Raw genomic sequence first — 115,343 nt, forward strand, 5'->3', positions numbered from 1 at the left:
TGACCTGTTCGAAAAGCGCCTGCCGGGCGATGAGCCGGAACCGCTGGTCGTCGAGCGCCACCGCCTCGATGAACTGCCGGCGCTGCTGGCACGCGAGGACTTCCACGAGGCACGCGCGATCGCGGCGCTGTTCATGGCACGCGAACGCCTGCTGGCCGGGGAAGACACCTACAGCCCGCGCTGGTGGTAAGGGCTTGATGGCAGGCACCGATGACAGGTACTGGCCTCAAGTATCCAAGAGCCCAGCCCACCTCATTCCCGCCCTGAACTCCCTGCCTTTTCATGCTTCACTACCACGACAAGCCCCCGCCATTGGCGGGGGCTTGTCGTTTCACTCGCGATGCACTCAAGCAAGTCGTGCTGGCAACTCGTTCAGGCACCGCGAGATCCATTGCGGGTCTGGCCCGAGACCAGACCGTCAAGACATGCTTACTCAGTCTTCATGCTGCCATCGGCGGTATTGGCCGATCCGGATTCCGGGCTGACGCCCATGTGGTCTTCGCCCTTGTCCATCACCTTGCCGTGCTTGGCGGACTCGGACTGTGCAGTACCGCCTTCCACCATCATGGAATCCTTCTTGGTGTTGGCAGAGCCACTTTCGGTGTTGCGTTCGGCGTCGTCATGCACCTTGCCATCTTCATGACCCGCAGCAGTGCCGCCTTCTACCATGGTGGAATGAGCGCCGGTATTGGCGGAACCGGTGTTGCTGGATTCGTGGTGCTCGGCAAAGGCAGCAGTGGTCGGCAGTGCCAGGGCAGTCGCGAAAAGTGCAGCAGTCAGCTTGTTCATGATCCATCCTCCAGTAGCGGTCTGTTGCAAGAGACGAGCAGATGATTCGCTCGGCCGTTGCCGGTAAGCCTTCAAGAATCCCGAGACTGGATGTCTCGAGCTCCAGGCTCCACAAGACGCGTTCTTCCTATCTCGGCGACGTCTTGTGGTACTGCGTCAAATCCTTGCGGCGCATGGTTCAAACACCCTTGAGCGTCGGCTACTTTGTAGAGCAATCTTCAAAACCGTCACCAGAGTTGTACCCGAACCTGCTGGTGTCATTCTTGACGAAAGCGCCAATCTGCCGAGGCGTGTTGCGTCACATGCGCCCTGATGCCTAAAGATATGGAACTAGAGGGCCAGACTTTCAAGCAGAGAAGGGAAAGAAAAATATCTTTCTTCCAGATTTCCTATACAAGAGTGAGATATCGGCTCGCGTTTAATTAGCGCCCATATGGGCTGCTGGCCGCTCATCAGGCGGCTTGCCGCGCGTCGGTTGCCTGACGCCATGCGTCAAGTGGCGCAAGATGACTTGCAGTATTTTACTCAACGAAACATTTTGTAACCCTATGACTCCATGACATCGCCCATTTCTGCGGTCATCGGCAGTGGTCGCCACACCTCCCTCTGCAGGCACCGCCACCACCTGAATGACAGGAGACTCACATGCCAGACGTGCTGATCGGGGGACTCGCAGGACAGGGACCCAAGGGCCACATCACGCTAGCCGGGGCACTGGCCAATCGTCACGGTCTGGTCGCCGGCGCGACAGGTACCGGCAAGACCGTCACGTTGCAGGTGCTGGCAGAAGAGTTTTCGCGCATGGGAGTGCCGGTGTTCACCGCCGACGTCAAGGGCGACCTCTCGGGCATTGCCGCAGCGGGTGCCCCGCATCCACGCGTCGATGAACGCCTCGCCAGCCTCGGCATCAATGACTGGCAGCCTCAGGCCGCGCCCGTCAGGCTGTGGGATCTGTTCGGCAAGAGCGGGCATGCGGTGCGCGCCAGCGTGGCTTCCATGGGGCCTGAGCTGATGTCGACCCTGCTGGAATTGAACGACACCCAGAGTGGCCTGATGCACCTGGCCTTCGATCATGCCGAGCGTGAAGGACTGGAGCTGATCGACCTCAAGGACCTGATCAGCCTGCTAAAGCATATCGAGCGTGAACGCGAAGGCTTCGAGGAGCGCTATGGCAGTGTCAGCCCCCAGAGCCTCGGTGCCATGCTGCGCCGGGTGCATGTGCTGGCCACCCAGGGCGGCGAGCGCTTCTTCGCCGAACCAGCGCTCGATATCAATGACATGTTGGCGACCACGGGCGAGGGAGACCAGACACGCGGCTTCATCAATCTGCTCGATGGGCGTGAGTTGATGCAGAGTCCACGTCTCTACACCACCTTCCTGCTGTGGTTCCTGTCGACGCTCTTTCGCACCCTCCCCGAACGCGGCGATGCCGACCGCCCGGTGCTGGTGTTCTTCTTCGACGAGGCCCACCTGCTGTTCGATGCCGCTCCCAAGGCATTGCTTGAGCGCCTCGAGCAGACGGTGCGCCTGATTCGCTCCAAGGGGGTCGGCGTCTACTTCGTGACCCAATCCCCCGCCGACATCCCCGATGACGTGCTCGGTCAGCTGGGCAACCGGATCCAGCATGCCCTGCGCGCCTTCACTCCGCGCGACCAGAAGGCCGTCAAGACCGCTGCCGAGACCTTCCGCCCCAACCCGGCCCTCGATACGGCTCAGGTGATCACGGAGCTGGGCGTGGGCGAGGCACTGGTCTCGGTGCTCGACAGCAAGGGCACGCCCACCCAGGTGGAGCGCACCTTGATCGCGCCGCCGCGTGGGCGGATCGGCCCGTTGAGTGACAGCGAGCGCACAGCGCTGCTGGCAAGCTCATCACTGGCCGGTCGCTATGATGAGGTGATAGACCGTGAATCGGCTCACGAGCGTCTCGAGGCGCAACTGACGAGCTCGGCGACGGCCCAGGTGCGGCCACAGGAGACACCAGCGGCAACGCCTGACACCACGCCGCCTGCCACAGAACGGGATGGAAGCGCTCAAGCCGCTGCCAGCCGCGATTCCAAGCGCACAAGTCCGGTGGCCGAAAGCGCCCCACGCTCCGGTGGCAGGCAGCGTCAGGGTGTCATGGAGACCCTGCTCAAGTCCGTGATGCGCGCCTTGGGGTCGCAGCTGGGACGGACCCTGATTCGCAGCCTGCTGCGCTCCTTCACTCGCCGCTGAGGCTCGCGCCTTTCAGCCTGACGCCTCGCCAGCAGCCTGACACCACGCCATCAGCCTGAAGCGCTCCTTGGCAAATAGAAGCTCCCCCCGGCAAGCAAGCTCTCGAGACTGAGAGACTCATCCTTCACGAAAAGCAGGACATCACCCATGGTCAAATGACCATGGGTGATGTCCTGCTTTCGCTATCCAAGGCTGCTGACATCATATCGTCGCGCAAACTTCATTCGCTCTCGGCAAGGAGACGCCATACTGATGATTGCTGCTTACCGGCAGCACACCATGACACACACGCGCTTGCCACTACTCTCGGGGAGACTTGACGATGTGCATGAGCAATGAAGCATTGGAATTGTGGCTGAACGACAACTGGTTCTCGATCGAACTGGCGTTGGAAGCCATCGATATGGAAGCGACAGCGGAACCTCAGCTGGCCGAAGCCGCCTGAGCAGGAGCGATACGCATGACAACAGCGGGATCCTGCCTGCTACACCGGAGACGCCAGGTGTGAAACGGCATAGGACACGAATGACAGGACAAGCGGCATACAGACTCTGCCACGCATGACGACGCATCATGGTGGGCAGAGAAAGAACTTGCCGGGGAGGCCGTCGATCAGCCATCGACCGGCCTCCCCGTTTCTTTTGTGGCTCCACCAGATTCACGGCCTGGCGCGTCTCCAATCCAGCCGCACCTCGAAAAGCCCCACCAGTCTTACGTGTATGAACAGTTGATTTCCTGGCCCAGCAAAGCACCCGTTCATCGCTCTCAACCGCCATACTCATTGTTTGGTCATTCCCTCTCCCCGCAACATGCAAGATAAGGATGTCACATGCTGCCCACCCCGCCCGCACGGCCACCCTCCTCGGGGCACTCGAGTCCAGTTGATACCTCAGAGCTCTCGCCACAAGCCGCCGCCGCGACTGTCTTCCTAAATGAGAATCTCGGACCCGCCCAGCTGCAAGCGCTGTTTGCCCTGACACTCGCGCCTGCGGGAACCTTCAGCGAACAGCTCAGAGAGTACCTGGTGACCGCTTGCCGCCTGCTGGGGATGACCACCGGCATCCTCGGCCACGCTGAGGCCAATCGCTATGAAATCATGGCAGCGGTCAATCCGCCGCCAGGCAAGGTCGAGGGCGCGATCGCACCGCTGAACGAGACCTACTGCAATGAAGTCGTTGGGCAGGCAGGCTGCATCGCCTACGCCAATATCGCGACCACGCCAGCACTCGAGGCTCATCCGGCCCTCAAGTCGATGCCCTTCCAGAGCTACATCGCCGCCCCGGTATGGACCGAAGGCCGTCTGACCGGCACCGTCTGCTTCGGCGACAACTCACCGCGCGCGGCAGATTTCAGCGTCAGCGATCGTGCACTGGTCGAGACACTGGCCAGCCTGCTGGGAGGCTTGATCGATCGTGAGAATGCGCGCAAGCGGCTGACCAGTGAACTGAGCAACCTGCGCCTCGCCTACCGGGAGATGGAGCTGCTGTTCTCGCGCTGCCAGCTCCCGATGGCGATCATGGACTTCCATGGCCATTGGACACGTCTCAATCCGGCGCTGGCCCAACTGCTGGGGACGGAGAGGAGTGAACTGCAGCGCGGCGCGCTGGAGGATGTCTCCCACCCTGCTGACATGCAGGCCTGTCAGGAGGCGCTTCTGGCCATGCAGGCCGGCGAGATCACCCACTTCGAGCAGCCGCATCGCTATCTGGGCAGACAGGGGCAGATCATCGAAGTCATGCTGCATCTGGATGTGATCGACAGCCACTCCGGCGTCATTCTCAGCCAGCACCAGGACCTCAGCGAGCAGCGCTCCCACGAGGAAAGCCTGGCTCGCATGCGGCACAAGCTGGCCAGCATGACGCCCCCGGGCCCGGCCGTGCCGTCGGTGCTGGACAAGCTGTTGCCCACGGAGATCTTCGAGCAACAGCTGGATGGTGAGATCGCGCGCAGTGCACGCCACGGGCAGCCACTGTCGATCCTGCTGCTCAACGTGGATGCCTTTACCGACTTCAATCGCCAGTACGGCCGCGCCGCAGGAGACCGCGCACTGCAGCAGGTCTCCACCATCCTGCGCAACGCGACACGCAAGAGCGACCTGCTCAGCCAGCGTGACGATGGTTCGCTGATTGCGGTACTGGGCCAGACGGATTCCAGCGGCGCCATCATCCTCGCTGAGCGCGTCCGCCACGCCACGTCAGAACTGCATGGTCTCGACGGGCCGGTCACCTGCAGCATCGGGCTGACCTGCTATCACCCGGCGCCCGATACGCTCACGCTGGCCAACCGACTCGAGCTCTGTGAACGCGCCCAGCACGCACTCAAGAAGGCCAAACGTCAGGGGCGCAATCGCGTGCGCTTCCTGGAGCTTGAACCGGTCATCCCGACGGATACCTTCGCAAGCCTCCAGCCCCCGTCCGGCTTCCCCTCTCCCGATTTGTCCTGAGAGTGTCCTGCCGTGTGTGCGTCCTGCCCAGGAGACCCTTGAGGCACATCCCCATCAACGACAACGGCCACCCCGAAGGGTGGCCGTTGTCGTTTGACTTACTCAGCGCTCACTCAGCACTCACTCTGTACTCATAAAAAAGAGTCACACAGGCTTGCGGGGTGTTTCAGCGAAGAGGTCTGCTCAGAGACCGGGTCAGATGTCTGAAGCCGATTCTCAGTCCAGCTTGCTCAGGTCGCGCACGGCGCCCTTGTCAGCAGAGGTCGCCAGCAAGGCATAGGCCTTGAGCGCGGCGGAGACACGACGGTTGCGCTGGATGCTTGGCTTCCAGGCATCCTTGCCACGGGCATCCATCGCTTCACGGCGCTCATGCAGCTCGCTGTCGCTCAGCTTGACGTTGATGGTGCGGTTCGGGATGTCGATCAGGATGGTGTCGCCATGCTCGACCAGACCGATGGCGCCGCCCGCCGCCGCTTCCGGAGACGCGTGACCGATGGACAGGCCCGAGGTACCGCCGGAGAAACGGCCGTCGGTGAGCAGCGCACACGCCTTGCCCAGCCCCTTGGACTTGAGATAGGACGTCGGGTAGAGCATTTCCTGCATGCCCGGTCCGCCCTTAGGCCCTTCGTAGCGGATGATCACGACGTCGCCTTCCTTGACCTTGTCGGCCAGGATGTCTTCCACCGCCTGATCCTGTGACTCGCAGACGTAGGCACGGCCTTCGAAGACCAGGATGGAGTCATCGACGCCAGCGGTCTTCACCACGCAACCATCCAGGGCGATGTTGCCGTACAGCACGGCCAGGCCGCCCTGAGTGGAGAAGCAATGGTCGTAATCGCGGATACAGCCCTGGGCGCGATCACCATCCAGGCTCGGCCAGCGCGCACTCTGCGAGAAGGCGGTCTGGGTCGGAATACCGCCCGGGCCGGCGCGATAGAACTCGACGACTTCATCAGTGGGCGAACGCATGATGTCCCACTCTTCCAGCGCCGCAGACAGCGAGTCGCCATAGACGGTCGGCACTGAGGTATCCAGTACGCCGGCACGGTCCAGCTCGCCCAGAATCCCCATGATGCCGCCGGCACGATGGACATCCTCGATGTGATATTTCTGGGTGTTCGGCGCCACCTTGCACATCTGCGGCACGCTATGGGACAGCTTGTCGATGTCGGACATGGTGAAGTCGACACCGGCTTCCTGAGCCGCGGCCAGCAGGTGCAGGATGGTGTTGGTCGAGCCACCCATGGCGATATCCAGCGTCATCGCGTTGGCGAAGGCGGCGCGGGAGCCGATGGCACGCGGCAACAGATGCTCTTCGTTACCTTCATAGTAACGGCGCGCCAGCTCGACGATGCGATGCCCGGCGTTCTCGAACAGGCGACGACGATCGGAGTGAGTGGCCAACACGGTGCCGTTGCCCGGCAATGCCAGACCCAGCGCTTCCATCAGGCAGTTCATGGAGTTGGCCGTGAACATGCCCGAGCAGCTGCCGCAGGTCGGGCAGGCGCTGCGCTCGATCTCGGCGACCGTCTCGTCGTCGACGCTGTCATCGGCGGCGATGACCATGGCATCGACCAGATCGAGGCCGTGATCCAGCAGCTTCGTCTTGCCGGCTTCCATCGGGCCGCCGGAGACGAAGATGACCGGGATGTTGAGGCGCATGGCGGCCATCAGCATCCCCGGGGTGATCTTGTCACAGTTGGAGATGCACACCAGCGCATCCGCACAGTGGGCATTCACCATGTATTCGACGCTATCGGCAATCAGGTCACGCGACGGCAGCGAATACAGCATGCCGTCGTGGCCCATGGCGATGCCATCATCGACCGCGATGGTGTTGAATTCCTTGGCGACGCCGCCGGCCTTCTCGATCTCGCGCGCGACCAGCTGACCCATGTCCTTGAGGTGGACGTGGCCCGGCACGAACTGGGTGAAGGAGTTGGCAACGGCGATGATCGGCTTCTGGAAGTCGCCATCTTTCATGCCGGTGGCGCGCCACAGGGCGCGAGCGCCGGCCATGTTACGACCTGCGGTGGTCGTACGGGAGCGATACTCTGGCATGGTGTCCTCGTCAATAGTGCTTGGCCGCTCTCCTGTGCGAAGAGGGACTGATTCATGGAATCGCGCCTGGCAGGGTCACACTGACGCCGCCCTTTTGCGCAATCCGCTGCAGAATCACTCCGAACGGGAGCGGCTTCTGTTTTGGTCAGGCGGCGCCCCGCACGGGTTACGCACACCTGGTGTCCAGAGGAGACGCGTACCTCATGGGTCAACGCTGTCAGCCTGGGGTCAATTCTGTCATGTACCGCCCCCGCTTGCCTACCAGATAGCACCGCCCACGCCATCAGCGGCCCTGAAAGATGCCGACAGGCGCCGACAGCGTTGAATGAAGCGGCCTCTAGCGTGGGCCTGCGGCGGGAGGCACTGATTACACTGAAGGACGACACATCAGGCAATGCCAGACACCCCACAAGGAACAGGAGTCACCCATGGCCGGAAAATTCGTCATCACTCGGGGCAAGGACAGCAAGTTCTACTTTGCACTGAAGGCAGGCAACGGCGAGAAGATCCTGCAGAGCCAGGGCTATGCCGACAAGCGCGGCTGCCTGAACGGCGTGGAGTCCGTGCGCAAGAATGCCGTCGAGGAAAAACGCTTCACCCGGGAAGTCGCCAAGGACGGACGTTTCTATTTCACTTTGCTGGCCGCCAACAGCCAGCAGATCGGTCGCAGTCAGATGTACAAGTCGGAATCCGGCCGCGACAACGGCATCGCCAGCGTCGGGCGCAATGCCGCTGAGGCGGCCGTGCTGGAACAGCTCGATACCGCCTGAATGCCCGCGAGCATGCGCTTGCCTACGCACGACGCCCCACTGAAAAGCAGAAGCCCCGCCGATTGGCGGGGCTTCTGCTTTTCGTCGGATGTCGCCATCCATTCTGCGCCGTGCGCTGTCAGTGGCGCTGTGCGCTGGCATTGTCGAAGACCACACGCGAGACATCCGCGTAGCGCGCCGCGAAGTGCACGATCATGCCCTCCTTCAGATATTCCGGCAGCTCATCGTAATCGCGCTGGTTGGCCTGCGGCAGAATCAGCTCATAGATATCACTGCGCCGAGCGGCGATCACCTTCTCGCGGATACCGCCTACCGGCAGCACCTGGCCGGTCAATGTCAGCTCACCGGTCATCGCCAGCCCCTTGCGCGGCGCCTGATGCTTGGCCAACGACATCAACGCCGTGGTCATGGTCACGCCGGCACTGGGGCCGTCCTTGGGCGTCGCGCCCTCAGGGACGTGCAGGTGAATGAACGACTCGTTGAAGAAGTCCGCCTCGGCATCATAGGCCTCGAGATTGGCCAGGGTGTAGGAATAGGCGATGTTGGCCGATTCCTGCATCACATCGCCCAGCTTGCCGGTCAGCTTCAAGCCACGTGTCAGGCCATGTACCCGAGTGGCTTCGATGGGCAGGGTCGCACCGCCCATGCTGGTCCAGGCAAGCCCGGTCACCACGCCTTCGCCGGCCAGGACCTTCTCGCGACGGAAGATCGGCGCGCCGAGGAATTCCTCGAGGTTCTTGACCGAGACCTTCACGGTCGCAAGCTCTTCTTCCAGCAACTTCACCGCCGCCTTGCGCACGATACGGTGCAGCTGTTTCTCCAGCTGGCGCACGCCGGCCTCACGGGCATAGCCCTCGATCACCTGACGCAGCGCAGCATCACTCAGATTGATGCGCTTCTTGGGAATGTTGTCGCGGGTCAGCAGCTTCGGCCACAGGTGATGCTTGGCGATCGCCATCTTCTCCTCGGCGATGTAGCCGGAGAGGCGGATCTGCTCCATGCGGTCCAGCAGCGGACCGGGAATGCTGTCCAGCGTGTTGGCGGTACACACGAACAGCACCTTGGAGAGATCGAGGCGCACATCGAGGTAGTGATCGAGGAAGTCGACGTTCTGCTCCGGGTCCAGCACTTCGAGCAGTGCCGAGGCCGGATCGCCCTGGAAGGACTGCCCCAGCTTGTCGATCTCATCGAGCATGATCACCGGATTCTCGACCTTGACCTCCTTGAGCGCCTGCACCAGCTTGCCGGGCATGGCACCCACGTAGGTGCGGCGGTGGCCCTTGATCTCGGACTCATCGCGCATGCCACCGATCGAGAAGCGATAGAACTCACGTCCCAGCGCCTGGGCGATGGAGCGACCGATGGAGGTCTTGCCTACGCCGGGCGGACCGACCAGCAGCAGGATAGAGCCGCCGACATCGCCCTTGAAGGTACCCTCGGCCAGAAACTCGACAATGCGTGACTTCACATCATCCAGCCCGTCATGATCGCGATTGAGCACCTTGCGCGCATGGGCGAGATCCAGCTGGTCGGTGGAGGTGATGCCCCACGGCAGCGAGGTCAGCCAATCGAGATAGTTGCGCGTAGTGCCGTATTCCGGCGAGCCGGTCTCCAGCACCGACAGCTTGTCGAGCTCATCATCGATACGTGACTGGACGCGCTCCGGCACCTTGAGCTCATCGAGACGGCCACGGAAGGTATCGACATCGTTCTCGCGATCATCCTTGGAGATGCCCAGTTCACGCTGGATGACCTTGAGCTGTTCGCGCAGGAAGAATTCGCGCTGATGCTTCTCCATCTGCGCATTGACCTGCTGGGAGATCTCGGTCTGCAGCTGTGCGACCTCGATTTCCTTGCGCAGCAGGGGCAGCACCTTCTGCATGCGCTCCATCACCGGCAGCGACTCCAGTACCTCCTGCAGCTCAGCGCCCTTGGCCGAGGTGATGGCGGCGGCAAAGTCGGTCAGCGGGCCTGGCTCATGGGGGCTGAAGCGATTGAGGTACTGCTTGAGCTCCTCACCGTACAGCGGGTTGATCGGCAGCAGCTCCTTGATGCCGTTGATCATCGCCATCGCGTAGGCGCGCGCCTCATCGCTCTCGGCATCGACCGGCTCGCGCGGATAGGTGACCTCGACCAGATAGGGAGGCTTGCGCGACAGCCAGCGCGTGATGCGGAAGCGACGCAGCCCCTGGGCGATGAACTGTACCTGGTCATCGCCGTCTTCGGGCTTGTGGACGCGCACGGCGGAGCCGATCTCGGGGAAGTGCTCGACCCCCAGCTCATCCACTTCGACATCGCCGACGAAGGCCAGGCCGACAGCATGATGCGGCGTATTGCCGACCAGCTGCATGGTCTCGGCCCAACGCTGCTTGTTGATCACCAGCGGCTGGACCTGGGCCGGGAAGAACGGGCGATTGTGAATCGGCAGCAGGTAGATGCGCTCCGGCAGCTGGTCACCACTCGGCACCAGCCCACCCGAGGCGGAAGAAGAAGGCTCTTGTGACTGGCTGTCATCCTCGAAGCCGGCAAGAATGTCGTCGTTATCGGAAATCTCTTCGTGACGTGGCATGCAACCCTCATGAAACCAGGCCTCGGTTGAGGCGATCATCTCCCCCAATGCGGCCAGTGAGCCACTTTATCAAGGCACGCTTGCCGCGCCGGAGGCGCAACCCTGCGTGTTCAGGGTGGCACGAGATGCGCCCCCGGAAACGACAATGCCCGCCATGAGGCGGGCATTGTCGTTTCCGGCATACTGCGCGGCGCGGTATCTCTAAGCTTTCGTGACACCGGCGCCTCGCATCTCCCTCAGTAGATCGGGGTGCCGTTGATCCTCACGCTGTCACCATCGATCTCGACCACGAGGTTGCGGTCGGCTGCCTGCGGAGAGACACCCGCCATCATGGCCATCATCGGCGGTACATTGCGGAACTCGAAACGCCCGCTCAGACGATTCAGGAAGGCCTGCTGACCCGGTACGGTCTGCAGCTCCTGAATGGTCAGGTCAGTGATATCGGCACCATCGAGAATCATCTGGCCATCACCCTGCATGTCGACACCGAAGGCATCGCTCTTGGCATTCAGCGATTCCAGCGTAATGCGCGGAGAGGTGCTCAGCATGGTGAACAGCGGCGCTTCGACCTTCTCGAGCATGGCGACCTGCTGCGCTTCGCTCAGCTCCTCGAACGGCTTGCCCGCTTCTTCCAGCAAGCCCTGCAGCTGGGTGATGAAGTCATAGACGGCTGCGCCCTGCAGACGATCGATCGAGATGGACACATCACCGCTGGCCATCTGCTGATCACCTGCGCTGACATCCTGCACCGACAGCTTCATCAGATAGCGCAGCTCGGTCGGGTCCAGGCGCGTTTCGCCGCTGTAACGGATATCGCTGGCGACCACTGGCGGCTGACCGGTGCCGTTGTCGATGGTCAAGGTGTCCAGCACGATCTTGTCGTCCTGGCGGAAGTCATTGTCCGCCCCGCGATAGATGCCGTTGAGGCTCAGGGTACCGACGCTGACCTTCTCGGCGCCATTGGTGATATCGAACGGCGTGATCTCGCCATCCACGGTGATTTCCGGGGTATCACCGCCATCGTGGGAAGCCAGCAGTTCGCCGCCCTGGAAGTCGATGCGCGTGCCGCTCTCCGGGTCCTGCCAGTCGAAGGCCGGCAAGGTCAGGGTGGTGTCGCTGGCGCCGCTGAAGTTGTCGACGCTGCCATCGAAGGCGATCGCCTTGCCATCGCCGAGCACTTCGGCGAAGACGTCGCGTGACGGCGTACCGTACAACACCTTGACGTTGCCCTTCATGCTGGTCGACAGCAGGCCGTGGCCGGCCTCATAAGGCAATACGATGCGCATGGGACCTTCACCGTCCCCGGTGGCGAGCTCCATCTCTACCCGGCCCGTGGAGCCGAACCAGCCGCTGTCGACCTCTTCACGGGTCGCCTTGATGTCAGAGCTCCTGTCGAGCTCTGCCACCATGCGGGCCATCTCATCTTCAAAACGCTGGCTCGAGTAAGCCACGCCGCCGACATAGCCGGCTGCCCCGATGACGACCACTGCCGTCACGGTTACCAGTCCCTTGCCCATCGCATTAACCCTTGTCCGTTATTGGAGCATCACACCGTCTGCGCGGTGCCTCTTGTCGCATCTGCTTCCATCAGTGAAACACGTGCGTGAGCCTCGCCACCAAGGCAGCGAGACGTCAGTGCAACCACAGCCACAGATGCATCGTCGACCAGGCGTAGATACCGGCGAAGACATCATCCAGCATGATGCCGAAGCCACCGGCGACCCGGCGGTCGGCCCAGCGAATCGGCCATGGTTTGAGAATATCGAAGACCCGAAAGACCACGAAGCCCCATAGCGCTGCCTGCCAAGAGAATGGCACGGCAGCCATCGTGATCCAATAGCCGACGAATTCGTCCCAGACGATCCCGGAGTGATCATGCACGCCGAGATCGCGCGAGGTGCGATCACAGATCCAGATCCCGACCAGCGACGCGACCAGCACAATGGCCAGATACGGCCACAGCGTGAGGTTGGTCATCAGCCAGTAGAACGGGATTGCCGCGAGAGTACCGAAGGTGCCCGGTGCAAAGGGCGCGGTACCACTGCCCAGCCCGAAGGCCAAGAAGTGGACGGGGCGCCGCCAGACACTGGCGGGAGCGCGATTCATGGTGCCACCCCGTTTACGTTGCGTGGCGATGCATCGTCGCAGGAGCCGTCTGGCTCAGAGGCCTGCGAGGCAGAGAAATGCTGCCAGCTCTGGCCCGTCGCGGCCTGCTCAATGCCCTTGTCCATCAGCATCACGCGCGGCGCATCACTGCCCGCCGCCTGCATGCGACCGATGACATTCAAGGACAGGTTGAGCGAGCGCAGGGCGAGCCTGGCCGCCTCGAGGTTCTCTGCGGGCAGCGTCAGCAACAGCTCGTAATCGTCGCCACCATTGAGGACCGCCTCGCGGGCGCCCTGCTCGCCCAGCGCCGTGATCAGCTCCGGCGCCAACGGCAGTTCGCCGAGCTCCAGCGCCGCCGACAGCTGGCTGGCACGACAGATATGTGCCAGATCACCCATCACGCCATCGGAGACATCCAGGCCCGCACTGGCCAGCTCACGCAGCGCCAGTCCCGCATCGACGCGCGGTTCAGGTCGCAGGTAGGCCGCCAGGCACGGGTTCAGCACATCGCGGACCCCATCCTGCCAGGCCTTGAGGCCGGCATGCGCCAGCCCCGGCAGGCCGGTGACCGCGATGAGGTCCCCCTCGCGAGCGCCGTCACGCCGCAGGATCGGGCGGGTCACGCTGTCGACCTGCTGGGCAGGCTCGAGCACGCACGGCAGCTCGCCATGCACGGTGATCGTGATGGAGAGCGGGCCGCGCGTGACGTCGCCGCCCACCAGCGCGATGCCGTAGCGCTCTGCCAGCGCGTGGAAACCAGCCGCAAAACCATGCAGCCAGTCTTCATCCACGTCCGGCAATGTCAGAGCCAGCAACGCCCAGCGCGGAGTCGCCCCCATCGCCGCCAGATCAGACAGATTGACGGCCAGGGCGCGATGGCCGATGGACGCCGCAGGCGCATCCGGCGGGAAGTGCACCCCCGCCACCGAGGTATCGACACTGACCGCCATCTGCATGCCATCACTGGCGGCAAGAAGTGCACAGTCGTCACCCGGCCCCAGCAACACGCCCGGTGCCCCGGACAGATCGCGCTGGAAGTAGCGGGCAATCAGCTCGAATTCACCTGGCATGTCAGCGCAGGCGAGCCTGGGTCACCTCGGCACTGCGCAGCTTGACTGCCAGCTTGTCGAGGATCCCGTTAACGTACTTGTGCCCGTCGGTGGCACCGAAGGTCTTGGCCAGCTCGACCCCTTCGTTGATCGCCACGCGATACGGCACTTCCATACGCTTGGACAGCTCGTAGGCGCCCAGACGCAGGATGGCCAGCTCGATCTCGTCAAGATCCTGCAGGCGACGGTCGAGCAGCGGGCTGATGCTGGCATCCAGTTCTTTCTGGAAGCGCGGCACATTGTGCAGCAGCTCGTGGAACAGGGCCTGGTCGGCGATGCGCATCACCTCGACCCAATTCTCGTGCAGCTCGACGTCATCATCGACCTGCTGACCACGGAACTCGGCTTCGATGGTGGTCATGTTCTTGCCGGTCATCTGCCACTGGTAGATGCCCTGCACGGCCAGCTCGCGAGCGGCGCGGCGCGCCTGCTGCTGCTTGGACGGTTCGCGCTCGGTACGTTCCTTGCGTTCGCTCACGCGTCACCTCCCATGGCCTTGAGCAGGGAGACCATTTCCATCGCCGCCATGGCCGCTTCGGTACCCTTGTTGCCAGCCTTGGTGCCGGCACGCTCGATGGCCTGCTCGATGGAATTCACCGTCAGCACGCCATTGGCGACCGGGGTATCGAATTCGAGCTGCAGACGGGACAGCGCGGAGTTGCACTCACCGGCGACATATTCGAAGTGCGGCGTACCACCGCGGATCACCGCACCCAGCGTGATCACGGCGTGCGGCTTGACCTTGGCCAGCACGGCCTTGACGGCCAGCGGAATTTCCCAGGCACCCGGCACGTGGATCAGGTCGATGTTTTCCTCATCGACGCCGTGGCGTACGAGAGAATCGACCGCGCCTTCCACCAGGCTGTCGACGACATGGTGGTTGAAACGCCCGACGACGATGACGTAACGGCCATCGACATTGGTGAAAGTGCCTTCGAGTTGAGCAATCGGTTGCATGGTCAGTCCACAATGCTAGCGCCCCGGAGAACCGGGGCGGGGATATCAATCATACCGGGGAAGGCCGCCAGAATTGCGCGACCTCCCCCGCCATTTGGGGTGCCGAAGCGCTTACGCGCCTGCGGCGTCTGCGCCTGTCTTGCCGGCCGTGTCATCACTGCCGACCAGTTCGACCACTTCGAGGCCAAACCCGGACAGAGCAGAGAATTTCCACGGCGAGCTGAGCAGACGCATCCGGCCGACACCGAGATCCCGAAGGATCTGGGCACCGGTACCGGTAGTCAGATAGTTGCCCGCACCATCGGATTCGTTGGTGCGCGGCGTACGACGTCGTCCGAGGAAGACATCGAGACGATCCTTGTAATCCATCGCGTCGCTGCCGGTGTCCAGCAGTACCAGCACGCCGGCATCGGCGGCGGCGACTTCGGCGAGCGCATCATTGAGCGCCCAGCTGCTGCCCGGCTGACGCAGGGTCAACAGGTCGCGCATCGGGTCCTGCACGTGCACACGCACGGTGGTCAAAGATTCGGCGTTCGGCGTGCCCTTGACCAGCGCCAGGTGGTGACGGCCCTGGATACGATCGCTGAAGCAATGCAGCGTCAGCTCACCGAAGGCGGTCTCGACTTGCTCGCTGTCCAGCACCTCGACGGTCTGCTCATTGTGGATGCGATACTCGATCAGATCCGCAATGGTGCCGACCTTGAGGTCGTGCTCGGCGGCGAAGCGCTCGAGCTCTTCACGACGCGCCATGCTGCCGTCGTCGTTCATGATCTCGCAGATCACGCCGGTCGCGCCAAAGCCCGCCATGGAGGCCAGATCACAGGCCGCCTCGGTATGGCCGGCACGACGCAGCACGCCACCCGGTTCCGCCATCAGCGGGAAGATGTGCCCCGGCTGGACGATGTCCTGCGGGCGCGCATTGCGCGCGGCGGCAGCCTGCACGGTGCGGGCGCGGTCAGCCGCCGAGATACCGGTGGTGACACCTTCGGTGGCCTCGATGGAGAGCGTGAACTTGGTGCCGAAGCCGGAGCCGTTGGCCTGAACCATCAGTGGCAGCTGGAGCTGTTCGCAATGCTCACGCGACATCGGCATGCAGATCAAGCCACGCGCGTGGCGTGCCATGAAGTTGATGTGCTCGGCTGTCACGGCTTCCGCGGCGATGATGATGTCGCCTTCATTCTCACGATCCTCGTCATCCATGAGGATGACCATCTTGCCTTGCCGGATATCCTCGACGAGTGCTGCGATGCCTGATAGCGCCATGCTTGCTCCACTTTACGGGCTGCGCCGGCCCATGCCGGACCCACGCGTATTATCAAAAAGTCGGGCGTCAGGGTACCCCGCCACCCCGTTTTGCGCCAGCACCCAGCGACGCAGCTGTCGCCAGACGGCGGCAAGTGCTTGCGTGACAAGAAGAAATCAGTCGCCGCTCTCCTGCGGGTCTGGCGATGCCAATGGCACTGCGGTGATGCGCCAATCACGCCCCACCGCCCGGATGTCACGAATCTCGACCCGGCGCTGCTGCGCCATGCGATCCAGCCCCGGCAGCGCCAGCAGCGGGCGAGCCTCGCCGCCCAGCAGCGTCGGTGCCATGAAGATCTGCATCTCATCGACCAGCCCCGCCTGGATCATGGCGCCGGCCAGGACCGCGCCGGTCTCCAGCAGCACCTCGTTGGCCTGCTCGTGCTCGGCCAGATGGCGCAGCAGGGCCACAAGGTCCACGCGTCCCTCCGGGCCCGCCGGCAGCGCCAGCACCTCGGCGCCGGCCGCTTCCAACAGTCTGCGCCGTTCTGCCTGAGCCGCTGTCTCATCCGCGACACACACCAGCAGCGTACGACCGGATTGCGCCAGAATGCGCGCCGCCAGCGGCAGACGCAGATGGCTATCCACCACCACGCGCAGCGGCTGACGCGCCACCAGCGCCTCGAGCCCCAGCGGATGGTCTTCGAGCCCGAGCTGGTCGGCGCGCACGTTGAGGCGTGAATCATCGAAGATGACCGACTCGATGCCGCTCATCACCACACTGGAACGTGCACGCAGACGCTGCACGGCGCTGCGCGCTTCGGGGCCGGTGATCCACTGGGATTCGCCGGAGGCCATCGCGGTGCGCCCGTCCAGACTCATGGCCTGCTTGAGGCGCACGAAAGGCCGACCGCGCTCCATGCGTGACAGAAAGCCGGGATTGAGCGCTCGCGCCTCCTGCTCCATCACCCCGACCGTCACCGCGATGCCCGCGCCCTGCAGCAATGCGATGCCGCGCCCGGCAACCTGCGGATTCGGATCACGCATCGCGATCACCACCCGCGACACCCCCGCCGCAATCAAGGCCAGCGAACAAGGGCCGGTGCGCCCGGTGTGGGAGCAGGGCTCCAGCGTCACATAGGCCACGCAGCCCAGCGCGCGCTCGCCCGCCTCTGCCAGCGCATTGACCTCGGCATGCCCTTCCCCGGCACGCACATGAAAACCGCTCGCGATCACCTCGTCAGTCTCGACTTCTACCAGCACACAGCCGACACGCGGATTAGGCTGCGTCGTGTAGCTGCCCAGGCGCGCCAGGCGCAGGGCGTGGGCCATGTGGCGCGCATCACGCGCTGAGGGGGCACTGCGGTCGCGAGAGTGGCTGTCACGGTGAGCACGAGAAGCACGGGGAGAAAGAGACATGCGATACCTTGGCGTGAAACGAGAGAAGGTCAGGCGTAGCCCAGGCGGCGGCCAATACCCCGAGGCCTGAGCCACGCAGCGTGACGCGACAGGACCAGCAGGCGCAGGCCTCGAGGTCATCTGCAAGGATGACCGTGTCGAGACATCAGGGCCGCGCGTCTTCCTCGCCCGGCAGGAAACTGGGCTCCTGGGCGAGACGGTCGATCTCGGCGCGGAACTCATCAAGATCCTGGAAGCGACGATAGACCGAAGCGAAGCGGATATAGGCGACCTGATCCAGCCGCTTGAGCTGCTGCATGACCTCATCACCGATGCGCCGCGCCTCGATCTCACGCTCGCCCGTGGCGCGCAGACGCTGACGAATGCGCTCCACCGCGGCCTCGATCAGCTCGGAGGATACCGGGCGCTTTTCCAGCGCGCGCAGCATGCCGGCCCGCAGCTTGTGTTCATCGAAGCTCTCACGTGAGCCGTCACCCTTGACCACGCGCGGCATGACCAGCTCCGCCGTTTCGTAGGTCGTGAAACGCTCACCGCAGGCCGCGCACTGGCGCCGACGCCGCACCTGGTCACCCTCGACCACCAGTCGGGAATCCGTGACCTTGGTTTCATGAGTTCCACAGAAGGGACAGTGCATGTTGGAGAGCCTGCTTGGGTGCGAGGTGGCTGCGACCCCGCGCGAAGCACAGCGAGGAAGTGGCGCAGCGCAGCCGAATGACAGCGAATGGCGGGTATTGTAACCGTTAAGGCCCCGCCACGGGAGCCTATGTCAGCCTCGACCTATCTGAACTAGCCTTGGGGAGCGACCAAAGGGGCGACAGGAGTTTCCTGCATCGTCGCCCGAGGTGGCCAGCGCGCGGCGAAAGCATCAATCAACCTGCCCGGCAGGCTTGAAATCCCCGCGCGATAACCGAAAGATGATATCAGGGTGCAGCGCCTCACAAGGGCGCTTGCCCGAGCCGTGAAACCCTTTCACGACTGGCGGCGGATGATCTCTGCCGCGAGATTGATCACGATGACGCAAGGAGCTGCGACATGGGAATCATTGCATGGATCATATTCGGTCTTGTTGCCGGCATCATCGCCAAGGTGATCGTGCCCGGCAAGGACCCGGGCGGCATCATCGTCACCAGCATCATCGGCATCCTGGGTGCCGTGGTCGGTGGCTGGGTCGGCACCCTGATGGGCTTCGGTGAAGTGACGGGATTCAATCTGGCCAGCTTTGTCATCGCCGTGCTCGGCGCCGTCATTCTGCTGATTCTGTATCGCGTGCTACGCAAGTAAAGCATGTCATGAAGCGCAGTGGCGTCAGCTGGCTTCGGGCCACATGACGCCAGACAGGACGGCCAGCCGGCACATGCGGGCTGGCCGTCCTGCCTTGCAGGCTTGTCGAATCTGGCCCGAGGCGTGCATGACTCAGGGTCAAAGGCGTCAGACCGTCACCCACGAGCGTCGCTGAGCGATGCACGATTCAGGAATGTCACTCGGCTGCCGCCAGTCGACTTCATCTGATGCGCGCCCTCCTGCCTTGCCATCGGCCCCGCAGGATTGCACCGGCGGGCTTCACGAAGATCACCCGCGACATGCTCTGCCCATTGCGTCTCACGAGGCAGAGCCTGAACGCTTTTGCTGCCATGAGGATTGCCCATGTCCGATACGTCATCTCCCGATCACTCGACATCCACTGCCTCCGGCCCTGCGCCGAGCGAGGGCAACGCCAGGCCACGCACCAGAGTTTCTCTCTCCAGACGCCTCTCGCAGACTGATTTCCAGGCGCACGCCACACGTCTGCTCGCCGAGATCTATCCACAGCGTCATGAGGAAGTTCTCAGACGCCTTGAGACGGTGCTGGATTTCCATCGCACGCGCCTCAACCCTCGCGTGCCGGAAGGCGAGCCGCTCTGGAGCGAGCGCGACCAGTGGCTGATCACCTACGGCGACAGCCTGCAGCAGGAAGGCGAGGCGCCACTGGCGACCCTGCACGACTTCCTCGCCAGCCGACTGGACGACAGCCTGTCAGGTGTCCACGTGCTGCCCTTCTTTCCCTGGAGCAGCGATGACGGCTTCAGCGTCATCCACTATCGCGAGGTCAATCCTGTCCTCGGCGACTGGCAGGACATCCGGCGCCTGAGCGAGCAACGCGACCTGATGGCAGACCTGGTCATCAATCACTGCTCGCGCGAGTCACTGTGGTTCGCCGATTATCTGGCCGGTGTGCAGCCCGGCCGCGACTACTTCATCGAGATGGACCCCGACACCGATGTCTCCGAGGTCGTGCGCCCACGTCCGTCTGCCCTGCTCACGCCGGTGCATACCCGCCGCGGCCTGCGCCATCTTTGGGCAACCTTCTCCGATGACCAGATCGACCTGAACTTCGCCAATCCCGATGTGCTGCTCGAATTCATCGGCATCCTGCTCTACTACCTCGAGCAGGGCGCGGGCATCATTCGCCTCGATGCGGTGGCCTTCCTGTGGAAACGCCAGGGCACCTCCTGCATCCACCTGCCGGAGACACATGCCGTGGTCCGTCTGCTGCGCGCCATCGTCGACCACCTGGCGCCGGGCAGTCTGTTGATCACCGAGACCAACGTGCCCCACGCCGAGAACATGTCCTACTTCGGACTCGATCGTCTGTCACGACACGACCTCACCGCCATCGAAGGCAGCGCCCAGGCCGATGAAGCTCACCTGATCTATCAGTTCACGCTGCCGCCGCTGACCCTGCACACCCTGACCTCCGGCGATGCCAGTGCCCTGACCGAGTGGGCCACCAGCCTGCCGTCGTTGCCGTCCGGCTGCAGCTACTTCAACTTCACCGCCAGTCACGACGGCATCGGCGTGCGCGCGCTGGAAGGCCTGCTGCCCGATCACGAGCGCGACACCCTGGTGCGGCTGGTGCATGACTTCGGTGGCTACGTCAGCATGCGTGCCAACCCGGGCCGCGCCGACACTCCCTATGAGCTCAACATCAGCTACTTCGATGCACTCAAGGGCACGCGGCGCGGCCAGGACCCGTGGCAGATCGAGCGTTTCATCGCCAGTCAGACCCTGATGCTGAGCCTGCAGGGCATCCCGGGGCTGTATATCCATTCGCTGACCGCGACCCCCAATCACCAGGAAGGCGTCGAACGCGATGGCCATCTGCGCGCCATCAACCGCCGCAAGTGGCAGCGTGATGAACTGGAAGCGCTGCTGGCCAGCCCCAACACCGCGACCCATGAGGTCTTCCACGCCCTCAAACGCCGCATGGCACTGCGCCGCAACGAACCCTGCTTCCACCCCGATGCCGATCAGAATGTCTTCGATGTTGGCCCGGACTTCTTCGTCTTCGAGCGCGTCACCCATGAAGGGCGCCGTCTGCTGTTCGCCCTCAATGTCACCGATCAGCCGCGGGTACTGCCACTGCCGGAAAGCTGGCAAGGCGTCGCGCTGACCGACCACCTGTGCCACGACAAGGCCTATGACCCCACCATGGCACGCCGTCCCTATCAGGCGGCCTGGCTGATGGAGCAAGCAGTACGCCCGCCGGCCATCGAGGTCGTCTGACGCCCGCGCTTTCTCCTTCCGCCCACGACAACGGGGCTGCCAGTGGCAGCCCCGTTGTCGTGGGTCTTGCTGTTTCCCGCCGCGAGCGTTACTGGTTGTCCAGTTCCACCGCTTCGTGCATGCGCTCGAGCAGGTCCGGCACGGCTGACTGCACCCGGTTCCAGCTGGGAATGAAGGGCTTGTCGCGCGGGTTGTCGAGGAAGGCGCTGCCGGCATCCATGATGTTGGAGGCGAACAGCTCCACCGCCGCTTCCTCGCTGTGGCGGTCCACCGTCAGGCCATTCATGACGGCGTCGTTGTAGTAGGTCTCGATCAGATCCAGCGCGATACGATAGTAAGTGGCCTTGATGGTGCGGAAGGTCTCGCCGTGCATCTCGACGCCCAGCGTGGCCAGCTTGCGATACATGGCCTTGGCGATATCCAGACTCATGCGATTCAAGCCGCCCAGCGCATCTTCCTCTGACAGCGGCTGATGCTTGTGATCATAGGCATCGGCGATGTCCACCTGACACAGGCGCTTGGTGGAATAGTTGCGATGCACTTCGGACAGCACACCAATCTCCAGCCCCCAGTCGCTGGGGATGCGAATGTCCGCCAGCACGTCGGTGCGCATCGAGAACTCGCCGGACAGCGGATAACGATAGCTATCGAGATAATCCAGATACGGCAGCGGGCCATAGACCTTCTTGAGCGCACGGATCAACGGCGTGACCATCAGGCGTGCCACGCGGCCATTGAGCTTGCCCTGGGCGATGCGCGAGTAATACCCCTTGCAGAATTCGTAGTTGAACTGCGGATGGGCGACCGGGTAGATCAGACGCGCCAGCAAGCCGCGATCATAGGTGACGATATCGCAGTCATGCAGTGCCACTGCCTCGGCAATGCCTGATGACTGCACGTAGCCGGAGCAGTACCAGACGTTGCGCCCCTTGCCGGCCTCCATCGGCGCCAGACCATGCTCGGTCAGCTCTTCATCCAGTGCACGCAGACGTGGCCCATCGTTCCACAGGATGCGGTGATGCTGCGGCAGATGTGAGAAGAACTCCTTGGCATGCTCGAACTGGTCGCGGTCGGCGCGGTCCAGCCCGATCACGATCTCGCTGAGATACGGCACCTGCGCCAGCTCCTCGACGATATGCTTGAGTGCAGGGCCTTCCAGTTCGGAATACAGCGACGGCAGAATCAGGCTCATCGGTCGCTTGCGGGAGAAGCGCATCAGGTCCGCTTCGAGATCTTCCACCGGACGATCGGTCAGGTTATGGAAGTTGGTGATGATGCCATTCTGGTAAAAATCGCTCATGTCAGCTCCTTGTCATGCCGAAGACACGCATCAGGCAGGCGTCAGGCGCCCAGACCTCTGGATGTCCATTCTTCCGGCTGGCCATTGGCCAGCCAGTGACGCAATCCCTCGACCCATCCCTGCGGTCCGGGGAGATTGGCGCGAAAACAGCGGCGTTCATCCGCCAGTATCGGATAATCGGCAAGCTCCCGATCACGCTGCGAGGTATCCCCGATGCCGGGAATCAGCACAGCGTTGTCGACGGCGGCCAGCAGTGGCAGGTCATTGGCGCCATCACCGAAGCCCAGCGTCCAGGGGCGCACCCGCTCACAGAGCCGGTAGCGGGCGATCAGATAGCGCGCTGCCACGCCCTTGTCGCTGTCCCCGGTCACATGATGAAAGCGCCCACCACGTGTCAGCTTGAGGCCATGGCTGGCCAGACGCGTGCGGAATTCCTCGAGACGCTCCGGCGCGTCGCGCCACACCAGCGGTTCACTGGCATCACGCTCACCCGCCAGCGCCGCATCCGCCTCCCCCAACCCCGTCAGCTCGCTGATTCTTGCCACCGACATCGAGGCGAAGCCCTCGAAGGCAAATTCTCCGCTCAGCTTCTCAAGTACCGCGAGAATCCTGTCGCGGGGCATGGCCACCGCGATACGACACAGACCGTGCGCATCCGGGGCGCTGGCCTCCTCCAGTGGATAGGCACTCAGCCAGGAGGCCGGCAGCGCCACGACGCCGCCGTTCTCGGCGATCCACGGCTGACCCGCCAGCCCCAGAGAGTCCATCAGTGGCGTGAGTTCGGCCGCGGTCTTGGAAGTGTTGGGGACGATCCAGGCACCGCGCGCGCGCAGGCGGGTCAGCCAGCTGCGCGCCGGGCCCGGCGAGTAATCATGGTGATCCAGCAGCGAGCCATCCAGATCGGTCAGCAACAACAGCGGTGCTTGAGTCTCTGACATGTGAACTCTCCTCATGAAGTGCTGCAGCGTGTCGGGGGTCACCTCGACAGGATCTCGTGGCACCGGACAGGCATTGCAAGAGCATTGCAGGGAATGTGCCAAGATGGTGCAGAAGCCATGACAGCCTGACCCCTCTCACCGTGACCGTGTTTGTATGCCCGTTCACTTGCACCATAAAAGAGCACAAAGCCTGCCTTGCATGATGCCTCGCCACACGACGGCGCAAATCTTTCGTCACCAACGACGACGCCCTCGCAGATGCGAGGGCGTCGAGTCTTGGGCAAGCGGGCAACGTCTGTAGAGCCTAGACCAGCCACAGCGACAGTTGCGGCCACAGCAGCAACATCGCCAGCACACACAGCTGGATGGCGATGAACGGCAGCAGCGAGACGAAGATATCCTTGAGACTGATGCCTTCCGGTGCCACGCCTTTCAGATAGAAGGCGGCAGGCCCGAAGGGGGGCGACAGGAAGGACACCTGCATGTTGACCGCGAACAGCACGCCGAACCATACCGGGTCGTAGCCAAGCTGCACGATGATCGGCACGAAGATCGGCAGGGTCAGCATCGCGATGCCGATCCAGTCGAGGAACAGCCCCAGCAGCAGCAGGATCGCCATCATCACCATGATGATCGCCAGCGGCGGGATATCCAGGCCGAGAATCATGCTCGACACGAAGCGGTTGCCGCCCATCAGGTTGTAGACCCCGACCAGCGCCGCCGCGCCGATACCGATCCAGATGATCATGCCGCAGGTGTTCATGGTCTGGGACAGCGCACGCTGCATCAGGGTGATGGAGAACTCGCCGCGCAGCATCACCGCCACCAGCACGCCGAAGCTGCCCATCGCCGCGGCTTCGGTCACCGAGGCCACGCCACCGTAGATGGAGCCCAGCACCAGCCCCGCGATGACCGCCGGTACGCCGATGGCCTTGAGCAGCTCACGCTTGCTCTGGAAGCTGGCACGCCGCTCCTCCTCGGGCATCACCGGCCCTAGCGAAGGGTTGCGCAGACAGCGGATCAGCACGTAGATGATGTAGCTTGCCATCAGCACGATGGCCGGGGTGATCGCCGCGGTGAACAGGTCCGCGATCGACTGGTTGGCGATCAGGCCATAGATGATCAGCACGATGGAGGGCGGCATCATGGTGCCCAGCGAGCCCCCGGCACACACCACACCGATGGCGATGTGCTTGTCATAGCCGAGCCTGAGCATCTGCGGCAGGGCCAGAATCCCCAGCAGCACGATCTCACCGCCGATGATGCCGGACATCGCGGCGAGGAAGAACGCCACCACGATGGTCTGGATCGCCACGCCGCCTGGCAGGCGCCCTGCCATCACGCGCATGGCATTGAACAGGTCCTTGGCGATCCCCGAGCGATCCAGCAGCGAGGCCATCAACACGAACATCGGCACCGCCACCAGCGAATACTCGGTGACGAAGCCATAGACACGACTGGTGACCAGCGGCAGCGCCATCGGGCCGAACCAGCCGAAGGTGTAGGCCAATGCCACCAGCCCGGTGACGAAGGCCAGCGGCAATCCCGTGACCAGCAGCGCGAAGATGCCGCCGACCAGCAGCATCGTAGCCGTTGCGATATCCATCAGCGCGGCTCCTTGTGGTCAGCTGCGGCGTCGGAAGCGCCACGCGTCTCAGTGCCGCCCTCAGGCGGGCGGGACGAGAAGAAGGTCTGGTAGAGATGCCACAGCGCCTGCAAGGTCATCACCGCCAGCGCGAACAGGATCACGCCCTTGGTCAGCGCCGGAAACGGCGGATTCCATGAGGTGCCGGAGCGCTCCAGCTGCCACTCGCCCAGCGGACTGTGCGAGGCACGCCAGAACATGACCCAGCCTGCGTAACTCATCGCCAGACAGAAGACGAACGTCATCACGTCATTGAAGCAGTCCAGCACGTAGCGAAAGCGCGTGCCGACCAGGTCGTAGAGCACACGCACGCGAATGTGGCGATTGTTGGCCAGTGCCGCCGGACCACCCAGCGCGAAGCTGGTCGCGACCAGGAAGATCACCGTCTCATGCACCCAGGAGGTCGGCGAATCGAGGCCATAGCGCATCACTACCTCGAACACGCTGATCGCCATCGCCAACAACACCAGCCACGCCGCGGAGCGCGTGCCCTTGCCGACCAGGCGGTCCAGCGGCGTGCGCGTGCCCAGATTCGGGTCGTGGTCATCCGACGCCTCGGGTAGCCCCGGCGACGCCACATCATGTTCTGCCATATCGAATTCCTTGCTGACTCGCTGCCTCAAGGAGAATCGGCGCGCCCAGTGAGCACGCCGACCTTGATCTCCCGCGTCTTTATCGTTCTGCCACCCCGTGGCTGACAGAGTGGCTATCCGCGTGGCTAGCTGACTGGCGCCACGCGGCAACTGGCGCCCATCCCGCGCGCAAGCCGGCTCACATCAGGTTGCGGTCGGTCAGGAAGGTGACCACGGACTCGTAGACCTTGCCGGTCAGCTCGTTCTTCTCGGCCCATACCTTCCACTCCTGCTGGGCGATGCGACGGAACTTGGCGCGTTCTTCCGGCGCCATGTCGATCACCTCGATATCCGGATTGGCTCGCGCCGCGCTCACCGCCTTGAGGTCACGGGCCTTGAGAGTGAAGACCATGTCGTAGGCCATCGAGTCAGTCGCAGTCTCCATGATCGCCTTCAGATCCGCCGGCAGGCCGTCCCAGATGCCCTTGTTCATCGACACCGCCACCATCGGCAACGAGTGGAAGCCCGGGTAGGACGGATACTTGGCGAAGCTGTGCAGGCCCTGGTCATCATTGGTGGCGAAGACGGTGTAATCCGCCGCGTCGATCACGCCCTTCTCCAGGCCGGTGTAGACCTCGGAGCCCGGCAGGTTGACGGGCGCCGCGCCGGCCTTCTGGAAGATGTTGTAGACCATGCCTTCCGGGGCACGCACCTTGAGGCCCTTGAGGTCATCGACGGTACGCACCGGCTTCTTGGAGACGAAGGACTCAAGCCCGGTGGCGCCCGCGCCGATCAGATGCACGCCGTAGGGCTCGACCAGCTCGTTGTAGAGCGCTTCACCGCCGCCGTGCTGCATGTATTCGAGATATTCCAGCGGGTCACCCCAGGCACCTACCAGGTTGCCCAGCATGCCGAAGGCCGGATTCTGGCCCGAGAAGTAGGACGGGTCCGTCAGGTGGCCCTGCAGGATGCCGGCGCTGACGGCGTCCAGCGTCTGGTTGGCCTGCACCACGGCATTGACCGGCAGGATCTCGATGGCGATGCGGCCATCCGACATGGTCTTGATGTTCTCGGCCCAGGCCTTCTTGACCTCGAACTGCGGCTCACCGGCCGTCTCGGAGGTCTGGAAGGTCCATTCGTACTCGGCGGCCCAGCTCGGTGTGGCGACCAGCGCGGCGCCCACGGCGGTGGACAGGGCCAGCGCCTTGAGCGTGACACGGGCGGGTGCGGCAGTGGTGAGCGGCGAGGTAGTGGAACGCGGCATGGTGAAACTCCTGACTTGTTGTTATGACGTGTTATGACGTTCTGTGGACAATGGAAGACGTGCAGGCACTTCTCGGCGTGGCGAACGCCACGAGGTGCCGTTCACTCGCTTGATAGCGGTGCAGACAGACTGGGCAGCTGGCCGAAGCGGCGCAGCAGCTCCAGCGGTTCCTGGGCGCGCCCGGCGGGATGACTGCCTTCAGAGGCCACAGGCATGGCAAGCCCGAGGTCCTGGCCGGTGCGGTCCAGTACATGCAGGGTCGCGGCGTGGGCGGCATCGGGCTGGCGTAGACGGATCGCCTCCATCACTGCGCGATGGCGGCCGAGGCTGTCACCCAGCTCCGAGGCATTGTGATTGGAAGTCGCCACCAGCAGGCTGATCGACGGCTTGAGCACATGGCCAAGCTGCGCCCAGATGACATTGTGGGTCGCGGCGAAGATGGCGTCATGGAAGGCGATATCGGCACGGTCGAACTCCTCCATGGCGCTGCCGCCATGCACCGCTGCAGCCATGCCGTCGTAGGCCTGCTCGATGGCGGACAGGTCCTGGGCGGTGGCCTCGGTGGCCGCCAGGGCGGCGACGAAGGGTTCGATGGAGATGCGGAAGGCGTAGATGTCCCGCGCCAGCTGCGGATGTGGCATCGCGTAGCGCGTCATCCAGCCGGTGACACGCGGATCGAGCAGATGCCACTCGCTGAGAGGATTGACGCGGGTGCCCTGGCCGGTGGTGCGGGTGAGAATCCCGGCATTGACCAGGCTCTGGATCGCAGTGCGCACGGTGGCGCGGCTCTGGGCGTGCTGATCACACAGGTCCAGCTCACGAGGAATCAGGCTGCCCGGCGGGTAGCGATTCTCGAAGATGGCCTGCGCCAGCCATTCGGCGACATCGACACGCGCGGTCGAGGTGTCGCCGGCGTTAGCCTCTGCTGCGGACTCGGGCGTAGAAGAAGAGGCTTTGGCGCGCGGGCTGCCGCCAGGGGCACTCGTGGGAGGCGTGGTCATGATCGAACGTTCCTTGATGGCGTGGCGCGTCATTTGTAACTCGCGCACATCCTTCACGGGATGCATCGCGGCGCGCTCTTGTCCGTCAAGGAATAGCCCATGTCAGACATGCCAACAAGACACCCTAGACCAAGGGTGAGACCCGACTTTGGTCACACTTTTACGCAACCCCATGTTGCGAAAGGACTATTCAGGTGCTGGCAATTTCCCCGTGTGCTGGCGTCATGCCGTGAATCGCACACGCCCGATCGACACCGTACGCTCGGCACCGCTGTCCGCGACCACCGTTCTCAGCGCTTCCTCGCCTGCCGCGCCGAAGCTGGCCGACAGCTCGATCTGGCTGACGCCCTGGGCGACCAGTTCACTGACCAGCCGCTCGGCGGCCCTCAGCGTCCCCAGCGTGGCGACGGAAATGCGGACCTCGCCGCTGCCCTGACTGCTCAATGAGGTATTGCCGCTGTTCTCGACCAGGATCAGAAAGGCATGGTGCTGCATGACGGCCATGGAAGCCTCCTTGCACGAAGATGAGCAGAGTGTGTCCGGCATCGAGAATAGCGTAGCGCGTCCGCCCTCAGGCACAGGCTGATCTTTCTGAGCGCTGGTTGACCACTCTCCCACCCCGCTGTGCACCACGCCACTCGGCCTCGGCTGGCCGTGGTGCGGGCACAAAAAAACGCCTGCCGCTTGCGCGACAGGCGTTTCTTGTCTGGTGCATGACAGCGTTACGCCACTGTCAGCCCTGCTGCAGTGAGGGCCAGCCGGGCTGGCACCTCATCACGCCTCAGGCGTAGACCGGCAGACGTGCACAGACGGCGGAGACCTTGGCCTGCACCTCTGCTTCGGCAGCGGCGGAATCGCCGGCGACCATCGCGTCGAGGATGTCGCAGATCCAGCCGGCCAGTTCCAGACACTCCTGCTCCTGGAAACCACGCGTGGTGACGGCCGGAGTACCGATGCGCAGACCGGAGGTGACGAACGGCGACTGCGGGTCACCCGGTACGGCGTTCTTGTTGACGGTGATGTGGGCACGGCCCAGCGCAGCGTCAGCGTCCTTGCCGGTCAGGCCCTGCTTGACCAGAGACAGCAGGAACAGGTGGTCTTCGGTGCCGCCGGAGACGACTTCGAAGCCGCGCTCCAGGAACACGGACGCCATCGCCTTGGCGTTCTTGACCACTTGCTTCTGGTAAGTGGTGAAGGCCGGGTCCATCGCTTCCTTGAAGCACACTGCCTTGGCCGCGATGACGTGCATCAGCGGGCCGCCCTGGCCGCCCGGGAAGACAGCGGAGTTCAGCTTCTTCTCGATGTCGGCATTGCCTTCGGCGGACAGGATCAGGCCGCCACGCGGACCGCGCAGGGTCTTGTGCGTGGTGGTGGTGACGACGTGGGCGTGGGGCAGCGGGCTCGGGTAGACGCCAGCGGCGACCAGACCGGCCACGTGGGCCATGTCGACCAGCAGGTAGGCACCCACTTCGTCGGCGATCTTGCGGAACTCGGCCCAGTCGATGATCTGGGAGTAGGCGGAGAAGCCGGCGATGATCATCTTCGGCTTGTGCTCACGCGCCAGACGCGCGACTTCGGCGTAGTCGATCAGGCCGTTCTCGCCCAGACCGTACTGCACGGCATTGTAGTGCTTGCCGGAGAAGTTCGGACGTGCACCGTGAGTCAGGTGACCACCCGCGTCCAGGCTCATGCCCAGAATGGTGTCGCCCGGCGAGACCAGCGCCTGGAAGACGGCACTGTTGGCCTGGGAACCGGCGTGCGGCTGAACGTTGGCGTAGGTGGCACTGAACAGTTCGCAGGCACGATCGATGGCCAGCTGCTCGACCTTGTCGACGAACTCGCAACCGCCGTAGTAACGCTTGCCCGGGTAACCTTCCGCGTACTTGTTGGTCAGCTGGGAGCCTTGCGCCTGGATGACGCGGGGGCTGGCGTAGTTCTCGGAGGCGATCAGCTCGATGTGAGCTTCCTGGCGAACGACTTCGTCGTCCATGGCGCTCAGGAGCGCATCATCAAAACCGGCAATCTGCATGTCACGGGTGAACATCGGGTGTCCTCGCCTGAAGGGTGATGACGACAGCGAATTCCGGCGCGGCCGGCTCGCCATCTGGGGGTAAGATCAGGACCAGCATGATACCTCAGCCAGCGGTGCGATTCACATGAATCAGCATCATTGTTAACGCAAGGCGGCCCCATGACCGAGACGACGATCATGTGGCCGCAGGTTGACGTCGTCTGGCGTCATCATCCGGCGCTGCGATGACGAGGCCTGACACTGCTCACTGCAGGGCGCGCAGCCCCGCCATCGGCGGCTGGCGCCTCACGTCTCTCGACAGCCAGAAGCCCAGCCCGCCGATCAGCACGCCACCCGCCAGCGGCAGCAGCACCCACAGCCAGGGATGCAGCACCACCGGCAGCCCCAGCCAGCCGGAATAGAGTCCGACCGCCGCGCCTTCAGCGAGCATCGCCGCCAGCAGCCCACTGAGCAGGCCGAGCAGCACGAACTCAGCGGCCTGCAGGCGTGCCAGCAGCCCCTGACCTGCGCCGAACACCTTGTACAGCGCGCCTTCATGCTCACGTGCCGGACGACTGGCCACCAGCGCCGCGTAGAGCACGCTGGCCCCCGCCAGCAGCACCAGCCCCAGAATCAGCTCCACCGCACGCGACACCTGGGCGATCAGCTCCTGCACGCGGGTCAGGATGGCGTCGATATTGATCAACGACACGCTGGGGTAGTCGCGCACCAGCGGCGCCAGCTTGCGCTCATCCTCGAGATGAAACGCCGTCATGTAGCTGTGGGCGAAGCTCTCGAGCGCACCGGGCGGGAAGATGACGTAGAAGTTGGGCAGGAAGCTGTCCCAGTCGACATGACGCAGATTGACCACCTGCGCCTTGACGGTCTCGCTGCCGATGGTGAACGACAGGCTGTCACCGATGACCAGCCCCATGCGCTCGGCAAGCTCCTCCTCCATCGACACCGGCACGCCCTGCGTGGCGGCGAGGCGACTGCGCGTCTCGCTGTCTGCATCGGCAAAGTCACTGATCGGCGCCCACTCGCCCGCCGACAGGCGGTTGTGGTCCGGCAGATCACGATGCCAGGTCAGGTTCAGCTCACGCTGCGGGACGCCCTGCTGCGCACCATCCCCCTCGTCACTGCGCCCTTCCTGCATGCCGCCTGCCGCCGGCTGATCAGACTGGGCCGACGTATTGCTGCCAGCAGCCTGGAGTCGCTGCTGGGTGCGCCCCAGCAGCGACTCGCCCTTGAGCGCCGTGATGCGTCCACGCACCATCGGATAGAGCTCGCTCTGGCTGTCGCCGGCCTGCTCATCCACCATTGCGGTCAGCTGCTCGCCGAAGGCCTGCTGCTCTCCGGGCTGGATATTGATCGCGAAGTGATTGGGCGCATCGGTCGGAATCTGCGCCTGCCAGCGGGTGATCAGGTCACCGCGTACCAGCGCGATCAACGCCATCGCCGCGAAGGTCACGGCAAAGGCCACCAACTGACCGAGGCTGGCACCGCGCCGCCTGGCCAGCATGCCGCCGGCGAGGCGAATCGGCCGACTCCAGCCGCCCTGACCGCGCATGCGTGCCACTACCTTGAGCATCAGCGACAGCAGCAGCTGCCCCACCACCATCAGCAGCCCCAGCGCGATGATGCCACCGACCAGCAGGCCGGCCGCCAGCATGAGGTCACCCGAGTAGAGCCACATCAGGGCGCCGAACACCAGACTGGCGATCGCCACCACCACCCACGCCGAGGCAGGCAGCGGGGCCAGTTCACGCCGCAGCACCTTGAGTGCGCTGACCTGACGCAGGCGCAGCAGCATCGGGCCGGCAAAGCCGACCAGCACCGCCAGCGCCGTCAGAATCCCCAACGCCAGCGGCAGCGGCCCCGGTGCGGGCAGCTCCAGCGGTAGGAAGCGCTCCAGCAGCGCCACCAGCCCCATCTGCCCCAACAGGCCCAGCACCGCACCCCCGGTACTCGCCAACAGGGCCAACCAGCCAAGCTGGGCCGCGAACAGCCGCGACAGTTGACGCTGAGAGGCACCGAAGCAGCGCCACAGTGCGGCGCTATCCAGATGACGTTCCACATAGCGGCGCGTCGACATCGCCACCGCGACCCCGGCCAGCAGCACCGCCACCAGCCCGGCCAGACTCAGGTACTTGTCGGCACGCTCCAGTGAGCGCCCCAGACGCGGGCGGTCTTCGCGCACGTCCTTGAGGCGCACCTCGGCGTTGTCGGCACTCGCCAGCAGCGGCGCGATGGCATCTCGTGCCTGCTGCACCGCCGCCGGATCGCCCGCCGCCAGCAGGCGATATTCCATCCGCGAGCCGGGCTGGATCAGACCGGTGGCGTCGAGATCCTGCATGTTGAACATCAGGCGCGGACTGAACTCGGAAAAGCCGCCCTGCTGATCAGGCTCACGCGTGATCAGGCCACTGATGATCAGCTGCTTGCGCCCGACCGTCAGGGTGTCGCCGACCTCCGCCGACAGCGCCATGGCCAGGCGCGGTACGATCCACGCCTCGCCCGGCGGCGGAATCTCCGCACGCGAGCTGGTGCCTGGTGCCTGCGCCTCCTCGCCCGAGGCATCCGACTCCAGCTCCACCCGTCCGGCGAGCGGATAGCCCGGCGACACCGCCTTGAGGCTCGACAGCACGAAGCTGTCACCGTGCGAGGCCATCGAGACCATGCCCAGCTGCGGCGACATCTCAAGCCCCGCAGCGCGGAAGGCCTCGGCGAAGCGCGGGTCGAGCGGGTTGCTGGACTCCAGCACCAGGTCACCGCCGAGCAGCTGGCTCGCCTGGCGATTGAGGCCACGATCGAGACGATCCAGGAAGAAGCCGATCATGGTGGTCGCGGCGACCGCCAGCATCAGCGCCAGAAAGAGGGCGCGCACATCACTGGCGCGCAGGTCGCGCAGCAGGCCACGCAGCGCCAGCGGCAAGCGTGCCGCACGCGTGCGCTGGGCATCGGCGGAAGATGTCGCCGCACGATCAGACACCCGGGACTCAGACATCGTCGCCTCCTTGTGGCGTCGCCACGGCCGGCGCACTCGCGTCATCCTTCCACTCCACCAGCTTGCCGGCCTCGAGATTCAGGCAGCGATCACAGCGCCTGGCCAGCGTCAGGTCATGGGTGACCAGAATCAGCGTGGTGCCCCGCTCGCGGTTGAGGGTGAACAGCAGCTCCGCGATGCGCTCGCCCGTGGCAGTGTCCAGATTGCCGGTCGGCTCATCGGCGAACACCAGTCCCGGCCCCGCGACGAAGGCGCGCGCGATGGCCACGCGCTGTTGCTCGCCGCCAGACAGATGGCGCGGCAGGTGATCGAGTCGCTCTCCCAGCCCGACCCGCGTCAGCCAGTCACGTGCCTGCGCCTCGATATCGCCCTGCGGGGCCAGCTCCAGCGGCATCAGCACGTTTTCCAGCGCCGTCAGCGTCGGCAGCAGCTGGAAGTTCTGGAACACGAAGCCGACCTGTCCCGCGCGCAGCGCCGCGCGGCCATCCTCGTCAAGCCCCGCCAAGGAGCTTCCGAACAGGCGGATATCGCCCTCGCTCGGGCTGTCCAGCCCCGCCAGCAGGCCCAGGAGCGTCGACTTGCCGGAACCACTGGCCCCGATGATGGCGACGCTCTCCCCTGCCTGCACGGCAAGCTCAAGATCCTCGAGGATGGTCAGGCGCCCTTCGCCACTGGTCACCCGCTGCGCCAGCCCGCTCACTTCCAGCACCGGTGCAGGCGCTGCGCTGGTCTGCACGTCTGACGAGGTTTGATCCGAGGCATGCATCGCGTCGTTAATGGAGGTGTTATGTGACATCGTGTCTGCTCGCTTATGGTAGAGAACGGGGTGGGCACGAACTCCAGACCCCGAAACGGGTATGAATAGTGTGCAGATGATGGAGATGATGAATGCAGAAATGGCTAGTGAATCGCCGTGACACCCAATGCCTGGCGAGTGGTGGCAAAGTCCCCGGCACGCCGGGACTCAAGTGGCTGCGCAATGCCCTCGCCAGTACGGCATTGTCCCTCGTGGCCGTGCTGAGCCCTCAGGTGGCGCTGGCAGATGCGCCGGCCCCCTGGCTGGTGGTCGGTGACTCCATCTCGGCCGGCTACGGCATCGACAGTCGCCAGGGCTGGGTCGCGCTGCTCGACGAGCGCCTCGAGGACAACCTGGGCAGCGATGCGCCTGAGGTCATCAATGCCAGCATCAGCGGCGACACGACCGAAGGCGGCCTCAATCGTCTACCGGCACTGCTCGAACGGCACGACCCTTCACTGGTGATGATCGAACTGGGCGGCAACGACGGCCTGCGTGGCCTGCCTCCCGCCCGCATGCAGGCCAACCTGGCCAGCATGATCGAGGCCGTGGAGGACGCCGATGCCCAGCCCGTGCTGCTGGGCATCGAGATTCCGCCCAATTACGGCCCGGCCTACACCGATGCCTTCCGCCAGGTCTACCGGGATCTGGCCGACGAATATTCCGTGCCGCTGGTGCCCTTCATCCTCGAAGGCATCGCCACGGCGCCGGCCAGCGAGAAGCTGATGCAGCAGGACCACATTCATCCCACCGCCAAGGCGCAACCTCAGCTGCTCGACACCATCTGGCCGACACTCGCGCCACTGGCGCAACACGCGACATCAGCGGAGTGATCAATATCAGGCGCGGCGCATGTCACGACAGCTTGCATGCGCCTACCTTGCCGCGAGATGACAATCCGCGCCTGCCTGACCAGTGCCTGTCAGACAGGCCAGCGGGGCCATGAAGGCTTGCACCGCTGACGTCATCAGCCCTGAAACCACGTGACGCTCGTCAGGGCCAGACCCCATCCTCACAGGGAGTACTGCCATGAGTAAATCCAACAACAGGAAGGCGGATGCCGGCAAGGCGCCTTCGAAGGCCAAGGATGCCAAGGATGCCAAGGGCAAGGACGTCAAGAGCAAGAAGAGCAAGAATCACGCCACTGGCGATGCTCCGCGCATGACGCTGGGGCCGGTCTCCAGTGACGCCTATCCCTATGACGAGCGCCTCAAGCGCAAGGTCTATGAGGCCGAGAAGCGCGCGCTGCAGATCGAGCTGCTCAAGGTGCAGCATTGGCTGCGTGACAGTGGCGAACGTCTGGCCATCGTGTTCGAGGGGCGTGACGCCGCCGGCAAGGGCGGCACCATCAAGCGCTTCATGGAGTATCTCAATCCGCGTTTCGCGCGCATCGTCGCCCTCGACAAGCCCAACGAGACGGAAAAGGGCCAGTGGTATTTCCAGCGCTACGTCTCGCGCTTTCCCACCAGTGGGGAAATCGTGCTGTTCGATCGCAGCTGGTACAACCGCGCAGGAGTCGAGGCGGTGATGGGCTTCGCCACCCCGGAGGAAGTCGAACGCTTTCTGGTTCAGGTGCCTCAACAGGAGCGCTTGTGGGTCGAGGATGGCCTGCATCTGGTCAAGCTGTACTTCTCGGTGTCCCGCGAGGAGCAATCGATCCGCTTCGCCAAGCGCGCCGCCGACCCGTTGACCCACTGGAAGCTGTCACCGATGGACGCCGTGGCGCAGAAGAAATGGGATGAGTACACCAATGCCGCCGAGGCGATGTTCGCGCGCACGCACAGCGATCATGCCCCCTGGACGCTGATCCGCTCCGACGACAAGCGTCGGGCCCGTATCGGCGCGCTGCGCCATGTGCTCAGCCAGCTCGACTACCCCGGCAAGGACAAGAAGATGATCGGCACCCCGGACCCGCTGATCGTAGTGGATGCCGATCGCCTCATCCTGCCCGACGACTGACGATCAAGTGGCGGGCTGTGTGCCGACGGCGCGGCTCGCTCAGGTCGACCGTGACAGCTCTGCCGGCGCCTTCTGCAGCTGCTGTAGGCCCAGTCCGGCCAGAATGAGCACCAGCCCCGCCAGCGTCGAGGTCAGAATCGGCTCGCCGACGATGAAGTGCAGAAGCGTCAATGAAATGGGCGGCGACAGGAAGATCAGGTTGGAGACCTTGGCGGTGCGCGACACCTTGTGCACCGCCAGCTGCCAGAGCACGAAGGCGATGCCCATCTCGCACAGGCCGACATAGATGCCCGCCATCAGCGCCTGGGGGTTGGCGCCGGCGCCGATGAAGTTGCCAAAGCCCGGCCCGACGGCCACCAGCAGCGTCAGCACCGGCAAGGCGATGCTGAAGTTCTGCCACTGGGCGACCAGAGGCGCGCGCGGGTCACGCGCATTGAGCAACCAGTAGAGCGCCCACAGCAGGGTCGAGCCCAGCGCCAGCCCGACACCCAGCGGGTCGGCGAAGGCGACATCGAATATCTCGCCACGCGTGGCGATGGTCCACACGCCGGCGTAGGCGATCAGCCCCGCCGCGACGTCGATGCGCGTCAGGCGCTGTGCGAGGATCGGCACGGCAAGAAAGGCCATCGCCAATGCCCAGGTGTAGTTGAGCGCCATCGCCTCCTGGCCCGGCAGTCGCGCGTAAGCGCCGAACAACACCAGATAGTAGCCGACCGGATTCATCAGTCCGGCCCAGAGTGCCGTGCGCCAACCGCCCCGCCAGCCGGTGGTGAGCGCTTCGCGCAGCTTGCCCTGACGCCACATCAGCACGCCGATCAACAGCCACGACACCAGTGCCGCCAGCCATACCAGCTCCAGCGGCGACATCTGCGCAAGCGCCAGCTTGAAGGCGGTCGCCACCGTCGACCACAAGGCCACGGCACCCAGACCGTAGAGCATGGCTTCCCTATCCTGACTCATGGCATCCTTCCTCGCATTTCGGGTATCGCCTTCCTGGCGATCAAGGTCATGGCGATTAAGGTCATGGCGATGACACCGATACTGCCCACGGCCTGACATTCGAGCATCGCGTGCCCTGCCCGCTGCTGCAAGCCGCGCCACCAAAAAGGAATTTCGTGAATGACTGATGCCACCGATCCGCAAGCCTCGCCGTCAGCCGCGCCGCCCGCGGCAGATGCCCCGACCACGGCACTGGTCAGCGCCTATCGCCTGGATGGCAAGGGCGGCGCCAGACTGCTCGATGACGATAGCCTGCGCGAGCAGTGGCAGGATCCCGAAGCGCTGATCTGGATGCACCTCGATTACACCCGCGGCGACGTCAATGACTACCTGGACGACCTTGCCCAGCTGGATGAGCCGAGCATCGAGGCCCTGACCGAGCCGGACACCCGTCCGCGTGTGGCGCGCTTCGGCGGCGGCATGGTCACCACGCTGCGCGGCATCAACCTCAATCCCGGCGCCGCGCCGGAAGACCTGCTGTCACTGCGCCTGTGGATGAGCCCGACACGCCTGATCACCCTGCGCCGCCGCCCATTCCAGTCGATCACTCAGGTGCGTGAGCAGCTCGAAGCCGGTCAGGGCGCGGAAAGCATCTCCTGGCTGCTGGCGATGATCAGCGATGCGCTGGTCGATCGCGTGGCGGAGCTCAGCCATCGCCTCGATGAACAGCTCGCCATCATCGAGGAAGACCAGCTCAATGATGTCGAGATCGACCCCGATGACATTACCCGCCTGCGTCGCCCCCTGATCACCCTGCGACGCTTCATGGGGCCGCAGCGCGACTGTCTGGCGCAACTCTCCCAGGGGCCATTGTGGATCGATGAACAGGCGCGTCTGGACCTGCGCGAGATCGCCAACCAGCTGTCGCGCTACGTGGAGGATTTCCAGGCCATGCAGGAGCGTGCGCTGATCATCCATGAACAGCGCATGAGCGAGCACAACGAGCAGCTCAACCAGCGCATGTATCTGCTGTCGGTCATCACCGCCGTCTTCCTGCCGCTGGGCTTTCTCACCGGCCTGCTGGGTGTCAACGTCGGCGGTATACCGGGCAGCGACAGCCAGTGGGGCTTCGCTGCCTTCGTTGGCCTCACGCTGGGCGTGGTGGCGATGCAGATGTGGCTGCTCAAGCGCAAGAAATGGTGGTGAGCACACTCATGGCACAGGTGGGTTGATTACGAGCCCTGCTTACGAGCCCTGCTCACGACTGGCGCGGTCGATATGGCCCAGATCGCGCTCAGGGTCGAGCACATCACGCACGCGCTGCTTGAGATCACGACTGTCGGGGAAGCCGCCGTCGCGCTTGCGCTCCCACAGGACCAGCCACTCCGACTGCGGAGTGGCCTGGCACAGCACCTCGAAATGGCCGCCGTGACTTGGTGCCAAGGCCACTTCACCAAGGTCTTCCCCGAAGGTGGACAGCAGTTCCTGTGCATACCAGGCCGCTCGCAACAGCCAGTTGCAGCCGGTGCAGTAGTGAATCCGGACTTTCAGCGTGGACGCCTGATCCATGGTGGTGCCTACTCCAATCAATGATGTAATGATCACTTCACTGCACTGGCGCGCAATGGTCAACACCAGAAAACTACACACAAACTATACATAAACTATACTCGACGCAGTCATTCCTTCAGTTGACGTCGTATTGCGATCGATCCTTCTTCAACCGGCAGTCCGGACGTGATCTGCATCACGACTTGCCGTACACGACGCCGATAGCGGAGCCCTGGTCACATGTCACCCCTTTCTCCCTCCCCCGAGGCCTCCTCACCGTCAGGCGCTCAAGACCGCGAGTCTGAGCGGGAGTCTGCAGAAAAAGCCCACGAGAGGCCGTCGGGCAGCGGTCAGAGTCGCTTCTTCGAGCGCATGACCGGCGATGAAGATTCGCGCATGTGCAAGGACATCTCCGAGGACGCCTGTCACCAGCAACCCGGCAATTTCTGGCGTCACCTGCTGGCCTCGCTGGGCACCAAGCTGGCCGACGAGATGGCCAGTGCGCGGCTGGTACTGCCGTGGCTGCTGGGGTTGATCGGGGCGCCGGTGTGGATGGTGGGGCTGCTGGTACCGATTCGCGAGGCGGGCGCCCTGCTGCCTCAACTGCTGGTGGCAGGTTTCATTCGCCCACTGCCACAACGCAAGTGGGTGTGGGTCGCCGGAGCCTCCATCCAGGCACTCATGGCGCTGGGGCTGGTAATGATCACCCTGCTTGCCGAGGGCAACTTCGCCGCGCGTCACGGGCTCGATGGCACCCTCGCGGGCAGCCTGGTACTGATCCTGTTGATCCTGCTGTCCCTCGGACGCGGGGTAGCCTCCATCGCCACCAAGGACGTGCTGGGCAAGACCATCGCCAAGCAGCGCCGCGGGCGCCTGATGGGCTGGAGTGGCAGTGTGGCGGGGGCGATGACCCTGCTGGCCGGTGTCGCCCTGATGCTGCTGGGCGAGCAGCCCGGGCAGCAGGTACTGGCGATACTGATGGCCATCGCGGCGCTGGGCTGGACACTCAATGCCCTGTGCGCCGCCATGATCCGCGAGGACAGCGGCGCTACCAGCGGCGGCGCCAATGCCTGGGAGACCGTGCACGATGGGGTCATCCAGCTCAAGCATGACGCCGCCTTCCGCAACTTCAATCTGGCACGTGCCCTGCTGCTCTCGAGCGCGCTGGCACTGCCGTACATCGCCCTGCTCGGCCAGCAGCAGAGCGGTGAAAGCCTGGGTGGGCTGGGCGTACTGGTGGTGGTGTCAGGACTGGCCGGCATGCTGGCCAGCCCCATCTGGGGCAGGCTGGCTGACACCTCCAGCCGCCGCGTGATGCGCAATGCAGGGGCCGGGGCCGCCGTCTGCTGCGCCCTGGCCGGCAGCATGGCCTGGTGGCCGCAGGCGCTGGCCGACAACATCTGGAGCTACGCGCTGGTCTACGGACTGCTGGTGATCGCCCACGCCGGCATCCGCCTGGGGCGCAAGACCTACGTGGTCGATCTCGCCACCTCTGACAATCGTGCCCTCTACGTCGCACTTTCCAACACCCTGACCGGCGTGCTGATGCTGGTGCTGGGGTTGTTGATCGGCGGGCTTGCCCAGTGGCTGGGCAGCGAATGGTTGCTGATGATTCTGGCAGTCGTCGCGGCCTGTGCCGCACTTTGCGCGCAGCGCCTGCCGGAGGTGGAGGACGACTGAACATGACGGGGTGGCATGATGGCTCCCCCGTTACCCATCCCCCCTTCCTCCCTTTGTTCATCTGATCGACTCTTGCGCTGACAGGGCCTGACAACGATGTCAGGCCCTGTCACATTAGCGGCTGCGATTGCATAAGCCGCGTCTCCCCGCCATAGTGAAACCGATCATGGTGCTGGAATGTCCGGGCACACGGACAGGCACCCTATACCCGTACTCTCGGGCTCGGTCTTCAGGGCCGGGTTCTTAAGCCGCAAGGATCAGAGTCAGATGAAAAGACCCCACATGATCAGCCCCGAGCTGCTCGAGAGAGTCGTGAATGCCTCGGACGATGGCATCGTGGTGGCGGAACAGGAAGGCGATGAGAACATCCTGATCTACGTGAATCAGGGCTTCGAGCGCCTCACCGGTTACAGCGCCGACGAGATTCTCTACCGCGATTGCCGCTTCCTGCAGAATGATGATCGCGATCAGCCGCAGCTGGACAACATTCGTGCCGCGCTGCGCGACAAGCGCCCATGCCGCGAGATACTGCGCAACTATCGCAAGGATGGCAGCCTGTTCTGGAATGAACTGTCCATGACACCGGTCTTCGATGAGCATGACAACCTGCAGTATTTCGTTGGCGTCCAGAAGGATGTCACCGGCCTGATGACCGCCAAGGAAGAGCTGGAGCGCCTGCGCGCGGAGCACCCCAGCGAGTCCAACTGACCGCCGGCGCTGAAAGCCGGACGCTGAAGACTGCTCAGTGAAGCACGGCCACGCAAGAGCGGTCACCGAAGATCAGGTGGTGCATGCCACCGACAACGCCCATCCCACTGGTGGGTGTTGTCGTTGTGCGCCTCTCGCCATTGGCAGGTGGGTGTTGTCGTTGTGCGCCTCTCGCCATTGGCAGTTGGCGAAGGCTCTGACGAGCTGAGCGAAAGGCTTGTCATCCTCGCCGACGGGCGGTATATAGCCAGAGAGCCTTCGGCGCATCGCCGCTGGCGGTGCCCGGTATCACAGCCCAGTCCAGGCGCTGGATATCGGGTAGGTCGTTTCAAGATCGTGAGGTCCGCCCATGGCCCGTGAACAATTCCTCGATGATATCGATGCCACGGCACTCGCCGAAGACAGCCCCACCGATGTGGACTTCGAGCTGTCGTCCTCCAGCGCACCTGCCAAGCCACAACGCAATGACTCCCGCCAACGTCTTGAAGCCCTGCTCGAGGAGCGCGCTCTGGCACGCTCCATCCGTGAAGGCTGGGACGATGAAGCCGACGACGATGATCTGATCGAGGCCAGTGACTGGGGCGAAGAGGAGTAAGCTTGCCACCAGCGACGTGCAGGGGCAGGTAAGCCAGGGAGCAGACAGGTGATGGAAGGGGTCGACGCCAGGACAGGGAATGTCGTGCAGTGAGTCACTGCGCTCGCCTGGCACAGGCTGCCCGGCTGGCCAAGCGTGACGCCGGGCACTATCATCTGCGCGTCATTCCATTCTCCAACCAAATTGGGATTCCATGGCGCAATACGTCTATACCATGAACCGGGTGGGCAAGGTCGTTCCCCCGAAGCGCGAGATTCTCAAGGACATCTCGCTGTCCTTCTTCCCGGGTGCCAAGATCGGTGTGCTCGGTCTCAACGGCTCGGGCAAGTCCTCGCTGCTGCGCATCATGGCCGGCGTCGACCAGGACTACAACGGCGAAGCACGTCCCATGCCGGGTCTGAATGTCGGCTACCTTCCCCAGGAGCCGGAACTGGATGATTCCAAGAACGTGCGCGAGTGCGTGGAAGAATCCCTGGCCCACATCAAGAACGCCCAGACCGAGCTTGATGAAGTCTATGCCGCCTACGCCGAGCCGGACGCCGATTTCGACGCCCTCGCCGCGCGTCAGGCCAAGCTGGAAGACCTGATCCAGGCCTCCGACGCCCACAACCTCGAGCGCAAGCTGGAAGTGGCCGCCGAAGCCCTGCGTCTGCCGCCGTGGGATGCCAATGTCGGCGTGCTGTCCGGTGGTGAGCGCCGCCGTGTCGCACTGTGCCGTCTGCTGCTCTCGAGCCCGGACATGCTGTTGCTGGACGAGCCGACCAACCACCTGGACGCCGAATCCGTCGCCTGGCTGGAACGCTTCCTGCACGACTACGCAGGCACAGTGGTCGCCATCACCCACGACCGCTACTTCCTCGACAACGTCGCCGGCTGGATTCTCGAGCTGGACCGTGGCCAGGGCATCCCCTTCGAAGGCAACTATTCCTCGTGGCTCGAGCAGAAGGACGCTCGCCTGCAGCAGGAAGCCAAGCAGGAAGCCTCACGCAACAAGGCCATACAGCAGGAGCTCGAGTGGGTTCGTCAGAATCCCAAGGGCCGCCAGGCCAAGAGCAAGGCGCGTCTCAACCGCTTCGAGGAAATGCAGTCCGGCGATTTCCAGAAGCGCAACGAGACCAACGAGATCTACATTCCGCCGGGACCGCGCCTCGGCGACAAGGTCATCGAACTGCACAACGTCACCAAGCGTTTCGACGACAAGCTGCTGTTCGATGATCTGTCCTTCACCATCCCCCAGGGCGCCATCGTCGGTATCGTCGGCGGCAACGGTGCGGGTAAATCCACGCTGTTCAAGCTGGTGACCGGCAAGGACACCCCGGACAGCGGCGAAGTGGTGCTGGGCGAGACCGTCAAGGTCGCCTACGTCGAGCAGCTGCGTGATGGCCTGGAAGACAATCAGACCGTCTGGGAAGCCGTCTCCGGCGGTCAGGACATGCTCAACATCAACGGCCATGAAGTCTCGTCGCGCGCCTATGTCGGTCGCTTCAACTTCAAGGGCACTGACCAGCAGAAGCGTCTGTCTGATCTGTCCGGTGGTGAGCGCGGGCGTCTGCAGCTGGCCCAGACCCTGAAGCAGGCTGCCAACGTGCTGCTGCTGGATGAGCCATCCAACGACCTGGACATCGAGACCCTGCGTGCACTGGAAGAAGCCCTGCTGGCCTTCCCTGGCTGCGCGATGGTCATCTCGCACGACCGCTGGTTCCTGGATCGCATCGCGACCCACATCCTCGCCTACGAGGGTGATTCCAACGTGGTGTTCTTCGAAGGCAGCTATACCGAGTACGAAGCGGACTATCACGCGCGTGTCGGCAACGATGCTCCCAAGCGCATGAAGTACAAGCGTATCGACGCCTGATGACCCGGCGGGGTCAGCCACGCTGATCGACGCAAGCCTCTAGACGCCCTCACCGCTCACCCGGTGGGGGCGTCTTGCCGTCGGGCCCTGCTGTTCGTTCCAGTCTGTCCTCTCCAGTCTTTCCGCTCTGTCCGCTCTGTCCGCTCTGTCCGCTCTGTCGCCCTGTTCGGTTCTGCCCGCTCTGTCCGCTCTATCCGCCTTATCCGCCTTGTTCAGCTTCTTTCCTTCTCTCCTGACCACCACCCCCTCCTCCCAGCACGCCACCCTGACTTGCAGTGCTCGGCGCAAGCCGTCATAACAGGAGCTTGCCAATTCATCCATTCGGGAACCGTCTATGAATCGCTGGCTACAGCAACCCCTCATGTGGCTGCGAACCTGGACCACCAGCATCGCCTATCTCCCCAGCATGCTGGCCATGGTCTATACCCTGCTGGGACTGATCTCGGTGATGCCCTCCGGACTGCCGGATCCTTCCTCGCTGCCGTATAGCGACTTTTTCGAAGCACTGACCTTCAAGGAACATGACACACCGCGCACCCTGCTGGCGGCACTGGTCGGCGGCCTGATCTCGCTGATGGTCTTCAGTTTCACCATGGTGATGAGCGTGCTCACCCAGGCCGGCGCGCAGTTCTCCCACAAGCTTCTGCTGGGTCTGGTGACCGAGCGCCATCACCAGCTGGTGCTCGGCCACTATCTGGGCAGCCTACTGTTCCTGCTCGTCAACCTGATGGTGCCCAATACAGGCGACTCCCCGACTCTGTGGCGCTCGCTGGCGGTCTATCTGGGCGTGCTGATGATGGTCAACTGCCTGGGGATGTTCGTCTACTTCATCCATCAGGTCTCGCAGTCGGTGCAGATCAACGCCGTCGCGCGACGCCTGTCCGGACGCACCCGCCACTCGCTGGAGCGCTTGCGTGAGCGCAATCGTGACGATGGCTTCTGCGAGCGCGAGGTCAGCCGTGACGACGACCAGTGCCAGCTACTGCGGGCACGCAGGCGTGGCTACATCCAGCAGGTCGATTTCTCGGCGCTGCGCCAGCTGGCCATCAAGCATGACATGGTGGTGCATCTGGATTTCGCGCTGGGCGCCTTCATCGTCAGCGGCATGCCCTTGATGCGCATCGAGTGGCCCAACGGCCTGCCAGAGGGCGCGACGGCGGGGGAAGAGCTCGACGAAGAGCAGCAGGCCGAGTTGATCAAGAATCTGCGTGCTGCGCTTGGCTATCTGGATGGAGAGTCCGTCGAGGACCTGCACGAGCACGGCCTGACCCAGCTGATGGAGGTCGCCATCAAGGCGCTGTCGCCCGGCATCAATGACCCCGGCACGGCACGTCTGTGCATGCACCAGCTGACCGAACTGCTCAGCGAGCGCATGTCGATACCGCTGTGCAACTGTTGCGTGGATGATCACAAGGCCGTTCGTGTCAGCTGGCAGATGGAGTCCTTCGCAAGCCTCCTCTACCGCTCCATTACGCCGATTCTGCATTATGGCCGTGATGACCTCTCGATCTGCCTGGCCCTGCTGGAGTTGTTGAAGACCCTGTCCCTGATGGGCGCGCAACACGGCCACCTGGTGCTGCTGCAACAGCATGCCGACAAGGTGGTGGAGGCGATTCTCGCCCAGGCCGAATTCGAGGTGGATCGTCGCTTCATCGAACACGGTCTGCAGGCCGGTCACCATCGACTGAACCTGCCCAGCCCTCAGTGGTAGAAGGCCAGCGATATAACGCACAACGCCCGCAGCGGTCGATACCGTCTGCGGGCGTTTGCATCGTGATGAAAGCCGTCCGTATCAGGGCTTGCGACGCCCCTTGAAGAACGACACCAGGAACAGCACCAGGAAGACGACGAACAGTACCTTGGCGATGGTGGCCGCAGTACCCGCGATACCGCCAAAGCCGAGTACAGCGGCAATCACGGCAACGATCAGAAAGATGATGGCATAGTTGAGCATGGCAATTCCTTATGTCATGGAGAACCTGTAGTGGCCGACGACAGCAGCGGCACAATGCCTGCCTCTGCATATGGCGTCTCATTCGACGCGCTCGCCCTTCGCTCATCAGGTGTGGCAGCTGGCGTGATTGCCGAAGGGCAGAGTCACGACAGACCGCTTGATCACCTTGTCCATGTGAAGATGGTAATCAATACAAGTAAAGTCAAGGCCATGTCTCGAATCGGTAAAAGATTTTCCAGCGCGGGTTGAAAGCCTCACACATCAGCCGCAGGTCCATTACAGGCACACGGCAGGTGGCATCCGGTTGGCCGCACGCATGCAGCTCGGACAAGTGGCGCTACTTGTCGGGTGCCACCTTATCTCCATCGAAAACGCCCCACCAGGAGCTTCCTGGCGGGGCGTTTTCGATAAAGCCACATGTGTGTCGCCTGACGGCAGGGCTCGTCGGCTCACACATGGGCGCAAGTGACGATTACAGCGCAGCGATCATTGCCTCGGCATAGGCGATGAGCTCCGACTCGCTCATCACCTCGACGCGGTTCAATCCACTGTCGAGACTCGCCGGCTGACCGTGACGAACCAGCAAGGTACGTGGATAGCCCGCACCACCGATACGCTCACTCAGCTGTGCATGAGCATCGCTGAGATAGACCCCGCGGGTCTGCTGCACGCAAAGGGTCACCAGTGGCAGACCGCCACGGGCAAGCGCCGCCTCGAAGGCAGGCAACGCCGGACGCTGACGCTCGGTGCAATCCGGGCACCATTCAGCGACCTGATTGAGCACGAAGGTATCGCCAGCGGCCAGCCGCGCTTCCACCTCGGCCAAGGTGACGTGAGAAGAGATGTCGTTGCTCATGGTTCACCTCAGTACAGTGACGGATCGGTTTTCTCGGGACGTGTCTTGAAGCGACGGTGCAGCCACAGATACTGCTCGGGATGCTTGCGGATCGCCCCTTCGATGAAGGCGTTGATGCGCGTGGCATCGGCGACGTCATCGCCGCTCGGGAAGTTGTCCAGCGCCGGCAGATACTCCAGCGTATAGGTACGATTGTCCGGATTGCGGTGGAACATCAAGGGCATCACCGGCGCGCCCGTCATGCGGGCGATCTTGGCCGTCAGCTTGATGGAGGCGGCATCGATGCCGAAGAACGGCGCGAACACGCTGACCTCGCGGCCGAAGTCCTGATCCGGTGAATACCACACGCCATGGCCACTTTTGATGCGACGTACCACGCCCCGCAGGTCGTGACGATCGATGGCGGTCCCGAAGATGCGATTGCGCGCACGGGTCATGAAGCGCTCGAACAGCGGGTTGTCGTGCGGTCGATAGACAACATCGGCCGGGAAGAACAGCGAGTGCAGTGCGCCGCCCAGATCCAGAGTCGAGAAGTGGATGCCCACGATGAGCGCCCCCTTGCCCTGGGCCATGGCGCGCTCCATGTGTTCCTGCCCCTTGAAGGTCACGCGATCACGCATATGCTCGGGATCACGACACCAGCCGGTGGCCGTCTCGAAGATACCGATGCCGTTGGCGTGGAAGGTCTTGCGTACCTGACGCGCGCGCTCCGCCTCGCTCCACTCGGGAAAGCACAGCTTGAGATTGGTGTCGGTGATATGACGACGACGCTTGCCGAAGCGCCATGCCAGCTCACCAAGGCCACGCCCCAGCCACAACTTGGCGCACCAGGGCAGATAGGCCGAAGCCTTCATGGCACCGATGCCCAGCCAGGTCAGCCAGTAGCGGGGGTGTGCAAAACTCTCGGGATAGCTCTTCTTGGCCATGACTCTCTCGTTCGACGGGCAACGGCGGCCATTGTAGACCGCGCGAGCCTTGCCGTCAGGTCAGGCGTGCGTATCCAGCGGCTGAGCGCTGGCCAACTGCGCGACACCCTTGTCGTCCGCCGCACTGCCAACGCCGCCATGGTAGTGTCTGGGCACGCGCGGCAGCAGCCCCGTCAGCAGTGTATAGCTGATAGTGTCGCAGCTGGCGGCGACGCGATTGACCTCAAGCCCCTCGCCCCACAGCACCACACGTGAACCGACACCCGCCTCGGGCAGGTCCGTGATATCCACCGTCAGCATGTCCATCGACACCTTGCCGGCCAGCACCGTTTCCTGACCATCCACCAGCACTGGCGTGCCATCCACGGCGTGGCGGTCATAGCCATCCCCATAGCCGCAGGCGACGACACCGATACGCGTCGGACGCGTGGCCACGAAGCGCCCCGAGTACCCTACCGGCTCACCGATGGCGATCTCACGCACGGCGATGATGGCCGAAGACAGCGTCATCACCGGCTTCAGGCGCCGGCTGGCGTCATTGGCACCTTCCAGCGGGTCTGCCCCGTAGAGCATGATTCCCGGGCGGTTCCAGGCCGCATGCGTCTCTGGCCAGGCAAGCGTCGCCGGTGAGTTGGCCAGACACAGCGGCAGCTCTGCCTCGGCCGCCAGGGCCGTCACCGCCGCCATCTGCTGCTGGAAGTAGTCCGGGGTCAGGCTGTCAGCGCTGGCGAAGTGCGTCATCAGGTGCAGATCACGTGCCTTGCCACTCGCCTCGAGGCGCGCCTTGGCGCCCAGCACCTGCTCGGCCGTGAAGCCGAGACGATGCATCCCCGAGTCGAACTTGATCCAGCAGGACAAGGGCTGCGCCAGCTCACTCTGTTCGAGGGCCGCCAACTGCCATTCACTATGGATGGCGCACCAGAAGTCATGCTCGGCCGCCAAGGCGTACTCCGCGGCCTCGAACACCCCCTCAAGCAGCACGATCGGATGAGAGATGCCGCCCGCCCGCAGCGCCAGCGCCTCCTCTATCGTGGCCACCGCAAAGGCGGGGGCGAGATCCGCCAGTGCCTGCGCGCACGCCACAGCACCATGCCCGTAGGCATCCGCCTTGATCACGGCCAGGGCGCGCGAATGCGGTGCCAGCTCGCAGGCCAGCTGATAGTTGTGACGCAGTGCATCGAGATCAATATCAGCGCGCAGTGGGCGGGACATGAGGGGACTCCAGGGTGATAGGTGAAGATGACAGACTGCAGAGCAAACCCCTCAATTATTTTCCATCATCGCCGCCAGGTCACGTCGCAAACCACCAAACTTTACCCAAATTACCGATAGATATAACTGCCTTTCAAAATATATGCAGGATTTTCGACCAAAACTACCGCAAAACCACCAACCACCAGGCCGCACCGCTCTTGCGCGCTGCCTTTTCGGCGCCTTCCTGTCAGACAAACACTGCCTGATGGGCTGATGTCCTAAAACGCATTCACCCCCGCAGGCAGGGCCTGTGGGGGTGAATGCAACACGTGGCGACAGCCAGCGCAGGACGATCAGGGCGTCACGTTTTCCAGCTCGTCGGAGCTCTCATCATTCAGCACCAGTGATACCTGACGATCTGCCTTGAGGCTCTCGTTGAGGTCACGCACGCTGTTGATATCGATGATGCCCGCCGCCTGACGCAGATTGAGCAGGTCGAGCACATAGGTGTAACGCGATGAGGCGTAGTCCGCCAGCGCCTGATACAGGGCCTGCTCGGCGTCCAGCACATCGACGATGTTACGGGTCCCGACTTCATAACCGGAGCGAGTCGCTTCCAGTGCACTGCGACTGGAGACGATTGCCTGCTTGCGCGCCTTGACAGTCAGGACGTCGCTGCGCACCTGGCTGTAGAGCGAGCGCACGCTCTGAGTGGTAGAGCGCTGCTGATCGAGCAGGTCATACTGGCTCTGCTCGAGCAGATGGGTGCTTTGACGCACCTGGGCGGAGGTGCGGCCACCGGTATAGATCGGCAGGGAGGCCTGGATACCGATCTGGTTGTATTCCTGATACCCCCCGGCAGTATCGATGTCGGTTTCATCATAGGAGTAGGTCGCGAAGGCGCCGACTTCCGGCAGGTGGCCTGCGCGGGAGGTCTTCACATCGCCTCTGGCGACATCGACCCCCTTCTGGGCAGCACCGATCAGCGGGTTGTTGGACAATGCCATCTCGACCCACTTGCTGCGGCTGGCTGGCACCGGCGCCTCGATCGCCAGATCTTCCTCCAGACCATCGATGGAATCGTACTGCTGGCCGGTCAACTGCTGCAGGGCCTCGAAGCTGACCTGGAGATCGGCTTCGGCCGCGATGCGCTGGGCACGCGCATCATCGAAGGATGCCCTGGCTTCCTGCACATCCGTGATCGCGATCAGACCGACCTCGAACTGCTGATTGGCCTGGTCCAGCTGGCGGGAAAAGGCCTTTTCCTGGGCAATACGCGCGTCGAGCACATCACGATTGTTCAGGATGGTGAAGTAGGCAGACGCCACATCATAGAGCAGCTGCTGCTGATCGGAATCCAGCAGCAGTTTCTGCTGACGGGTGGTGTCCTTGCTGGTCGCGAGCTCATACCAGTCGGCGGCATCGAACAGCTGCTGGTTCACGTTGACCACGATATTGCTGTCGGTGTAATCGCCTTCGGTGCCGCTCTGGGAATTGCCGGTGACATCGGTACGCGACACGGTTCCCGTGGCAGTGATCTGGGGCAGCAGGTCAGCAAGCTCGATACGCTCATTGTCCTCGACGCTCTGATAGAGCGAGCGGGAGGAGGACAGGCTGGCGTTATGAGTCAATGCATCACGGGTGATGTCGAGCAGATTGGCAGCCTGAGCCTGGGTCGCAAAACCCATCGCCAGCACCAGTGGCAGTATGCGAATGTTGGCCATGTATGCGTTGTTCCTGATCAGTGACAGTCGTGACCTGCATGGCGCCTCGAAAGCACCAGGACAAGGTAAAAGGTAGCTCACACATCGGCTGGACTACTGCCTCAGCCCTGCTCAAGCGAATCGTGGAAAAAGTGGCCTTAGTCTAATCGCCGCTCATTTGGGCGTCCAGTTAGTTGGCTAACTTTGTTGCACGATACAGCGTTTCCAAATTGACAACAATCTCAGCAGATTGACAACAAACTCAGGGAGTGCCCAGCGCTTGAACGTCAGAGCACCCCACTCTGCCAGTATAATGATGACACAATATGAAAACGGCCCACTCGAATCACGAGCGGGCCGTTTTCACTGGCAACCTGCATCAGGGCATCGACAGCCATGACGACTGTGCCCGCGCATCATTCAAAGATGGATTCGAGGGTCAGCCCCTGCTTCTCGAGCATGCGCCGCAGCTTCTTGAGCGCCTCGACCTGAATCTGACGCACCCGCTCACGCGTCAGACCGATTTCCTCGCCCACTTCTTCCAGCGTCGCAGCTTCATGACCGCGCAGCCCGAAGCGGCGTACCACCACTTCCATCTGCTTCTCGGTCAACTCCGCCAACCACTCATCGACATGCGCCTTGACGTCGACATCCACCAGGCTGGACTCCGGGCTGGTGTCATTCTCGTCGGCGATCGTCTCGATCAGCGGCTTGTCGCTCTCGCCGCCCATCGGATAGTCGACGGATGACACGCGTTCATTGAGCCCCAGCATCTTCTTGACGGTATCGACCGGCTTGTCCAGGAAGTCGGCGATCTCCTCCGCGGTGGCCTCATGATCCAGTTTCTGGGTCAGCTGACGCGCGGCACGCAGGTAGATGTTGAGTTCCTTGACGACGTGGATCGGCAGACGAATGGTGCGCGTCTGATTCATCAGTGCCCGCTCGATGGTCTGGCGAATCCACCAGGTGGCGTAGGTCGAGAAGCGGAAACCGCGCTCGGGGTCGAACTTCTCCACCGCACGGATCAGCCCCAGATTGCCTTCCTCGATCAGATCGAGCAGCGACAGACCACGATTCAGATAACGCCGTGCGATCTTGACCACCAGACGCAGGTTGGACTCGATCATGCGCTGGCGACCGGCAGGGTCGCCCGCCTGTGCCAGACGCCCGAAGTAGACTTCCTCTTCGGGCTTGAGCAACGGGGAAAAACCGATCTCGTTCAGGTAGATCTGGGTCGCATCCAGGCTTTGGTAGTGCTTGCGCTCTTCACGGTTCAAGGCGCGTTCGAATGCCGCCTCTTCCGCTTCTGCCTCAAGCGTATCGTCGTCCTCGACATCCTCAAGGGACAACTCAACCTCAGCCTGATCGATATCCTTTTCCAGCATGCTCATGTCGATACCCCGTTGTCTCTGGTCTGGTGCCAGGAACTTGTTGTTGTGGCAGCGGTGGGAATCAGCGTTTAGGCAGGAATTTCAGTGGGTCCTTGGGCTGCCCATCCTCGCGAATCTCGAAGTGCAGCTGCGCACGTTCAGCGTCAGTGGCTCCCAGAGTGGCGATGACCTGTCCGGCGTCGATCACATCGTTCTCTGATACACGCAGAGTGTCGTTGTGGGCGTAGGCGCTCAGATAGCGGTCGTTGTGCTTGAGAATGATGAGGTTACCGTAACCACGTACTCCGCTTCCGGCGTAGACCACGATTCCCGGCCCTGCTGCCTTGACAGGTTGCCCCTTTTGACCAGCGATATCAATGCCGCCGGTGACACTCTCCGACTCGCCGAACTTGCCGATGATCTCGCCTTGCGTAGGCCACTGCCAGTCAACGTTTTTTACCGGGACATAGGTCTTCTTGGCCGGCGCAGCCTTGGCGGTTTCGCCAGCGACATTGGTGCCCTTTTCAACCTTGGCAGCCTCATTTTTCACGCTAGCGGCCGCTTTCTCGCGCTCTGCTGCGGCGGCAGCGGCGACTTGCTCGGCCTTTTCCTTGGCGGCCTTGCGCGCCTCGGCCTGGGCAGCCGCCGCACTGGCAGCTGCCTCGCTGGCCGTCTGACTGGCTGTCTGAGTGGCCGAGCTACTGACCTGCGCAGCACTGCTGCTGACCTGCTCCGTGCTGTCATTGGCGGCGTTGCGCGCCGTCTCGGCGAGTGCTTCTTCACTGCCTTCCTGGTAGACAGGCCCAAGTCCGGCAGCCGCTGCGGCCCCGGTGGCAGCCGATGACACACCACCTGAGCCGGTCGTCAGGGACTGGGCCTGGCTGGTGCGCTGTTGCTGCTGAGCCATGGCGGACTCATCCGGCGCCAGCCAGTCCGGCAGTTCACTGCCGCCGGCGATCGAACCATCGCTGCCCCCGCCCAACGGCGTGGCAACGACACCACCGCTCGAGGCGACGCTCGTGCCGGAAGCCCCCGCCGCACTTGCCGGCAGCTGGGTGTTGGGATCCAGACGCAGCGTCTGCCCCGGTTGCAGGGTATAGGGCGGATTCAAGCCATTCATCCGCGCCACATCCCGGAAATCCTGGCCACTCTGCCAGGAGATGCCATATAGGGTGTCACCGCGCTGAACGGTATAGGTGTCGGAGGTGATACGCGCATTGCCGGCGTTGAGGTCCTGAACCTGCGGGCGAGTGGTCGCCGTGCTGCAGGCTGTCAGCGCACCCAGCGCCAGACCTGCCAACGTCAGTTTGATTCCCTTGTCCATCCTGTCACGCATGTTCCTGCTCCTTGCGGGAATTGCTGGAGTCGTCATCCGGGCCGGAGCGTTCTCCGGCAAACCAGACAAGCAATACGCCGGCCAGCATCAGGGCGAGTGCCGCCCACAGCTGGGCAGGCTCACCGGTCACACTGGTGTAGGTATCCGGCATCATGAAGTGGTAATCCAGCGGAACCTGTTCACCCTTGGGTCCCAGACGATAATCGGTGATGGTGCGCCACGGCCACAATACCGGCAGCGAGCCGAGAATGAAGCCCGTCAGCAGCATCAGTGTCGCGGTGTGATGATGACGAAACAACCACGACAACAAACGCGAGAAGGTGAATAGCCCGATGGCACAGCCGCTGCCGAACAGCACGATCAGCTGCAGATCGAAACTCTTGATGCCAGTCATCACCGTGCCGTAGAGGCCCATGGTCAGCAACAGGAAGCTGCCGGAGACACCCGGCAGCAGCATGGCGCTGATGGCGATGGCACCGCCGACCACCAGCACCCAGGAGGCATCGGTGGCGGCAGGCAACAGGCTGGGCAACTTGCTGGCCAGCACCAGCCCCAGCGCCAACCACACCAGATAGCCCATCCGGAAGGTGGTGATACGCCGCGCGACCACCACCCCGGAGCACACTACCAGCCCGAAGAAGAAGGCATTGAGCAGCAGCGGCTGCGCCTCCATCAACCAGGTCACCAGATGTGCCACGCTGATCAGGCTGGCGAAGATGCCAGCGACCAGCGGCAGCAGAAAGGCCAGATTCAAATGCTGCCACAGCGCCTTGACGCCATGCTCACGCCATACGCCGATGGCAGAGGGACCGAAGCGCTTGATGGACTCGATCAATTCTTCATAGATGCCGGTCACGAAGGCAATCGTACCGCCTGATACCCCGGGCACGGCATCCGCCGCCCCCATGCCAGCGCCCTTGAAGAACACGCTCAAAGCTCGTTTCACCTGATCACTCCCTCGAGCAACGGCACGAAGCGCACGGCCTCGAACCGCTGAATATCCTGAGTGTCGCCGACGCGGCGCACTCGTGTCAGCCACTGACGATCACTGTCGTCCTCGGCCAATGGCACGATCATCACCCCCTGCGGGGCCAACTGCTTCAACAACGCCTGCGGCAGATGCGGCGCGCAGGCGGTCACCACGATCAGATCAAATGCCGAGCCATCATCCTGCCAGCCATGCCCACCATCGGCATGGCGCAACTCGACATTGTCGAGCCCGAACCAGCCAAGGCGTTGAGCGGCCCTGGCGTGCAGCACGGCGATGCGCTCGAGCGAAGACACCCGAGCGAACAGACGCGCCAGCAGCAATGTCTGATAGCCCGAACCGGTGCCGACCTCCAGCACCCGACACTCCTCGCGCGGGCGCGGCGCTTGCGCGAGGGCAAGCTCCGTCATGCGGGCGTGCATGTAAGGCTGGGACAGGGTCTGCCCCTGCCCCAGCGGCAGTGCGGTATCTTCATAGGCACGATGCGCCAGCGCCTCATCGAGAAACAGATGACGCGGCTCACTGGCCATCAGCTCCAGCACCCGCTCATCGCGAATGCCGGTATCCTCCAGGCGCGCCACCATGCGGTCTCGCGTGCGCTGGGAGGTCATGCCGATACCGCTCAGCTGCGCCGTGTCCGGTCGCCTGAGATGCAAGGGCCCGGCGATTCCCGCTGCGCTGTCTGACTGCGCAAGCGGGAAAGCGTTCTGATACACGTCCTTCATGGTCTTGATTCATATCCTGTCGAGCGAGGACTTCACAGCGAAATCTTGAGCCTTGCCTGGCGCTGCATCGCTCAGGTCAGCGCCTCGAGCCATTGCTCTACATCGTGGCGCGCCCCATGGGAGGTGAGGTCGGTCATCAACGGCGTGATGGAGACATAGCCCGCCGCGATGGCGGCGAAGTCGGTGTCATCCCCATCATCGATGCCATCGCCGGCCAGCGCGATCCAGTAGCGGGTACGGCCACGCGGGTCCTTGACCTCGATCGGAGCGCCCGCCGGGCCACGATGGCCCTGACGCGTGACGCGAAAGCCGCGAATCTCGCTCCACGGCACATCCGGCACATTGACGTTGAGCAATGAGCGCGGCGGCAAAGCCAGGGTCTCGGCCGCGCCGACGAGGCTCGCCGCCACGCGTCCAGCGGTCTCGAAATGGGTCTTGCCGCACAGTGACATCGCGATCGCCGACATGCCCAGCGAGCGGCCTTCCATCGCCGCGGCCACGGTACCGGAATACAGCACGTCATCACCCAGATTGGCCCCATGGTTGATGCCGGAAATCACGATGTCAGGCTTCTCGTTCCAGACGCCATTGACGCCCAGATAGACACAATCCGCGGGCGTGCCATCGACGCTGTAGAAGCCATTCTCCATCGCGGACAGCAACAACGGCCGACTCAGCGTCAGCGAGTTGCTGGCCCCTGAGCGGTCACGGTCCGGCGCGACCACACGAATGCGTGCCTGTCCGGCCAGCGCATCATGCAGCGCCTTGAGCCCCGGAGCGTGCACGCCATCATCATTGGAAAGCAGAATCCTGCGCATCATCTCACTCCTTTGCGAATCATCGGATAGCCGTCATGTCGCCTGACGGCATTACAGCAGCGGGTGGGCGATCAGCTCACGCAACAGGCCCGTCGCGAAGCTGCCGCGGGGCAGATCGAAGTGCAGCCAGACGCTGGCCTCAATGCCTTCGGTTCTTGCCTGCTCTGGCGTGACTTCCCACTCCAGACGCGGCTTGCCGGGCATCAGGCGCAGCGGTCTGCGCTCCGTCTTGACGCCAGCCTTCTCGAGCCCCTCACACAACTGCGGCCAACGCGTGGCCAGGACCTGCTCGAGCTGGGCGACCTGAGCATGAGCCTCGGCACGCCCCGTCCCCCACAGCGGGCCAGTGGGATGAATATCGCCACTCGCCAGGCGCTGCGCCAGCGTCTCGGCCGACTCGCTACCGTCGGTGACGAAGCGTGAGCCCGTCCCGTTGAGCGCGAATACCTCACCGCTCAACGCCGTCGCCCAGCAATTCGTCTTGAGGCGCGCAGCCAGCACCTCGTTGAACAGGAAGCTGCGTGCGGTCGACAGCAGCATGCCGCTGCGGTCATCACGCTTGCGCCAGCCACGCACAAGCACGGCACGTGCCCGGCCGAGATTATGTCCCTGATGACCGAAGCGCTGCGGCCCGAAATAGTTGGGCACACCATCACGCATCAGCGTCTGCCAGCGCGCCTCGAACTCGGGATGCGCGACGGCCTCACCGCTGACACGCAGCGCGAAGCGGTTGCCGCGATGCACGCCCCGCTTGAGCTTGCGCGGATGACGCACGCTGGCCAGCACGCGGACGCCCTTCTCGGCCAGCGCATCACTGAGATCTTCGGGCGCTTCGCGACCTGGCAACCATACGGAAATCCACTGCTGGGTGATCGCCTGCTTGTCCTTGAGACCGGCAACGCCGATGTCACGGGGTGCGACATCACACAGACTGGCCAGCTCGCGACACAGGTCATCGGTGGTCAGGCCGCGCTTCTCGACCCATAGCCACTGGTGCTCGCCATGACCTTCGGGGACGAAGTCCATCAACTCGGTGACCCGAAAGTCCTCCGGCGTGTGACGGAAATCGCCCTCCCCCAGCGGACCGCCATGCGCATGCGGCCAGCGCTGCATCAACTCGGCTTCCTTGACCCACGCCTCGCTGCCCGCAGCGTCCAGCGCCGCCAGCGCCTCGGCAAACAGCGCATCCGCCTCGGGCGACTCAGACATGTCATTCACTTCAGACATGCTCGGCTCCGCCAGCGGCCGGCAGCGCGCCCAGCAGCACCACCGCCTCGGCGGCGATGCCTTCCTTGCGACCGGTGAAGCCAAGCCGCTCGGTGGTGGTGGCCTTGACGTTGACGACCGCCAGCGGCACGCGCAGGTCCTCGGCGATCACTTCACGCATCGCCTGGATGTGCGGCGCCATCTTCGGCGCCTGCGCCATCACGGTGAGATCGACATTGCCGACCCCGAAACCGGCGGCATTGACCAGCCCGATCACGTGGCGCAGCAGGCCACGGCTATCGGCACCGGACCACTCGCTGTCGGTGTCCGGGAAATGCTTGCCGATATCGCCCATGGCACAGGCGCCGAGTAGCGCATCGCACAGCGCATGCAGCAGCACGTCACCGTCGGAATGCGCCACGAAGCCATGCTCGTAGGCGATCTTCACGCCACCGATCATCAGGTGATCGCCATCGCCGAAGCGATGCACATCGAAGCCGTGGCCGATGCGCAGGGCCATCGGTACATGGCCAGCCTGTTGGGGAGAAGTCGCGGATGGCGCGGTGGGGGTGGAAGCAGCGGGTGTTGCAGATTGCTCAGTCATGTCAGGCAGGCGTCCGGGGGCTATCGGGAAGCGCTTCGCGCGCGGCCAGCAGCAGGCGCGCCATGGCGAGGTCTTCCGGATGGGTGATCTTGAGATTGTCGCGGGCGGCGGCGACCAGCACGGGGGCACGGCCACAGGCCTCCAGTGCCGAGGCCTCATCCGTGATGAGCGCGGGGTTCTCCCCAAGCGCTTCACGCAGCGCCCGTCGCAACAGGCCCAACGGGAAGGCTTGCGGCGTGAAGGCATGCCACAGGCCGACGCGGGCTTCGGTATGCGCGATGCTCGGCGCACTTTCTGCATCGCCATCGCCATGCGGGCGGGAGTCGCCGGCCGGGGCGGCGCGCTTCATGGTGTCGCTGGCAGGGGCCGCCAGGATGGCGCCATCGGCACTGCGGCGAGCGGTCGCCACCAGCGCATGGATATCGGCTTCGCGAACGCAGGGGCGCGCGACATCGTGCACCAGCACGAGGTCATCGTCGTGGGCGTGGCGGCTCAGGCAATCCAGACCTGCCAGCACGCTGTCGGCACGCTCGCTGCCGCCATCGGCGCGCAGCCAGTCCTGCCACGGCACCATCGATGGCGAGAAATAGCCATCATCGGCGCCCAGTACCAGACAGAGCCCTGCCTCGGGCAGCGCGCGCTTGAGCGTCGCCAGCGTCGCCTCCAGCACGCAGCCGCCGGGCGACAGCTCCAGATACTGCTTGGGGCGGTCGGCCTGCATGCGGCTGCCTACGCCAGCGGCCGGCACCAGATACCACAGACGGGGCTCGCGCGAGGTGTCTGTCGGCATCATGGCGTGATCACCTTGGGCAGCCCGCCTTCCAGGCCCTTGCCCTCCAGCGCACCGTCCGCCACCTCATCGGGTGAAGGCGCCTTGCGTTCCGGCACCGCGACATTGGGCACCCACAGGAACTGCTCGTCCTTGCGCACCATGCCGAGGTCATTGCGTGCACGCTCCTCGATGGCCGCCAGACCATTCTTGAGGTCGACCACTTCCGCACCGAGTCGCTGGTTGCGGTTGTCCAGCACCGCATCTTCCTTGGAAAGCTGCTGCACGCGTGCACGAATATCGAATAATTCGGTGATGCCATTTTCGCCCCACCACAGCCGATACTGGAGCAGTGCCAGCAGCAGCAGCAGTGAGATATTGATCCATTTGAGCATGGCGATGTCCTTGGCCGTTGCAGCGCGCATTATGCCATCATCCGGGAGCGTGACGCAGGCACTGCCAGCATCCGTTGCCACGCTTGACGCCCCCTGTCGATCAGGGCCACCTGATGACAGCGTCCTCTCACCCCTCTGCCAGGAGTCATCCGATGTACAAGCTTGCGTTCTTCGTCCCGGAGAATGACGCCGAACACGTCAAGGAAGCCGTCTTTGCCACCGGTGCAGGGCGCATCGGCGACTATGAAGCTTGCTGCTTCGAGACACGCGGCACCGGCCAGTTTCGGCCACTGGCCAGCGCCAATCCGCATATCGGGACCTGCGGCACGCTGGAACGCGTTGCCGAACTGAAGATAGAGCTGGTATGTGACGATTCGCTCATCGCCGCTGCCGTGGCGGCGCTGCGCGACGCCCACCCCTATGAAGAAGTCGCCTTCGATTGCTGGCGACTGGAAACGTTCTGACCCCGCGTCCCCCGAAGAGCGAGGCACGCGAGGTCAGCACTGGCCGGACGATCTAGCTCGCGGGCAGGAAGGTGGTATTGAAGAAGTGCTCGCGGGTCTCCAGATCGATCTGCTCGAGATGCAGCGGGAAATGCTCGTCACCCTCGCCGTGGCGGCGGTCCTCGAAGTAGCGACGCAGCGTCACTTCCATGGTCGGGAAGGCCAGCGACTGCCAGGGGACCTCCTCCTCGGCGAACAGCGCCACCTCGAGGCTCTCGACGCCCGCCGAGTAGTCGCTGATCAGCTCGGCCCGAAACAGCATGTAGACCTGATTGATGTGCGGCAGGTCGATCAACGTATAAAGCCCCTTGAGCTTGACCTCGGCCCCGGCTTCTTCACGTGTCTCGCGGGCAGCGGCGTCGCTGGTGGTCTCGGCGTTCTCCATGAAGCCGGCCGGCAGGGTCCAATACCCCAGGCGCGGCTCGATGGCACGCCGACAGAGCAGCACCTTGCCGTCCCGCACCGGCAGGGTGCCCGCGATGATGCGCGGATTCTGATAATGGATGGTGCCGCAGCTATCACACAGGTAGCGCAGACGATCATCGCCCTGCGGCACTGCCAGACGCACCTTTTCACCACAGTGACTGCAATAATTCATTCGCTCTCCCATGAAATCTCAAGGCGCCCTTCAGTGACATCCCGTCCCCGCTTCCTCGCTGCGCGGTGGGCCCAGCGGCATGGCAGTCGCCTTGACCGCCAGGACCCTCGCGCCACATCATGAATGCCTACGAGGAAACGACATGCTAGAAGCCCTGCGCCAACGCCTGCAAGCACATCAACCCCTTGCGACTGACCACAAGCTGCCACGCGCCGCCGTGCTGATCGCGCTGATCGATCGTCCCGAACCGACGCTGCTGCTGACGCGTCGTGCCAGTCATCTCAGTCAGCACCCCGGCCAGGTAGCCTTCCCCGGCGGCAAGGCCGAGCCCGATGATAGCAATCTGTTGGCCACCGCGCTGCGCGAAGCCGAGGAAGAAGTGGCGTTGCCACCCAGCGCCGTGGAGGTCTTCGGTCAGTTGAGCGACGTGATTTCCTTGCACGGCATGCGCGTCACGCCCTTTGTCGGGCGCATTCCCGCTGACCTGCCGCTGCGCGCGGACCCCGGCGAGATCGAGCAGATCTTCGAGATGCCGCTGAGCATGTTGCTGAGAGACGAGCGCGAGCATACCGACGTGATCACCGTCGGCGACGAGACCTGGTACGTGCCCAGCTATCGCGTGGCTGACCAGGTGCTGTGGGGGCTGTCCTCGATGATGCTGGTCGAACTGATGGCCATCGGCTTCGGCCATGCCATGAGCCTCAAGGCAGCGCCACCGCCTGGTGCTCCGCTGCGCCATCTGCCGCCGCGCGCCGTGCCGCCTCGCCCCTGAACCCCAAGACCCTGAATTTCTGAATTTCTGAATTACCAAGTTCCTGAGGTCCTGAGCTCCTGAGCTCCTGAGCTCCTGAACCCGACAGGGTGCGTTCCCGCCGAGCGGCTCGTCATCGCCCTGATGGCATCGCAGCGCTGTCATTGCCTCGACGATATTGCACCGACAATGGCACTCGACTATAACTCCTCGCCCACGATGCCATGCCACTTCCCGTTCGGAGCGCCTGATGCCCGCTGCACCTGCACCCGCCCCACTGCTGGACCCTGTCGCACTGAACCTGCTGGTCGATGAACTGGTCGAGCATGGCTACAGCGTGCGCCCCGACTTCCTGCCGCGGCAGGTCATCGGTCAACTCAATGATGAACTGACGGAGTTGGAGACGCGTCAGCAATTGACGGCGGCAGGTATCGGACGCGGACGCGAGCATGATCTGCGCCCGGACATCCGCGGCGACGCGATTCGCTGGCTGGACCGCAACTCACGCGCCCAGCGCGCCTACCTGGAAGCGATGAACGTGCTCAAGGATGAACTCAACCGTGCCCTCTATCTGGGGCTGTTCGAATATGAGGCCCACTTCGCCCACTATCCGGTCGGCAGCTTCTACAAGAAGCATCTCGACAGTTTTCGCGGCCGCGGCAATCGCCTGATCTCCAGCGTGCTCTATCTCAATGAGGACTGGCCGCGCGATGGCGGCGGCGAGATCGTGCTCTACGACCCCGAGGATGACAGCCGCGAGATGGCGCGTGTCCCCCCCGAGGCCGGCACCTTCGTGTGCTTTCTCTCCGAGCAGATCCCCCATGAGGTACTGCCGACGCATCAGGCGCGCGCCAGCGTCACCGGCTGGTTCCGCCGCAACACCTCACAGGGCAATCTGGTCGACCCGGCACGCTGATCTGAAAGGTGACTATTTCGGGAGCGTCCGCTCTTCCTGCAAGGCATGCTCTTCCTTGACCTCGATCTCCTCGAGGCTATCCAGCGAGGCGTCGGTAATCAGCTCCGGCATGTCAGTGGCCAGCTCACGGGTAACCTCGACCAGCGGGTCATCGGCTTCGGCGTCACGCAGGTGCTCCTCGGCGGCCTCGACCAGTTCAGGCCCGACCGCAAGCTCGGTCCCCAGCGGTGTCTGCGGAGCATGGGTCTCGAAGGGTGCCAACGGTTGCGGTGCCGGGCGCATCACGCGGCGCCAGACGAAGAAGAGCAGCATGCCGCCGCCCATCACCGCCAGACTCAGTGCCATGCCGGGCATCGCGCCCATCTCGGCCATCGGCAGCGATACCGCAGGCGGTGACAGGGTCGACCCCACCGCATTGATCAACAGCAGGCCCTGGCTCATGCGCACCAGGGCACCGGCGGGCGCACGGTCGGCGGCGTGACTGACCGCCACCGGATAGAGCGTGAAGGCGGCACCGCCGAGCAGGAACAGCACCACCAGCTGGGCGATGCCTTCGCGCGCCGGCCCCATCAGCAAGGCAGCGAAGCCGACGATGGCGATCGACAGGATGATCAGCACCTGCTGGCGGTCGTGGCTGTCTGACCAGCGGCCGATGGGGTACTGCAGCAGCATCCCACCGAGAATCACCAGCGCCATGCGCTGACCGATCTCCGCGGTGCTCAGGGCGCCGCCATCGCCCAGCGCCAGAGGCAGCAGGCTGTAGATGACCGCCACCACCAGCCCCGAGGCGAGGCAGCCGAACACGCCTGTCGGCGTGATGCGAATCAGGCGCCACGGGCTCAAGGGCTCGGACTGTTCGATCAGCGGCGAGACACGCGGCAACAGCACCAGCGGCAATACCGAGGCCGCCGCCAGCATCGCCACCAGCATGAAGGCCGCCTCGAGGCTCAGCATGGCGGTCACGCCCAGTAGCAACTGACCGAGCACCCCCGCGCCGTAGAGCACGATCATGTAGAGCGCCAGCAGACGCCCGCGCACGGCAGGGTCGGCGGCGCTCAGCAGCCAGCTCTCGATGACCAGATACACCCCGACCAGCGACCAGCCGATCATCATGCGCAGCAGGAACCACACCACCGGGTGATCGCCCAGCCCCATGGCCAGTGCCGCGACCGCTACCAGCGAGGCGAAGCCGGCATAGGCGCGGATATGGCCGATGCGCAGCAGCAGGCGGTCGTTGACCAGCGCGCCGAGCCCGAGGCCCAGATAGTAGGCCGAGCTGATCAGGCCGATCGCCTCGCTCGAGACGCCGGCGGCAGACAGCCGCAACGGGACCAGCGAGGTCAACATGGCGTTACCGATCCCCAGCAAGGCAAGGCCGAGCAGGGGCGCAAGGGACATCAACAGCAGATGACGGGGCATGACCAGATCCTCGGCCGGCCGCCAGTCAGCGATCAGCCAATGCCGCAAGGTGCGGATATCGTCGGGAGGGGAAGTTTGCCCTGCGAGAATACGTCAAGGCGCGGGCAATATAGTGACAGTCAGCGCCAAATCCAAGCCTTTTTGCGTCATTTGGCGACAATGTCGTCTTGGGTGTCGCTGCGCGCTGTCCTGCGCTCTCTCCATGCCCTGTCCCCTGCCCTGTCCCACGCTCTTGTCAGACGGGTTGAGGCACGCGGAAGATGACGCTGTCGTTGGCGACCTGCTCAAGTTCGAGTCCATGCGTGCGTGCCAGCCAGGCAAAGGTGGCCGGGCTGAACAGGCACACATGCGTCGGATCACGCAGGTAGTGCCAGCGCCTGAGCGCCTCCGGATCATCCGAGGCGGGCTGTGTCATCACCCCCAGCAGGCCGCCAGGCTTGAGGCAGCGCAACCACTGGCGGAAGACCTCCCCCGGGGCGTAGAGATGCTCGATCACCTCGGTACTGACGATGAAGTCATGCTGGCGGGTGAGCGCTGCCGGGTTCGGGTGATAATAGAGGTCGTGCAGCGCCATCGGATGACCCGCCTCCTCGAACATCTGCGCCAGGGCAGGCCCAGGACCACAGCCGAAATCGAGTCCGCTGGCACCGGCCGCGAGCCGCTCGCACATCGGCGTGAAGAGCTTGGCCAGAAAGCTTCGATAACGCGGGTCTGCCGGGTCATTCTCGTGCTGGTCGTAGATATCCTGCTCTGCCCTGGCATCCAGGCGCTGGGATGGCGCCAGATACAGCAGATGACACTCCGGGCAGCGCAGGTAGTCGCGCTCGTCGGCGGGAGGTCGCTGACCGGTCTCGGGGCACGGCCTGCGCCGCTGTACCAGGTGCAGTACATGCTGGCTCTGGGACGCCTCACACAGCGGGCAGACAGTATCTGCAGGCGGATAGGGAACGAGGGAATCAGGGGCTGACATCAGGGCTCCGCGGCAAGGGACGCTGGCGATGGGGGCGACGTCACCATACGGCTGGCGGCGACATCTCGGCGCCACGCGCGATACCGTAGCGGCACTGGCAATTCCGCTGCAGGTGAACGTATCGAACGCGACGACTGTCTGAGCGCTGAATGATACCCCGCGCCAGTGTCCTGCGCCTGCCGCGATGGAGCCTGCAGGCACCGCCCCCCTCTGGCACAATGAGCATCATTCGAGTACGGCACCGCGACACCTGACGATGTCACGGCGCCTGCCTTCGCGTCAGACCAGGCGCGATCTTTCATGCCAGACCACCGGAACTTCACGTGTGACGATGGACAAGACTCTCAAGCGGTTCGAACAGGCCATGGAACAGCGCCTGACTCCTCTCAAGGCCAACTCCGTGGCCTGTCTGTGGCAACGACTGTCCGGGCTCAGCACCCGCCAGCTCTGGTGGCTGGCGCGCCCGTTGGCGCGTGTGGTGCAGCTGTGCAATCCCCGCGAGCGCCGGGTCACGCGCCAGAATCTTGGCCAGGCCTTCCCGCAGCTCGACAAGCAGGCGCGCGCGCGTCTGGCGAGCGACAGCCTCGCGCATTCCACCGCCACCATGCTGGAGCTGGGCATGGTATGGCTGGGCGATGAAGACGCCGTACGCGACTCGATTCTCGAGGTCCACGGTCGCAATCTGCTCGACGAGGCGCGTGCCGAGGGACGCGGCGTCATCGTGCTGGCACCGCACTTCGGCAACTGGGAAGTGCTCAATTTCTGGCTCTCCAGCCACTTTCCGTTCACTGCCATGTACGAGCCGCCCAAGTTCGAGCGCCTCGACCCGATCATCCGCAATGGTCGTGAGCGCATGGGTGCGAGCCTGGTGCCCACCAACTCGCGCGGCGTGGCTGCCTTGCTCAAGGCACTCAAGCGCGCCGAAGCGATCGGCATACTGCCGGATCAGGAGCCGGGCCGTGGCAGCGGCGTCTTCGCCGACTTCTATGGCCGCCCCGCCTATACCGCCACCCTGCTGCCCAAGCTGGTGGCGAGAACCGATGCGCGCGTCGTCACCGGTGTCGCCCAACGTCTGGAAGATGGCCATGGCTTCGCCATCCACTTCCTCGCCGCGGATGAGGGGGTCTATTGCGAAGAAGAAGTCGCCTCGGCACGCGGGGTGAATGCCTCGGTGGAAGCGGCGATCGCATTGGCGCCGGCCCAGTATCAGTGGGAATACAAGCGCTGGCGCAAGAGCCCGCAGGAAATGGAGCAACAACCTGGCTGGCAGGAGTCCCGCTTCTATGCGCGCACCTACTCCTTCTTCTCGCTCAAGGGCTGGCGCCGCTACTTCAAGCATCGCCGCAAGGCCAGCAAGCGCGGCTGAGGGCAGCACTGGCGCAACAGGCCATCAGCTCCCAGACTGAATGCGCATGGCTCAACGACAGGAGGCAAGGATGCCGATCGAGACTCACGCCGCTCACCTCACAAGCGCATCGCCCCGGCGCCCCGCACTGCCTCGAGCGGTACCGGCACGCCTGATGACACGCCTGGTCACAAGCGTCGCGGTGGCCTGTCTCGCATTGTCTCTGCCGGCCCAGGCGGAGACAGAGACAGGTACTTCTTCCTCACTGTCGCTGGTGAGCGCTCAGCAAGTGCCCAGCGATGCCCCAGCGCTCAAGCTGCCTGAGGGTGCCACGCTCGAGCGGCTGGCCTCGCTCGACAGTCCACGCATGCTGCATCTCACTGATGCTGGCGAGCTGCTGATCGGCTCGCGGGCCGAGCGTGTCTATCGCGCTCAGCTGACGCCGGACGGCAACCTCTCTGCCGTGAAGACGCTGGTCGAACTGTCGGGCTATCCCCACTCGCTGGTGGTGCGCGGTGACAGGCTCTACGTCGCGACCACCGCAGCGCTGCTGGTCGCCGACTATTCACACGGCGAGTCCCTCACCCGCGATGACTTTCGTGAGCTGATCGCTCTGCCCGGCAGCGGTGGCCATAACTCGCGCACCTTGAGTCTCGGGCCGGAGGGTGGCCTCTATCTGGCGTTGGGTATCCAGGGCAACTGCTCGAATCAATACCTTGCAGGCAGCGAGCAGGGCTACTCCTTCAGTGAACGCCGCGGTGGCGTGCTGCGTCTTGAGGAGTCCGGCGATGCGCCGCACTGGCGGCCCTGGGCCAGTGGACTGCGCAACCCGGTAGGCCTCGCCTGGCAGCCGGGCATGGCAGGTGAGCCGCGCCTGCTGGCCACCAACAACGGCCCCGACCACTGGGGCTATGAGCAACCCCGCGAGCTGGTGGTCGCAGCCCGCGAAGGCAGTTTCCATGGCATGCCCTGGTATCAGTGGGTCGATGGCAACTGGCAGGCGGATGATTGCATCGCGAGCGATTCACCGCGTGAGCGTGACGAGATCGCGCCGCCACTGGCCGAGATCCCCGCTCGTAGTGCGCCGATGGGAATCGCGGTGGTACCGCCAGGGCACCCATTGGCTGCTGACATGGATATCGTGGTGGCAGTCCACGGCAGCTGGGGTACGGCGCCCTCCGGCAACGCCGCGGGTGACCCGGCCAGCCGCCGTGAGCCTCGCCTGCTGGGCCTCAAGCTGGCGACGCCAGACACTGAAGCACGCCTGATTCCGGTACTGACCGGTCTGCAGGACAGCAGCAGCGGCCAACGTTGGATTCGCCCGCTCGATGTCCTGTTCGGCCCTGAGGGCAGTCTGTACTTCACCTCGGATAGCGGCGCGGCAGGTCTCTATCGCCTCACCTTCGATTGATGGTCTGACCTTGATCAGAACGGGCCTTTGAGAAGCGAAGCCCTGGCCCTTATCCAGGCGCTCTCTCAAAGCCATCACTCCACGCTCTCTCAAAGCGCCCTCTCCAAGCTCTCTGTCCAAGCTCCCTGTCCAGGCTCTCTTCCCGGGAGCTGCTTGGCAGAGGGCCTACTGCAGTAGCTGCATGCAGCAGACCCAGAAGACCTGCCTTGCATGCCCCGCCTGCGAATTACAGAAATGTAGTCCTGTGTCCCCACATGCGCCCAATGGCCATCTAGGCATCGTGTGTCCATGGAGCGACACTGAGGCCACGCCAAGCGTTTAATGAACGATGACGCGTTGAGAGAGCGTCGTTCGCTCGTGCATCCAGCCTACAGACTCATGCGTATGATCCAACGAATACGCCATCGTCGGAGCCTGCCGCCATGAACCAGCAGCCACCCCCAGCATCACGGACGCCCGCCAGCCGGGACTCCCTGTCGAGCACATGCACGCACCTGACGCGCGCTCCCTGGCTGAGCATCGTGATGCCGGTGCATGACGAGGCAGCCGGCATCGTGCAAACCCTCATTGCCCTGAGTCGCCTGCGCGCGGGCGGCGACTGTGAAGTGATCGTGGTGGATGGTGGCTCGACGGATGGCACCCCCTCACTGGCCCGACCGCTGTGTGATGTCGTGCTGAGCAGTGAGCCGGGCCGGGCACGCCAGATGAATGCCGGAGCCGCGCGTGCACGCGGAGAATGGCTGCTGTTTCTGCATGCCGATACCGACTTGCCCGACAATGCGCTGGCATTGCTCAAGGAGGCCGTCACGACGCATCGCCGCAGCGACTGGGGCCGCTTCGATGTCAGCATCAAGGGCGAATCGCCGTGGTTACCGATGATCGCCGCCATGATGAATCTGCGCTCGCGGCTGACCAGCATCAGCACGGGCGACCAGACCCAGTTCGTGCAACGCTCGACCTTCGAGGCCATCGGCGGCTTTGCCGACATGCCACTGATGGAAGATATCTGGCTGAGTGCCCAGCTCAAGCATCTGACCCCGCCAATGAACCTGACGGCGCGTGTCACGACAAGCGGTCGACGCTGGGAGACCCACGGCGTCTGGCGCACCATCGTCAAGATGTGGGGGCTGCGGCTGGCGGCCTGGTGTGGCGTCTCCCCTGCACGTCTGGCACGCCTCTACGGCTATCGCGCCGCAGCGCAGGCCTGTGAGCAGCGCGGCATGCCCCATGCGTGATACGGCGTTGCCTACCTTGCCCACCGCTGATAACGCGTCAAAGGTGCGCCCGACTCTCATCATCTTCGGTCGCCTGCCCATCGCCGGCCACTGCAAGACACGCCTGATTCCCGCACTCGGCCCCGAGGGTGCAGCTCGACTCTATGAGCGGATGCTGAGCCATATCGTTGACCAGACCTGCGCCGCGCGCCTCGGCAAGGTCGTGGTGATGCTGACGCCCTCTGCCGAGCCGTCGAGTCATACCCCTGAACAGGCGGCTCTGCGAGCAGCACTTGAATCCCGGCTGCGAAGCGTTGTCGATGCCTCTGCCGACCTCACCTTCGAGGCACAGCCGCAGGGAGATCTCGGTGAGCGAATGTCCCGGGCCATGGCCCGGCATCTGCCCGAGGGGCCGGTGTTATTAATGGGCTCCGATCTGCCGGCACTGGACAGCCAGCGTCTGCGTGAAGCAGCCCACAGACTACGCACCCACGACGCGGTCCTGCAGCCCACCGACGATGGCGGCTATGGCTTGATCGGTCTCAAGACGCCCTGCCCGCAGGCCTTTCTGCTGCCCCGATGGAGTCATGCCCATGTCTGCCGGGATACTCTAGAGCTGCTGGCACGGGCCGGGAAAACGGCCGCTTGCCTGCCGATCAGCTGGGATGTCGATGAGCCGCGTGACCTGGAGCGTCTTTCGTGCCACCTGCCGGCGCTCATGGCCGACCTTGCCGCTTGAGGCTCTTAGCAAGTCCGCTTAAGGCTCTTCACACGCCCGGCATGCCTCCCAAAGTCGTATGCATTTTTGCTCACACTGCCCTTCTTCTGCGCCGCAGGGCTGTTACACTCGCTGCACAGTGACTCACATGTCACAGCTTGACGGGGTGCCGGTAAGACCGGCTGAGATGTCATGCGCAGGCAATGTCCTTGCGTGAATGACGATCCCGCCGAACCTGATCCGGCTAGTACCGGCGTAGGGATCAAGCGCGAAGCGATGCCACTCGATATCGTCACCACTTTCTCACGGTGACTGTCGGCACCTCCCCCCGCTTTTCCCCTGCTCCTGTTCCGGTACTGGCCACGCTTGCGCCAGAGACCTGTCGCCCCATCACGGGTCGTCAGCACGCTCACCGAGGGATGCGTCATGCCTAGTTTCAACGACCTGACCAGTGCCTGCGCCGAGGAATGGCGTGACTATCTCGAGCACGACTTCGTTCGCCAGCTGGGCGAAGGTCGTCTGCCGGAGGAGTCCTTCCGCCATTACCTGCAGCAGGACTACCTGTTCCTGATCCACTTCGCGCGCGCCTGGGCGCTGGCCGCCTACAAGAGCCGCACCCTCGCGGAGCTGCGTCAGGCCACGGCCAGTCTCGACACCATCCTCAATACCGAGCTCGATCTGCATATCGGCTACTGCAGCGAGTGGGGCATCAGCGAGGATGACCTGAGCGAGCTGCCGGAATCGCGCGCCACCCTGGCCTATACCCGTTACGTGCTCGATTGCGGCCAGCGCGGTGACCTGCTCGATCTGCATGTGGCGCTCGCGCCCTGCCTGATCGGCTACGGCGAGATCGCCGAGTGGCTGCTCGATCAGGACATCACCGAGATCGAGAACAACCCGTACGCGGACTGGATCGCGATGTACTCAAGCGATGACTTCAAGGAAGCCGTCGAAGCTGAACGTGAATGGCTGGATGCGCGTCTCTCGGAGGTCTCGGAGCGCCGACTGGGTGAACTGGTCGATGTCTTCCGGGACGCCACGCGACTCGAGATCGACTTCTGGCAGATGGGCCTCGATCGCGACTGAATCATGACAGACTGACGTCCCGGCGCTCGCCATGAGCCGCCCGGGATGACGCCATCCCCCCTGGATGGCACGACTGACAGGCCAACAGAGCCTGGATGCGAGAACGCTTTCCGAGGCAAGCCTGACGCTTCGGGCAACACACTTTCGCATTGAAATCTGCACACGCTTGACGGGGTGCCGGTGGAACCGGCTGAGATCCTGCATGCATGCTTCGCCGCCCTGACGCGCGAGCTTGCCAGCAAGGGGTCCCGTGGAACCTGAACCGGTTAGGACCGGCGTAGGAATCAAGCTGATGGCCAGCCGCTGCGCGCGGCCGCCTCGCTCCCGGGCCACCTGTTGGCAAGGAGTCGGTGACGACCATCCTCTCCCTGCGCACGGTCTTCCCATGATGACGTCAGCCGTGACGTCGCCCTTTGAGGAGACCTGCATGAGCACTGCCCCGACGACACAAGACCCGCAAGCCATCAACGCCGCCGAGTCACCGCTCGCCTCGCAGCCTGATGCTGCCCCCAAGGCACGCGCGCGTGCCGGTCGCAAGGATGGCAGCCGCCACCTCGCCAGCGAAGCACAGGTCGACGCCGCCGCCATCGCGCCGCTGAGCGGCTCGCGCAAGATCTATATCGAAGGCTCCCGCCCGGACATCCGCGTGCCCATGCGCGAGATCGGCTGTTCGCCGACCCAGACCTCCAGCGGTCTGGAAGAGAACCCGCCGATCGTCGTCTACGATACCTCCGGCCCCTACACCGATCCGGCGGTCGAGATCGACATCCGCCGGGGTCTGGCGCCGCTGCGCGAGAAGTGGATCGAGGAACGCGGTGATACCGAACAGCTCAACCAGCTGAGCAGTGAATATGGCCGCGTGCGCCAGGCCGACCTGCGCCTGTCGTCACTGCGTTTCGAGCTGGACCACCGCCCGCGTCGTGCCCTGCCGGGCAAGAATGTCACCCAGCTGCACTATGCGCGCCAGGGCATCATCACGCCGGAGATGGAATACATCGCAATTCGCGAGAATCAGCGTCGTATCGCGCTGCGTGAGGAGTATCAGGGCAGCGAATCCGTCGAGAGCATTCTGGGCCACCAGCACCCGGGCCACAGCTTCGGCGCCAACCTGCCCGACGAGATCACCGCGGAATTCGTGCGTGAGGAAGTCGCACGCGGCCGCGCCATCATTCCCGCCAACATCAATCACCCGGAAAGCGAGCCGATGATCATCGGCCGCAACTTCCTGGTGAAGGTCAACGGCAACCTGGGCAACTCGGCGGTCACCTCCTCCATCGAGGAAGAGGTCGACAAGATGACCTGGGCGATCCGCTGGGGCTCCGACACCGTGATGGATCTCTCGACCGGCGCCAACATCCACGAGACCCGTGAATGGATTCTGCGCAACTCTCCCGTCCCCATCGGCACGGTGCCGATCTATCAGGCACTGGAGAAGGTCGATGGCGTGGCCGAGAACCTCGATTGGGAGATCTTCCGCGACACGCTGATCGAGCAGGCCGAACAGGGCGTCGATTACTTCACCATCCACGCCGGCGTCCTGCTGCGCTATGTGCCGCTGACTGCCAGTCGCGTGACCGGCATCGTCTCGCGCGGCGGCTCCATCATGGCCAAGTGGTGTCTGGCGCATCACGAGGAAAGCTTCCTCTATCGCCACTTCGAGGACATCTGCGAGATCTGCAAGGCCTACGACATAAGCCTGTCACTGGGCGATGGCCTGCGCCCGGGCTCGGTGGCCGATGCCAATGACGCCGCCCAGTTCGGTGAGCTCGAGACGCTCGGCGAGCTGACGAAGATTGCCTGGCAGCACGATGTCCAGGTCATGATCGAGGGCCCGGGTCACGTGCCGATGCACCTGATCAAGGAGAACATGGACAAGCAGCTCAGCGAGTGTGACGAGGCGCCCTTCTACACCCTCGGCCCGCTGACCACCGACATCGCCCCGGGCTACGATCACATCACCTCCGGCATCGGTGCCGCGATGATCGGCTGGTTCGGCTGCGCCATGCTCTGCTACGTGACCCCCAAGGAGCACCTGGGCCTGCCCAACAAGGACGACGTCAAGACCGGCATCATCACCTACAAGATCGCCGCGCATGCCGCCGATCTGGCCAAGGGCCACCCGGGCGCGCAACGCCGTGACAATGCGCTCTCCAAGGCGCGCTTCGAGTTCCGCTGGGAAGATCAGTTCAATCTGGGCCTGGACCCGGACACCGCGCGCAGCTTCCACGACGAGACGCTGCCCAAGGACTCGGCCAAGGTCGCCCACTTCTGCTCCATGTGCGGGCCGAAGTTCTGCTCGATGAAGATCACCCAGGAAGTGCGTGATTACGCCAATGAGCATGGCCTGACCGGCGATGCCGACAGCGTGATGGCCGGCATGCAGGAGCAGGCCGACAAGTTCAAGCGTGAAGGCAGCCAGCTCTATCAGGAGGTGTAGATAAGCGCCTGACGCACAGGAAAGCTGAATTTCCGAGCGATACAAAAAACGCCCCGACCAGTGATGGTCGGGGCGTTTTCGTCACATCCTGTCAAACGCTCATGACATCTCATGAGCGTGACAGAAGGCTCACGTGCGGCTGGTGACTTCCAGCAGGTGATAACCGAACTGGGTCTTCACCGGGCCCTGCACGGTGTTGATCGGGGCGCTGAACACGACTTCGTCGAATTCCTTGACCATCATGCCCGGGCCGAAGGCGCCCAGGTCGCCGCCACTGCGGCCGGACGGGCAGGAGGAGTGCTCGCGAGCGGCATCAGCGAAATCGCGGCCGTTCTCGATTTCGGTCTTGAGAGCTGCACACTGTTCTTCGCTGGAAACGAGAATATGACGCGCTGTGGCCTGTGCCATGTCTATCACCTGTCACTGATCGAATAAATGCTGCCGGCAATCACCGGCGGCGTGGCAGGTCATTGTGGCCCAAGGCAGCGCTCGCCGCTAGCGTCGCGCGCCTCCCCACCTCCCCAGCGATACTCCAGACACGCAAACGCCCACCCGGAAGACCGAGTGGGCATTGAGGACGCTCGCCTGAGAACGTCAACAGCAGTCGCTTACTTGGCGACTTTCTGCATGGCCTCGGAGGCGGACTTGGCGTTGCTTTCTGCCAGTTCCTGACCTTTCTTGGCGTATTCCTGGTTCAGCTCGACCACTTTCTGGGTGTCGTTCTGCAGCTTCTCGCCCAGAGTCTTCACGGTTTCCTGCTGCTCCTTGACGAAGTTCTTCAGACCTTCGCTGTCCTTGATCTCGAGCATGGAACGCGCCTGGGTCAGGGAAGCATCAGCATAGGATTTGGTCAGTTCCATCTGGGCGCCGATCAGCTTCTCGCTGTAATCGATGCTCAGGGCGCTGAAAGCACGCAGCGGAGACAGGAACATATCGTCGAACTGCTGAGCGGACTTCTCGAAGTTGGCATTGAACATGTAGGCACCCTCCAGGGTATTGGCATCACGCTGAAATGAACCGGAGCCTTGCTCCGTTCGGTTATCAGGACTGAACCGGGCTGGTGCACCGTAGTGACCGAGCCATCATTATCAAGCCGTCACTATCAAGCCGTCGCGGTCAGATAGTGCTATCGACCAGGTTCCATCCTCGCTGCAACGCAGCATAAGACAGTCTTTGTTGCACTGCAACATCAAAAACATCGCAACGAATGGCCTGTACGATCGAGATGATGCAGTCACTTGATTGCACTGGAGAAAAACAATCAGAAGTCGAAAAGAAAATTGACGCCCTGGGGCCCCTTCACGCCATGCACCATTCCCTGGAACGCTAGGCTGGGCCAAAGTGCTGGGTCATAGGACTGGGACACAGGCCCGAAGCTGAAAGGCTGAACTTGAGGAGAGCGCCGTGCTGCTGCCTCACTGGCATGAGGCGTCGCGGCAGCGTTTGCAGAGCAGGCGCCCGCCCAGCGCACGTGCCTGATCCGGCTGGCGACAGAAGTCGACACTCTGGGAGGAAAGCCATCGCCGACAGCCTTGGCAGCGCGGCAGGCTTTCCTCATCCTGCGACTGGGCGGAAGACGCACCCTGCTGATCGTTGGGCGCAGCCCCCGGCTGCTCGCCTGCCGCCTGCGGGCTAGCGGGATCTTCCTGGCTGCCCTGATCCAGAGTCTGGTGCCCGGGCTGCCAATGCGCGGCCTGCAGCCCTCGGTCCCCAAAACCGCACTGCCGTTTCAGGGCAGCCGTAGATGTCACGCCACGCTGGACCGCCAGCGTCGTGTCATCCGATGTCCCCTCCATGTCATCAGACTCTGCCGCCATGGCAGCGCTTTCGCCTGAGGTCTGCGGCAGTGCTTCAGGTGATAGCGGCGGTTGCCATAGATAGGCCAGCGGAGACACCGGAGTGGCAGCGTCGCCCTCCGACGCGCGCGTGTCAGCGGCCAGGCCCAGCTTTGCCACCCAATCCGTATTGGGAGCCACATGCTGGGTCGCGATGGCGCGCCCCAGCTGGCGCAGGCGGCGCTGATCGAGGCGGTGAGTAAAACTGCGCAGCCGTGTCACGTAAGCGGTCTTGCCGCTCACCTGCAGGCACTGACGCTTGAGGCGCGCGAAGGACAACAGCGCACGGCTGTCGACGATATCTTCCGGCGGGCGACTGACCTGAGCCGCATCGGCCACCACGATGCGATAGCGCAATTGCGGCTGCAGCGTCATCCCCAGGCGCACAGGCAACAACGCGGAGGCCTCCAGCCACTGCACGATGGCGCGGCTACGCTCAGGGATCGTCTGCAAGGGGCACGGCGTCACGGCATGCGCCATGACCCCATCTTCGTCTGAGGGGGGCTCGCTCCCCTGCGCGACTCGTCCACTATGGGCAAGTAGCTCACCGAAGGGGGTGATCGAGAGCGTCAGATCAAAACAGGAGGCATCCAGCACCCAGACCTGCATGAGGCTGTTGATCAGCAGGTGATCGATCTCGATCACGCCCTCTGCCTGCGCCAGGCGCACATCATGCAGCACGACCCAATCATCCCGTGTCCCCAACAAGGCATCCAGCTGGCTTGCCAGCGCACGGCGACGCGCCTGACGGGCACGTATCGCACGCAGGGCCTCCAGCACCTTGTGGCGCTCGGGCGCGGCAAGCGCAGCATCCTGCGCCAGCACCTCAAGCACCAGCAGGTCATATTCCCGTGAATCACAGTCCTTGATCAGCATGGGCGCCTCTGGATTAGAGCATTCATATATATCTCAGTGTAGTGCTCTATTCGCAATCTTTCTTGCCTATGACTCCGCGGAAAAATCCGCCAGCGGATAGCAGTGACGGAAGCTGAGGGCCATCACTCCTGCGTTGTCTGAGGCGCGGCCTCCCGGTAAGGCAGCATTGCCGTCACCTGCTGACGCGCCTTGCTCAGCCAGCGCGCCTCCTCCTCGACGGCCTCGGCCACCGCCTCCTGAAGCCCGGGATGCATCAGCCAATGCAGCGACCCGGTGGCATACGCCGCGAAACCGCGGCTGATCTTGTGCTCTCCCTGGGTGCCGGGATCGAAGCGCTTGAGCCCTCGCTGCAGGCAGAATTCGAGCCCCTGGTAATAGCAGACCTCGAAGTGCAGACAGTCGGCGTGGACTTCGCTGCCCCACCAACGACCATACAGACAATCACTGCCGATCAGACACAAGGCTGCCGCCACCGGTGCGCCCTGCTCATCACGCGCCTGCACCAGCAGCAGCCGCTCGGGCATGTTGAGCCTGAGCTGATGGAAGAAATCGAGCGGCAGATAAGGGCGCTGGCCGCGCTCGAGATAGGTCATGCAGTAGCAGCGGTAGAATGCCTCGATATCGTCAGGGCCAATCTGCGCCCCCTCGAGCCTGGCCAGCGTGAAGCCTTGCTCGGCGACCTTTCGCCGCTCGCGACGGATCTCCTTGCGCCGTTTGGAGCGCAGACTCTCAAGCCAGGTGGCAAAATCCGGCTCACCGCGTGACTGCCAGTGATATTGCATCCCGGGACGCGAAATCAGCTCCGGAATCGCCGCCAGCCAGTCCTGGCGCTCCTCTGCCGCGACAAACAGCAGATGAAATCCGCTGTGCTCATAACGACGCAGCGCGCTACCCGGCTCAGCCGCGGGCGCGATGCCAGCCTTGAGATGCGGCCACAACCACTCAAGCAAGGCACGTCGGGCGGCAGGTGACGACAACTGCGGCAAGGTGACAAGGCGTGGGCCATCGCTGGGAGTGAACGGCACGGCAGTCAACTGCTTGGGATAATAGCGCCCACCGGCCTGCTCCAGGGCCTCCGCCCATTGCTGATCGAATACATATTCGCCACGCGAGTGCAGCTTGAGATAGCGCAGCAGCCCTGCCAGCAAGCGGCCGTCGGCATCTCGTACCACCAGATGGGCAGGATGCCAGCCACTGGCGGCACTGGCCGCACCGCAGCTTTCCAGCGCGCTCAGATAGGCATGTCGCAGGAAGGGATAGTCATCGCCTGCCAGCGCATTCCATTCACTGGCGGTGAGGGCGTCGAGAGAATCCAGCACCTCCAGGCGCCAGCCCTGTGTCTCTGCGACATCTGCAGCGCTCACAGTCTGCTTCTGGTCTGTCACCGCCCCTGTCACCGCCTGAGCAGCCTCATCATCCGCCTGCCATTGCCCTGTCACCGTACTCTCCTCATAGTCTTGCCATGCCCACCGCGGGTGCAGACATGCCGCACATCCCAGGACATGCTAGTGTGTCGTCATGATGCAGGACAACGAGACCCACATGACAGAAACTCCCACGCCGCCCGATGACACATCCACGAGCGGCTCACAGACCCGGGGGCGCGCTCAAGAGTCCTCTCAAGGCCCCTCTCAAGGGCCTTATGCACCGACCCCGCCCGCGCAGGACACCCATGCCAGCACGAATCTCATGGCAGTGGCCGCCTTTGCCCTGAGCGTGCTCGGCTGCCTGCTCGCGCCTGCGGCACTCGGCGGCGTCGTGTGTGGCCACATTGCGCGCAGCCAGATCCGCCGCAGTGGCGAAGCCGGTGACAGCTGGGCCCTGGCCGGACTGATTCTCGGCTACCTGCTGATCGCCCTGTCGCTGGCCGGCCTGCTGATGTTCGGCGGCATGATGCTGACCATGTTCGGCATCATGGCCTTCAGCACCTGACCTACGCCTGGGCACTCCGGCTTGAACGTGCAGCGCGCCTGCACGGATAATGCGTCGACATTGCTTCCCCGTGCCAGCGGGGCATACCTGCTTCTCGCAGCGCCTGCCCTGCCAGCGATTCCGGTTCCCCCGAGCCGCCTTGATACTGAGCGAGCCTCGATGTTGTACTCGATTCTCGATAATGATTTCTACAAGTTCACCATGCAGAACGCCGTGGTGAAACTGTTTCCCTATGCACGCGCTCGCTACGCCTTCATCAACCGTGGCGAGCATTCATTCCCGCCGGGGTTCGGCGAGGCCTTGCGTATCGCGGTAGACAACATGGCCGAACTGGCATTGAGCGTGGAAGAGAAATCCTTCCTCGAGCTTCACTGCCCCTTCTTGGACCCGACCTACCGTGACTTCCTGGCGGGCTTCCGCTTCGATCCCTCCGAGATCACCATCACCCAGACCGGTGATGAGCTGGAGGTACATATCGAAGGCTACTGGTATCGCACCATCCTGTGGGAAGTCCCGCTGATGGCGATGATCAGCGAGCTCTGGTATCAGCTGGGCGGGGATCAGCGCGACAGCGATCAGGCACTGCGCGACAGCACCCTGGCCAAGATCGAGCACTACAAGCGACTCGGCATCCGCGTGGCGGAATTCGGCACTCGTCGTCGGCACTCCTACGATGTGCACGACAAGGTGGTCGCGGGCCTCAAGGACCACGGCCGCGGCTGCTTCATCGGCACCAGCAACGTGCACATGGCACAGCGCCACGGCATCAAGCCGATCGGCACGCACGCGCATGAGTGGTTCATGTTTCATGCCGCGCGCTTCGGCTTCAAGATGGCCAACATCCTGGCGCTGGAGAACTGGGTCAAGGTCTATCGCGGCGACCTGGGGATCGCCCTGTCTGACACCTTCACCAGTCAGGCCTTCTTCAAGAGCTTCGACAAGAAGTTCGCCAAGCTGTTTGACGGCGTACGCCACGACAGTGGTGACCCCATCGAATTCGCCGAGACCACCATCCGCCACTATGAGTCACTGGGGATCGACCCCAAGACCAAGACCATCGTGTTCTCCGATGGCCTGGACACCGACAAGGTCGATCGTATCGTGCGCTACTGCGCCGGGCGTATCGGCATGTCGTTCGGCATCGGCACCAACTTCACCAATGATGTCGGCCCGCAGCCGATGAACATGGTGATCAAGATGACCGAAGCCCGCCCCGAGGGTCAGGAATGGGTGCCGGTGATCAAGCTGTCCGATGTCACGAGCAAACATACTGGCGACCCCGACATGATTCGTCTGGCGCATCAGGTGCTGTCGCTCAAGGAGCTGGATTGAGGCGCGCTCAGCGATCGCTGAGCGCCTTGCCCTGGCCTCCTGCCAGAGACCATGAAACAGGTTCATGAAAAAGCTCCTGGAAAAGCCCCATGAAAAAGCCCGCCCGGAAACTTTCCGGGCGGGCTTTTTCATGTCGATCACCTTCAGCACAGGTGGCGACGGCTCAGGCCTTGACGACTCAGGTCTTGACGGATTTCTTCGGCGTCTTGAAGACCTCATTGAACAGGTTGAGCATGACCTGCCAGGAAGCCGAATCCGCGGCTGCATCATAGCCCAGCGGCAGATCGTACCTGGCCGCCTTGGCATCCGACTCCGGATTGGTGAAGGCGTGCTTGGCGCCCGGATACTGGATCAGCGTGGTACGCGTCTCGAGAGACTGGAAGGTCGCGACCAGCTTGTCGAGATCCTCCTGCGGCACCAGCGTATCTGCCGCGCCATTCTGGATCACGACCCGACCGGCGAACGGCTCAGGCTCCGTCACGGCAATCGACGGGCTGCCATGGAAGCTGACGACCGCCTTGAGCGGGGCTCCGGTCAGCGCCATGTTGAGCACCACGGCACCGCCGAAACAGTAGCCGATCGCCGCCATGCGCTCGCCATCGACTTCCGGACGTGAGCGCAGCACCGCCAGCGCCGAATTGAAGCTGGATTCGGCCTTCGGCCAGTCACTCATCACCTTGGAGGAGAAGGCCCCTGCCTCCCTGGGGTGCTCGGCCGTGCGCCCACCGCCATACATGTCGACGGCCATGACAACATAACCAAGTCCTGCCAGCTGTTCGGCGCGCTTGCGGGCATAGCTGTTCAAGCCCCACCACTCATGCACCAGCAGGATGCCGGGCCGGCGCCCCTGTGCCTTGGCATCGCGTGCGATCAGGCCCACGTGCTCCTCACCATTGGCCCGATAGGTCACCGTCTCCGTCACCACCTGCGGCCCCTCGAGACGATTGACCAGCGGTGCCTCCTCGGCGGCCATGGCCTGTCCGGCGGAAAATACCGACTGTGCAAACAACAGGGTGCCAGCGCACCAGCCACGTAACATTCGCATCGTCTACTCCTTGTATGACCTGATCCACTTGCATGACGCGATCCACAACCCGACACACCGGCTGCAGGTGTGCCCGGTTGATCACCGGTGTTGGCTCAATTGTCCTCGCTCAAGGACTGCGATGCCAGCACCACCCGATCGCGACCGCTGCGCTTGGCACTGTAGAGTGCCATGTCGGCACGGTGCAGGTAGCCATCCCGGGTCTCCCCCGGCTGGGGTGTCGCCACTCCCATGCTGATGGTGCAGCGCAGTGTCAGCGACTTGAAGCGCACCTCCAGCGCCGCGATCTGCTGTCGCAGCCGCTCGGCCATTCCGACACCGGTGGCCGTGCCGGCGTCGGTGAGCAGGACGGCAAATTCCTCGCCGCCCAGACGCGCAAAGCAGTCGTCGCGCCGCAGCTGGGCACGACACTCCTCGCCAAGACTGATCAGCACCTGATCACCCGCCGCATGGCCGTGAGTGTCATTGACGCGCTTGAAGTGGTCGATATCAAACAGGATCAACGCCATCTGCTCCCGCGATGATGAACTCAGCAGGGTATCGAGCGTGTCGAGGAAGCTGGCGCGGGTCATGGCGCCCGTCATCGCGTCCGTCATCGCTTCATGCTCACGGCGCTGTTCGACCAGCTTGCGCTCATGAATGTTGCGCGACACCGACAGCACGCGCTGATAACGCCCGGAGACGGGGTCCATCGAGGGCGTCGAGATCGACTCGAACCACAGGGTATGCCCGGCCTTGTGCTGAATCCTGAAGTCGATTCGAAACACCTCACCGAGACAGGCGGCACGATGGACTTCCTGCGCGATGCGCTGCATGTCATCAGGATGGATCAGCTGCTTGATCTCCTGGCCGATGATCTCCTGCGGGCGATAGCCGCAGAGCTTTTCCACCGAGGGACTGATGTACTGACAGATCCCGTGGGAGTCCTCGATGCTGACCAGATCGCTGACGGAGTTGAGGATGAAGCGATAGCGTTCCTCGCTCTGGCGCAGCTCATCCTCGATACGGTATCGGGCGGTGGCATCGTCACAATAGCCATTCCAGATCACGCCGCCTTCGGGGGAGTCGATCACCTGCGGCAGCCCGACACACGCCAACCTGCGTTCCTGACCATCCGGATGCTGATAGCGTACCTCCGCCTCCCAGGGTGATTGCTGCCGGGCGCTGCTCTGCAATGAGACGAGCAGCTGCTCACGCTCTCGATCCACGATGCGCGCCAGCAGCAGCATGGGATCGTCGATGACGGCCTGCGGGTCGAGCCCCAGCAGTTGCGAGGCGACAGGCGAGAGGTAGGTATAACGCAGCTCGCCCTCCTGGCTCAGGCGACACTGGAAGACGACGCCGCGCATCTGCTGGACAAGGTTGTCCAGTTGGCGCCGATGCGCTTCGCGTTGAGTGACGTCACTGAGCTTGCCGAGCACGGCGGTGACCTCTCCCTCAGGGGAGTAACTCAGCTGGATGTCATCCTGGAGATAGCGCTTGCGCCCATCCACATGCACGAAGGCGTAACACAGGCTCAGACGGCTATGGCGCTCCCGCACGGCCTCGCCGAAGCGCTGCTGACAGATGGCCAGCTCTTCCGGCACCAACCGGGCCTGCCAGAGGCCCGGGCTTGCCATCAGCAGATCATGCGAGAGCCCGGTGAGCGCCTCGCTACCTGCCGACAGATACTCCAATTCCTCTGGAGGCCACTCACCAGCGGTCGCGTAGTGAGCGCCGGGCGTCTCATCCACCCGCCGCGCCAGACGCTGCTGTTGATCGATCACATTCTCGAGACGTTGGTGTACCTGCGTGATGTCGCGTGCCATCACGGCCACCTGACGCCCCTCGTCGGCGAGCGAGCGCCCCAGACTGACCATCTGCACGGACAATCTGGATTCCCCTCGTGGCAACGACAGACTGATATCGCATTGCCAGGGTTCGGCTCTCTCCAGACTACGCAGGACATGAGGCAGGTAGAGATGCTCAAGCGAGAGGCGGGAATGCGCACAGGCCGCATCGTGATAGAGATGCCAGGCCGGGTTGGCATGACTGATCACCAGACTTTCATCCTTGAGCAGCAGGATCGCCATCGGGTCACGGCTGCGCACCATCATCAGACGATAGGCACGCGCCAGCTGCTGCTCCTGTTCATTGGCCTTGTCCCGCTGCGTGATATCCGTCACACGCCCACACAACGGATGCCCCACGCCGGAACTCCACAGGCATTCCTCGAGCAACAACAACTGTCCGCTGCGGTCCCGCATGCGGTACGTCGTGCGCTCGAACCGCCCCATCGAGGCGCGAAAGTCACTCAACCGCTGCCGGTCGGCGGTGATCACCAGCGAAAGCCAGAGCTCCGGCTGCTTGAGAAAATCCCGTACCGTATATCCCAGCAGACGTTCCGCCGCTGCATTCATGGCAATCAGGCGCTGACCATCTGCACTGAGCGTGAACAACACATCTGCCACGACAGCATAATGATGCTGCAGCAAACGACTATCCGCGAATGATTCAGACAACGTGAAACCCCTTCTCTGTCATGCGGTTCTCTCAAGAATGCCCTATCCATGGCGCTTGCAGCCAGCAGTACCCCCAACGCTTGGTTACGCGAAGATCCGGGCAGATGATGGCATGGGAACGATAGCAACCTTTGCCTTTGCGTCAGACTATTTCCCTTATCGGCAGCGCAGGCGCAATGTTGTGGGCGAATATCACGCAAGCGGCGCCGAAGCGAAAACCTCAGGATGCAAAAAGCCCGAAGCATAAGCTTCGGGCTTTTTGGGGACTCACCTTGATCAGACTTGGCCTTAAACAGAGCTGGCCTTGATCAGAGCTGACCTGGAAAAGCTCTAGCCTTGAGCGGAACGCGGCATGGCATCATCGATGAGCGCGGAGGACGGGGCATCAGGTGCGCCGCTGCGGCCGTCGTTGCCCTCGCCAGCCGGCTGGGCAGTAGCGCGCGGGGCCTTGCGCTTGTGACGCCGTGGCTGCCTGCTGTCCTTGTCCTGCTGGGCGGAAGGCGCCTTGACCGGCAGGCGCGCCCGCAGGTGCTCGAGCAACGCGCGAAAATCTTCCGGCTCCATGCCGATGCGCTCCGCTGCGGCACTTTCCTGCCATAGCACATAGATCGCCGGCTGCTCACGCCCCAGGTCCATACCCACGACCTTGCCCTGGCGCTGGGTGCGCGGGTCGCGCAAGGTGGCACCGATCAATTCATGAGCTTCGCGGATGGCATCGTGCATCTGAGACAGCCTGCTGTGGAAGTCGAGATAACTGCCGGAGAGTGTGCGGCAGTGTGGCAATACCTTCCCTGAATTGCGCACAACAATGGATCACTTGCAGGCCATATGACCGCCTGCATGATTTGACGTTGTCATGACCTGGCTAACCGATGGACGCAAGGCCAACAGGTCAGAAGTGTAACACACCGCCACAGTTTCGCTAATTTCACTCGGGCGTGAATTACGATGACGACATGTTGACCACCTTTCTCGACGTATCAGTGCACGTTTCACACCACCCGGGCCAACTCTGTCGCGATCGTGCCAAGAAAAGTTGCCATAAGGGCACGCCATTGACGCGATGCAACGACACTTTGCGCTCTGGAGCACCTCCCGCACTTTTATGGTGCGCAAAAAAAAACCTCTCCCATTGGGAGAGGTTCAAAAATGGATGACGCGATGTCATTCCGAGCAGCATCGAAGCCGGTCTTGGCGCCAACCCTGACCGACCACCGATTCAAAGGGGACGAATGGCATTGCCTTGTCCGTGGAGCCTGAGCGCGACGCGAGAATCCTCGGGCCACTCGTCCTCACCTGTTGGGAGCCTGTCCTGCTGTCTTCGACAGACTGACAGACCCCCGAATTCTTGCTGCCCCGCGCGGCCTTGTCGGTTGATCAACGAGGGATCAAAAGCCGCGCGGGACTCACCAAGCGCTTACTTGGCGGCTTGCATTGCCAGCGCAGTGTCGAGCATACGGTTGGAGAAGCCCCACTCGTTGTCGTACCACGCCATGACCTTGACCAGGCGATCTTCGCTGACGCGAGTGTGATTGCTGTCGAAGGTGGAAGAGTGTGCATCGTGATTGAAGTCGATGGACACCAGCGGCAGCTCGTTGACGGCCAGCACGCTGGAGCCTTCGGCGGCCTTGGCCACGATGGCATTGATCTCTTCGATGGAGGTATCACGCGACGCGGTGAAGGTCAGATCGACCAGCGACACATTGATGACCGGCACGCGGATCGCCAGGCCATCCAGCTTGCCATTCAGTTCCGGCAGCACCAGACCCACCGCCGCGGCGGCACCGGTCTTGGTCGGAATCATGGAATGGGTCGCGCTGCGGGCACGGTACGGGTCGGAGTGGTAGACATCCGACAGGTTCTGATCGTTGGTGTAGGCGTGAATGGTAGTCATCAGGCCATTCTCGATGCCGACTTCATCATTCAGCGCCTTGGCGACCGGCGCCAGGCAGTTGGTGGTGCAGGACGCGTTGGAGACGACCTGATGCTCGGCCTTCAGCACATCTTCGTTGACGCCGAACACGACGGTCGCATCGGCATCACCGCTCGGCGCGGAGATCAGCACACGCTTGGCGCCGGCTTCGATGTGCTTGGCAGCGGCTGCACGCTTGGTGAACAGACCGGTGCATTCCATCACCAGGTCGATGTCCAGGCTGGACCACGGCAGCTGGGCCGGGTCACGCTCGGCCAGGATGCGGATCTTGTCGTCACCGACGAACAGGTTCTCTTCGTCGTGCGAGACGGTTTCGGCGAAACGGCCGTGGACGGTATCGCGGCTCAGCAGGTGAGCGTTGAGCTTCGGATCACCCAGATCATTGATGGCGACGACCTGGATACGGTCGTTGTACTGACCTTCATACAGCGCACGCAGCACGTTGCGACCGATGCGACCAAAACCATTGATGGCGACGCGTAATGTCATGACTCAACTCCTGTGGCGTATGGCGGGTGCAGGACCAGACCTGATCGAAGAACGGAAGCTTGCAATACGTTCCATGAAATTATCCTACACGCTTTTCCCATAATTTGGCCGAAAGTCGTCCAGTCTTCAAGCAGTTTTTTTGTTAAATTTACCGAATATTCCGAACAAAACCGTTTCTCGAGCGCCATGACGCGCTACTGTAGGCTACCCCGGTAACCGAACGACGCGACGCGAGTGAGGCCAGAGGCTTTACACCGCCATCACCACTGGATAGCGTCGCCGGATAGCAGCACGCCCACACAGCGGGAAATGCTTTCTTTCGCCAGCCTCGGCGCCCTGCGCCGCCTGATACATGAGGTAAGAGCATGTCAGTCAACCAGACCGTAGAGCACGTGACCCAGCGCATCATCGACCGCTCCCGCGAACGCCGCGCCGCCTATGAGCAGTTGATGGAAAGCCAGCAGCGCCGCGGCGTACACCGCTCCGAGCTCTCCTGCGGCAACCTGGCGCACGGCTTTGCCGCCTGTGGCGAGACCGACAAGAATCGTCTCAAGCTGATGAACTCGGCCAACCTGGGCATTATTTCGTCATATAACGACATGTTGTCCGCCCACCAGCCGTTCGAGGACTATCCGCGCATCATCAAGGAAGCCGTCCAGGCGATGGGCTCCACCGCCCAGTTCGCCGGCGGCGTGCCCGCGATGTGCGATGGCGTGACCCAGGGACAGCCCGGCATGGAGCTATCGCTGTTCTCACGCGACCTGATCGCCATGGCAGCCGCTGTCGGCCTGTCGCACAACATGTTCGATGGCGCTCTTTTCCTCGGCGTGTGTGACAAGATCGTCCCGGGCCTGTTCATCGCCGCCGCACGCTTCGGTCACCTGCCGACGCTGTTCGTGCCGGCCGGCCCGATGCCCTCCGGCCTGCCCAACAACGAGAAGGCGCGTGTTCGCCAGCTGTTCGCCGAAGGCAAGGTCGGCCGCGATGCGCTGCTGGAAGCCGAGTCCGCGTCCTACCACAGCCCGGGCACCTGCACCTTCTATGGCACCGCCAACTCCAATCAGCTGATGGTCGAGCTGATGGGCCTGCACCTGCCGGGCGCGTCCTTCGTCAATCCGGGTACCCCGCTGCGCGAAGCCCTGACGCGTCACGCCGCCGAGCAGACCATCCGCAACAGTGAAGTCGGCGGCGACTACCGTCCCTTCTATCGCCAGATCGATGCCCGCGCCATCGTCAATGCCATGGTCGGCCTGCTGGCTTCCGGCGGCTCCACCAACCACACCCTGCACCTGGTCGCGATGGCCGGCGCAGCGGGCGTGACCATCACCTGGGATGACTTCACCGAGCTTTCCGCGGTGGTGCCGAGCCTGACGCGCATCTACCCGAACGGCCAGGCCGACATCAATCACTTCCAGGCGGCTGGCGGCATGAGCTTCCTGATCCGTGAACTGCTCAAGGCGGGTCTGCTCCACGACATCCCCACCCAGGACGGCGGCACCCTGGCCGGCTATGTCCGCGAGCCCTTCCTCGAGAACGGCAAGCTGGTCTGGAAGGACGGCCCCACCGACAGCCTCGACGAAGATGTGCTGCGTCCGGTGGCCAACCCGTTCGCCCCGACAGGCGGCCTGACCGTGCTGGACGGCAACCTCGGCCGTGGCGTGATCAAGGTCTCCGCCGTCAAGGAAGAGCATCGTCTCGTCGAAGCGCCGGTGAAGCTGTTCAGCGACCAGGATGAGATGAAGGCCGCCTTCGAAGCCGGTGAGCTGGAGCAGGACATGGTCGCCGTGGTGCGCTACCAGGGCCCGCGCGCCAACGGCATGCCGGAACTGCACAAGCTGACGCCCTACCTCGGCATCCTGCAGGACCGTGGATTCAAGGTCGCACTGGTGACGGATGGCCGCATGTCTGGCGCCTCGGGCAAGGTCCCGGCCGCCATTCACATGACGCCGGAAGCGCTCGACGGCGGTCCGCTGGCCCGCCTGCGCGAAGGTGACGTGGTCCGTCTGGATGCCAATGCCGGCACCCTCACGGCGCTGGTCGATGAAGCCGAATGGGCCGAGCGCGAGGCCGAAACCATCACTCGCGACAGCTATCATCACGGCCTGGGCCGCGAGCTGTTCTCCGGCATGCGTTCACTGGTCGGCGGTGCCGAGGAAGGCGCCTCCAGCTTTGCGGGCTACGGCGATCTGCCGGGCAGCGGCCACGACCTGATGTGATGGGCCAAACCTGTCACTCTCCCGAGGCACTGACGCAAAGGAAGGATGCCGGACGATGACCCGCGACACCTCCCATCGCCTTGCTCTGGTAGGCGATATCGGTGGCACCAATGCCCGGCTGGCACTCGTCCAGCCGGGTAGCCACACCCTGCAGAACATCCAGACGCTCGCCTGCGCCGAGCATGCCGGACTTGAGGAGGCCATCCAGGCCTACTATCGGATGCTGGGCCTGTCAGAGGCCGAGCGACCCGTCGAGGCCTGCCTGGCCTTTGCCTGTCCCGTGCATGATGAACGCGTCAGCATGACCAACAATCACTGGACGTTTTTCAAGCGCGAGGTGCGCGAATCATTGGGGCTTGAGCGCTTCAAGTGCCTTAATGATTTCACCGCCATGGCGCTGGGCGTGCCACACATCGAGGCCAGCGAACGCCTGGCCATCGGTGAGGAGCTCACCGCAGGAAGTGGTGACGCGGCCTCGCCACGCCTGGTGATCGGCCCCGGCACCGGGCTGGGTGTCGCGGGTCTGGTGCGCGGTACGCACAACTGGATTCCGCTCGCGACCGAAGGGGGGCATGCAAGCTTCGCCCCTACCGACGAGGTCGAGGATGGCCTGCTCGGTATCTTCCGCCGTCGCCATGGTCGCGTCTCGGTGGAGCGCCTGCTGTGTGGCCAGGGCATGCTCGAGATCTATCAGGCCCTGGGCGAGCTTCGCGGCTTGCCGACACCCCTCGACAGTGCGGCCAGCGTCAGTCAGGCAGCGCATGAGCACCTGCATCACGATGAACCGCAGAATGCTCTCGCCTTTGATGCCGTGATGCGCTTCATGAAGATTCTTGGCGCGGTCGCCGGCGATGCGGCACTTACGCTGGGGGCGCGTGGCGGGGTCTATCTGTGCGGTGGCGTGCTGCCGCGCAACCTGGATCTGCTGATGCGCAGCGATTTCCGCCACGCCTTCACCGACAAGAATCGTCTGAGCCGTTACAATGCCGCGATACCCACCTGGGTGGTGACCGCGCCGTGGACCGGCCTGCTGGGTGCCGCCGAGGCTCTGCACAACGAAGAGGTGGCATGATGCACCGCCACCTCCTGAACCATCGAGGTAGCTCGAGATGATCCCCGAAAGTCTGCGCGCACTGATCGCCGACACCGCTGACCAACGCACTGTCGAATGGCAGGGCCGCTCGCTGTTGATCCTCAACCAGGAGTGGGGCGAGCTGGTGGTCTGCCACCAGGGGGCTCAGGTGCTGCACTATCAGCCGACGGGCGATTCTCCCTGGCTGTGGGTGACGGAAACGCCCGCCGCCCTGCCGGGCAGCATTCGCGGCGGCATTCCGTTGTGCTGGCCCTGGTTCGCGGATGAATACCCCGAAGGCGAAAGCGAACTGCATGGCCCCGCTCGCAAGGCCGACTGGCGCATCGATGCGGTGGACGAGGAAGAGGAAGGCGTCGAGATCCATGCCTCGCCGGTCTCAGCGCTGCATGCCGCCCTCTCTCCTCGCGTGGTGATCTTTGCCAGCCGCCGCTTCCTCAAGGTCGAGCTGATCACGGAAAACCGTGGCGACGCCCCGATCAAGATGACCGGCGCGCTGCATACCTACTTCGCAGTGCCGAATGCCTTCGAGTGTCGTGTCACCGGTCTGGCCGGCGCCAGTTATCTGGACAAGCGCCAGGACTTCTCGCGCTTCGACCAGCAGGGCGAACTGGGCATACGCGGCCCGCTGGACCGCATCTACCAGACCAGCCAGGTTCAGGTGCTCGAAGACGGCAAGCGTCAGCTGCGTATCGCCAAGCAGGGTTCTGACTCCACGGTGGTCTGGCACCCGGGAGACGCGCCGCCGGCCGACACCAGCGTCGAGAATGCACGCGGCTTCCTGTGTGTCGAGACCGCCTGCACGCGCCTCGATCCGGTCTGGCTGCCGCCGGGCGCTCAGCACCTGCTGGCCCAGCATATCTCACTGCTGAGCGGTGATGAGACGAGCGGCGTGTGAATGACAACCGGCTACGCGGCTCAACGCGTGGCCGGCACCTTGCGCACCTTGTTGACCAACCGAGAGCGCTCAGCGCCTGAATCGTGTCATCGACACGACTCCCGGCTGACAGTGACTCTCGCCTCGCCTGCAAGCGTGCGTCGGGCCGCCACAGAATGCGACCCGCCCCGATGAACTTCAACAACCCATACGATGGACACTTCCATGCTGCAATTGACCCGTAGTGTTTCCTGGCAGGCGCTGACCCGGCTGGGCGAGGTGACCCGCAACGACCGCATCCGCGATTACTTCGCGGCGGATCCCAAGCGCTTCGAGAAGATGAGCCTGCGCGTCGGCGGCCTGTTCCTCGACTACTCCAAGCACCACATCTCCGATGAGGTGATGGAGGCGCTGGTCGAACTGGCTGAGCACTCTGCACTCGTTCAACGTCGCGCGCAGATGTTCTCCGGCGACATCATCAACGTCACCGAGAATCGCCCGGTGCTGCACACCGCATTGCGCAGCCAGACCAACACGCCGGTCATCGTCGATGGCAAGGACGTGATGCCGGAAATCCACAAGACGCGCGAGCAGATCCGCGCCTTCTCGGAAGCCGTGCGCAGCGGTGAATGGAAAGGCTTCGACGGCCAGCGGATTCGCGACGTGGTCAACATCGGCATCGGCGGCTCTGATCTGGGCCCCAACATGGCCTGCCGTGCGCTGCTCAAGCATCGCCACCCGGAAATCAATTTCCACTTCGTCTCCAACGTCGATGGCAACCACATCCAGAAGGTGCTCAAGCGCCTGGATCCGGCCACCACGCTGTTCATCGTCTCCACCAAGACCTTCTCCACCCAGGAAACCCTGCTCAACGCCAAGACGGCGCGCCGCTGGTTCCTGGAGCACGCCGGTCAGGATGCCGACGTCGGTGCCCACTTCGTCGCGGCCTCCACCAACCGCAAGGCGGCCAAGGAATTCGGCATACGCGAAGAGAACGTCTTCGAATTCTGGGCCTGGGTTGGCGGTCGCTACTCCATGTGGTCTTCCATCGGCCTGCCCATCGCCCTGTCCATCGGCTATGAAGGCTTCATGGAGCTGCTGGAAGGCGCCCATGAGATGGACCAGCACTTCATCAATGCCCCGATGGCCGAGAACATGCCGGTCCTGATGGCGCTGATCGGCATCTGGTACATCAACTTCATGGGCGCCGAGACCCAGGCCATCGTGCCCTACGACCAGGCCCTGCATCAGCTGCCCGCCTTCCTGCAGCAGCTGGACATGGAATCCAACGGCAAGTCAGTCGACATCTTCGGCCGCCCGGTGGACTACAAGACCGGCCCGATCGTCTGGGGCGAGACCGGCTCCAACGGTCAGCATGCCTTCTTCCAGCTGCTGCACCAGGGCACTCGCTACGTGCCCATCGACTTCATCGCTTCGCTGAAGCCGGAGCCGAGCACCGAAGAGCACCACTTCGCGCTGATCACCAACATGCTGGCGCAGGCCAACGCCTTCATGGAAGGCAGCCAGGATGGCAGCAACCTCGATCCGCACTACAATTGCCCGGGCAACCGCCCGTCGAGCACCCTGCTGCTGGATGAGATGACCCCGCGCAACCTCGGCGCACTGATCGCCCTCTACGAGCACAAGGTCTTCGTGCAGGGCGTGATCTGGAACATCAACTCCTTCGACCAGTGGGGCGTGCAGCTCGGCAAGCGCATCGCCGGGGAAATCAGCGCGCGTATCGATACCGACGTGAAGGCCTTCGATCCGTCCACCCAGGGTCTGTTGGCACTGGTCCGCGAGCACTTCCCTGCCGGTGGCGCCACCCAGGCGGATGACAGCAACGACAAGCCGGGCAAGAAAGCCAAAGGCTCCACGACGACCACTCGCAAGGAAACCTCCTCCTGATGACTCCGGTAATCGCGTTCGGCGAAGCGCTCGTCGACATGCTCTCCAACAAGCTCGGCGGCCAGGCCGTCGAGCAGGAAACCTTCACGCCCTACGCGGGCGGCGCACCGGCCAACGTCGCGGTGGCCTGTGCCCGCCTCGGCCTGCCGAGCCACTTCGTCGGCATGCTGGGTCAGGACAGCTTCGGCGACTTCCTGCACGACGAGCTGAGCGCCCATGGCGTGCAGATGGATCACGTCAAGCGCACCAGCCAGGCGCGCACCGCGCTCGCCTTCGTGTCTCGCGATGAAGAGGGTGAACGCCGCTTCGACTTCTATCGTCCGCCGGCCGCTGACCTGCTGTTCCGTCCGGAGCACGCCGGACCTGAGCTGTTCGCGACTCCCGCCATCTTCCACCTGTGCAGCAACAGCCTGACCGACGCCGGCATCGCGGACACCAGCTTCGTGCTGGCGTCTCGCGCACGTGCTGCAGGCTCTCTGGTCAGCGTGGATGCCAATCTGCGTCACAACCTGTGGCCGAACCAGCAGGTCGATGTGACCCTGGTCACGCGTCTGCTGGACAACGCCGACATCCTCAAGCTGTCCCAGGAAGAGGTCGAGGCCCTGACCGGCAGCCAGCCGCAGACCGACTGGCTCGAAGCGCGCCTGAAGGCCGGTGTGCGCCTGATCGTGCTTACCGATGGTCCGGGCGTGATTCGCGCCCTGGTGCGCAAGCAGAGCGGCGACATCGAGACCGTCAGCATCACGCCGCCCAAGGTCAAGGCGGTCGATACCACGGCCGGTGGCGATGCCTTCATCGGCGGCTTCCTGTCAGCCCTCAGCGAAGCCGGCATCCATGCCGACAACCTGAGCGACTGGTGTGAAGACGAGGGCCATCTCAACGCCGCACTGGAGCGTGCTGCGTCCTGCGGCGCCTTCACCGTGACTCGCCCGGGTGCCTATGCTGCACTGCCCAAGCGTGAAGATCTCGACGCCATGAAATGATGGCCGGACAATAACGCTGACGAATAACAGACCAACGTTATCATTTTCCCGGAAAGCGCATGATAAAAGCCCCTTCGATCATCAGATCAAAGGGGCTTTTTCGTGATCATGTCTCTCATGCTTGAACACTGACCACCCGCCCTTCATCTGACAGGAAGTCAGTCATCGCAGAAGAGACAGACGTAAAAAAGCCGGCCCCGAGGGACCGGCTTTCGTTAGCTTGCTAGACGATTGAAGACGTCTTAGAAGCCGTAATAGATGCCGACTGCAGCGCCGTCACCAGCATCGCCAGAACGGTCGTACTGGGCGTATTCAATGTAGGTGTACATCGCGGAAGAGATGTTGTAAGTCACACCCAGGTTGAATTCGTTGAAGCTGTCGTCGCCGCCATTGTCAGCAGCCAGGTCAGAGCCATCTTCTGCATCGACGTACTGGTAGCCGCCGTAGACGTCGCCCATGCCGTAGCCGTAACGCGCACCGATACCGTAGTAGTCGACATCAGCGTTGTCAGCATCGGCAGCGAAGCGCTCGGCTTTCACAGCAACGCGCAGTGCATCAACGGTGTACTGAGCGGTCAGACCATACTGCTCACCGATATCACCCTGGCTTGCACCAGTACCGTCATCTACGCCGTCGAACTGGCCCAGATCGTCATACACGGCAGCGATGGAGAAACCACCGACAGTGTACTTACCACCGGCATAGAAGGATGCCTGGTTGGAATCGGTGACGTTCTCGTCTTCACCGTCGCCTTCGAAGTTGGAACCGACGGCGAACTGCATGCCACCCATGACCGGAGACATGTACTGCAGCTTGTTGCCTTCACGAACCGAGCTGTCGCCAGAAATGTTACCGCTGGAGTCAGTCAGATCGAAGTATTCGTTGTTGGAGATCGGATCCTGGATCCAGTCGTCCATCAGCTGATCCCAGGAACCGATACGCGCGTCACCGAAGGAACCCTTGGCACCGACGTAGGACTGGTCGCCATCGTTCAGGCCATTACCGCCGCCTTTGGATTCGTCAGCGTCATATTCCCACTCGGCCTTGAAGTAACCAACGATATCGTCGTTGATCTTGTGCTCGCCCTTGGCACCGAAGGTAGAACCGTTGTCACCCAGCTCGCTTTCCGGGTCACCGCCGAGCTGGTCGACATAAGAGTATGCCAGCTGAACGTTACCGTAGATGTCCAGCTTGGTACCGTCCTGGTTGTAGACAGTAGCAGCGGAAGCAGAAGTAGCAGCCAGGGCAGCAGCGCCGGCGATGGCAGTAGCCAGAAGTGTCTTTTTCATCGCGATAGTTCCTTAACTAGCGTTAACTGTTCGATCGTGTCTGCCGGTGGCAGTGACCAAGGTTCCGGGCGCTTGATGACGCCTCTAAAACTCTGTGGCCTAGTTATTATCCAATGCTCGCAGGGAAACCATATACCGGGCTTTCAGGATGTGCAACAGAAAAAAACACTGTTTTCGATCACCACTCCTGAACCTATCCATCGGTCGGTTGTCTGGCGTGAGCATACTCTAGGGCTCAAGAATGAAGGATTCATGACAACCATGCGTCTTGACGCGGTTTCCTGCATCACCGAGCGCATCGCTGAGCGTTAATCTCGGATTCATTGTGGAAAAACCTCGCTTGCGACAAAAGTCGCAGAACAAAATCCCGTCAACTGCTGTGCTTGACTGATGCCAAGTTGTGGTTTCCTCTCAGCTTTATCTTCATGAAAGGCACCATCCCTGTGCCAATGATTCATTCATGAGTCTGCTATCAAGATCAGTCATCACGCTCAGTGATCAAGCCATGTCATAAAGCCCTGTCATCACACATTGTTCAGTGGACAGTGATCCTCAACTGCTCAACCAGTTGGGCAGGAACAGCGAGATGGATGGCACGTAGGTGATCAACACCAGGAACAGCAGCAACAGCGACAGCCACGGCAGTGCTGCCCGAATGACCCAGGTCATCGGCTTGCCGGTGATTCCCGCCGTCACGAAGAGGTTCAGCCCCACCGGAGGCGTCAGCATGCCGATTTCCATGTTGACCACCATGATGATGCCGAGATGGATCGGATCGATCCCCAGCTGCGTCGCGATAGGGAAGAGGATCGGCGCCATGATCAGCAGGATGGCCGAAGGCTCCATGAAATTGCCCGCCGCCAGCAACAGCAGATTCATCACGATCAAGAAGCCCCACGCCGGCAGCCCCCAGCCGATGATGGTTTCGGCGATGGTGTGCGGAATGCGCTCCGTGGTCAGGACATGCGCAAACAGCATCGCATTGGCGATGATGAACAGCAGCATCATCGAGACGCGCGCGCCGTCCAATACCACCTTCTTGACCTCCTGATCAGTGAAGGAGCCCAGGAGACCGGCAGGTACCTGCCACAGCGCGCGCAACCCCGCACTCCACCAGGCTTCGTTGCCCTTGCGCCACGGCACGTTCTTCAAGGGGCCCATGTCGCGATAGCCGACCACGGCGATGAACCAGGCATACACCGTGGCCACGGCCGCGGCTTCGGTGGGACTGGCCACGCCGCCATAGATCGAGCCCAGCACGATGAAGATCAACATCAGACCGCCCATGGCGATCAGGCCGGAGCGCGCAAGCACCCGCATGCCGGGAAAAGGCTGTGCCGGCAACTTCTTGATCCGCGCCGCGATATAGATGGCGACCATCAGGATGCCGCCCATCAGGAGGCCCGGTATCAGGCCGGCCATGAACATCTTGGCCGCCGAGACTTCCGTGGCGGCGGAATACACCAGCATCACGATGGACGGCGGAATCAGGATGCCCAGTGTCCCGGCATTGGTGATCACGCCCGCCGCGAAGGACTCGGTATACCCCTGGCGCACCATGCCCGCGATCACGATGGAGCCAATAGCCGCCACCGTGGCCGGAGAAGAGCCGGATACAGCGGCAAACAGCATGCATGCCAATACGGAGGCCATCGCCAGCCCACCGCGCACATGGCCGATGGCATCGGTGGCGAAGGTGATCAGTCGACGTGCCACGCCACCGGTCGAGAGAAAGGTGCTGGAGAGAATGAAGAACGGGATCGCCAGCAGGGTGTAGTGATGCGACAGCGCCTCAAACAGTTTGATCGCCACCGACCCCAGTGAGTCATTGGAAAACAGCAGGATCGTGGTGACGCTGGAGAAGCCCAGCGCAAAGGCGATCGGCATGCCGAGAAAGATGCCGCCGAACAGCAGCGCAAACAAAGTGGCTATGGTCATCGTGGTGTTCCCTGATCACTGTCACGGCCAACATCGCCGTCGTCTCGGCCATCTGGCACCTCCGTCTGCACCAGATGCATGCTGTCCTCGCCTTCGTCATGAAAGCCGAAGCCACTGGCATCGCCACGAATCACCTTCCAGCCCAGCACCGCAAAGCGCAGCATCAGCAGCAACATGGCAATGGGCAGAATGGTGAGGGCGTACCACTTGGGAATCGCGATGTCCTCAAGCTCGATGCCGATCATCTTCATCAGCGAGAGATATTCATAACTGCCGACCAGCAACATCACGCAGTACGCCATGCAGATCGCCAGCGCCAGCAAGGTCGCCACGCGCTGCCATAACATCGGCAGCATCTTGACCACGACGTCCACGCCGATGTGCGCGCCCTGCTTGACCCCCCAGGACACGCCGATCAGCACGAACCAGCCCGCCAGATACAGCGTGGCCTCCTGTGACCAGCTGATGCCGGTATTGAAGACGAAGCGCAACACCACCTCGACGAAAACCAGCAGCACCATCGCCACCAGCAGCAGCGAAAACAATGTCTCTTCCGCCTTGTGAAGCCATCGTAGTGCCATGGCAAGAATCCTCATGTCGCTCAAGGACACTTGCCCCACGCGAGATCACCGATGTCCTGGCGCTCAAGATGGGGCAAGTGATGGATGGCCTGATGGCTTACTGGTTGGCAGCTTCCGCGGCGTCGACGATGTCCTGACCGATGTCGTTGGCAAACTCGCCCCATACCGGCTTCATGGCATCGACCCACTGCTGACGCTGGGCATCGTCAAGCGTGATGATCTCGCTCTGACCGGAATCGATGATGGCCTGCTTGGCCTCCATGTTCTTGGCTTCGGAGAGCTGGTTGCCGTAGACGATGGCCTCATCGAGCGCCGACTTGACCTCGCCACGTACATCATCCGGCAGGCCATTCCAGAAGCGCGCTGAGGACACCACCATGTAATCCAGCACGCCGTGGTTGGATTCGGTGATATACGGCTGCACCTCGAAGAACTTCTGGGAGTAGATGTTGGAGTAGGTGTTCTCCTGGCCGTCGATGGCCTTGGTCTGCAGCAGGATGAAGACCTCGGAGAACGGCTTCTTCAGCGAGACGGCATCCACCGCGTCAAACTGGGCCTCGAGCACATCGGAGGTCATGATGCGGAATTTCTTGCCGTCGGCATCCTCCGGTGTCTTGAGCGGCGATGACGCGGACAGCTGCTTCATGCCGTTATGCAGATAACCGAGCCCCACCAACCCCTTGGATTCCAGCGACGTCAGCAATGACTGGCCCGTCTCGCTGCTCTGGAAGCGTTCGACGGCGCCCATGTCCTTGAACAGGAAGGGCAGATCGAAGACCTGCAGCTGATCGGTATATTTCTGGAACTTGGACAGTGACGGTGCCGCCAGCTGCACATCGCCCAGCAGCATGGCTTCCAGCACCTTGTCGTCACCGTACAGCTGCGAACTGGGGTAGAGCTCGACTTCCACCTTGTCGCCCAGACGCTCCTCTACCAGCTGCTGGAATTTCTTGCCCATCTGGCCCTTGGGGGTGTTTTCGGCTACCACGTGGGAGAACTTGATGGTGATCGGGTCGGCCATGGCCGTCGCTGAGGCAAACAGGATGGCAGCACTCAGAGCGGTCAGGGCTGGCTTGATAAGGCGCATGGCGAATCCTCTTGAATTGCGGATATTGTTGATCTTGTAAGGCATTCGATATCCCGTCTGCGCGACTCCAACATGAAGCCGCGCAGAGGTGTGGCGCGAGCAGGGATAGCCGAGACACTGCGAGCATTGCGCCACAGCCGCCAGATAGACAAGACAATCCAGACAATTCAATGAGTTGCAGACGAACAAGTCGCGCAACACTCTCACACAAGTGAGCCGAATTCCGCCGGCGCTGGCAGTTTATGAGGGAGCTGTGCGGATTTCCGCCCACCAACGACAAGGCCCCTGTGCGGGAATCCGCACAGGGGCCTTGTCTGTTAGCACCGATCATTGTCGACCGAGCGTCTTCCTCAGCTATCACACCACCTACCAGAACATTCTCAGGGACGATGCTCAGGGACGGCTCTCAGGGACAGTGTTCAGGGGCGGTGCTTGGTCATCAGCTCGCTGAGCTTGTGGCTGATGCGCTGATCGGTTGCCTGCTCTTCACGCGCCTTCTGTTGACGCGTCAGCTCATCGAGCTGCTGGCGGGCATGACGGGCCTCATCTTCCGTCACGGCACCCACCGACTGGCCCGAGAGATCCACTCGCTGCGTGCCCGCCCGTACCGCCTTCAGATATCGCGGTAGATGGACATAACCCGCCAGCGCGCGCCGCACCAGCTTGTCATCCCAGGGCTCGTTTTCCAGCAGCTCGATATGGATGCCGATCTTCAACGGCCGGGTGTGACCCTTGAAGAAGGTATCCGGGTAGCGCTTGTACCACTGCTTGAGCAGCGCATGGGGAGATGGCGCCGCCTCAGGCTGAGAAGCCTGCTGTGCTTGCGGGGCCTCGTCCTGCTCGGCCTCACTCGGCTGATGCGCTTCCTGCTCCTGCGGTACCTGAGCTTGCGGCGTCTGAGCCCCGGACGAGTCGGCAGCCGACGCTGACTGGGTGGCAGCTACCGGCTGACTCACGTTCAGGCGCTCCGAGGCCAGGCGTTCTGCCTGCGCTTCCTGCTGCGCTGCCAGCCCCGCCTCCGCCTCCACCTCCGCATTCGTGGAGGGGGGCGGCGCAGAAGCCTGCTCAACCTGCTCAGCCAGTTCGCGCAATTGCGCATCTCGCGCCAGCAACGCCTCATTCACCGCGCTCAACTGCGCCTGCTGCTCCTGCAGGGTCTGGCGCGCCGCCGCGAGTTGCTCAGCGAGCTGCTCACGCTCACGACGCTCCGCGGCCAGTGCACGCTCGGCTTCTGCGAGGGCACGCTGATGCGCATCGGCATCTGCCGTGGCTGCAGACGTTGCCTGCTGCTCCAGCTGGGCCAGCGCATCGCGCAGGCGGGCATTTTCCGACTCCAGGGCCGCACGGGCCTGGCGCTCTCCGTCACGCTGCTGTCGCTGTGTGTCGGCTTCATGTTCAAGCGCAGAATACAGCGCTTCGAGGCGATCCATCGTCAAGGCCTGAGCCTCCCTTGCACGCTATGGGCAGTTCCGTTTGGCACCAGTCTGTGTCAGTACCTGCTGACTGTAAAGGTCACGCCGGCCAGCCAATGGCTCAGACGTCGCGGCGCTCGAAGCGCACGAAGTCATAGGCCGGCAGGCCCTCACCACTCTCCCCCGGGACACGCTGCGCTTCCTGCCAGCTCGCATCCAGCGACGGAAAATGGGCATCGCCCTCGATCTCGACCGCAACCTCGGTGAGATAGAGACGCGTCGCCACCGGCAGCGCCTGAGCGTAGATCTGACCGCCACCGATCACCATGATCTCATCCACGCCTTCGATCATCGCGTGGTGGTCCGCCATGCTCAGCGCGGCGGCCAGGTCACTGCAGACCCGCACGCCATCATGACGGAATTCGCTGTCACGCGTGACCACGATATTGAGGCGGTTGGGCAGCGGCCTGCCGATGGAGGCGAAGGTCTTGCGCCCCATGATCACCGGCTTGCCCTGGGTGACGTGCTTGAAGAACTTCAGGTCTTCCGGCAGATACCACGGCAACTGGTTGTCGACGCCGATCACGCGGTTGACCGACATGGCGGCAATCATCGCGACGGGCACGACGGTGTCGGACGCCGCCGTCAGTGGGGAGAATTCATTATCGCTCATACAGCCACCTGCGCCTTGATATGCGGATGGGCTTCATAACCTTCGATGGCAATGTCATCGAAGGTGAAGTCGAACAGATCCGTGACTTGTGGATTCAACACCAGCTGCGGCAGCGCCAGCGGCTCACGCGTCAACTGCTCACGCGCCTGCTCGAGATGATTGCTGTAAAGGTGGGCATCGCCGAGGGTATGGATGAACTCGCCCGGCTTGAGGCCACACACCTGCGCGACCATCTGGGTCAGCAGTGCATAGCTTGCGATGTTGAACGGCACGCCGAGGAAGATGTCCGCGCTGCGCTGATAGAGCTGGCAGGACAGACGACCATCGGCGACGTAGAACTGGAACAGTGCATGACAGGGCGGCAGCGCCATCTCGTCCACCAGCGCCGGGTTCCAGGCCGAGACCATCAGACGGCGCGAATCCGGGTTGGTCTTGATCTGCTCGATCAGGTTGCTGATCTGGTCGACGGAACCGCCTTGCGGGTTCGGCCAGCTGCGCCACTGGTAACCGTATACCGGCCCGAGGTCGCCATTCTCATCGGCCCACTCATCCCAGATACGCACGCCGTTTTCCTTCAGGTAGGCGATGTTGGTATCGCCCTTCAGGAACCACAGCAGCTCGTGGATGATCGAGCGCAGGTGCAGCTTCTTGGTCGTGACCAGCGGAAAGCCTTCGGCCAGATCGAATCGCATCTGGTGGCCGAAGACACTCAGGGTGCCGGTGCCGGTGCGATCGCCCTTTTGTGTGCCGTTTTCCAGCACATGGCGCATCAGGTCTAGATAGGGTTGCATGGTGGCGAGTCCGTACGGCGTGTCAGAGGCTGGCGCGACGAGCAAAGCCGTGGATCGCCCTGCGCCAGCCTCTTCATGAATTCGAATCGTTCAATCGACGATATTTGACGCTGCCAGATACGCAAGAACGCGGCCCGATGGCCGCGTTCTTGCGTATCTGGCAGAGGGCCAGTTTACACCGATTGCCCCCTGTATTCACGCCTGCATTGCCACCTCAGGAAGCCCGAGGTACCGGCGGCTGCGCCACTTCCTGGCCGCGCGACCAGGCCATCAACAGCAGCCCGAACAGCACCATCGGCAGCGACAGCAACTGGCCCATGGTCAGCCAGTCGAAGGCGATGAAGCCGAGCTGGGAGTCCGGCTGACGGAAGAATTCGGTGACGAACCGGAAACAGCCGTAGCAGAGCAGGAACAGACCGGAGATCAAGCCCTTCTGACGCGGTTCACGCGAGACGAACCACAGGATGGCGAACAGCGCGACGCCTTCCAGTGCAAACTGATAGAGCTGCGAAGGATGACGCGGTTCCGGCCCGTAGAGCGGATAGACCATGCCCCAGGAGACATCGGTGATGCGCCCCGGCAGCTCCTGATTGATGAAGTTGCCCAGCCGCCCTGCGCCGAGCCCGATCGGCACCATCGGCGCGATGAAATCGGTCAGCTGGAAGAAGGTCAGCTGATGGCGGCGTGCGAACATCAGCATCGCGATCAACACGCCCAACAGGCCGCCATGGAAGCTCATGCCGCCATCCCAGACCTTGAAGATCCACACCGGGTCCGCCAGCAGCTTGTCGAAGCCGTAGAAGAGCGCATACCCCAGGCGGCCACCCAGCACCACACCCAGGGCGCCGAAGAAGATCAGGTCGCCCACCGCGTCCTGACTCAGGCCGACACGTGCGCGACGTGCTCGCGCCAGCCCCCAGGCCGCCGCGAAACCGATCACGTACATCAACCCGTACCAGTGAATCTTGAAGGGCCCCAGCGCCAGCGCCACGGGGTCGATCTCAGGATATTGCAACATGTGAAAACCTTGAATGAAGAAGTCGGGCTCTACCAACGTACTGGGCGATGCAGTCATCGCCTCTCAGGCGGGCAGAGCATAACAGTCAAAGCATGAACACGACCTGCCTGAGGCAGCGTATTCCCGCTCACGCCAGCAGAAACCGCAGTCCGACGATGACCAGAATCAGCGCGAACAGGCGCTTGAGCAGCAGGGCCGGCAAGGCATGCGCCAGCCGCGCCCCGAGGCGCGCGAAGGGCACCGACACCAGCACGATGCCCAGCCACGCTACCCAGTGGACATAGCCGATGGCGTGCTCCGGTAGATTGGGGGCATGCCAGCCGACCACGATGTTGGTCAGTGCGGCGGTCAGCGCGATGGGAAAGCCTGCCGCGGCCGCAGTCCCCACCGCTTCAGTCATGCGAGCCTGCCAGCTGGAGAGCATCGGCACCATCACCGTGCCGCCACCGATGCCGAACAGCGAGGAAATCACGCCGACGGTACTGCCGCCCACGAACTGACCGACCCGCCCGGGGGCCTGGGCCATCTGGCCCACCTTGAGGTCCAGCCCGAGCTTTGCCGCCACCAGCAGCACGAAGACGCCGAACGCCAGCTTGAGCGTCTCGCCGCTCAGCTCACTGGCCAGCACCACGCCGAGCCCGGTGCCGACCACCAGCCCGGGCAACAGACGCTTGAGCCAGTCGAGGCGCACCGCACCGCGCTCATGATGCGCCCGCGCCGACGACAGCGAGGTCACCACGATGGTGGCCAGCGAGGTGCCGATCGCCAGATGCATCAACACCTCCGGCGCGACGCCTTGCAGCACGAAGGCCGCGGCCAGCACCGGCACGATGACCAGACCGCCGCCTATCCCGAACAACCCCGCAATCATGCCGGCGACTGCGCCCAACAGGGGATACCACCACCACATACCCGACTCCTCTCATGCTGCATTGCGGTGACTGTCTGCCGAGAGTGGCCCGGGCCTCTCAGCGCCATGACCGTCAGCCGTCTGTTGATAGCGAACCTTCGCTGTTGCCGGACGCGCGTGGCGTCAGTGTCACGTCAGGCAGCCACATGCTGACCTTGTCGATCAGCGCCTGGGGACGGTAGGGCTTGCCCAGATAATCATCCAGCCCGGCGGCGAAGAAGCGCTCGCGATCGGCTTCACTGGCATTGGCGGTCAGCGCGATGATGACACTGCGCCGCCCGCTGCCGGCGGCGGCTTCCTGCTCGCGCCAGCGCTGGCTGACACTGACGCCATCCATGCCGGGCATGAAGATATCCATGAACACCAGTGCGTAGAAATGCTGTTCACGTGCGGCCAGCGCCTCTTCACCGCTGCTGGCGGTATCGACCAACAACCCCTGCCGCCCGAGCACCGTGCGCGCCAGCATCGCGTTCACCGGCCCGTCATCCACTACCAGGATACGGGTTTCAGAGGACTTGCCCGGCCATGTCATCGGCAGCAGGATTTCCAGCGCCTGCTCGTCGTCCACGTTGATCTGGCGATAGCTGCCGCCCAGCTCGTCGATCAAGCGCCGCGCCATGACAAGACTCGAGGGCGATTGATGGCTGATATCGAGACCGACATGCCCACGCAGTTCGAGCCGCAGGCAACAACAGCCAGCGCCCTCATCGTCTGAGCCCTCGGCAGAGAACGCTGCATCGCGACAGGCCGGCAGGTCACAGGTTTGCTGCTGTTCAAGCAGCAAGGATTGATGACTGGCGCTCTCGTGACGCACGCAGCCTTCCGCCAGATGCTCGAACAGCTGCGCAAGGCGTCGCACATCACCGCGCAATGCCTCCGGCATCGGCCCCAGCTGCCACTCGAAGGGGCAGCCGACATCATGATGGCGCTGCTGCATATCCTCGAGCAGTGCCCCGAGCGTCTCGGTCGGTGAGAAGTCATTCTCTTCCAGCGGCGTCCGCACCACTTCCTCGCGCTCGGTCAGGGCGTCCAGCAGTTGCGCCACGCTGTCGAGACGCCCCTGCAACAGGCTGAGCTCGGCATCCTCGATATGACGCTCGCGTCTGAGCTGGCCAAGCTTGCGCACCAGACCTTGCAGCGGCGGCGTCAGTTCAGCGTGCAGCATGTCCAGATAATCACTCTTCAGACGCGCCTCTTCGCGGGCACGGTCACGCGCGACCAGCAACTGCTGGCTGGCCTGATCGTGCTCTGACTCATCGATCATCACGCCGAGCACCTGCGCCGGGTCATTGTTGAAGCGACACAGCTCCAGCCGCATCCGCCGCATACGGCCCTCAGCATCATGTACCCGGAGTTCACGACTGCTGGGCACGCTGGGGTTGGGCTCCAGCATCAGCAAGCTGCCCACCGACCGCCCCAGCGCCTCATGCAATACCAGCCCGAACAGCTTCTCGAAGGCCGGGTTGGCCATCGCCAACAGCCCATGGCGCATCACGAAGGCCGGCAGCGGCAAGGCATCCAGCTCATGGCCGCGGCCCCGACGCAGCAAGGCCACGGCCCCACGATGGCGACGCAGGATGTCATCCGCCGGATAGGCCTGCCGCCCCACCGGCGGATACTCCTCCATCACCTCACCGTTCTCGATACGCTCGCTCTGGCGCGCCAACCACTCCAGGGGCTGCCCCAGGCGCTGGTCCATGCGCCTGAGCCGCCATTGCAAGATGAGCATGACGACGGCAAACACCAGCAGCAGCGCGCCACCACTGCCCAGCAGCAGGGTCAGCAGCGGCACCTGACCGGGTACCTCGAGTCGCGTGCTGGACACCAGGCGCCAACCCGTGACCGGCAAGCTGTCCCACACCACCACCTGAGTCCCGTGCGGATCATCCAGCGTGGCGCCGCGCAGGCTGGTATCCATCTCGCGGGCGATATCCGCGGGCAGCTCCTGAGAATGGCCGTCGCCGACATTGCTGCTGGCCGCCCATACGTTCAGGTGGTCATCGACCAGCCAGAAGGCATCCGAGGGGGCATGGCCCGGCAGCAGCAAGCGTGCCTCCATCTGCGGCAGCGCGAGATCGAGCCCGACACGCGCCTTCTGGCCATTGCCGAGAGAGACCTCCGCCAGCGCCGTGATCTGTGGCAGGCCGGCAGGCCCCGGGTGCTGCGGCAGCCAGACCACGCGCGCCGCACCATTGTCGGTGTTCTCGGCAAGCTGACGCACAGTGTCCGGCAGTACGCCGGTATAGGGCATGAAGTCGCTGCCCGGCGCAAAGGCGTCCAGCACGTTGAACCAGGGATAGAGCATGACCATGCTGTTATCGAGGCTCACGAACAGGCGTGAGATCAGGGGGTCCGACGAGTAGAGGTCCGACAGCAGCCACTGCATATGCATCAGTCGTCGCCCGGCGTCGCGATCCTCATCGCTCAACGGTCCTGTGAATTCGCCGTAGAGTGCGGCTCCCCCACGCGATACCGGTCTGAACAACTGACCCTGCTCGGTGAGCGAGAACTGGTCCAGGCCATCGTCATAGGCGCTGCTCGTGTTGGCCCCGAAGTCCAGATGGCGCCGTGCATAGCGCGCCAGAATCTGCAGGCGACGCTGCTGGGTCTCCAGACGCTCGCTGACCAGCGCCGTGGCCAGTGAATGCTCCTGCCGAAGCTCCCCCAGCGCGGTATCGACGGCGGCATGTTGCGTGCTGTCCCAGACCACGGCGGCCCCGACCAGAAAGCTCAACGCCACCGCCAGCTCCGCCAGCAGCAGCGGACCAGCCGTCAGCCGAATCATGCGCGCCCAGACCTTCTCCAGGCCACTGGCGGGATTCTGGGCATTCGATGCCACTGCCACAGCAGGCGGTGGCTCGACAGAGGAAGCACGGCGCGAGAACATGATCTGAAAGCATCCTGTAGGTGAGGCGTCGGCAAGCCCGACCGCTGACCAGCGCAAGCTGTCGAGACAAAGCAGCAGCATACGCAAGCCGCCGTCAGGCGTCATGCAGTGCCAGCGTGACAGAGGCGCTATTTTCTCCCGACCCCCTGATGGAGTGGCGACATGTGCCTGATGGCATTTGACTGGCAACCGGACTCGGCGCGGGGCGAATGCCTGCTACTGATCGGCAATCGAGATGAATTTCACGCACGCGCCACCGCCGGGCTCTGCGTATGGCCGGATGGTGTCCTGTGCGGCGGACGCGACCTGGTGGCCGGCGGCGGCTGGCTGGTCATGCACCCCGCCGGCAGCCTCGCCACGCTGACCAACGTGCGCCAGCTGGACCGCCCTGCCCCGACGGCCAGCATCAGCCGTGGCCAGCTGGTCGCGGCAGCGGCACGTCAGGCACTGGGCCGATGCTCACGCTGGCGCCTTGAAGACTGGTTGCGCGCACTGGTCGCGGGAGAGAGCGTGCCCGCGGCACTGGAGGGAGCGGATGCACAGAAGCTGTCTGCGCTGACGCTTGAAGCCGTGGACTGGTGCAACCTGCTGGTCTGCGATGGCAAGGCGTTGTGGCGTCTGCATCATGGCCCGCAAGGGGCCGAGGTGAGCCGACTCGACGCGGGCATCCACAGCCTGAGCAACGGCCACCCCGATGTCGACTGGCCCAAGCAACGACGCCTGAGCGAACGCTTGGCAGCCCTCCTCGACCCGTCAGCCCGTGCTGGCGAAACAACCGTTCGGCCATTGAGCGACGATGCGCTACTTGGCCTGCTCAAGGATGACTGGCAGCCCGCGGTTAATCAGCTGCCGGCCACCGGTCTTGCCCTTGAACGCGAAGTCCTGTTGTCCAGCCCGTTCATCGTCAGTACCGAATATGGCACGCGGGCCTCGACCCTGGTGCGCTGGCAACGCCACTCGGCCAGGGACACGGCTGATGCCTCCGATGTGGTGCAGATCCTGACCCTGCTGGAACGCCGCTTCAGCCCTGAAGGTCACACCATCGCCAGCCGCAGGGCCAGGACACGCTCGATCGCCACGGAGAGCGGCGAGGAAGGAGATATCGGCAGCTGGCGACTCAGCTAGTCGTCTCGCCGGCCTTCTGTGCCACGGGCGCGTTGTCGCGCGGTGGCAGCAGGTGGTCCAGATCCCACGCCTGCAGGCGATGGAGCAACAGGGCATGAACCTCATCGGCGGTGGGCTGGCACAGTACCTCGTCCACCAGTCCCTGCGCCGCACTCAGTGACACCCGCCGAATGGCCGCACGCACGCGCGGCAGGCTCGGGGCATTCATCGACAGGCTGTCAAAGCCCATGCCCAGCAGCAGCAAGGCCCCGGCGGGGTCGCCCGCCAGCTCACCGCAGACGCTCACCGGCATCTTGAGCGCGCGCGACTCTTCCGACAGACGCGCCAGGGCGCGCAACACCGCCGGATGGCAGGCATCGTAGAGACTCGCCACGCGCGGGTTGTTGCGATCCACCGCCAGCAGATATTGGGTGAGATCATTGGAGCCCACCGAGAAGAAATCGACTCGGGTGGCGAGCGCTTCCAGCTGGTAGAGCGCCGCCGGCACTTCGATCATCACGCCGACACTCGGTCGCGAGACGTTGATGCCCTCTTCGGCCAGCTCGACCAGCGCCCGATTGACCAGCGCCAGCGCCGCATCGACTTCCTCGATTCCCGAGATCATCGGCAGCATGATACGCAGATTGTCCAGCCCTTCCGCGGCACGCAGCATGGCCCGCAGCTGCACCATCAATACCTCGGGATGATCGAGCGTCACCCGGATGCCCCGCCAACCCAGGAAGGGATTGGCCTCGTTGATCGGGAAATAAGGCAGATCCTTGTCGCCGCCGATATCCAGCGTGCGCATGGTGACCGGCAGCGGCGCAAAGCCCAGCAGCTGCTCACGATACAGACGCGCCTGCTCCTGTTCGCTGGGGAAGCGGTCACTCATCATGAACGGCACTTCGGTGCGGTAGAGCCCGACCCCGCCGACCCGCGACTTGAGCGACGCGACGGAATCCAGCGCCAGGCCGGTATTCACCATCAGCGGCAGAACATGACCATCCGGGGTCACGCTCGGCAGATCCTGCTCCTGCTCCAGCAGCGCACTCAACGCCTGCTCCTCCTCGATCAACCGTGAATAGTAGGCGCCGAGCTCAAGCTCGGGACGCACCACCAGTCGACCACGGTGACCATCGAGAATGACCGGTGCACCGCCCAGTCGCGACAACGGAAGATCCACCATGCCCAGCACGGTGGGAATCCCCATCGCACGCGCGAGGATGGCGACATGCGAGGTACTCGAGCCACTGACCGCGACCAGCCCCTTGAGGCGTTCACGCGGAACCTCCCCCAGCGTGGCGGGGCTGATCTCGTGGCCGATGAGAATGGTGTTCTCCGGATATTCGATCGGACCGCTGTCACCCTCTTCCTGAAGGTGTGACAACACTCGGCGTCCAAGATCCCGTATATCGGCGGCTCTTTCGCGCAGATAGTCGTCATCGACACGCTCGAGGTACTGCACATGGCGGCGCACGATATCGGCCAGCGCCGCCGGCGCCCACTGTCCTTCACGGATGCGCTTCTCGACTTCCTGCCCCAGCGCCGCGTCGCCCAGCATCTGCTGATAGACCTCGAACAGCGCATGTTCCTGGGTGGAGATACGACTGGCGAGGCGCTCCGCCGCGACGCGAATCTCTTCGCGCACGGCGTTGATCGCCTCCTTGAGGCGTGCGATCTCGAATTCGATATCAGTGGGAATCAGGTCGGGGACGGCGTCCAGGTCGGCGGGTGGGGACAGCACGAAGGCCTTGCCGATGGCGATACCGGGCGAGCCGGCCACGCCGGAGAAGGTCGCCTGGCCGCTGGTGCCGGCCAGCTTGCCCAGCGCCCCCGTGGCCAGCGCGTGAGCCAGCACTCCCGCCAGCTGAGCGCCAAGGGTGACAAGGAAGGCTTCCTCACCTTCATCGAAACGGCGCTTCTCGTGCTGCTGGATGACCAGCACCCCGAGCACGCGACGCTGATGAATGATGGGGACACCGAGGAAGCTGGAGAAACGTTCCTCTCCGGTCTCCTCGAAATAGCGGAATTGGGGGTGTGCGGGCGCATCCTCGAGGTTGAGCGGCTCTTCTCTGAGCGCCACCATCCCGACCAGACCCTCGCCACGTGCCAGACTGACCTGCCCCACCGACGACGAGCGCAGACCAATGGTGTCCTTGAGCACGAAGCGATCGCTTTCCGGTGCCAGCAGATAGACGGAGCAGACGTCCGTCTTCATAGCCTTGCGTATGCGCAACACCATGGTCGCCAGTGCCGCGTCCAGAGAACGTGCGCCATTGACCTCCTGAACGATACGACGTAGCACCTCAAGCATGGAGTACCTCAAGCATGGTGTATCTCGCGCATCGAAGACGTCGAGAAGGTGATTGCACAGCCAGGGCGGCGTGACCCACGTTCAGCCACCCGCGCCCATCAACGCCATCTGCCGGACGAATGACGCCCTTGCCCCTCGGCACTGGCGTCACCGGCCTCGGGGTCAGTGGCACCTGTGCCATCGAGCCCCTTGGCCGCCGCCGCATTGGCTGTGCCGACCGGTGAGCCACTGGCGCCAGGCGTACCGCAAGCGCCCCGCGCTTCATGCAGCGAGGGCCCCTCGGCGAGCGCCTTGAGCCGCTCGGTGTCCACCAGACGCTGCAGACGCGGAGCCAACTCGCGCAGGGCGCGTCGATATACCTCGCGCTTGAAGGCCACGACCTGCCCCAGTGGATACCAGTAGCTTACCCAACGCCAGCCATCGAATTCAGGATTGGGCGTGGTATCCACACTCACACGGTTGTCCTGACAGCGAATCTGCAACAGGAACCACTTCTGCTTCTGACCGATGCAGATCGGTCGGGAGTGCGTTCTTACCATGCGTCTGGGTAACCGGTAGCGCAGCCATCCACGGGTGCAGGCCAGTATCTCGACGTCCTCAGCTTTCAGGCCGATCTCTTCTTCGAGTTCACGAAACAGCGCCTGTTGCGGTGTCTCGTTTGGCTTGATGCCCCCTTGCGGAAACTGCCACGCATTCTGTCCTACCCGGCGCGCCCAGAGCAGCTGGCCCTCACAGTTGGCAATGATGATGCCAACGTTGGGGCGAAAGCCGTCAGCGTCGATCACGGATGTCACCTTTGATTCGTTAATTGAAACCATTCTTCCACAAAGGCTGAAAGCGCTTCAATACGCGGTTTGGCGGTGTGAAAGCCCGAGCACCTCTGCAATAATCGCTGCCTTCACGCTATTGCAGTGCAACACGGTCGTGCGAGACTGCTCGTCGGCCACCGTACACCCGCGCAAACACTGGGCCGGCACCCTATCGTGCTCTGTTGTCCGTGTCTGTCGTCCAGCCGAGTGTGGCTGGGCAGAGCAAGGAGTTTTCCGTGAGTCTGGCCATCTTTGATCTCGACAATACCCTGATCGCCGGGGACAGTGATCACGCCTGGGGCGAATTTCTGGTCGAACAGGGCGCTGTCGACGCCAACGTCTACCGTGAAGCCAACGAGCGCTACTACCAGCTCTACCAGAGTGGCGAGCTGGACATTCACGAATACCTGGCCTTCTCACTCAAGCCGCTGTCCGAGAACAGTCCGGAGCAGCTGGCAGCCTGGCACCAGCAGTTCATGGCCGCCAAGATCGAGCCCATCATCCTGCCGCGAGCGGAAGAGCTGCTGGCACGTCACCGGGCACGCGGCGACACCCTGCTGATCATCACCGCCACCAATCGCTTCATTACCGCTCCCATCGCGGACCGCCTCGGCGTCGATGAGCTGATCGCCATCGAGCCCGAGATCGTCAACGGCCGCTACACCGGACGCGTCAGCGGCGTCCCCAGCTTCCAGGCCGGCAAGGTGACCCGCCTCGAGGCATGGTTGGCCGAGCGTGACCACACCCTGGACGGCAGCACCTTCTACAGCGACTCCATCAATGACCTGCCGCTGCTGGAGCGTGTCGATACTGCCATCGCAGTGGACCCGGATGAGCAACTGCGCGCTGCCGCTGATGCGCGTGATTGGCGAATCATTTCGCTGCGCGACTGATAACACCATGATTTGCATGGTTTTTATCGATCCATAAGGTCGAGCAGCCTCAGCTATAAGGTTTTCATGTGGCTACAAGCATTCACCATAAAGTCGACCTTATTTGCTGAATCATTTCGCACAAGATGTGTCTATAATGTGTGTCCATCGAACCGTCGAGCCTGGTGCGGCAACTTTGCCCCGTCACGGCAGGACGGCCTCCGGAATCCCGGTCGGGTCCGGGGGATGTCCCTCACCAACCTTGAGCGTGAGCAGCCATGTCCTCAACGACATACGATGTCCTGATTGTGGGTGGCGGCGTGTCCGGCACCGCCCTTCTCTATGAACTCGCCCGCTACACCGACCTCAAGTCGGTCGGCCTGGTGGAAAAGTACGACCACGTCGCGATCGTCAACTCGCACGGTCGCAACAACTCCCAGACCATTCACTGCGGCGACATCGAGACCAACTACACGGTCGAGAAGGCGCGTGTGACCAAGCGCACCGCGGGCATGGTGGTCAATTTCGCCACCAAGCTCAGCGAGAGTGAGCGCGATTACATCGTCTACAAGTATCCGAAGATGGTGCTGGCGGTCGGTGCCAAGGAATGCCAGTTCCTGCGCAAGCGTTTCGACACCTTCAAGCAACTGTTCCCCAACCTGAAGCTGCTCGAGCGTGATGATATCGCCGAGCTGGAGCCGAAGGTGGTGGAAGGTCGTCGTCCTGACGAGGAAATCGTCGCGCTGGGTTCCACCGATGAATACACCGCCGTCAACTACACCACCCTGTCGGAGGCCTTCGTCAGCGAGGGCGAGAAGGCAGCGGCCGAGAAAGGCATGAACTTCGACGTTCGCCTATCGACCGCCGTGGAAGACATCCGCAAGGAAGGTGACGTCTACAAGGTCAAGACCGACAAGGGCGAGCTCAGCGCACGCTATGTCGTGGTCAGCGCCGGCGGACACTCCCTGCTGTTCGCCCACAAGATGGGTTACGGCCTGGACAAGTCCTGCCTGCCGATGGCCGGCTCCTTCTACTTCACTCCGAAGGTGCTCAACGGCAAGGTCTACACCATCCAGAACGAGAACCTGCCGTTCGCCGCCGTCCACGGCGACCCGGACGTGCTGGTGGAAGGCAAGACCCGCTTCGGTCCGACCGCCTTGATGCTGCCGCTACTGGAGCGCTACAACGGCAAGACCTTCTGGGAGTTCCTCAAGGTGCTGCGCATGGACCGCAACGTCGTCAAGGCCCTGTGGGACCTGATGAAGGTGCGCGATATCCGCAACTACATCTTCAAGAACTTCATGTTCGAGGTGCCGGTGCTGCGTGAGCGTCTGTTCCACGGAGACATCAAGAAGATCGTGCCGAGCCTGGACGTCAAGGACGTCAGCTTCGCCAAGGGCTTCGGTGGCGTTCGTCCGCAGTTGATCGACAAGAGCAAGCAGAAGCTCGTGATGGGCGAAGCCAAGATCAATCCGGGTACCGGCATCGTCTTCAACATGACGCCGTCACCGGGTGGCACCAGCTGTCTGGGCAATGCCGAGAAGGACATGTATCTCGCTCAGGAATTCCTTGGCTTCAACATCGACAAGGACGCCTTCGAGCGTGACCTGCTGACCGGCGAGATCGAACTGACCGAGATCGAGCGTCCGGAAGCCTCCTCACTGATGTAAGCCTCTTTCGAGACACACATCGGGATGAGCATCAAAAAGCCCCGCCAGCGATTGCTGGCGGGGCTTTTTGATGGGCGACTGACTTGATGGGCGATTGGCGGAATTCGGCCTCAGGACACCGATTGGCCCGACCGGGCAATAGGCTCATGTACCGCATGCAGACGCTGGATCAGCTGATCCTCCAGCGCGAAACGCTCGGTCAGTCCCTGCTGCAGACGAGCCAGCCATTCCGGCAGTCGTGCGCGATAGTGCTGGCAGCGGGTAGGGCTGGAGAAATCCTCATCGAAGGACAGCACCAGCTCGGTGGAGGGCTCCAGACGCTGCATCAGCTGCTCACAGACCGCCAGTGCCGCGGTGTCCTCGAAGACACGGCCTTCTTCCTTGAGCTGGGGATAGACCTCGAAATGCCCCGCCGAGATGTAGTCCATCAGAAGCTCGATGAAGCGATTGACGCGCGTCATCTCGAGCTGCTCGAGGTCACTGACGCAAGCCTCGTGCAGATCCATGAAGCAGACCAGCATCTCGCGTCGCTGATCCAGCCAGCGATCAACCAACTGATGAACGCCACGAAAGCGTTCCGCCGCAGTGGTGCATTCCTCCAGCATGGGCGCCTCCTCTGGCATGACCCGAACGATAGGGGCTGACATCCGGTGCTCGCCCCGCTGCCAACCCACTATCCTCCATGCCGTGCACGCTGCCAACCCCCCACCATGGTGGCAGGATATATTGCCTCAACGGCGGAAGCTGCTCCACAGCATCGCCAGCGGTACCAGCGCCAGCCCACAGAAGCCGATCAGCGACCACTGCGGGATCGAGAGACCCAGCCACTGCGCGCTGATCTGGGCGCACTCACCGGAGGCGTTGAGCACCTGGGTGATCACGTCCCATACCGGCAGCACTTCCAGCATGTAGTTGAGGCCCGGGCCACAGGCCGGCACCTGATCCGGCGGCAGAGACTGCAGCCAGATATGACGCCCCGCCAGCACGACCGCACCGATGCTGCCGGCCAGTGCGCCCAGCGCGTAGATGCGTGTGCCGACGCGCCCGGGGCCATGCAAGGCCCCCAGCAGGAAGAAGACGCCTGCCACGGCCACCGCCACGCGCTGGAAGATGCACAGCGAACACGGCGCCAGATCGAAGGCGAACTGCAGCACGAAGGCCACGCCCAGCAGAAAGGCGCACCCCAGCGCTCCCAACAGACACCATTGACGCCCGCTCCAGCTCGCCAGTCCGCTCTTGCGCGCTACCGGCTGCTGCCCCGATTGTTTGTCCGCTTGTGTCATTTGCCGTCCTTGCCGGTAAAACTCCAGTGGAGTCATGGGTGAGAAATGACGCAGCCGCAAGGCCTTCAAGGCCCTGCGACTGCATTGAGGCATGCACCACGTCGTGCCCCGCAACCGCGCTCAATCAGGCGGCACAGGCCACATACATCATCGGCGCCTCAAGCCTGAGGCGCCGATGATGAAGCGATAGCCGAATCCGTCACTATCAGCGACTGACGCCTATCATGCCGTGTCGTGATGACCTGAACATGAATTGGCGTTGCGTCACGAGATCACGCCGGTTGCGTGCCATGGGCGGACGCGAAGTACTCGGCCATGAAGGTGTCGAAATCCTGATGATCGCCCTTCTCGATATCGCCCTGCTGCTGCAGCGAGGTCTCGACCAGCTGATCAAGCAGATAGCCGCGCGCACGCTCCGTCGGCTCTGACTTGAACTGCTCGGCCTGGCCCTTGGCCAGCGCCAGCACTTCGTCGACGAAGTTGCTGCCGTTGTCCAGCATGCTGGTCAGCAGACGGCCCGACGGTGTGGTCTGCGCATCGTCGAAGCGCGGCGCGAGCGCCGCCAGCGCATCACGGTGCGCGTTGCCTGTCTTGTCGCCACTGTCGAGCAGGCCCGCGACCTCCCCCAGCTCATCCATGATATTGGCCGCCAGATCACGCAGGCGACGCTCTTCACCATTGACGCTCAGGGTCAGTTCCGGATCACGCCCTGCCTCGACCACGCGACGCTTGCTGTTGTCGAGCGTGGCGCATTCCTCGTCGTCGATCCACGGACTCTCGGTCAGCAGACACCAGATCAGGAAGGTATCGAGGAAGCGGATCTGCGTCTCGTCGATCCCGACCGGCAGGAAGGGGTTGAGGTCCAGACAGCGCACTTCGATGTATTCGACACCACGCCCTTCCAGTGCCTGACTGGGCGTCTCGTTCTGCCGGGTGACACGCTTGGGACGGATGTCAGAGTAGTACTCGTTCTCGATCTGCAGGATGTTGCTGGAGAGCTGCGACCAGCTGCCATCGGCCTGCTTGACACCCAGCTTCTCGTAGTCCTTCCACGGCGTAACGATGGCGTGACGCAGCGTCCCGACGAAGTTGTCCAGCGAGTTGAAGCAGATCTTGAGCTGTGCCTGGACCTTGTTCTGATAGCCCAGGTCCGACATGCGCAGGCTGGTGGCATAGGCCGAGACCAGGCTGCGGTCCGCCTGACGCTTGAGGCGATCATCATTGCCGCCATCAAGGAAGCTCTCATCGATGCCCGGCGAGGCGCCGAACAGATAGAGCAGGACCCAGCTGTGGCGACGGAAGTTGCGGATCAGCTCGAAATAGCGACGTGAGCGGAAGTCACGCGCATCTTCCGCCTCTGCCCCTTCCAGCCCCTGCAGCAGGCTCCAGAAATCATCCGGCAGCGAGAAGTTGTAATGGATACCGGCAATCGACTGCATGATGCGTCCGTAACGGACATCCAGCCCCTTGCGGTAGACATGCTTCATGGTGCCGCTGTTGGAGGTACCGTAGTCGGCGATCGGCACGCTGTCGTTGCCGTGCAGGCGCGGTGGCATGCTGGCCGGCCAGATCAGCTCATCGCCCATGTTGCGATAGCTGAAACGATGCAGGTCAGCCAGAAACTCCAGCGACTCCTTGGGACGAGTGGACACCGGGGTGATGTACTCGAGCAGAGACTCGGAATAGTCCGTGGTGATGTACGGGTGGGTCAGCTTCGACCCCAGAGAACGCGGATGCGGCGTCTGGCTGATGTCACCGCCAGCGGTAACCCGCAGGCCTTCCTTCTCGATACCACGGCGCAGGCGCCCGAAGAGACCCTGACGGGCCTGGGGCGTGAGTCGCGCAATGGCGGACGCGAGTTGCTCGGACAAGGTATGAACCCTTTCGCATGGGGAGAAGCCCAGCCTCTCCGGTCGAATTGGATGACCATGGCCCGCGTGCTGCACCGGATGCCATGCAAGACGCGAACGGCAGGTACCGTTCGCGTCAGGTCAGTATGCCCACATTATGGGCGCGTAAAAAATGCTTTCAAGGCTTATGATTTCGACTTGCGCGCATTGAGCAGTGCTGCCGCCATCGCATTGTTGGCCGGTGCCGCGCCGCCGCTTGCACCAGAATTGCCGCCGCGACCGCCACGCTCCTGACGGCCACCGCCGCCTTGCGAGCGCCCACCGCGACCGCCCTCTGCGCCGCGTCGTGCCTCGCCTGCCGCGCCTTTCTCAGCGGGAGTATCGCTCATGCGCATGCTCAGCGCGATACGCGCACGCGGGATGTCGACTTCCATCACCTTGACGCTGACGATGTCGCCCGCCTTGACCACCTCTCGCGGGTCGGCAACATATTTTTGCGACAGGGCAGAGATATGTACCAGGCCGTCCTGATGCACGCCGATATCCACGAAGGCTCCGAAGTGAGTCACGTTGGTGACGACGCCCTCAAGCTTCATGCCCGGCTCGAGATCCTTGAGGGTCTCGACGCCTTCCTTGAACTCCGCGAAGCGGAATTCGGGGCGCGGGTCACGCCCGGGCTTGTCCAGCTCGCGCAGGATGTCGGTCACCGTCGGCAGCCCGAAGTGCTCATCGGTGAATTCCGTCGGCTTCACGGTGCGCAGGAAGGCGCTGTCACCCAGCAGACTCGGCAGATCACGCCCGTGCGCCTTGGCGATGCGCTCGACCAGCGGATAGGCCTCCGGGTGGACGGCACTGGCATCCAGCGGATTCTTGCCGGAGGCGATGCGCAAAAAGCCGGCACACTGCTCGAAGGTGCGCGGGCCCAGGCGGCTGACTTTCAGCAATTCCTGACGTGAAGCGAAACGGCCATTGGCATCACGATGCGCGACGATATTCTCGGCAAGCGTAGCATTCAGGCCAGCCACACGTGACAGCAGCGCACTGGAGGCCATGTTGAGGTCGACACCGACACCGTTCACGCAATCCTCGACGACGGCTTCCAGACTGCGTCCCAGCTGCACCTGGCTGACATCGTGCTGGTACTGGCCGACGCCGATGGACTTGGGCTCGATCTTGACCAGCTCGCCCAGCGGGTCCTGCAGACGACGCGCGATGGAGACCGCGCCGCGGATGGTCACGTCCAGGTCCGGGAATTCGCGGGCCGCATACTCCGAAGCCGAGTAGATGGAAGCGCCAGCCTCGTTGACCATCACCTTCTGCAGGCGACGGCCGGACAGGCGCGTCAGCACGTCGGCGGCCAGCTTGTCGGTCTCACGCGAGGCAGTACCGTTGCCAATGGCGATCAACTCGACATCATGCCGCTCGACCAGCTTGACCAGCTCGGCCACCGAGGCGTCCCAGCGATTGTGTGGCGCATGCGGATAGATGGTGGCCTGATCGACATACTTGCCGGTGGCATCCACTACCGCGACCTTGACGCCAGTACGCAAGCCCGGGTCCAGGCCCAGCGTGGCCTTGGGTCCTGCCGGCGCTGCCAGCAGCAGGTCCTTCAGGTTGTCGGCGAAGACCTGGATGGCCTCCTGCTCGGCACGCTCGCGCAGGCGGCCGATCAGCTCGCTTTCCAGATGGGTATAGAGCTTGACCCGCCAGGTCCAGCGCACCACTTCCTTCAACCAGCGGTCCGCGGCACGCCCCTGATCCTCGAGCGAGAAATGCGCCGCGATGGCGCCTTCCATCGGGTGACGCGGCAGGTCGTCTTCGCCTTCCAGCTTGAGCGCGAGGCTCAGCACGCCTTCGTTACGACCCCGCAGCATGGCCAGTGCACGGTGCGAGGGTGCCTTGTGCAGCGGCTCATCATGCTCGAAGTAATCGGAGAACTTGGCGCCCTCCTGCTCCTTGCCCTTCATGACGCGCGAACTCAGGATGCCGTCGTCCCACAGACGTTGACGCAGGCGACCGACCAGCGCGGCGTCCTCCGCGAAGCGCTCCATCAGAATCTGCTTGGCGCCATCCAGCGCCGCCTTGGTATCGGCCACGTCCTTGTCGGCAGCGACGAAGCCGGCCGCCTGAGCCTCCGGCTCCAGCGTCGGGTCCGCGAGCAGCGCATCGGCCAGAGGCTCAAGCCCCGCTTCACGCGCGATCTGGGCCTTGGTACGGCGCTTCTTGCGATACGGCAGATAGAGATCTTCCAGACGCTGCTTGCTGTCGGCGGCCAACACATCCCGCTCAAGCGTGGCGCTCAGCTTGTTCTGCTCGGCGATCGACTCAAGCACTACCTGACGCCGCTCCTCCAGCTCACGCAGATAGCGCAGGCGCTCTTCCAGCTGTCGCATCTGGGTGTCATCGAGTCCGCCAGTGGCTTCCTTGCGGTAGCGCGAGATGAAGGGCACGGTCGCGCCGCCATCCAGCAGCTCGACGGTGGCGGTGATCTGTTCTTCGCGCACCCCAAGCTCACCGGCCAACGCCTGCTGAATGCGGCGAGTGGTGGCAGCGGGCGACAGCGTCGGTGCAGGACGGGAGGTG

Annotated in this window: 97 protein-coding genes, 1 pseudogene and 2 riboswitches (2 of these 100 running past the window's edge); of the genes and pseudogenes, 34 read left to right on the forward strand and 64 right to left on the reverse strand. The window is 63.2% G+C overall.

The window, feature by feature from the left end:
* A protein-coding gene (gene nudE, locus CDPAHKCJ_RS04340; RefSeq protein ID WP_166018980.1) for an ADP compounds hydrolase NudE crosses the window boundary here: on the forward strand, positions 1 to 190 show its final stretch. The gene continues 407 nt to the left of window position 1, outside the view; the window shows 190 of its 597 coding nt (coding positions 408-597); the start codon falls outside the window, past its left edge; the stop codon is at positions 188 to 190.
* A gap of 239 nt (positions 191 to 429) precedes the next feature.
* Here the strand turns inward: nudE and CDPAHKCJ_RS04345 are convergent, their stop codons facing one another.
* Complete coding sequence (locus CDPAHKCJ_RS04345; protein ID WP_166018809.1) at positions 430 to 789, reverse strand: hypothetical protein; 360 nt, start codon at positions 787 to 789, stop codon at positions 430 to 432.
* Positions 790 to 1,434: 645 nt separating this feature from the next.
* On the opposite strand from CDPAHKCJ_RS04345, the gene CDPAHKCJ_RS04350 reads away from it, so the two are divergent.
* Complete coding sequence (locus CDPAHKCJ_RS04350; protein ID WP_166018810.1) at positions 1,435 to 3,003, forward strand: helicase HerA-like domain-containing protein; 1,569 nt, start codon at positions 1,435 to 1,437, stop codon at positions 3,001 to 3,003.
* Between the two features lie 829 nt (positions 3,004 to 3,832).
* Positions 3,833 to 5,446, forward strand: coding sequence for a GGDEF domain-containing protein (locus tag CDPAHKCJ_RS04355; RefSeq protein ID WP_166018811.1), 1,614 nt, complete (start codon positions 3,833 to 3,835; stop codon positions 5,444 to 5,446).
* Between the two features lie 216 nt (positions 5,447 to 5,662).
* Here CDPAHKCJ_RS04355 and ilvD read toward each other — a convergent pair whose 3' ends face one another.
* Entirely contained in the window at positions 5,663 to 7,507 is a 1,845-nt protein-coding gene (ilvD, locus tag CDPAHKCJ_RS04360) for a dihydroxy-acid dehydratase (protein WP_107336223.1), read from the reverse strand.
* 428 nt (positions 7,508 to 7,935) lie between these two features.
* Here ilvD and CDPAHKCJ_RS04365 point away from each other — a divergent pair, with 428 nt between their 5' ends.
* Positions 7,936 to 8,277: a YegP family protein gene (locus CDPAHKCJ_RS04365; protein ID WP_043331370.1), complete on the forward strand. Its 342-nt coding sequence runs from the start codon at positions 7,936 to 7,938 to the stop codon at positions 8,275 to 8,277.
* A 118-nt stretch (positions 8,278 to 8,395) separates the two neighbouring features.
* Here CDPAHKCJ_RS04365 and lon read toward each other — a convergent pair whose 3' ends face one another.
* From lon to nrdR, 9 genes are all read right to left on the reverse strand, one after another.
* Positions 8,396 to 10,846: an endopeptidase La gene (gene lon, locus CDPAHKCJ_RS04370; protein WP_166018812.1), complete on the reverse strand. Its 2,451-nt coding sequence runs from the start codon at positions 10,844 to 10,846 to the stop codon at positions 8,396 to 8,398.
* A gap of 236 nt (positions 10,847 to 11,082) precedes the next feature.
* Positions 11,083 to 12,363, reverse strand: coding sequence for a DUF945 family protein (locus tag CDPAHKCJ_RS04375; protein WP_166018813.1), 1,281 nt, complete (start codon positions 12,361 to 12,363; stop codon positions 11,083 to 11,085).
* 115 nt (positions 12,364 to 12,478) lie between these two features.
* Entirely contained in the window at positions 12,479 to 12,952 is a 474-nt protein-coding gene (locus tag CDPAHKCJ_RS04380) for a phosphatidylglycerophosphatase A (RefSeq protein WP_043331372.1), read from the reverse strand.
* Positions 12,949 to 14,022, reverse strand: coding sequence for a thiamine-phosphate kinase (thiL, locus tag CDPAHKCJ_RS04385; RefSeq protein WP_166018814.1), 1,074 nt, complete (start codon positions 14,020 to 14,022; stop codon positions 12,949 to 12,951). Before thiL ends, CDPAHKCJ_RS04380 begins: the two co-directional genes overlap by 4 nt.
* A 1-nt stretch (position 14,023) precedes the next feature.
* Positions 14,024 to 14,539: a transcription antitermination factor NusB gene (gene nusB / locus CDPAHKCJ_RS04390; RefSeq protein WP_043331373.1), complete on the reverse strand. Its 516-nt coding sequence runs from the start codon at positions 14,537 to 14,539 to the stop codon at positions 14,024 to 14,026.
* Positions 14,536 to 15,018 carry a 6,7-dimethyl-8-ribityllumazine synthase gene (gene ribE, locus CDPAHKCJ_RS04395; protein ID WP_043331374.1) on the reverse strand — a complete coding sequence of 161 codons (483 nt, stop codon included), beginning with the start codon at positions 15,016 to 15,018 and terminating at the stop codon, positions 14,536 to 14,538. The genes nusB and ribE overlap by 4 nt, the downstream gene beginning before the upstream one ends.
* 111 nt (positions 15,019 to 15,129) lie before the next feature.
* Positions 15,130 to 16,281: a bifunctional 3,4-dihydroxy-2-butanone-4-phosphate synthase/GTP cyclohydrolase II gene (gene ribBA / locus CDPAHKCJ_RS04400; protein WP_166018815.1), complete on the reverse strand. Its 1,152-nt coding sequence runs from the start codon at positions 16,279 to 16,281 to the stop codon at positions 15,130 to 15,132.
* Positions 16,282 to 16,437: 156 nt separating this feature from the next.
* Entirely contained in the window at positions 16,438 to 17,592 is a 1,155-nt protein-coding gene (ribD, locus tag CDPAHKCJ_RS04405; RefSeq protein WP_240916666.1) for a bifunctional diaminohydroxyphosphoribosylaminopyrimidine deaminase/5-amino-6-(5-phosphoribosylamino)uracil reductase RibD, read from the reverse strand.
* Between the two features lie 232 nt (positions 17,593 to 17,824).
* Entirely contained in the window at positions 17,825 to 18,313 is a 489-nt protein-coding gene (gene nrdR / locus CDPAHKCJ_RS04410; RefSeq protein WP_043331377.1) for a transcriptional regulator NrdR, read from the reverse strand.
* A gap of 398 nt (positions 18,314 to 18,711) precedes the next feature.
* Here nrdR and CDPAHKCJ_RS04415 point away from each other — a divergent pair, with 398 nt between their 5' ends.
* Together CDPAHKCJ_RS04415 and CDPAHKCJ_RS04420 are read left to right on the forward strand one after the other, a co-directional pair.
* Complete coding sequence (locus CDPAHKCJ_RS04415) at positions 18,712 to 18,960, forward strand: GlsB/YeaQ/YmgE family stress response membrane protein (protein WP_166018817.1); 249 nt, start codon at positions 18,712 to 18,714, stop codon at positions 18,958 to 18,960.
* A 363-nt stretch (positions 18,961 to 19,323) separates the two neighbouring features.
* Positions 19,324 to 21,222, forward strand: coding sequence for a sugar phosphorylase (locus CDPAHKCJ_RS04420; protein WP_166018818.1), 1,899 nt, complete (start codon positions 19,324 to 19,326; stop codon positions 21,220 to 21,222).
* A gap of 88 nt (positions 21,223 to 21,310) precedes the next feature.
* Here CDPAHKCJ_RS04420 and CDPAHKCJ_RS04425 read toward each other — a convergent pair whose 3' ends face one another.
* From CDPAHKCJ_RS04425 to CDPAHKCJ_RS04470, 10 genes are all read right to left on the reverse strand, one after another.
* A complete protein-coding gene (locus tag CDPAHKCJ_RS04425; protein WP_166018819.1) occupies positions 21,311 to 22,522 on the reverse strand; it encodes a glycosyl transferase in 1,212 nt (403 codons plus the stop codon).
* A 41-nt stretch (positions 22,523 to 22,563) separates the two neighbouring features.
* Positions 22,564 to 23,460 carry an HAD-IIB family hydrolase gene (locus CDPAHKCJ_RS04430; RefSeq protein WP_166018820.1) on the reverse strand — a complete coding sequence of 299 codons (897 nt, stop codon included), beginning with the start codon at positions 23,458 to 23,460 and terminating at the stop codon, positions 22,564 to 22,566.
* Positions 23,461 to 23,764: 304 nt separating this feature from the next.
* Positions 23,765 to 25,066, reverse strand: a complete 1,302-nt coding sequence (locus tag CDPAHKCJ_RS04435) for a TRAP transporter large permease subunit (RefSeq protein ID WP_043331381.1) — start codon at positions 25,064 to 25,066, stop codon at positions 23,765 to 23,767.
* Positions 25,066 to 25,698, reverse strand: coding sequence for a TRAP transporter small permease (locus tag CDPAHKCJ_RS04440; protein WP_166018821.1), 633 nt, complete (start codon positions 25,696 to 25,698; stop codon positions 25,066 to 25,068). The genes CDPAHKCJ_RS04435 and CDPAHKCJ_RS04440 overlap by 1 nt, the downstream gene beginning before the upstream one ends.
* A 178-nt stretch (positions 25,699 to 25,876) precedes the next feature.
* A complete protein-coding gene (locus CDPAHKCJ_RS04445) occupies positions 25,877 to 26,941 on the reverse strand; it encodes a TRAP transporter substrate-binding protein (RefSeq protein WP_166018822.1) in 1,065 nt (354 codons plus the stop codon).
* Between the two features lie 101 nt (positions 26,942 to 27,042).
* Positions 27,043 to 27,942, reverse strand: coding sequence for an FCD domain-containing protein (locus CDPAHKCJ_RS04450; protein ID WP_166018823.1), 900 nt, complete (start codon positions 27,940 to 27,942; stop codon positions 27,043 to 27,045).
* 222 nt (positions 27,943 to 28,164) lie between these two features.
* Positions 28,165 to 28,446 carry a hypothetical protein gene (locus CDPAHKCJ_RS04455; RefSeq protein ID WP_107336213.1) on the reverse strand — a complete coding sequence of 94 codons (282 nt, stop codon included), beginning with the start codon at positions 28,444 to 28,446 and terminating at the stop codon, positions 28,165 to 28,167.
* A 277-nt stretch (positions 28,447 to 28,723) separates the two neighbouring features.
* On the reverse strand, positions 28,724 to 29,986 hold the full coding sequence (gene glyA, locus CDPAHKCJ_RS04460) for a serine hydroxymethyltransferase (RefSeq protein ID WP_166018824.1): 1,263 nt from the start codon (positions 29,984 to 29,986) through the stop codon (positions 28,724 to 28,726).
* A gap of 232 nt (positions 29,987 to 30,218) precedes the next feature.
* Positions 30,219 to 32,960 carry an FtsX-like permease family protein gene (locus tag CDPAHKCJ_RS04465; protein WP_240916646.1) on the reverse strand — a complete coding sequence of 914 codons (2,742 nt, stop codon included), beginning with the start codon at positions 32,958 to 32,960 and terminating at the stop codon, positions 30,219 to 30,221.
* Positions 32,953 to 33,756: an ABC transporter ATP-binding protein gene (locus CDPAHKCJ_RS04470; RefSeq protein ID WP_166018825.1), complete on the reverse strand. Its 804-nt coding sequence runs from the start codon at positions 33,754 to 33,756 to the stop codon at positions 32,953 to 32,955. The genes CDPAHKCJ_RS04465 and CDPAHKCJ_RS04470 overlap by 8 nt, the downstream gene beginning before the upstream one ends.
* Before the next feature lie 92 nt (positions 33,757 to 33,848).
* Here CDPAHKCJ_RS04470 and CDPAHKCJ_RS04475 point away from each other — a divergent pair, with 92 nt between their 5' ends.
* Together CDPAHKCJ_RS04475 and ppk2 are read left to right on the forward strand one after the other, a co-directional pair.
* The gene (locus CDPAHKCJ_RS04475) at positions 33,849 to 34,589 is read left to right on the forward strand and encodes an arylesterase (protein WP_166018826.1); all 741 of its coding nucleotides are present in this window, start codon (positions 33,849 to 33,851) and stop codon (positions 34,587 to 34,589) included.
* Positions 34,590 to 34,785: 196 nt separating this feature from the next.
* On the forward strand, positions 34,786 to 35,715 hold the full coding sequence (gene ppk2 / locus CDPAHKCJ_RS04480) for a polyphosphate kinase 2 (RefSeq protein ID WP_166018827.1): 930 nt from the start codon (positions 34,786 to 34,788) through the stop codon (positions 35,713 to 35,715).
* Between the two features lie 39 nt (positions 35,716 to 35,754).
* Here ppk2 and CDPAHKCJ_RS04485 read toward each other — a convergent pair whose 3' ends face one another.
* A complete protein-coding gene (locus tag CDPAHKCJ_RS04485; RefSeq protein ID WP_166018828.1) occupies positions 35,755 to 36,675 on the reverse strand; it encodes a DMT family transporter in 921 nt (306 codons plus the stop codon).
* 159 nt (positions 36,676 to 36,834) lie between these two features.
* Between CDPAHKCJ_RS04485 and CDPAHKCJ_RS04490 the strand changes: the two genes are divergently transcribed.
* A complete protein-coding gene (locus CDPAHKCJ_RS04490) occupies positions 36,835 to 37,860 on the forward strand; it encodes a zinc transporter ZntB (RefSeq protein WP_166018829.1) in 1,026 nt (341 codons plus the stop codon).
* A 39-nt stretch (positions 37,861 to 37,899) separates the two neighbouring features.
* Here CDPAHKCJ_RS04490 and CDPAHKCJ_RS04495 read toward each other — a convergent pair whose 3' ends face one another.
* Positions 37,900 to 38,223, reverse strand: a complete 324-nt coding sequence (locus CDPAHKCJ_RS04495; RefSeq protein WP_166018830.1) for a SelT/SelW/SelH family protein — start codon at positions 38,221 to 38,223, stop codon at positions 37,900 to 37,902.
* A 354-nt stretch (positions 38,224 to 38,577) separates the two neighbouring features.
* Between CDPAHKCJ_RS04495 and CDPAHKCJ_RS04500 the strand changes: the two genes are divergently transcribed.
* The 5 genes from CDPAHKCJ_RS04500 to CDPAHKCJ_RS04520 all read left to right on the forward strand — a co-directional run bounded on the left by CDPAHKCJ_RS04500 (position 38,578) and on the right by CDPAHKCJ_RS04520 (position 44,754).
* Entirely contained in the window at positions 38,578 to 39,885 is a 1,308-nt protein-coding gene (locus CDPAHKCJ_RS04500) for an MFS transporter (RefSeq protein ID WP_240916667.1), read from the forward strand.
* A gap of 267 nt (positions 39,886 to 40,152) precedes the next feature.
* A complete protein-coding gene (locus CDPAHKCJ_RS04505) occupies positions 40,153 to 40,593 on the forward strand; it encodes a PAS sensor domain-containing protein (protein WP_043331389.1) in 441 nt (146 codons plus the stop codon).
* Between the two features lie 349 nt (positions 40,594 to 40,942).
* On the forward strand, positions 40,943 to 41,188 hold the full coding sequence (locus tag CDPAHKCJ_RS04510; protein ID WP_166018832.1) for a hypothetical protein: 246 nt from the start codon (positions 40,943 to 40,945) through the stop codon (positions 41,186 to 41,188).
* Positions 41,189 to 41,381: 193 nt separating this feature from the next.
* The gene (gene ettA, locus CDPAHKCJ_RS04515; protein ID WP_166018833.1) at positions 41,382 to 43,043 is read left to right on the forward strand and encodes an energy-dependent translational throttle protein EttA; all 1,662 of its coding nucleotides are present in this window, start codon (positions 41,382 to 41,384) and stop codon (positions 43,041 to 43,043) included.
* A 361-nt stretch (positions 43,044 to 43,404) separates the two neighbouring features.
* Positions 43,405 to 44,754 (forward strand): DUF2254 domain-containing protein, encoded by a 1,350-nt coding sequence (locus tag CDPAHKCJ_RS04520; protein ID WP_166018834.1) that lies wholly within the window; start codon positions 43,405 to 43,407, stop codon positions 44,752 to 44,754.
* An 81-nt stretch (positions 44,755 to 44,835) separates the two neighbouring features.
* Here the strand turns inward: CDPAHKCJ_RS04520 and CDPAHKCJ_RS04525 are convergent, their stop codons facing one another.
* Positions 44,836 to 44,997 carry a DUF1328 domain-containing protein gene (locus CDPAHKCJ_RS04525; protein ID WP_084208047.1) on the reverse strand — a complete coding sequence of 54 codons (162 nt, stop codon included), beginning with the start codon at positions 44,995 to 44,997 and terminating at the stop codon, positions 44,836 to 44,838.
* 30 nt (positions 44,998 to 45,027) lie between these two features.
* Between CDPAHKCJ_RS04525 and CDPAHKCJ_RS04530 the strand changes: the two genes are divergently transcribed.
* Positions 45,028 to 45,246 carry a hypothetical protein gene (locus CDPAHKCJ_RS04530; RefSeq protein WP_166018835.1) on the forward strand — a complete coding sequence of 73 codons (219 nt, stop codon included), beginning with the start codon at positions 45,028 to 45,030 and terminating at the stop codon, positions 45,244 to 45,246.
* A 223-nt stretch (positions 45,247 to 45,469) separates the two neighbouring features.
* Here the strand turns inward: CDPAHKCJ_RS04530 and CDPAHKCJ_RS04535 are convergent, their stop codons facing one another.
* From CDPAHKCJ_RS04535 to ftsB, 13 genes are all read right to left on the reverse strand, one after another.
* The gene (locus CDPAHKCJ_RS04535) at positions 45,470 to 45,853 is read right to left on the reverse strand and encodes a hypothetical protein (protein WP_166018836.1); all 384 of its coding nucleotides are present in this window, start codon (positions 45,851 to 45,853) and stop codon (positions 45,470 to 45,472) included.
* A gap of 8 nt (positions 45,854 to 45,861) precedes the next feature.
* Positions 45,862 to 46,779 (reverse strand): LpxL/LpxP family Kdo(2)-lipid IV(A) lauroyl/palmitoleoyl acyltransferase, encoded by a 918-nt coding sequence (gene lpxL / locus CDPAHKCJ_RS04540; protein WP_166018837.1) that lies wholly within the window; start codon positions 46,777 to 46,779, stop codon positions 45,862 to 45,864.
* A 60-nt stretch (positions 46,780 to 46,839) separates the two neighbouring features.
* Positions 46,840 to 47,991, reverse strand: coding sequence for an alanine racemase (alr, locus tag CDPAHKCJ_RS04545; protein WP_166018838.1), 1,152 nt, complete (start codon positions 47,989 to 47,991; stop codon positions 46,840 to 46,842).
* Between the two features lie 335 nt (positions 47,992 to 48,326).
* Positions 48,327 to 49,697 carry a TolC family outer membrane protein gene (locus tag CDPAHKCJ_RS04550; RefSeq protein WP_166018839.1) on the reverse strand — a complete coding sequence of 457 codons (1,371 nt, stop codon included), beginning with the start codon at positions 49,695 to 49,697 and terminating at the stop codon, positions 48,327 to 48,329.
* A gap of 395 nt (positions 49,698 to 50,092) precedes the next feature.
* Positions 50,093 to 51,067, reverse strand: coding sequence for an RNA polymerase sigma factor RpoS (gene rpoS, locus CDPAHKCJ_RS04555; protein ID WP_166018840.1), 975 nt, complete (start codon positions 51,065 to 51,067; stop codon positions 50,093 to 50,095).
* Between the two features lie 61 nt (positions 51,068 to 51,128).
* Positions 51,129 to 52,382 carry a peptidoglycan DD-metalloendopeptidase family protein gene (locus CDPAHKCJ_RS04560; protein WP_240916647.1) on the reverse strand — a complete coding sequence of 418 codons (1,254 nt, stop codon included), beginning with the start codon at positions 52,380 to 52,382 and terminating at the stop codon, positions 51,129 to 51,131.
* Positions 52,375 to 53,328, reverse strand: a complete 954-nt coding sequence (locus tag CDPAHKCJ_RS04565) for a DUF368 domain-containing protein (protein WP_233593325.1) — start codon at positions 53,326 to 53,328, stop codon at positions 52,375 to 52,377. The genes CDPAHKCJ_RS04560 and CDPAHKCJ_RS04565 overlap by 8 nt, the downstream gene beginning before the upstream one ends.
* Positions 53,325 to 53,981, reverse strand: coding sequence for a protein-L-isoaspartate(D-aspartate) O-methyltransferase (locus CDPAHKCJ_RS04570; protein ID WP_240916668.1), 657 nt, complete (start codon positions 53,979 to 53,981; stop codon positions 53,325 to 53,327). The genes CDPAHKCJ_RS04565 and CDPAHKCJ_RS04570 overlap by 4 nt, the downstream gene beginning before the upstream one ends.
* 185 nt (positions 53,982 to 54,166) lie before the next feature.
* Complete coding sequence (surE, locus tag CDPAHKCJ_RS04575; protein WP_166018842.1) at positions 54,167 to 54,913, reverse strand: 5'/3'-nucleotidase SurE; 747 nt, start codon at positions 54,911 to 54,913, stop codon at positions 54,167 to 54,169.
* Positions 54,914 to 54,964: 51 nt separating this feature from the next.
* Positions 54,965 to 56,140 (reverse strand): tRNA pseudouridine(13) synthase TruD, encoded by a 1,176-nt coding sequence (locus tag CDPAHKCJ_RS04580; protein ID WP_240916648.1) that lies wholly within the window; start codon positions 56,138 to 56,140, stop codon positions 54,965 to 54,967.
* Complete coding sequence (gene ispF, locus CDPAHKCJ_RS04585) at positions 56,133 to 56,633, reverse strand: 2-C-methyl-D-erythritol 2,4-cyclodiphosphate synthase (protein WP_166018985.1); 501 nt, start codon at positions 56,631 to 56,633, stop codon at positions 56,133 to 56,135. The genes CDPAHKCJ_RS04580 and ispF overlap by 8 nt, the downstream gene beginning before the upstream one ends.
* Before the next feature lie 91 nt (positions 56,634 to 56,724).
* Positions 56,725 to 57,516, reverse strand: coding sequence for a 2-C-methyl-D-erythritol 4-phosphate cytidylyltransferase (locus CDPAHKCJ_RS04590; protein WP_240916649.1), 792 nt, complete (start codon positions 57,514 to 57,516; stop codon positions 56,725 to 56,727).
* On the reverse strand, positions 57,513 to 57,917 hold the full coding sequence (gene ftsB / locus CDPAHKCJ_RS04595; RefSeq protein WP_225347115.1) for a cell division protein FtsB: 405 nt from the start codon (positions 57,915 to 57,917) through the stop codon (positions 57,513 to 57,515). Before ftsB ends, CDPAHKCJ_RS04590 begins: the two co-directional genes overlap by 4 nt.
* A 122-nt stretch (positions 57,918 to 58,039) precedes the next feature.
* Here ftsB and CDPAHKCJ_RS04600 point away from each other — a divergent pair, with 122 nt between their 5' ends.
* Entirely contained in the window at positions 58,040 to 58,351 is a 312-nt protein-coding gene (locus CDPAHKCJ_RS04600; RefSeq protein ID WP_166018843.1) for an NGG1p interacting factor NIF3, read from the forward strand.
* 52 nt (positions 58,352 to 58,403) lie between these two features.
* On the opposite strand, the gene CDPAHKCJ_RS04605 is transcribed toward CDPAHKCJ_RS04600, so the two are convergent.
* Positions 58,404 to 58,988, reverse strand: a complete 585-nt coding sequence (locus CDPAHKCJ_RS04605; RefSeq protein WP_166018844.1) for an NUDIX hydrolase — start codon at positions 58,986 to 58,988, stop codon at positions 58,404 to 58,406.
* A 142-nt stretch (positions 58,989 to 59,130) separates the two neighbouring features.
* Between CDPAHKCJ_RS04605 and CDPAHKCJ_RS04610 the strand changes: the two genes are divergently transcribed.
* Entirely contained in the window at positions 59,131 to 59,760 is a 630-nt protein-coding gene (locus CDPAHKCJ_RS04610) for a CoA pyrophosphatase (protein ID WP_166018845.1), read from the forward strand.
* Between the two features lie 229 nt (positions 59,761 to 59,989).
* A complete protein-coding gene (locus tag CDPAHKCJ_RS04615) occupies positions 59,990 to 60,655 on the forward strand; it encodes a 2OG-Fe(II) oxygenase (RefSeq protein ID WP_166018846.1) in 666 nt (221 codons plus the stop codon).
* Between the two features lie 12 nt (positions 60,656 to 60,667).
* Here the strand turns inward: CDPAHKCJ_RS04615 and CDPAHKCJ_RS04620 are convergent, their stop codons facing one another.
* Positions 60,668 to 62,074 (reverse strand): MFS transporter, encoded by a 1,407-nt coding sequence (locus CDPAHKCJ_RS04620; RefSeq protein ID WP_166018847.1) that lies wholly within the window; start codon positions 62,072 to 62,074, stop codon positions 60,668 to 60,670.
* A 235-nt stretch (positions 62,075 to 62,309) separates the two neighbouring features.
* The gene (locus tag CDPAHKCJ_RS04625) at positions 62,310 to 63,044 is read right to left on the reverse strand and encodes a class I SAM-dependent methyltransferase (RefSeq protein ID WP_166018848.1); all 735 of its coding nucleotides are present in this window, start codon (positions 63,042 to 63,044) and stop codon (positions 62,310 to 62,312) included.
* Between the two features lie 331 nt (positions 63,045 to 63,375).
* Here CDPAHKCJ_RS04625 and CDPAHKCJ_RS04630 point away from each other — a divergent pair, with 331 nt between their 5' ends.
* The 6 genes from CDPAHKCJ_RS04630 to thiC all read left to right on the forward strand — a co-directional run bounded on the left by CDPAHKCJ_RS04630 (position 63,376) and on the right by thiC (position 71,255).
* Complete coding sequence (locus tag CDPAHKCJ_RS04630; RefSeq protein WP_240916650.1) at positions 63,376 to 64,410, forward strand: lysophospholipid acyltransferase family protein; 1,035 nt, start codon at positions 63,376 to 63,378, stop codon at positions 64,408 to 64,410.
* A gap of 70 nt (positions 64,411 to 64,480) precedes the next feature.
* Positions 64,481 to 65,800 (forward strand): sugar dehydrogenase, encoded by a 1,320-nt coding sequence (locus CDPAHKCJ_RS04635; protein ID WP_166018849.1) that lies wholly within the window; start codon positions 64,481 to 64,483, stop codon positions 65,798 to 65,800.
* A 524-nt stretch (positions 65,801 to 66,324) separates the two neighbouring features.
* The gene (locus CDPAHKCJ_RS04640) at positions 66,325 to 67,035 is read left to right on the forward strand and encodes a TIGR04283 family arsenosugar biosynthesis glycosyltransferase (RefSeq protein WP_240916651.1); all 711 of its coding nucleotides are present in this window, start codon (positions 66,325 to 66,327) and stop codon (positions 67,033 to 67,035) included.
* 43 nt (positions 67,036 to 67,078) lie between these two features.
* A complete protein-coding gene (locus tag CDPAHKCJ_RS04645) occupies positions 67,079 to 67,753 on the forward strand; it encodes a TIGR04282 family arsenosugar biosynthesis glycosyltransferase (protein ID WP_166018851.1) in 675 nt (224 codons plus the stop codon).
* 131 nt (positions 67,754 to 67,884) lie between these two features.
* Positions 67,885 to 68,011, forward strand: a riboswitch (TPP riboswitch).
* 147 nt (positions 68,012 to 68,158) lie between these two features.
* A complete protein-coding gene (gene tenA / locus CDPAHKCJ_RS04650; RefSeq protein WP_166018852.1) occupies positions 68,159 to 68,818 on the forward strand; it encodes a thiaminase II in 660 nt (219 codons plus the stop codon).
* 160 nt (positions 68,819 to 68,978) lie between these two features.
* A riboswitch (TPP riboswitch) is annotated at positions 68,979 to 69,119 on the forward strand.
* A gap of 126 nt (positions 69,120 to 69,245) precedes the next feature.
* The gene (gene thiC / locus CDPAHKCJ_RS04655) at positions 69,246 to 71,255 is read left to right on the forward strand and encodes a phosphomethylpyrimidine synthase ThiC (RefSeq protein WP_166018853.1); all 2,010 of its coding nucleotides are present in this window, start codon (positions 69,246 to 69,248) and stop codon (positions 71,253 to 71,255) included.
* Between the two features lie 129 nt (positions 71,256 to 71,384).
* Here the strand turns inward: thiC and CDPAHKCJ_RS04660 are convergent, their stop codons facing one another.
* The 4 genes from CDPAHKCJ_RS04660 to CDPAHKCJ_RS04675 form a co-directional block, all read right to left on the reverse strand.
* Positions 71,385 to 71,663, reverse strand: a complete 279-nt coding sequence (locus CDPAHKCJ_RS04660) for a peptidylprolyl isomerase (RefSeq protein ID WP_043331408.1) — start codon at positions 71,661 to 71,663, stop codon at positions 71,385 to 71,387.
* A gap of 200 nt (positions 71,664 to 71,863) precedes the next feature.
* A complete protein-coding gene (locus CDPAHKCJ_RS04665) occupies positions 71,864 to 72,232 on the reverse strand; it encodes a phasin family protein (RefSeq protein WP_043331409.1) in 369 nt (122 codons plus the stop codon).
* A gap of 438 nt (positions 72,233 to 72,670) precedes the next feature.
* Positions 72,671 to 73,966, reverse strand: coding sequence for a nuclease-related domain-containing protein (locus tag CDPAHKCJ_RS04670; protein ID WP_166018854.1), 1,296 nt, complete (start codon positions 73,964 to 73,966; stop codon positions 72,671 to 72,673).
* Between the two features lie 122 nt (positions 73,967 to 74,088).
* Complete coding sequence (locus CDPAHKCJ_RS04675; RefSeq protein ID WP_346773892.1) at positions 74,089 to 75,405, reverse strand: GNAT family N-acetyltransferase; 1,317 nt, start codon at positions 75,403 to 75,405, stop codon at positions 74,089 to 74,091.
* A 250-nt stretch (positions 75,406 to 75,655) separates the two neighbouring features.
* On the opposite strand from CDPAHKCJ_RS04675, the gene CDPAHKCJ_RS04680 reads away from it, so the two are divergent.
* Positions 75,656 to 75,898: a DUF4190 domain-containing protein gene (locus CDPAHKCJ_RS04680; RefSeq protein WP_054555740.1), complete on the forward strand. Its 243-nt coding sequence runs from the start codon at positions 75,656 to 75,658 to the stop codon at positions 75,896 to 75,898.
* Between the two features lie 159 nt (positions 75,899 to 76,057).
* Entirely contained in the window at positions 76,058 to 77,230 is a 1,173-nt protein-coding gene (pncB, locus tag CDPAHKCJ_RS04685; RefSeq protein WP_166018855.1) for a nicotinate phosphoribosyltransferase, read from the forward strand.
* Positions 77,231 to 77,408: 178 nt separating this feature from the next.
* On the opposite strand, the gene CDPAHKCJ_RS04690 is transcribed toward pncB, so the two are convergent.
* From CDPAHKCJ_RS04690 to gap, 4 genes are all read right to left on the reverse strand, one after another.
* The gene (locus tag CDPAHKCJ_RS04690; protein WP_240916653.1) at positions 77,409 to 78,275 is read right to left on the reverse strand and encodes a dienelactone hydrolase family protein; all 867 of its coding nucleotides are present in this window, start codon (positions 78,273 to 78,275) and stop codon (positions 77,409 to 77,411) included.
* Between the two features lie 95 nt (positions 78,276 to 78,370).
* Complete coding sequence (locus CDPAHKCJ_RS04695) at positions 78,371 to 80,776, reverse strand: PAS domain-containing protein (protein ID WP_166018856.1); 2,406 nt, start codon at positions 80,774 to 80,776, stop codon at positions 78,371 to 78,373.
* 330 nt (positions 80,777 to 81,106) lie between these two features.
* Positions 81,107 to 81,499, reverse strand: coding sequence for a hypothetical protein (locus tag CDPAHKCJ_RS04700; RefSeq protein WP_166018857.1), 393 nt, complete (start codon positions 81,497 to 81,499; stop codon positions 81,107 to 81,109).
* Between the two features lie 694 nt (positions 81,500 to 82,193).
* Positions 82,194 to 83,198, reverse strand: coding sequence for a type I glyceraldehyde-3-phosphate dehydrogenase (gene gap / locus CDPAHKCJ_RS04705; protein WP_043331416.1), 1,005 nt, complete (start codon positions 83,196 to 83,198; stop codon positions 82,194 to 82,196).
* Positions 83,199 to 83,563: 365 nt separating this feature from the next.
* Here gap and edd point away from each other — a divergent pair, with 365 nt between their 5' ends.
* The 5 genes from edd to CDPAHKCJ_RS04730 all read left to right on the forward strand — a co-directional run bounded on the left by edd (position 83,564) and on the right by CDPAHKCJ_RS04730 (position 90,272).
* Positions 83,564 to 85,414, forward strand: a complete 1,851-nt coding sequence (edd, locus tag CDPAHKCJ_RS04710; RefSeq protein WP_054555569.1) for a phosphogluconate dehydratase — start codon at positions 83,564 to 83,566, stop codon at positions 85,412 to 85,414.
* A 55-nt stretch (positions 85,415 to 85,469) separates the two neighbouring features.
* Positions 85,470 to 86,486, forward strand: a complete 1,017-nt coding sequence (gene glk, locus CDPAHKCJ_RS04715; protein ID WP_166018858.1) for a glucokinase — start codon at positions 85,470 to 85,472, stop codon at positions 86,484 to 86,486.
* Between the two features lie 37 nt (positions 86,487 to 86,523).
* The gene (locus CDPAHKCJ_RS04720; protein ID WP_166018859.1) at positions 86,524 to 87,402 is read left to right on the forward strand and encodes a D-hexose-6-phosphate mutarotase; all 879 of its coding nucleotides are present in this window, start codon (positions 86,524 to 86,526) and stop codon (positions 87,400 to 87,402) included.
* 204 nt (positions 87,403 to 87,606) lie between these two features.
* Positions 87,607 to 89,289 carry a glucose-6-phosphate isomerase gene (gene pgi / locus CDPAHKCJ_RS04725; RefSeq protein ID WP_166018860.1) on the forward strand — a complete coding sequence of 561 codons (1,683 nt, stop codon included), beginning with the start codon at positions 87,607 to 87,609 and terminating at the stop codon, positions 89,287 to 89,289.
* On the forward strand, positions 89,289 to 90,272 hold the full coding sequence (locus tag CDPAHKCJ_RS04730) for a carbohydrate kinase (RefSeq protein WP_166018861.1): 984 nt from the start codon (positions 89,289 to 89,291) through the stop codon (positions 90,270 to 90,272). Before pgi ends, CDPAHKCJ_RS04730 begins: the two co-directional genes overlap by 1 nt.
* Before the next feature lie 242 nt (positions 90,273 to 90,514).
* Here CDPAHKCJ_RS04730 and CDPAHKCJ_RS04735 read toward each other — a convergent pair whose 3' ends face one another.
* From CDPAHKCJ_RS04735 to CDPAHKCJ_RS04780, 10 genes are all read right to left on the reverse strand, one after another.
* Positions 90,515 to 91,561, reverse strand: coding sequence for a porin (locus CDPAHKCJ_RS04735; RefSeq protein WP_166018862.1), 1,047 nt, complete (start codon positions 91,559 to 91,561; stop codon positions 90,515 to 90,517).
* A 552-nt stretch (positions 91,562 to 92,113) separates the two neighbouring features.
* Positions 92,114 to 93,499, reverse strand: a complete 1,386-nt coding sequence (locus CDPAHKCJ_RS04740) for a TRAP transporter large permease subunit (RefSeq protein WP_166018863.1) — start codon at positions 93,497 to 93,499, stop codon at positions 92,114 to 92,116.
* Positions 93,496 to 94,080, reverse strand: a complete 585-nt coding sequence (locus CDPAHKCJ_RS04745; RefSeq protein ID WP_166018864.1) for a TRAP transporter small permease — start codon at positions 94,078 to 94,080, stop codon at positions 93,496 to 93,498. The genes CDPAHKCJ_RS04740 and CDPAHKCJ_RS04745 overlap by 4 nt, the downstream gene beginning before the upstream one ends.
* A 97-nt stretch (positions 94,081 to 94,177) precedes the next feature.
* Positions 94,178 to 95,167 carry a TRAP transporter substrate-binding protein gene (locus tag CDPAHKCJ_RS04750; RefSeq protein WP_166018865.1) on the reverse strand — a complete coding sequence of 330 codons (990 nt, stop codon included), beginning with the start codon at positions 95,165 to 95,167 and terminating at the stop codon, positions 94,178 to 94,180.
* 419 nt (positions 95,168 to 95,586) lie between these two features.
* Complete coding sequence (locus CDPAHKCJ_RS04755; protein WP_166018990.1) at positions 95,587 to 96,597, reverse strand: ProQ/FINO family protein; 1,011 nt, start codon at positions 96,595 to 96,597, stop codon at positions 95,587 to 95,589.
* Positions 96,598 to 96,700: 103 nt separating this feature from the next.
* Complete coding sequence (locus CDPAHKCJ_RS04760) at positions 96,701 to 97,252, reverse strand: dihydrofolate reductase (protein WP_166018866.1); 552 nt, start codon at positions 97,250 to 97,252, stop codon at positions 96,701 to 96,703.
* Positions 97,249 to 98,043: a thymidylate synthase gene (locus CDPAHKCJ_RS04765; protein ID WP_166018867.1), complete on the reverse strand. Its 795-nt coding sequence runs from the start codon at positions 98,041 to 98,043 to the stop codon at positions 97,249 to 97,251. Before CDPAHKCJ_RS04765 ends, CDPAHKCJ_RS04760 begins: the two co-directional genes overlap by 4 nt.
* Before the next feature lie 214 nt (positions 98,044 to 98,257).
* On the reverse strand, positions 98,258 to 99,061 hold the full coding sequence (lgt, locus tag CDPAHKCJ_RS04770; RefSeq protein ID WP_166018868.1) for a prolipoprotein diacylglyceryl transferase: 804 nt from the start codon (positions 99,059 to 99,061) through the stop codon (positions 98,258 to 98,260).
* A 127-nt stretch (positions 99,062 to 99,188) separates the two neighbouring features.
* Positions 99,189 to 99,971 (reverse strand): sulfite exporter TauE/SafE family protein, encoded by a 783-nt coding sequence (locus tag CDPAHKCJ_RS04775; RefSeq protein ID WP_043331430.1) that lies wholly within the window; start codon positions 99,969 to 99,971, stop codon positions 99,189 to 99,191.
* Positions 99,972 to 100,044: 73 nt separating this feature from the next.
* Positions 100,045 to 102,858: a response regulator gene (locus CDPAHKCJ_RS04780; protein ID WP_166018869.1), complete on the reverse strand. Its 2,814-nt coding sequence runs from the start codon at positions 102,856 to 102,858 to the stop codon at positions 100,045 to 100,047.
* 162 nt (positions 102,859 to 103,020) lie between these two features.
* On the opposite strand from CDPAHKCJ_RS04780, the gene CDPAHKCJ_RS04785 reads away from it, so the two are divergent.
* A complete protein-coding gene (locus CDPAHKCJ_RS04785) occupies positions 103,021 to 103,983 on the forward strand; it encodes an NRDE family protein (protein ID WP_166018870.1) in 963 nt (320 codons plus the stop codon).
* On the opposite strand, the gene ptsP is transcribed toward CDPAHKCJ_RS04785, so the two are convergent.
* Complete coding sequence (ptsP, locus tag CDPAHKCJ_RS04790) at positions 103,976 to 106,276, reverse strand: phosphoenolpyruvate--protein phosphotransferase (RefSeq protein WP_166018871.1); 2,301 nt, start codon at positions 106,274 to 106,276, stop codon at positions 103,976 to 103,978. The genes CDPAHKCJ_RS04785 and ptsP overlap by 8 nt on opposite strands.
* 311 nt (positions 106,277 to 106,587) lie before the next feature.
* A pseudogene (locus CDPAHKCJ_RS04795) lies at positions 106,588 to 107,061 on the reverse strand (RNA pyrophosphohydrolase); the annotation flags it as partial.
* A gap of 260 nt (positions 107,062 to 107,321) precedes the next feature.
* On the opposite strand from CDPAHKCJ_RS04795, the gene CDPAHKCJ_RS04800 reads away from it, so the two are divergent.
* On the forward strand, positions 107,322 to 107,978 hold the full coding sequence (locus CDPAHKCJ_RS04800; RefSeq protein WP_054555583.1) for an HAD family hydrolase: 657 nt from the start codon (positions 107,322 to 107,324) through the stop codon (positions 107,976 to 107,978).
* A 257-nt stretch (positions 107,979 to 108,235) separates the two neighbouring features.
* The gene (locus CDPAHKCJ_RS04805; protein WP_166018872.1) at positions 108,236 to 109,627 is read left to right on the forward strand and encodes an FAD-dependent oxidoreductase; all 1,392 of its coding nucleotides are present in this window, start codon (positions 108,236 to 108,238) and stop codon (positions 109,625 to 109,627) included.
* A 110-nt stretch (positions 109,628 to 109,737) separates the two neighbouring features.
* On the opposite strand, the gene rsd is transcribed toward CDPAHKCJ_RS04805, so the two are convergent.
* From rsd to CDPAHKCJ_RS04825, 4 genes are all read right to left on the reverse strand, one after another.
* Positions 109,738 to 110,232 carry a sigma D regulator gene (rsd, locus tag CDPAHKCJ_RS04810; RefSeq protein WP_166018873.1) on the reverse strand — a complete coding sequence of 165 codons (495 nt, stop codon included), beginning with the start codon at positions 110,230 to 110,232 and terminating at the stop codon, positions 109,738 to 109,740.
* A 126-nt stretch (positions 110,233 to 110,358) separates the two neighbouring features.
* Positions 110,359 to 110,910, reverse strand: coding sequence for a disulfide bond formation protein B (locus tag CDPAHKCJ_RS04815; protein ID WP_166018874.1), 552 nt, complete (start codon positions 110,908 to 110,910; stop codon positions 110,359 to 110,361).
* A gap of 272 nt (positions 110,911 to 111,182) precedes the next feature.
* A complete protein-coding gene (gene gshA, locus CDPAHKCJ_RS04820) occupies positions 111,183 to 112,781 on the reverse strand; it encodes a glutamate--cysteine ligase (protein WP_166018875.1) in 1,599 nt (532 codons plus the stop codon).
* Between the two features lie 164 nt (positions 112,782 to 112,945).
* Positions 112,946 to 115,343, reverse strand: the 3' portion of a protein-coding gene (locus CDPAHKCJ_RS04825; RefSeq protein WP_166018876.1) for a Tex family protein. 26 nt of this gene lie beyond the right edge of the window; only the last 2,398 of its 2,424 coding nucleotides appear in the window; its start codon lies off the right edge, out of view — the gene reads right to left on this strand; its stop codon occupies positions 112,946 to 112,948.

The sequence above is a fragment of the Cobetia sp. MB87 genome (genome assembly GCF_011319755.1).
Taxonomy (GTDB): Bacteria; Pseudomonadota; Gammaproteobacteria; order Pseudomonadales; family Halomonadaceae; genus Cobetia.

Excerpts from the sequence above, each read along its gene's own strand:
- CDPAHKCJ_RS04720 (WP_166018859.1), top strand. The coding sequence starts at position 86,524 with ATGATCCCCGAAAGTCTGCGCGCACTGATCGCCGACACCGCTGACCAA.
- CDPAHKCJ_RS04450 (WP_166018823.1), bottom strand. The coding sequence starts at position 27,942 with ATGACCACGCCTCCCACGAGTGCCCCTGGCGGCAGCCCGCGCGCCAAA.
- CDPAHKCJ_RS04345 (WP_166018809.1), bottom strand. The coding sequence starts at position 789 with ATGAACAAGCTGACTGCTGCACTTTTCGCGACTGCCCTGGCACTGCCG.
- surE (WP_166018842.1), bottom strand. The coding sequence starts at position 54,913 with ATGCGCAGGATTCTGCTTTCCAATGATGATGGCGTGCACGCTCCGGGG.
- lgt (WP_166018868.1), bottom strand. The coding sequence starts at position 99,061 with ATGTTGCAATATCCTGAGATCGACCCCGTGGCGCTGGCGCTGGGGCCC.
- tenA (WP_166018852.1), top strand. The coding sequence starts at position 68,159 with ATGCCTAGTTTCAACGACCTGACCAGTGCCTGCGCCGAGGAATGGCGT.
- rpoS (WP_166018840.1), bottom strand. The coding sequence starts at position 51,067 with ATGAGCATGCTGGAAAAGGATATCGATCAGGCTGAGGTTGAGTTGTCC.
- CDPAHKCJ_RS04600 (WP_166018843.1), top strand. The coding sequence starts at position 58,040 with ATGTACAAGCTTGCGTTCTTCGTCCCGGAGAATGACGCCGAACACGTC.
- thiL (WP_166018814.1), bottom strand. The coding sequence starts at position 14,022 with ATGCCAGGTGAATTCGAGCTGATTGCCCGCTACTTCCAGCGCGATCTG.
- CDPAHKCJ_RS04630 (WP_240916650.1), top strand. The coding sequence starts at position 63,376 with ATGGACAAGACTCTCAAGCGGTTCGAACAGGCCATGGAACAGCGCCTG.
- edd (WP_054555569.1), top strand. The coding sequence starts at position 83,564 with ATGTCAGTCAACCAGACCGTAGAGCACGTGACCCAGCGCATCATCGAC.
- CDPAHKCJ_RS04355 (WP_166018811.1), top strand. The coding sequence starts at position 3,833 with ATGCTGCCCACCCCGCCCGCACGGCCACCCTCCTCGGGGCACTCGAGT.
- CDPAHKCJ_RS04490 (WP_166018829.1), top strand. The coding sequence starts at position 36,835 with ATGACTGATGCCACCGATCCGCAAGCCTCGCCGTCAGCCGCGCCGCCC.
- glk (WP_166018858.1), top strand. The coding sequence starts at position 85,470 with ATGACCCGCGACACCTCCCATCGCCTTGCTCTGGTAGGCGATATCGGT.
- CDPAHKCJ_RS04485 (WP_166018828.1), bottom strand. The coding sequence starts at position 36,675 with ATGAGTCAGGATAGGGAAGCCATGCTCTACGGTCTGGGTGCCGTGGCC.
- CDPAHKCJ_RS04455 (WP_107336213.1), bottom strand. The coding sequence starts at position 28,446 with ATGGCCGTCATGCAGCACCATGCCTTTCTGATCCTGGTCGAGAACAGC.
- ilvD (WP_107336223.1), bottom strand. The coding sequence starts at position 7,507 with ATGCCAGAGTATCGCTCCCGTACGACCACCGCAGGTCGTAACATGGCC.
- ftsB (WP_225347115.1), bottom strand. The coding sequence starts at position 57,917 with ATGCGCGCTGCAACGGCCAAGGACATCGCCATGCTCAAATGGATCAAT.
- CDPAHKCJ_RS04425 (WP_166018819.1), bottom strand. The coding sequence starts at position 22,522 with ATGAGCGATTTTTACCAGAATGGCATCATCACCAACTTCCATAACCTG.
- pncB (WP_166018855.1), top strand. The coding sequence starts at position 76,058 with ATGTTGTACTCGATTCTCGATAATGATTTCTACAAGTTCACCATGCAG.
- CDPAHKCJ_RS04525 (WP_084208047.1), bottom strand. The coding sequence starts at position 44,997 with ATGCTCAACTATGCCATCATCTTTCTGATCGTTGCCGTGATTGCCGCT.
- CDPAHKCJ_RS04615 (WP_166018846.1), top strand. The coding sequence starts at position 59,990 with ATGCCCGCTGCACCTGCACCCGCCCCACTGCTGGACCCTGTCGCACTG.
- CDPAHKCJ_RS04495 (WP_166018830.1), bottom strand. The coding sequence starts at position 38,223 with ATGGATCAGGCGTCCACGCTGAAAGTCCGGATTCACTACTGCACCGGC.
- ribBA (WP_166018815.1), bottom strand. The coding sequence starts at position 16,281 with ATGGCGCTATCAGGCATCGCAGCACTCGTCGAGGATATCCGGCAAGGC.
- CDPAHKCJ_RS04690 (WP_240916653.1), bottom strand. The coding sequence starts at position 78,275 with ATGCGAATGTTACGTGGCTGGTGCGCTGGCACCCTGTTGTTTGCACAG.
- thiC (WP_166018853.1), top strand. The coding sequence starts at position 69,246 with ATGAGCACTGCCCCGACGACACAAGACCCGCAAGCCATCAACGCCGCC.
- CDPAHKCJ_RS04730 (WP_166018861.1), top strand. The coding sequence starts at position 89,289 with ATGACTCCGGTAATCGCGTTCGGCGAAGCGCTCGTCGACATGCTCTCC.
- lon (WP_166018812.1), bottom strand. The coding sequence starts at position 10,846 with ATGCCACGTCACGAAGAGATTTCCGATAACGACGACATTCTTGCCGGC.
- ptsP (WP_166018871.1), bottom strand. The coding sequence starts at position 106,276 with ATGCTTGAGGTGCTACGTCGTATCGTTCAGGAGGTCAATGGCGCACGT.
- gap (WP_043331416.1), bottom strand. The coding sequence starts at position 83,198 with ATGACATTACGCGTCGCCATCAATGGTTTTGGTCGCATCGGTCGCAAC.
- CDPAHKCJ_RS04640 (WP_240916651.1), top strand. The coding sequence starts at position 66,325 with ATGCCGGTGCATGACGAGGCAGCCGGCATCGTGCAAACCCTCATTGCC.
- CDPAHKCJ_RS04760 (WP_166018866.1), bottom strand. The coding sequence starts at position 97,252 with ATGAGCGATAATGAATTCTCCCCACTGACGGCGGCGTCCGACACCGTC.
- CDPAHKCJ_RS04815 (WP_166018874.1), bottom strand. The coding sequence starts at position 110,910 with ATGACACAAGCGGACAAACAATCGGGGCAGCAGCCGGTAGCGCGCAAG.
- CDPAHKCJ_RS04535 (WP_166018836.1), bottom strand. The coding sequence starts at position 45,853 with ATGAGCAACGACATCTCTTCTCACGTCACCTTGGCCGAGGTGGAAGCG.
- CDPAHKCJ_RS04700 (WP_166018857.1), bottom strand. The coding sequence starts at position 81,499 with ATGCACGATGCCATCCGCGAAGCTCATGAATTGATCGGTGCCACCTTG.
- CDPAHKCJ_RS04680 (WP_054555740.1), top strand. The coding sequence starts at position 75,656 with ATGGCAGTGGCCGCCTTTGCCCTGAGCGTGCTCGGCTGCCTGCTCGCG.
- CDPAHKCJ_RS04580 (WP_240916648.1), bottom strand. The coding sequence starts at position 56,140 with ATGTCTGAAGTGAATGACATGTCTGAGTCGCCCGAGGCGGATGCGCTG.
- CDPAHKCJ_RS04590 (WP_240916649.1), bottom strand. The coding sequence starts at position 57,516 with ATGATGCCGACAGACACCTCGCGCGAGCCCCGTCTGTGGTATCTGGTG.
- alr (WP_166018838.1), bottom strand. The coding sequence starts at position 47,991 with ATGTCCCGCCCACTGCGCGCTGATATTGATCTCGATGCACTGCGTCAC.
- CDPAHKCJ_RS04605 (WP_166018844.1), bottom strand. The coding sequence starts at position 58,988 with ATGAATTATTGCAGTCACTGTGGTGAAAAGGTGCGTCTGGCAGTGCCG.
- CDPAHKCJ_RS04610 (WP_166018845.1), top strand. The coding sequence starts at position 59,131 with ATGCTAGAAGCCCTGCGCCAACGCCTGCAAGCACATCAACCCCTTGCG.
- ppk2 (WP_166018827.1), top strand. The coding sequence starts at position 34,786 with ATGAGTAAATCCAACAACAGGAAGGCGGATGCCGGCAAGGCGCCTTCG.
- CDPAHKCJ_RS04740 (WP_166018863.1), bottom strand. The coding sequence starts at position 93,499 with ATGACCATAGCCACTTTGTTTGCGCTGCTGTTCGGCGGCATCTTTCTC.
- CDPAHKCJ_RS04435 (WP_043331381.1), bottom strand. The coding sequence starts at position 25,066 with ATGGATATCGCAACGGCTACGATGCTGCTGGTCGGCGGCATCTTCGCG.
- CDPAHKCJ_RS04780 (WP_166018869.1), bottom strand. The coding sequence starts at position 102,858 with ATGTTCTCGCGCCGTGCTTCCTCTGTCGAGCCACCGCCTGCTGTGGCA.
- CDPAHKCJ_RS04350 (WP_166018810.1), top strand. The coding sequence starts at position 1,435 with ATGCCAGACGTGCTGATCGGGGGACTCGCAGGACAGGGACCCAAGGGC.
- CDPAHKCJ_RS04380 (WP_043331372.1), bottom strand. The coding sequence starts at position 12,952 with ATGAATCGCGCTCCCGCCAGTGTCTGGCGGCGCCCCGTCCACTTCTTG.
- CDPAHKCJ_RS04550 (WP_166018839.1), bottom strand. The coding sequence starts at position 49,697 with ATGGCCAACATTCGCATACTGCCACTGGTGCTGGCGATGGGTTTTGCG.
- CDPAHKCJ_RS04765 (WP_166018867.1), bottom strand. The coding sequence starts at position 98,043 with ATGCAACCCTATCTAGACCTGATGCGCCATGTGCTGGAAAACGGCACA.
- ettA (WP_166018833.1), top strand. The coding sequence starts at position 41,382 with ATGGCGCAATACGTCTATACCATGAACCGGGTGGGCAAGGTCGTTCCC.
- CDPAHKCJ_RS04625 (WP_166018848.1), bottom strand. The coding sequence starts at position 63,044 with ATGTCAGCCCCTGATTCCCTCGTTCCCTATCCGCCTGCAGATACTGTC.
- CDPAHKCJ_RS04570 (WP_240916668.1), bottom strand. The coding sequence starts at position 53,981 with ATGACCTCCCAGCGCACGCGAGACCGCATGGTGGCGCGCCTGGAGGAT.
- ribD (WP_240916666.1), bottom strand. The coding sequence starts at position 17,592 with ATGGCCCACGCCCTGCGCCTGGCGCGCCTGGGCAGCTACACGACGCAG.
- CDPAHKCJ_RS04510 (WP_166018832.1), top strand. The coding sequence starts at position 40,943 with ATGGCCCGTGAACAATTCCTCGATGATATCGATGCCACGGCACTCGCC.
- CDPAHKCJ_RS04785 (WP_166018870.1), top strand. The coding sequence starts at position 103,021 with ATGTGCCTGATGGCATTTGACTGGCAACCGGACTCGGCGCGGGGCGAA.
- lpxL (WP_166018837.1), bottom strand. The coding sequence starts at position 46,779 with ATGGCCAAGAAGAGCTATCCCGAGAGTTTTGCACACCCCCGCTACTGG.
- rsd (WP_166018873.1), bottom strand. The coding sequence starts at position 110,232 with ATGCTGGAGGAATGCACCACTGCGGCGGAACGCTTTCGTGGCGTTCAT.
- CDPAHKCJ_RS04375 (WP_166018813.1), bottom strand. The coding sequence starts at position 12,363 with ATGGGCAAGGGACTGGTAACCGTGACGGCAGTGGTCGTCATCGGGGCA.
- CDPAHKCJ_RS04465 (WP_240916646.1), bottom strand. The coding sequence starts at position 32,960 with ATGTCTGAGTCCCGGGTGTCTGATCGTGCGGCGACATCTTCCGCCGAT.
- CDPAHKCJ_RS04420 (WP_166018818.1), top strand. The coding sequence starts at position 19,324 with ATGTCCGATACGTCATCTCCCGATCACTCGACATCCACTGCCTCCGGC.
- CDPAHKCJ_RS04665 (WP_043331409.1), bottom strand. The coding sequence starts at position 72,232 with ATGTTCAATGCCAACTTCGAGAAGTCCGCTCAGCAGTTCGACGATATG.
- CDPAHKCJ_RS04445 (WP_166018822.1), bottom strand. The coding sequence starts at position 26,941 with ATGCCGCGTTCCACTACCTCGCCGCTCACCACTGCCGCACCCGCCCGT.
- CDPAHKCJ_RS04505 (WP_043331389.1), top strand. The coding sequence starts at position 40,153 with ATGAAAAGACCCCACATGATCAGCCCCGAGCTGCTCGAGAGAGTCGTG.
- CDPAHKCJ_RS04560 (WP_240916647.1), bottom strand. The coding sequence starts at position 52,382 with ATGCGTGACAGGATGGACAAGGGAATCAAACTGACGTTGGCAGGTCTG.
- CDPAHKCJ_RS04415 (WP_166018817.1), top strand. The coding sequence starts at position 18,712 with ATGGGAATCATTGCATGGATCATATTCGGTCTTGTTGCCGGCATCATC.
- pgi (WP_166018860.1), top strand. The coding sequence starts at position 87,607 with ATGCTGCAATTGACCCGTAGTGTTTCCTGGCAGGCGCTGACCCGGCTG.
- CDPAHKCJ_RS04430 (WP_166018820.1), bottom strand. The coding sequence starts at position 23,460 with ATGTCAGAGACTCAAGCACCGCTGTTGTTGCTGACCGATCTGGATGGC.
- CDPAHKCJ_RS04660 (WP_043331408.1), bottom strand. The coding sequence starts at position 71,663 with ATGGCACAGGCCACAGCGCGTCATATTCTCGTTTCCAGCGAAGAACAG.
- CDPAHKCJ_RS04670 (WP_166018854.1), bottom strand. The coding sequence starts at position 73,966 with ATGCTGATCAAGGACTGTGATTCACGGGAATATGACCTGCTGGTGCTT.
- glyA (WP_166018824.1), bottom strand. The coding sequence starts at position 29,986 with ATGTTCACCCGTGACATGCAGATTGCCGGTTTTGATGATGCGCTCCTG.
- CDPAHKCJ_RS04735 (WP_166018862.1), bottom strand. The coding sequence starts at position 91,561 with ATGAAAAAGACACTTCTGGCTACTGCCATCGCCGGCGCTGCTGCCCTG.
- CDPAHKCJ_RS04745 (WP_166018864.1), bottom strand. The coding sequence starts at position 94,080 with ATGGCACTACGATGGCTTCACAAGGCGGAAGAGACATTGTTTTCGCTG.
- CDPAHKCJ_RS04620 (WP_166018847.1), bottom strand. The coding sequence starts at position 62,074 with ATGCCCCGTCATCTGCTGTTGATGTCCCTTGCGCCCCTGCTCGGCCTT.
- CDPAHKCJ_RS04470 (WP_166018825.1), bottom strand. The coding sequence starts at position 33,756 with ATGTCACATAACACCTCCATTAACGACGCGATGCATGCCTCGGATCAA.
- CDPAHKCJ_RS04475 (WP_166018826.1), top strand. The coding sequence starts at position 33,849 with ATGCAGAAATGGCTAGTGAATCGCCGTGACACCCAATGCCTGGCGAGT.
- CDPAHKCJ_RS04635 (WP_166018849.1), top strand. The coding sequence starts at position 64,481 with ATGCCGATCGAGACTCACGCCGCTCACCTCACAAGCGCATCGCCCCGG.
- CDPAHKCJ_RS04520 (WP_166018834.1), top strand. The coding sequence starts at position 43,405 with ATGTGGCTGCGAACCTGGACCACCAGCATCGCCTATCTCCCCAGCATG.
- CDPAHKCJ_RS04775 (WP_043331430.1), bottom strand. The coding sequence starts at position 99,971 with ATGTGGTGGTGGTATCCCCTGTTGGGCGCAGTCGCCGGCATGATTGCG.
- CDPAHKCJ_RS04365 (WP_043331370.1), top strand. The coding sequence starts at position 7,936 with ATGGCCGGAAAATTCGTCATCACTCGGGGCAAGGACAGCAAGTTCTAC.
- CDPAHKCJ_RS04500 (WP_240916667.1), top strand. The coding sequence starts at position 38,578 with ATGACCGGCGATGAAGATTCGCGCATGTGCAAGGACATCTCCGAGGAC.
- CDPAHKCJ_RS04805 (WP_166018872.1), top strand. The coding sequence starts at position 108,236 with ATGTCCTCAACGACATACGATGTCCTGATTGTGGGTGGCGGCGTGTCC.
- ribE (WP_043331374.1), bottom strand. The coding sequence starts at position 15,018 with ATGCAACCGATTGCTCAACTCGAAGGCACTTTCACCAATGTCGATGGC.
- CDPAHKCJ_RS04755 (WP_166018990.1), bottom strand. The coding sequence starts at position 96,597 with ATGGATCGCCTCGAAGCGCTGTATTCTGCGCTTGAACATGAAGCCGAC.
- CDPAHKCJ_RS04440 (WP_166018821.1), bottom strand. The coding sequence starts at position 25,698 with ATGGCAGAACATGATGTGGCGTCGCCGGGGCTACCCGAGGCGTCGGAT.
- nrdR (WP_043331377.1), bottom strand. The coding sequence starts at position 18,313 with ATGCACTGTCCCTTCTGTGGAACTCATGAAACCAAGGTCACGGATTCC.
- CDPAHKCJ_RS04750 (WP_166018865.1), bottom strand. The coding sequence starts at position 95,167 with ATGCGCCTTATCAAGCCAGCCCTGACCGCTCTGAGTGCTGCCATCCTG.